The following is a 115,343-nucleotide window of genomic DNA, read 5'->3' as shown; positions in this document are numbered from 1 at the left end:
CGCGGTCATGCCCGGTACACCCCTTCTTCGCCGAAGATATGGGCGACCTTGTTCGCCACCAGCACGAGCACCAGGCCCACCAGGCCCTTCACCAGCCCGACGGCGGCGGAGACTCCCCAGGCGCCGCCGAGGATGCCGTTGTTGTACACGTAGGTGTCGAGGACCTGGGCGACGCCCAGTCCGACCGCCTGTTGCTGCAGGATGAGTTGCTCGAAGCCGACCGACAGTGAGTCACCCAGCTTGAGAATGAACAGCAGGATGATGATCGGCCGCATGGCCGGCAGGGTCACGTGCCAGATCTGCCGCATGCGAGTGGCGCCGTCCATCGCGGAGGCCTCGTAGAGCGATCGGTCGATCTGCGAGAGCACCGCGAGGAAGAGGATCGTCGCCCAGCCGGTGTCCTTCCAGATGACCTGGGAGGTGATGAGCGCGTAGAAGGTGTCCGGGTTGCCGATGATGTCGATGGTCTCCAGGCCGCGCGACCGGAGCCAGTTGTTGAGCAGACCGGCACCACCGAGCATCTGCTGGAAGATCGCCACCACGATGACCCAGGAGAGGAAGTGCGGCAGGTACAGCACGGACTGCACGGCCTGCTTCACCCGGTTCGAGACCAGGCTGTTGAGCAGCAGCGCCAGCACGATCGGTGCCGGGAACACGAAGACCGTCTGCAACGCGGTGATCACGAGCGTGTTCCGCAGTGCCTGCAGGAACTCCGGGTCACCGTTGAAGAGGATCGAGAAGTTCTCGAAGCCCACCCATAGCGAGCGGCCGATGCCGAGGTAGGGCTGGAAGTCCTGGAACGCGATCACGTTGCCCCCGAGGGCGACGTACTGGAACACGACGATGACCGCCATGCCCGGCAGCGCGAGCAGCAGTACGGTGCGGTCCCGCACGACCCGACGCCAGAACGGCGTGCGGCGGCGCTCCTTCGACTTTCCGGCGGTCGACTTCGACGCAGTCTTGCTGGGGCGTTCGACGGTCGTCGTCACGAGCGGACGACCCGCGACTGCGGACCCGCCACTGCGGGGAGTGCGACGCCGTCGAGGCGCGGGGTCCGTACGGGCAACTGGCGACGGGAGAACGTCCATGTTCTTGATTCGGCCACTCTCAGCTCCTTCTGTGGTGACTGACCAGAGGAGGTTCGCAGCCGACGATCCCGTTTGTCAAGCGCGTGCGATTAATTCGCTCCCGACGAGTACGCATTCACTACGGACCTGCCAGGCGGCGCGGCCCGCGGCGGCGGTCGATCGCCAACCGACCCCGCCGCGACCGCGCCGCGAGTGCCTCAGAGGCTTTCGGCGACGTGCTTGAGGGCTGCCAGGCGGCGGTCCCATTCGGTGCCGATGGCGTCGAGGCGGCGGGCCGTGGCACTGAGTTCGGTGCCGATGACCCGGTACTGCACCTCGCGCCCGGCCTTGACGGTGTCGACCAGGCCGACCTCGTGCAGGACGGCTAGGTGCTTGGCGATCGCCTGCCGAGTGACGGGCAGACGGCGGGCGAGCGCGGACGCGGAGGCGTCGCCCTCGCCGAGGGCGGTCAGGATGCTCCACCTGGTCTCGTCGCCGAGTGCGCTGCACATGGCCACCACCTGCCCGGACACCGCGGTGCCGGCTCTCATGAGCCGCGCTCGAGCAGGGCCACGAGCTTGTCCAGCTCGCCGTCCCAGCCGTCCCGGTGGCTGGCCATGTTCACCGCCGGGTCACCGGTGTTGTCGAACCCGGTCTCGACCACGGTGAGCAGGGTGCCGTCGGGTGTCTCCTCGAGGGTGAACGTGAAGACCGTTGAGCGCTCCTCGTCCACGGCGTCGAGCGGCGGGCCCTCCTCATTGCACCAGCGGTAGGACACCATCGACGGCGGCTCGAAGGTATCGACACGGATGGGGACGTCGGGCTGGTCGGGCCAGCCGATCGTGCCGTGCGCGCCCACCCCGGTGCCGGTGAGGACCAACTCTCCGAACCACTGGGAGACCAGGTCGGGTTCGGTGACGGTGCGCCAGACCTTCTCACGGGGTGCGTTGATGCGGATCGTGCGGCGCACACTGAAGGCGTCAGCGTCGATCACCGCTGGCGGGTTCTGGGTGTTCTCCATGACTTTTCCTCTCTCTCGGTAATGCTCAGTGGACAGCGGTCAGTGGTTCGGGTGCCGGTTCCGGTGCGGGCCGGACTGAGGCCGCCGGGCGGATCGAGCGACTTGCGACCGCGACCGCGACGGCGATCGCGGCGAGGACGGCGGCCGTGAGGAGCGCTGCCGGAAGCCCGCCGGCGTCGATCGCTCGTCCCCCTGCGAACGCGCCGATGGCGTCGCCGAGGTTGCCGGCAGACGCGGGCAGCGAGGCGGCGAGGACGACACCCGGGCCCGCCAGATGCTCCACGCGGTGCTGCCAGGGCGTCGTGATGCCCGCCGCGCAGAGCCCGACCGCGAGGACGGCGAGGACCGCGACGGCCGGGGTCGAACCCCACAGGAGCATCGCGACGAGCGATGCTGCCACGCCGATCGCGCCGATGATGAGGGCGCGGGCGGCGCCGGCGTCGGCGAACCAGCCGCCACCGAATGATCCGACCGCGGCCGCGACCCCGAACCCCATCAGGCACAGGCCGACCCAGTGGCCGAAGACGCCCGCCACGCCATTCAGGAACGGAACGAGGTAGGTCAGGGCCGCCTGGACCCCGGCGAACAGCAGCACGCCGACAGCGAGCACCGCCAGCACCCTCGGAGCGAACGCGGACCGCACCTGGCCGAGCATCCCCGCCCCGCCGCCGGTCGGAGTCCGCGGCACCACCAGGAGAGCGACCAGGAGCACGCCGGCGCCGGCCAGGACGACGGCGAGGAACGACCAGCGCCAACCGAGGGCTTCGCCGAGGAGTCGACCCAGTGGCATCCCCACCGCGCCGGAGACGGCGAACCCGGAGATCACCACCGCCATCGCGCGACCCGCTCGCGCAGGGGGCACGATCGAGGTCGCCGTGGTGATGGACGCGGCGATGAACAGCCCCTCCACGGCACCGATCATCACCCGGGCGGCGACGAACGACTCCAGACCCGCGCCGAGGACGGGCAGCAGATTCAGCCCGGTGAACACCGCCATGGCGGCCAGCAGCACTCGCCGCCGGTCGGCCCGGGCGGTGACGAAGGTCAGCAGCGGCCCGCCGATCGCGATCCCGAGCGCATTGGCCGAGACCAGCGCACCCACCGCCGAGACCGGCACGTCCAGGTCCGCGGACATCAGATCGAGCATGCCCATCACGAGCACCTCGGCGCTGCCCATCACCAGCGTGCCCGCGAACAGCACGCCCAGGACCAGGGCCACTCGTGTACGGCGCCCTTGACCGGACATCAGAACCTCTGTCTTTTGCAACTCTGCGGTTGCAACTACTGTGCCAGAGGTTCCGACGACATGCAACCCTATGGCTGCACTAGGTGCGCCGCCTGGGGATGGCTCGGCGGCCACATCGGGTTCACCATCCGAGGATGCGGCTTCGATGCCGCGCCGGGATCAGTGCGTGCGACAAGTTCGAGCGGACCGCCGGTGGCCCGAGGATCTCAACGGAATGCCCCGACTCCCAGAGGAATCGGGGCCTCGGAGCGGAGACGGTGGGATTTGAACCCACGGACGGGTTGCCCCGTCACATCCTTAGCAGGGATGCGCACTAGACCAGACTATGCGACGTCTCCTAGAACAACACGGGACAGCGTACCTGCCCGGCGCGGACTGGGCCAAAACGGCCGGCCCGGGCGGCGGGGCACCCGCAGGACGGGCCGACCCTGGACGTCCGGGCGTCATGTCACCCTAGGATCGAGCGGGTGGCCACCCCGCACCGATCGCCCTACGAGGTAGTCCTCGGGGGCCGGTTGTCCGAGTTGCATCCGCGACTGCAGCGGTACTTCACGACCATCCCGCCCAGCCACGTCGGCGTCGGCGAGGGTGCCTTCACCCGCGCCGGGACCCCGCACCGCTGGCTCTGGCCGGTGATCCGCGTGCTGGAACGGCGGCACGTCGTGTTCGCCGGGTGGGCGCGCCAGGTCCCGTTCCGGATCCAGAACCGGACGATCGACGGCCGGGCCGTGGCCACCCGGGAGTTCCAGTTGCCCGGGCGCACCTGGACCATGACCGACGAGGTGGTGTGCGCACCCGGCGGCGGCGTGGCGGATCGCCTGGGCACCCCGGCGACCGTGGCCGCCACCTTCGACGTCAGCACCGTCGCCGGCGCCCTGGTGCTGACGAGCCGAACGGTCGGGCTCCGGTACGGGTGGCTCAGGGTCCGGATCCCCCGTCGGATCCGCCCGACGATTCGGCTGCACGAGAGTTACGACGACGCCCGCGCCCAGCAGCGGGTGGACCTGACGGTCGACCTGCCCATCCTGGGGCGCGTCTACGGCTACGGCGGGTACTTCACGTACCGCATCGAGAAGGAGCCCGCCTGAGGGGTCGATCGGCCCGGGACTCAGCCCTGCAGCAGCGACTGGGCGCCGTCGATCCAGACCTCGGTGCCGCTGATGTGGCTCGCGGCGTCGGAGCCGAGGAAGGCGACGAGCTCGGCGACCTGCTCCGAGGATCCCGGAGTCGAGCCGGTCAACGGGATCTGGCCCTTCGGGAACTCGACCGGGATGCCGACATCCTCGTTCTGGTGGTCGGTGTTGTCGTCGATCTCGGTGTCGATGGCACCGGGACAGATGACGTTGACCCGGATCCCGCGCGGCCCGAGCTCGACCGCAAGCATCTTCGTCAGTGCGATCTGGCCGGCCTTCGATGCCGAGTAGGCGCTCGCCCCGGAGTTCGAGAAGATCCGGCTGCCGTTGACCGACGACGTCACGACCACCGAGCCGCCACGGCCCAGGTGCGGCACCGCCGCCTTGATCGTGATGAACGTGCCGGTGAGATTGATGTCGAGCGTCGACCGGAAGTCCTCGACGCTCAGGTCCTCGATGCCCGCCCAGGTGCCGTTCACCCCCGCGTTCGCGACCACGACGTCGAGCCGGCCGAAACGGTCGACCGTCGCCTGCACCGCGGCACCGACGGCGGCTTCCTCGCTGATGTCGGCGACGGCGATGAGTGCCTCGCCGCCCTCGGCCCGAATGCCCTCGGCAACCTCCTCGAGCTCGGACTCCGTGCGCCCCATCAGGCACACCCGCGCCCCACGCGCCGCCATCAGCCGCGCCGACGCCTCGCCGATACCCGAACCTGCTCCGGTGATGAGCGCGACCTTGTCCTGCATGGTGCTGCCTCCTCGATGGCCTGCGGCCTCCCACCCTAGGACGCGTCATCGAGGGACGCGACGCGAGAGCCACGGCCATCGAGCAACCGAGGAGATTCGGGATCCGGCGCTCGGTACCAGGAGCAGGCGGATCCTGCGGGTCCCCGGGTTCCCGCTGGCGGAGGGTAAGGGATTCGAACCCTTGGTGCTTTCGCACAACGGTTTTCAAGACCGTCACATTCGGCCGCTCTGTCAACCCTCCCGGTGCGCGGTCCATTGTGGCCCATCGGGCCACCGCGAGGCCAAACGCGCCCGACGGCGCACGGTGAGCCCCGTACGAGGGCTCACCTGCGCCGTCGGGCAGGTTCGGAGGAAGGCCGGCGCAGCCGGCTCAGCCGGCGCCGCCCGGCCCGGCCACCCGCGGGGTCGCCTCGATCGCGGCGGGCCGCTGCTGGACCGCGCGGACCCGGTCCACGTCGAGCTTGACACTGCGGTCGAAGCGGTAGATCCCGTTCTCCTCCTGGAACACGTCGGTGAGCTGGGTGTAGCAGTAGCCGAACATGTCCACGTCGTCGAGCAGGACGTCGGTCAGGCCGGCGAACCGGGCGTGGAACTCCTCCTCGTCGGCGACGCGCTGGCCGTACCCCCAGGACTCCTCACGGTCGTCCCCCGCGGCCGCGAGCGCGTCCGGGTTCCACCAGATCCCGCCGTACTCGCTGACGAAGTAGGGCTGACCGTTGTAGTCCTGGGAGATGGTGCGCCCGTTGTGGGTGTTGATCCAGGGCGTGCCGCCGGCCACGTCGCCCATCTCCTCGGCGAAAGCGGCGGGGTCCTGGGTGTAGTTGTGGGAGTCGTAGACATCGGTCTCGAGCACCCGGTGGGAGTAGCCGGAGGTGTCCAGGACCGGCCGGGACGGGTCGGCCGCCTTCGTGGCCAGCCACATGCCGCGGGTGACGTCGTCGAGGTCGGTCATCCGGTCGTGCAGCACCTGCCAGGTCTCGTTCAGCGGGCACCACCCGACGATCGAGGGGTGCGAGAGGTCCCGGTCCAGGACCTCGAGCCACTGGGTGATGAACGAGGCGGTGACCCGCTGGTGGTCCGTGACCGGTCCGCCGCCACCGATGCCCCAGTCGCCGAACTCGCCCCAGACCAGGTAGCCGAGCCGGTCCGCGTGGTAGAGGAACCGCTCCTCGAAGACCTTCTGGTGCAGCCGGGCCCCGTTGAACCCGGCGTTCAGGGAGAGCTGGATGTCCTCGACGAGGGCGTCGTCGGACGGCGCCGTCATGATCCCGTCCGGGTAGTAGCCCTGATCCAGCACGAGCCGCTGGAACACCGGCTCGCCGTTGATCAGGATCCGCTTGCCGTCGATCGCGACCGAACGCAGGCCGGCGTAGGAGTCCACGGCGTCCACCACTGCGCCGTCGGCGTCGAGCAGTTCGACGCGCACGCCGTACAGATTGCCCTGGCCGACCGACCAGAGCCGGACCCGGTCCTCCGGCACCGCCAGGTGCAGGCTCGGCGCGAGGTCGAGGTCCGCGCGGGAGGTGGCCGACGCGACCTCGCCGTCGTCGTCGGACAGCACCGCACGGACGCTGTATCCGGGCACGTTGCCGGACAGCGCGGCCACCACGGTGAAGCTCGTCGACGCGAGGTCCGGGGTGATCCGCGGGCGGCGCAGGTGGGTGTGCGACACCGGCTCCAGCCAGACGGTCTGCCAGATCCCGGTGGTCCGGGTGTAGTTGCACTCGGAGTTCTTGAACTTGGTGGCCTGCTTGCCGCGGGCCTGGTCGGCGTGCCGCGGGTCGCGCGCGCGGACCACGATCGTGGCCTGCTCGCCGGGGCCGGCCACACCGTGCAGGTCGGCGGTGAACGGGGAGAACCCGCCGCGGTGGCGGACCAGTTCGGTGCCGTTCACCCAGACGGTGGTGTCATGGTCGACCGCGCCGAAGTGCAGCAGCGCGCGGCGTCCGGACCACTCGGCCGGGATCGTGACCGTGCGGCGGTACCAGACGGCCTCCATGAAGTCGGTGTTCCCGACCCCGGAGAGCTCGGACTCCGGGGCGAACGGGACGGTGATGCTCCCGCTGAGCTCGGCGGAGACGAGCCCGCGCTCGAGGCCCGAGTCACCACCGTCGACCTCGAACTGCCAGGTGCCGTTCAGATTCAGCCAGTCCGGGCGGACCATCTGCGGGCGGGGATACTCCGGACGGGGAATGTCAGACATCGAATTTCTCCTAGGTACAACGTTGTAGACGGCCGACCGCAAGCTTAGGCCATTCCCCGCGGCCCGGGTCAACCCCCGAGCGCGCCGCCGGTGCTCTCCCGCACGATCAACCGGTGCCCCACCAGGTGCACCTGCGGTGACGCCGTCGACCCGTCCACCCGGCCCAGGGCCAGGTCGACCGCGAGTTCCGCGAGCGCGCCGAGATCCGGAGCCACCGTGGTGAGGGTCGGGTTCGAGTAGTTCCCGTCCTCGGTGCCGTCCCAGCCGATGACCGCCACGTCCTGCGGCACCCGCAGGCCTGCGCCGCGCAGGATGTGCATCGCTCCGATGGCGAGGAGGTCGTTGGCACAGACGAGGGCGTCGAGGGCGTCGGGCCCCGTGAACCGTTCGATGACCGCCCCGATCGCCGCAGCCCCGCCCGGGCGGGAGTAGGTGGGCGCCGGGAAGGCCACCGCCGGGAGCCCGTGCTCCTGGAGGGCCATGGCGTACCCGGTGTGGCGCAGCACGCCGGTTCCGTTCGTCTCGGTCTCGCGCACTCCGAGGAACCCGATCCGGCTCCGCCCGGCCTCGATGAGGTGCTCGGTGGCCTCCCGCGCCGAGGCCACGTTGTCGATCACCACGTGGTCGGCCGCGGCCTCGCCACCGTCCAGGGGCAGGGTCGCCTCCCCGAGCATGACCATCGGGAGCCGCCCGCCGGCGGCCACCAGGTCCCGGTCGGAGAGTGCCTGCGGGGAGAAGATGAGCCCGTCGAGCAGGTCCACCTGGAACCCCTGGGCGACCACCCGCTCGTGCGCGGGATCGGCGAACGTCTCGTCGATCAGGACCGTGTACCCGCGCGCCTTGGCGGCCAGGATGACGGCGTGGGCCAGGTCCGCGAAGTAGGCCAGGCGGATCTCCGGGATGGCTAGGGCGAGCAGCCGGCTGCGGCCCCGCCGCAGGTTGCGGCCGGCGGCGTTCGGCCGGTAGCCGAGTTGGTCGATGGCGCGCTGCACCCGCTCCCGGGTGCTCGCCCGAACCGGCGCGGTGCCGTTGACGACGTTCGAGACCGTCTTCCAGGAGACGTCTGCCGCGGCCGCCACATCCTTGACCGTCGGCCTTCGCGCCGATCGGACGGTCGCGACCTCCCCGGTCCTGTCCTCCGACACGAGCTACCTCCCCTTGACATCCCAATGTGCCGTACATCACTGTATTCAACGTTAGAAGTCGCACGGAGCACGATGACGATCCTGTGCGACTGTTAACGTGCGCATCGCCTACCTGGAGGTCAACGATGACCCTGAATTCCGCGTTACGTTCTCCCGGGTCGGGGGCCCGCGGACCGAGTCGCAGATCGGTGCTGCAGGGGGCTCTCGGCGCCGGCACCCTGCTCACCGCCGGCGCGTTGAGCAGTTGCGCCGGGAGCGTGGCGAGCGCCACCAGCTCCGGCACCCTGGTCCGGATCTGGGACCTGCTCGGCGGGTCGGACGGCCAGATCATGGGTGAGATCGTGGACGGCGTCCGCGAGGAGCTTCCGGACATCACGATCGACCGGACCACGCTCGCCTGGGGCGCGCCGTACTACACGAAGCTGGCCATGGCCTCGACCGGTGGCCGCGCCCCCGAGGCGGCCGTGATGCACCTGTCGCGGCTGATCGGCTACGCCCCCGGCGGCCTGCTGGAGCCGTTCGACATCGACATGCTCGAGCAGGTGGGGATCAAGGAGTCCGACTTTCCGGCGGCACTGTGGGAGCGCGCCCTGTTCCAGGACCAGCTGTACGCCCTCCCCCTGGACACCCACCCGTTCATCACGTTCTACAACCCGGCGATCGCCGAACCGGCCGGCCTGCTGAACCCGGACGGCACGCTCGCCGAGATCGACTCCCCGGACGCCCTGCTGGACGCCGGCCGGGCGATGGCGGAGGTGACCGGCGCGCAGGGGTTCTCCTACGGGTACCTCTCCGACCCCGCCCAGGGCTGGCGGATGTTCTGGGGCCTGTACGGGCAGACCGGCGCGGACTACGAGTTCACGCCCGGCAAGCCCGTCGGCTTCGACGACGGCGCCGCCGTCGAGGTCCTCGAATTCATGCAGTCGATGCTGGACGGCACCGTCGCGGCGAGCAACAGCGACTACGGCGGCGCGATCGCGAACTTCAGCACGGAGCAGACCGGGCTGATCTTCTCCGGCGTGTGGGAGAAGACGTCGCTGCAGGGGTCGATCCCGGACCTCGGCGGCGCCACGGTGCCGATCATCTTCGGCACCCCGACGGCGTTCGGGGACTCCCACTCCTACGTGCTGCCGCGTCAGCTGGTCGCCAATCCGGAACGGCGTGAGGCCACCTACGAGGTGCTCGCCGCCATCCTCAAGCGCGGACTGCGCTGGGCGGACGCGGGGCACATCCCCTCGCTCGTCCCGGTGGTGGAGTCGCCCGAGTATCAGGATCTGGTGCCGCAGCGGAACTACGCACAGGCCGCCGAGTGGATCTTCCTCGACCCACCGGTCTGGTTCGCCGGCTCCGGCAGCGACTTCCAGAACCGCATGTGCCAGGCCATGCAGACCGCACTGCAGGGCCTGGGCACCGCGCAGGACGCCGTCGACACGATGATCGGCGAGATGAACACGTTCCTCGAGACGCCGGCACCGGCGTAGGGCGGGAGAGCAACTCATGAGTGCCACCACCTCCGAGACCGCGGCACCGACGCCGTCGTCCCTCTCCCCCGGCGCACGCAAGGACCTGCGCCGGTCCCTGCGCGAGGCCGAGCGCCGTGCCCAGGAACTCCACAGTGGCCGCAGCGGCTACTGGTTCCTGCTCCCGTTCGCCGTCGTGTTCCTGGTCTTCCTCGTCTGGCCGATCCTCTACGGCATCTGGATGAGCCTGACCGACCGCACCCTGATCGGCACCGAACCCGGGTTCGTGGGCCTCGCGAACTTCATCGAGGCGTTCGGCGACGCGCAGGTCTGGCAGACCCTGTGGCAGACCGTCCTGTTCACGATCGGCAGCACCATCCCGCTGGTCCTGATCGCCATGGTGATGGCGCTGCTGGTGTTCACCGGCCTACCCGGCCAGTGGCTCTGGCGGTTCGCGTTCTTCGCCTCGTTCCTGTTGCCCGTGGCCGTGGTCACGCAGGTCTGGGCCTGGATGTACCAGCCGGACCTCGGGCTCTTCAACACCTGGCTCGGCGCCCTCGGGTTCGAACCGGTGGGCTGGTTGACCGACGAGAACTGGGCGATGATCGCGATCATCGCGGCCACCGTGTGGTGGACGGTCGGGTTCAACTTCCTGCTCTACCTGGCCGCCCTGCAGGCCATCCCGGAGCACCTCTACGAGGCCGCCGCGATCGACGGCGCGGGTGCCTGGCGGCGCCTCTTCTCGATCACGATCCCGCAACTCGGTCGCACCACCTGGCTCGTCCTGGCGCTGCAGCTGCTCGCCTCGCTGAAGGTGTTCGACCAGATCTACCTGCTCACCGCGGGCGGGCCGAACGGCTCCACCCGTTCGATCCTGCTCTACATCTACGACACGGGCTTCGTGAACTACCGGCTCGGATACGCATCGGCGATCTCGTACATCTTCTTCGCGCTGATCGTGATCCTGTCCCTGACCCGGTTCTTCGGCGGCCGGAAGGAGGCCTGACATGGCAACGCAATCCCTTGTCCTGCCCGAGGTCTCCACCCGGCGGGCGATCCGCCGGGCGGACAGCCAACGCTCCACCCGGCTGCTCCTCGGCTCGAGCACCACGGCCCGCACGCTCGCCATGATCGCGCTGGTGCTGATGACGGCGATCTGGCTGCTCCCGTTCGCGTGGGCGATCATCACCTCGTTCAAGACCGAGACCGACGCGGCCAGCGCGGCCACCGTCTGGCCCGCCAGTGGCTGGTCGCTGCAGGCCTACGTCAATGTCCTGACCAAGGGCGACCTGCCGGTCTGGATGCTGAACTCGGTGATCACCGCAGTGCTCGTCACGGCGATCACTCTCGTGGTCTCGGCGATGGCCGGCTACGCGTTCTCGCGCACCATGTTCCGTGGCCGGCGGCTCGCGTTCGCTATCACCGTGGCCTCGATCATGGTGCCCGGGCAGATCCTGATCGTGCCGCTGTTCCAGCAGATGCTGACCTTCCGGATGGTCGACACCTACGCGGGCATCGTCCTGCCGCAGGTGGTGGCGCCGGTGATGGTGTTCATTCTGAAGAAGTTCTTCGACGCCATCCCCCAGGAGCTCCTCGACGCCGCCCGGGTGGACGGCGCCGGACCGTGGCGCACGTTCTCCACGATCGTGGTGCCGCTGTCCAAGTCGATCCTGGTGGCGGTCGCGATCTTCGTGTTCATCGGGGCGTGGAACAACTTCCTGTGGCCGTTCATCGTGGTCTCGGACTCCTCGCTGATGACGATCCCGGTGGGTATCGCCACGGTCACGGAGACGTACGGCCTGCAGTACGCCCGCACGATGGCGTCCGCGATGCTCGCGGCGCTGCCGCTGCTCGTCGTGTTCATGCTGTTCCAGCGCCAGATCGTGCGCGGCGTGGCGACGACCGGCCTCGGCGGCCAGTAAGGGAGCAGGACCCGCCCGACGGCGGAGGTGGACCCGCGTACGCGGCGTCACCTCCGCCGTCGGGCGTCTCTGCCCCTACGTTGGGACCATGCGCGCAGTCCTGACGACCGGCACCGGCGGGCCCGAGGTGCTCTCCCCCACCGACGTTCCCGACCCCACGCCGGGCCACGGCGAGGTTCTCATCGACGTCGCCGCGGCCGGTGTGAACCGGGCCGACCTGCTCCAGCTCAAGGGGCACCACCCGCCGCCGCCGGGGGCACCGGAGTGGCCGGGGCTGGAGGCGTCCGGCACGATCGCGGCGCTCGGCCCGGGCGTGACCGGCTGGTCGGTCGGGGACCGGGTCTGCGCCCTGCTCGACGGTGGCGGGTACGCCTCGAAGGCCGTCGCATCCGCCGCGCTGTTGCTGCCCGTGCCGGCGGGGCTGGACCTCGTGGACGCCGCCGGGCTCCCGGAGGCAATCTGCACCGCCTGGTCGAACCTGGCCGGGGTGGCCGGGCTGACCCGGGAGTCCGCGGCCGGCGCCACGGTGCTCGTGCACGGCGGCTCCGGCGGCGTGGGCACCACGTCCATCCTGCTGCTGAAGGCGCTCGGTGCGCGAGTCCTGACCACGGCGGGCGGACCGGACCGGGTGGCCCGGTGCGTGGCGTTGGGCGCCGACGTCGGCATCGACCACCGGGCCGAGGACTTCGCCGAGGTGGTGCAGCGGGTCACCGAGGGCGCCGGGGTGGACGTGATCCTGGACGTGGTCGGCGCCGGCTACCTCGAGCGCAACCTGGCCTCGCTGGCCAGGCTCGGACAGCTCGTGATCATCGCCGCCCAGCAGGGCACGAGGGCCACCCTCGACATCGGGAGCCTGATGGGCCGCTGGGCCGGCGTGCACGGCAGCCTGCTGCGCAAGCGCCCGCGCGCCGAGAAGGAGGCGATCGTCGCGGCCGTGCGCGAACAGGCGTGGCCACTGGTGACGTCCGGCGACGTGTACCCGGTGGTCCACGAGCGGCTGCCGCTGGACCGGGCCGCCGACGCGCACCGGCTCCTGGCCGACGGCGCGGTCTTCGGCAAGCTCCTCCTGGTTCCCTGAGGGCGCCCGACCCATCCCAGCCGATCGTCGTCGCCGCCGGGAGTGCTGAAGTGGCGACCACTTCAGCACTGTCAGCGCGGATCGGCCCACCGCACCCCCGGTCGAGAGTGCTGAAGCGGCAGCCGCTTCAACACTCTCGAGGCCGGTTCAGATCTTGTCGAGCAGGCCCTGGGCCAGCGCCGGGGCGATGGGCGGGGTCAGCGGCAGGCGCGGGATCAGCGTCGCCTGGATCGCGTGGTAGATGTCCGGCTTGCCCGACCAGACCGTGGCGCTCGGCTCGTTGACGGAGTCGAGTTCGTGCACCCAGGAACCGCCCTCCTCGTCGATCAGGTGCACCGCGGCGTACTCCCACCAGAGTTGGTACCAGGCCGGCAGGTTCGGGTCCTCGGTCACCCGGTACAGTGCGGCCGCGGCACCGAGCGCCTCGGTGACCACCCAGTGCATCCGCTCGGTGACCAGCGGCTTGCCGTCGAAGTCGACGGTGTAGACGAAGCCGTCCTCGCCGTCGACGTCCCACCCCTCGGTGACGCCGAGGTCGAACAGTGCCTGGGCGCCGTCGAGCATCCAGTCCTCCGGGGAAACGCCCCGCAGCTGCCAGGCGGCCCGCACGTGCAGGGTCAGCCGGCTCCATTCGAACCAGTGCCCGATGGTGGCCCCGGCCGGGCGGAACGGGTCCGCCGGGTGGTCCATGTTGTACTCGGGCAGGGAGTTCCAGCCGGCGTCGAAGTGCTCGGGGATGCGCCAGTCGTTGCCGCGGGCGAAGTCGTCGACCACCCGCTTGGTGATCCGGGTGGCCCGCTCGAGCCAGGCGTCGTCGCCGGTGACGTCGGCGGCGGCGAGGTAGGCCTCCACGGTGTGCATGTTCGCGTTGACGCCGCGGTAGTCCTCGAGCTCGGTGAAGTCGGCGTTGTAGGACTCCACGACCATGCCGTCCTCCTCGCGCCAGAACCGCTCGAGGGAAACCGTGAGTGCCTCGGCGAGGAGTTCCTTGCCGCCGGGTCGACCGGCCGCGGCGGCGCTGGAGGCGGCCAGGATCACGAACGCGTGCGCGTATGCGGCCTTGGTGGTGTCGATCGGGCCGTCCGGGCCCACCTGGGCGTACCAGCCGCCGTGGGCCTTGTCGTGGAAGTGCTCCGCGAGCGCGCGCACACCGTGATCCACCATGGTGGCCGAGCCGGGTCGGCCGAGGAGTGCGCCGAGGGAGAAGGAGTGGATCATCCGGCAGGTGATCCACAGGTGCGAGCCCTCCGTGGGCACGGGCCGGCCCTCGCCGTCGAGGTAGCCGAAGCCCTCGTCGGTCAGGGCGCCGGAGGCGAACGCGAGCAGCGAATCGGCCTCGGCCTCGAGCCAGCGGGTGTGAGCGGCATTGGTCAACCAGTTCATGCCTGCAGGCTATCGTCACGACCTGCGCCCGCGGCGGCGCGGAAGGCATGATGGGCGCATGAGCAGCGACGAGACCGCCAGCGACCGGACCGATGACGTGACCACCGCCTCCGAGGAGCCCGAGCGTGGCCCCGGTGGCGACGACGGCTCGGTCGCGGACGGGGCCGCGGCGGCGGAGGACGTGACCCAGGAGCCCTTGCCGGATGCGCCGTCGGACAAGCCCGGGCGGCCCCGCGTCGTAGTGGCCTCGGCCTCCGGTCTCGGCGTCGCTTCCGAGGAGGGCGACGACCCGACCTCGCTCGTCGAGGAGCCCGCGAAGGTGATGCGGATCGGCACGATGATCAAGCAACTGCTGGACGAGGTCCGCAGCGCGCCCCTGGACGAGGCCGCCCGGGAGCGCCTCGCCGAGATCCACGAGCGATCGCTGCACGAACTCGAGGCCGGGCTGAGCGCGGACCTGGTCTCGGAGTTGCACCGGATCACGCTGCCCTTCACCGATGACCGGGCCCCCTCCGACGCCGAGCTCCGGATCGCGCAGGCACAGCTCGTGGGCTGGCTCGAGGGACTGTTCCACGGCATCCAGACGGCGCTCGTCGCGCAACAGATGGCCGCCCAGAACCAGCTGGTCGGCATGCGCAAGGCACTCCCGCCCGGCGTCTCGCACCCGGCCATGGGCATGCCCGGCCATGGCGTTGAGGACGACCGCGGCAACCACGGCACCGGCCAGTACCTGTAGGTCACCCCTCGGCCCGCCTCGACCCGCACCACTCCCCGGGCACCGAACGCCGAATCAGTCGCCAACGCCTCGAATCAGCCGGCTCTTCCCGACTGATTCGATGCGTTGGCGACTTCCAGGGCGCGCGGTCCGGGTCAGCCCTTGACCGACCCCGCGAGCAGGCCCCGGACGAAGTAGCGCTGCAGGGCCAGGAACACGATCAGCGGCAGGATGATCGACACGAACGCGCCGGCCGTGAGCAGCTGCCAGTCCTGGCCACGGGACCCGGCCATCTCCGCCAGTCGCGCCGTGAGCGGCTGGATGGCGTTGTTCGCGCCGGTGAACGTCAAACCGACGAGCAGGTCGTTCCAGACCCAGAGGAACTGGAAGATCGCGAACGAGGCGATCGCCGGCGCCATCAGCGGCAACATGATCCGCAGGAACACCGACACGTGTCCGGCGCCGTCCACGCGAGCGGCCTCCACGAGTTCCTTCGGCACGTCGGACATGAAGTTGTGCAGCAGGAAGACCGCGAGCGGCAGCGCGAAGATCGAGTGCGCCACCCAGACGGACAGGAACGGGAACGGCTCCAGCAGCTCGCTCGACGAGAACAGGCGCAGCAGCGGGATCAGGGCCATCTGCAGTGGCACGATCTGCAGCGCGAACACCCCGACGAACACCCAGTCCCGGCCCCGCCACTCCAGCACCGAGAACGCGTACGCGGCCATCGTGGCGAGCACGAGCGGGATCACCGTGGCCGGCACCGTGATCACCAGCGAGTTGATGAAGTAGGTGGCCAGAGCCCCGGACGAGGCACGCCCGAACAGCACCTCCTGGTAGTTCTCGAGCGTGAACGACGGATCGGAGAAGAACGTCCACCAGCCGCTGGACTTGATGTCCGCCTCCGGGCGGAACGAGCTGATCAGCAGCCCGAACGTGGGGATCGTCCACAGCACGGCGATGACCACCGCGACCGCACTGCCGATCCGGTTCGTCACCAGGGAACGGAACTTGGTCGCCGCCGCGGGGCGCTGGGTACGTCGGTTGGCGACGTCCGCGACCTCGGGGACCGTGGCTTCGACGCTCATCCTCGCACCGCCCTGTTCTTGGCCATCTGCCTGATGTTGTAGGCCACCAGCGGGATGACCAGGATGAAGATGGCAACCGCCATCGCCGAACCGACGCCGTTGTCACCGAAGACGAACGAGTAGTCGAACATCTGGTTCGCCAGCACCTGGGTGTCGAACCGGGCACCGGTCATGGTGCGGGTGATGTCGAAGATCTTCAGGGTCGCGATCGAGATCGTGGTCAGCACCACGACCAGCGACGGGCGGATGCTCGGCACCGTGATGTTCCGGAACATCTCCCACGCGTTCACGCCGTCGAGCCGGGCCGCCTCGATGATGTCCGTCGGCACGGCCTTGATCGCGGCGGACAGGATCACCATCGCGAACCCGGCCTGGATCCAGATCATCACCGCGATGAGGAACAGGGTGTTCCACGGCGCGTCCTGCAGGAACCGCACCGGCTCGAAGCCGAGCCACGTGATGAACGCGTTCAGCAGGCCGATCTGCTCCTGGGCCGCGCCCCGGTACTCGTAGACGAACTTCCAGATGATGCCGGCGCCCACGAACGAGATCGCCATCGGCAGGAACAGCAGCGACTTCGCGATCTTCTCGAACTTGGACCTGTCGACCAGGATCGCGTAGATCAGCCCGATCAGGGTGGACGCGATCGGGACCAGGAACACCCAGATGAACGTGTTCCGGAACGCGATCACGGCGCCGGTGTTCGTGAAGGTGAAGACGTAGTTCTGCAGGCCGACGGCGTTGTTCGTGCCCGCGTCGTAGAAGGACATGTAGAACGTGCGGATGGCCGGCCAGATGAGCCCGACCGCGAGCAGCAGGAGCGCCGGCCCACCGAAGACCGCGAGCGCGGCCCAACGCCGGCCCTTGCCGATCCACCTGTCGGCCGCCCAGGCGATCGCGAGCAGTACCGCGATCAGGGCTGCGAACACGATGATCACGAGCAGCATCTGGCCGAACTTGTTGTACAGGAAGAAGTCCACCGTCGGTTCTCCTCTCGTCGGTCGAGCCGGACCCGGCAGTCGCGCGTGGGGGCGGAACCCAACGGTTCCGCCCCCACGGCGATCAACTCATCGGGTCAGCTCGCGGGCCAGGACGCCTCGATCTGGTCGAGCACGGTCTGGGTGTCCGCGCCGTCGATCCACTCGGTCATGCCGGTCCAGAACGAACCGGCACCAACGGCCGAGGGCATCAGGTCGGAGCCGTCGAAGCGGGACACCGCGTCGGGGTCCTGCAGCAGCTCGATGGCCAGTCGCAGCACGTCCGAGGACGCGTTCGCCGGGTCCACCGCGTTGTTGGCGCTGGTGACGCCGCCGATGGTGACACGGAGGTTGGCCCACTCACCGGAGGACATGAACGCCTGCACGGCCTGGGTCGCCTCGTTGTCGTCGAACGCTCCGACGAACTCGCCGGCGGTCAGCAGCGGCTTGGAGTCCGCGTCGTCACCCGGCAGGTAGAAGGCGAACGCGTCGCCCTCAGGGCTGACGTCCGTACCCTCGGGCCACTGCGCCTCGTAGAAGGAGGCCATCCGGTACATGAAGCAGTTGCCCTCGAGGATCGGCAGGCCGCCGTCGTTGAACGAGGTCGTCGCGATCGACCGGGAGTCCCCGATGCCACCGTTGACGTAGTCCTCGTTGCGCAGGATGGAGCCGGCCCGCTCGGTCGCCGCGAGGATCTGCGGGTCGTTGAACGGGATCTCGTGAGTGACCCACTGGTCGTAGACCTCCGGGCCGGCCTCACGCAGGACCATGTCCTCGATGAAGTCGGTGGCCGGCCAGCCGGTCGCCCCACCCGACTCGATGCCCGCGCACCACGGCTTCACGACGCCGTCCCCGCCGTGATCGGCAACGATCTGGTCGGACAGCGCGATCAGTTCGTCCCAGGTGGTGGGGACCTCGTACCCGTTCTCCTCGAACGCCGTCGGGGAGTACCAGACGAACGACTTCACCGACGCCATCAACGGCGCGGCGTAGAACGTGCCGTCGACGGTTCCGTAGTTGAGCCACTCCTCGGTCCAGCCCTCCTGGGCGTTGGCCACGGTCTGCTCGTTGGGCTCGAGGATGTACCCGTCGTTCACGAGCCGGGCAAGCAGCCCCGGCTGCGGGATGATCGCGAGGTTCGGTGCGTTGCCACCCTCGGCCTGCACCACCACCTGGGTCTCGAACTCACCGATGCCGTTGTGGACGACGTCGATGCCGGTGCACTCCTCGAAGTCGACGAAGGTGTCCTCCATCTGGTCCGCCTCCTGCTCACGGATCGAGGAGAGGATGGTCACCTCGTCACCCTCGAACGTGCCGTAGTCGGCGTAGTCCTCACAGGCCGCGTCGCCGCCGCCGTCGCCGCCGTCGTCGCCCCCGCCGCCGAGATCACTGCCGGAACATGCGGTCAGGGCCAGCGCGAACGCCAGGCCCCCCGCCACTGCGGCGCCGGTACGCCGAGCCGTCGTCCTCTTCATCGAGCTGTCCTCCTGCTACACGTCGGGAAGCCGACAGCGCGGGACCCGCGCTGTCGCCTACCCATGCAAGCGCTTACGGCGGGCCGCTGCAAGCGAATCAGGCCCTGAGCGCATAACAATCCCATCACGGTCAGATCGGCGGTATTCCAGTGGAAGAGCGCTCTATCAGGGACACCGGGTAGGTCAGCCGGTTGCCCACCGGGGTGCCCGTGAGCATCTCGAGGACGAGCGCGGCCGCAGCGGCCCCCTGCTCGACCGCGTCCTGCGCCACCGTGGTCAGGCCGACGAGCTCGCTGAGGTCATGGCCGTCGATCCCGATCACGGAGACGTCCTCCGGGACCCGGAGTCCGCGGTCCCGGATCGCCTGCATCGCGCCGAACGCCATCTCGTCCGATGCCGCGAAGATCGCGGTGACGTCCGGATGGGCATCCAGGAGGCCCCCGCACGCCGTGCGCCCACCGGTCATGCCGAAGTGCCCGTGTACCAGCCACCCCGGTCGCGTCTCGAGGCCCGCTGCCGCGAGCTCGGCCCGGAAGCCCTCGAGCCGCAGTACCGGTGGCGACCACGGTGCCCGTTCGGCCTGGGCACCGCCGAGGTAGCCGATCCGGGTGTGCCCGAGCGCGAGCAGGTGCCTGGTGGCGGTCCGGGCTGCGGCGTCGTCGTCGACCCCGACGGTGACCTGCTCGGGCGGCCCGGCCCCGACGAACACGAGCGGCACCTCCAGCCCCGCGAGGGTCGCGATCTCCTCGGGGTCGAGCGTCATGCCGACCACCAGGACCCCGTCCACCCGCCGTCGCAGCACGAACGGGTCCACCCGCGAGCGCCGGAACTGATCGTCCAGTTCGAAGGAGTACAGCAGGGCGTCGAAGCCGTCGGCCCGCAGGGCCCGCTCCGCCCCCTCGGTGACGGACGCGTGGAACCAGCGCCGGAACCAGGGCGTCAGCAGCCCGACCGTGCGGGTCCGTCCGGACGCCAGCGACGCCGCGGACGCGGACGGTGCGTACCCGAGCTCGATCGCGGCCAGGCGCACGCGGGCGCGTGTGGACTCGCGCACGTTCGGCAGCCCGCGCAGCGCGCGCGAGACGGTCGCCGTCGAGACTCCCGCCGCCCGCGCCACGTCATCGATGTCTGGGGCCACGGATCGTCAGTGTGCCCTATCAGCGCCCGCCGCGCAGGACCGCCCTCAGGATCGGCACCAGCCCATCGTCCTCCACCGGCCCGGTGTGCACGTCCGCCGCGGCGAGGGTGTCCGCGTCGGCGCCGCCCATCGCCACTCCGACGCCGGCCCAGCCGAGCATCTCGATGTCGTTGCGGCCGTCGCCGGCGGCCAGGGTGGACCCCTCCGGCACCTCGAGGCGCTGGCGCACCACCTCGAGCGCGCTCGCCTTGGAGATGCCCTCCGGTGCGATGTCCAGCCACGCGGTCCACCCGACGGCGTAGCTGACGCCGTGCAGCCCGCTGCGCTCGACGAGGTCGTGGAAGTCGTCCGCGTCCAGGTCGGGCGCGCGCAGCGTGAGCCGGGACGCCGGCGCCGCGCACAACTCCTCGAAGTCGACGACGCGCACCTCCCCGGTGAGCTCGCCCATCGGGAACGGTGCGGTCACCTTGAACCCGTGGCCGAGCTCCTCGACGGCGAACAGCACGTCCGGGGCGTGCTCGCGCAGCAGTCGCAGCGTCGGCTCCGGGTCGAAGGTGGCGACATCGTTGATCTCGTAGCCGCCCTCCAGCTCCGGGTCCAACCGGATCGTGACGGCGCCGTTGGAGCAGACCGCCCACCCGGTCGCCAGGCCCAGGTGCGCCAGGATCGGAGTGACCGCCTGCAGCGACCGGCCCGTGGAGAGCACGACGTGCGTGCCGCTCGAGGCGAGGTCACCGACCGCGGCGATGACGCCGTCGGACATCGTGCCGTCGTGGCCGAGGATGGTGCCGTCGATGTCGAGGGCGACCAGCAGCTGCGGCCCGGGGCGCAGGTCCGCGAGGGCCTCCGGGGTGAACGCCACGCTCATGCAGTCACCGGTGCGGCCGGCTCGAGCACCTCGAGCCCGCCGAGGTAGCCGCGCAGGCCCTCGGGGACCCGCACGGACCCGTCCGGCAACTGGTGGTTCTCCAGGATCGCGACGAGCCAGCGGGTGGTCGCGAGCGTCCCGTTCAGCGTCGCCACCGGTCGTGTACCCGACAGCGTCCGCTCGCGGATGCCGAGGCGGCGGGCCTGGTACGTGGTGCAGTTCGAGGTGGAGGTCAGTTCCAGGTAGCGGCCCTGGGTGGGCAGCCAGGCCTCGCAGTCGAACTTGCGGGCGGCGCTGGTGCCGAGGTCCCCGGCCGCCGTGTCGATCACCCGGTAGGGCAGACCGGCGGCGGCGAGCATCTCCTCCTCCCAGGCGAGCAGGCGGGCGTGCTCGGCCTCGGCCTCCTCGATCGGGGCGTAGGAGAACATCTCCACCTTGTGGAACTGGTGGACCCGGATGATGCCGCGGGTGTCCTTGCCGTAGGAGCCCGCCTCGCGGCGATAGCAGGCGGACCAGCCGGCGTACCGCTTCGGCCCGGCACTCAGGTCGAGGATCTCGCGCGAGTGGTAGCCGGCCAGGGCGACCTCGGAGGTGCCGACCAGGTACAGGTCGTCCGCCTCGAGGCGGTAGATCTCGTCGGCGTGGGCGCCGAGGAACCCGGTGCCGGCCATGATCTCGGGCTTGACCAGGGTCGGCGTGATCATCGGGGTGAACCCCGCCGCGAGGGCCTTGTCGATGGCGGCATTCAGCAGCGCGAGCTCGAGGCGGGCACCGATCCCGGTGAGGTAGTAGAACCGGGCGCCGGAGACCTTCGCGCCGCGCTCGGTGTCGATCGCGCCGAGCAGCTCGCCGATCTCCAGGTGGTCGCGCGGTGTGAACCCCTCCGCCGCGAAGTCACGCGGGCTGCCCTCGGTGCGCAGCACCACGTAGTCGTCCTCGCCGCCTGCCGGGACGCCGTCGAGCACGATGTTCGGGAAGCCGGCGACCAGCCGGTCCAGGTCGTCGCGCGCGCGGTCGGCGTCCGCCTCCGCCGCCTTGACGTGGTCGGAGAGCTCCTTGGCCCGGCCCAGGATCGCCGACCGCTCCTCCGGCGACGCCTTCCCGACGGACCGGGAGACTTCCTTCTGCTCCGCGCGCAGCCGCTCGAACTCGGTGAGCAGCGCGCGTCGCCGGGCGTCCGCGTCGAGGACCCTGTCCACCAGGCCGGGAGACTCCCCGCGGGCCCGTTGGCTCGCTCGTGCGACGTCCGGATCCTCGCGAAGGCTCTTCAGATCGATCACACCCACGAGCGTATCGGTCCCGGGCGCGGCGGTGCGCGGGGCGGCGAGCGGGGACCCGTCCGAGCGGCGGGATACCGTGCTGGTCATGCAGGCCATGACCTGGGAACAGGCGGTGAGCGTCGTCGCGCTCGTCCTGGCGCTCGTCGCGGTGGTGGTGGGCCTGGTGCTGCTGCGCCGGATCTCCGAGCGCAACCAGCGGGTGCCCTCCCTCGGCGCGGGCACCGTCGAGGCCGCGGATCCCACAGTGCCGACCGGGCCGCCCGCCTTCGTGGTGAACCCGATCAAGGCGAGCGACCCGCGCCGGCTGCGGGCCGCCGTCGAACAGGTCTGCGCCGAGGCCGGCCTGCCCGAACCGCTCTGGTACGAGACCACGGTGGCCGACCCGGGCCTCGGCCAGGCGCGCGACGCCGTGGCGGCGGGCGCGTCCGTGGTGGTCGCGGCCGGTGGTGACGGCACCGTCCGGGCGGTGGCGAAGGCCCTGATCGGCACGACCACGCCGATGGGGCTGCTGCCGCTGGGCACGGGGAACCTGCTCGCCCGCAACCTCGACCTGCCGATCGACGGCACCCGCAGCCTGATCCGGACCGCGGTGACCGGCACCGACCACCCGATCGACATCGGCTGGGTCCGGCCCGAACGGCTGCGGCCCACCGACGGCGAGGTGGACCCGGTCGACGGCGCCGCACCCGTCGACGAGGACGAGCATCTGTTCCTGGTGATGGCGGGCGTCGGGTTCGACGCCGCGATGGTGGCCGGCGCGGACGACCAGCTGAAGGCCCGGATGGGCTGGTTCGCGTACTTCCTGGCCGGGGCCCGGCACCTGCACGGCCGCAAGGTCCGGCTCCGGATGACCGTGGACGAGGCCCCCGGTCAGCAACTGCGGCTGCGCAGCCTGCTGTTCGCGAACTGCGGCCGCCTACCCGGTGGGATCGTGCTGCTGCCCGACGCCGAGATCAACGACGGCTGGTTGGACATCGCCGCCCTGGACACCCGGGGCGGCCTGTTCGGGTGGGCCTCACTCTTCGGTCAGGTTGTCGGGCAGGGCCTGGGGATCCGCCGGCAACTGCCGAACAGTCCGAGCACGATCGAGTTCTGGCGCGGCAAGCAGGTCCGGGTGCTCATCGAGGAGCCCGCGCACGTCCAGGTCGACGGCGACCTCATCGGCGAGGCGATCGGGCTGCGGGTGCGGGTGGAGCCGGCCGGGCTGTACGTGCGAACCAACGATGCGGCGGACAGCCGGCCCCTCCCGCCCGCACCGTCGAGTTAGTGGCCCGTCGGTGGCCCGGAACGGGCGAAGCGCACCACCCCCGAGGGGATGGTGCGCTTCGCAGAGTTCTAACGGGGGGCTCGGACGGCCCCGCGAGCGAAACTCAGAGGGGACGGATGTCCGAGGCCTGCGGGCCCTTGGGGCCCTGCGTCACCTCGAACTCGACCCGCTGGTTCTCCTCGAGCGTGCGGTAGCCGCTCGTGGCGATGGCGGAGTAGTGCGCGAACACGTCGGCGCTGCCATCCTCGGGGGCGATGAAGCCGAAGCCCTTCTCGGCGTTGAACCACTTCACGATTCCGGTGGTCATATTGTTCTCCTTCGGGAGTGTTGTCGCGGGACCGCTTGTCGAGCCCGCGGCCACGGTGTCGTTCGTCACTCTCCGGTAAGAAGAACGACGCCGACCTGCGAAGGTCGACGTCAAGACGTGCGATGCACTGCAACCTCAAGCGGAAACAGTACCGGACCGCCGGTGTGGATGCTAGGCCCGATGTCCTCGGGATCGCCGAGAGCGCAATCACAGCCGTTCATCGGCGCCGCCCGGGCGCACGAATCCCCCGCACCCCCGCACGATTCCTTCGCATCGCGCCTCTACGCTGAGGTGCGATGACCCCGAGCACGACGACCCCGGCGCCGAACGCGCGCTCCCTGCCGCCCCTGTGGCGCGCCCTCGTGGTCGCCGCGTGCGCCGTCGGGCTGTTCCTGCTCACCCCGGCGATGGGCGCCACGGCGACGCCCGACGGCGACCGGCCGGGTCCGGCGGGGACGCTCACCACGGGCGGGGCGCCCCGGGAGGCCGGCACCGACCGGCCGGTCGTGATGATCGGGGTGGCCGGCCTCGCCTGGGCCGACATCACCCCGCAGACCCCGGCCCTGTGGTCGCTGGCCCAGGACTCGGTCGGCTCGCTCGTGGTCCGCAGCGTGCACACCTCGTCGTGCCCCGCCGACGGCTGGCTGGCCATCTCCTCGGGCACCCGGGCCGCGGACTCCCAGGACCCGTGCCGCGACCTGCTCGAGGTCGGGCAGGAGGGGGCCGTGCCGGGGTGGCTCGACTACACCACGGCGGCCGCCGAGGAGAACTTCGACGCCCGGCTCGGGTTGCTCGGCGACGCGGTCGCGAGCACGGGCACCCCCGCGACCAGCATCGGGCCGGGTGCCGCGATCGCGCTCGCCGACTCCACCGGCCACACCCAGGACCACCTCCGTCAGCCGACCGACGCCGAGGAGTGGACCACCCAGACGGCCATCGCGCTCGAGCGCTCCCGGCTGGTGGTGATCGACGCCGGCGACATCCAGGACGCCCCCGGCCCGGTCACGACCGAGCAGTACCACGCGAACCAGGTCCAGGTCGCCGACGAGCACGTGGCCGCGATCGTCCAGGGCATCCTCGACTCCGGGACCGACCCGGTGATCATCCTGTCCGGGATCTCCGACTCCGGTGGCGGCCCGGGCCTGCGCGTACTCGCGGTCAGTGGCCCGGGCCAGGACCAGGCCGTGCTCACCTCCTCCTCGACGCGGCAGGACGGCTACGTCCTCGCGACCGACCAGCAGCCCACCCTCACCGGGCTGCTCGGCATCACCGACGCGATCCCGACCGGGGTCACGATCGGCGCTCCGGCGCGGGCACTCGCGGACCCGGGTGCCGCCGTCGACCGGATCGACCGCCTGCTCGACGACGAGCTGCACGCGCAGGCCGTGCGGCCGCTGGTGCCCACCTACTACTCGATCCTCGTGGTCCTCAACCTCGCCCTGTTCGCCGCGGTCGCCCTGGGTCTGAAGCGTCCGGCCGCGACCCGGATCCGGGCCTTCCTGGCCCGGCGCTTCCCGCGCCGCCGGGCCGACGAGAACCTCGTGGTCGCCCGGTCCGGGGTGCTACGGCTGCTGCGGGTCGTCGCGCTGTCCATCGGGGCGCTGCCGGTCTCCTCGTTCCTGGCGAACCTGCTGCCGTGGTGGCGGGCCACGCCACCGGCGCTCGGGCTGGCCGTGATCACGCTGGGCTGGGTGGCCCTGATCGTCACGATCGCGCTCATCGGGCCCTGGCGCCGACGGGTCCTCGGCCCGGCCACCTGGGTGGCGGCGGTGACCGCGGGGGTGCTCACCGTGGACGTGATCACCGGGGCGACGCTGCAGATCTCGGCCGTGATGGGGGTGCCGACGCTCGTCGCCGGCCGGTTCTACGGCATGAACAACACCTCGTTCTCGCTGTTCACCGTGTCCACCCTGCTGGTCACGGTCGCCATCGCGAACCCGCTGGTCGCGGCGGGACGGCGCAAGCTCGCCGGGGTGATCGTGCTCATCATCGGGATCGTCGCCGCGGTCATCGACGGCGCCCCGGGCATCGGCGCGGACTTCGGTGGCCCGCCGGCGCTGCTGCCCGCGTACGGGCTGCTCGCCCTCATGGCGGCCGGCATCGGGCTCACCTGGCGCCGGGTCCTGGTGGTCCTGGCGGCGGCGGCGGCCGCCACCATCAGCCTCGCGTTCGTCGACTGGCTACGCCCACCGGACGAGCGCACCCACCTCGGCCGCTTCTTCCAGACCGTGCTCGACGGCGGGCTGTGGCCGGTGATCGCGCGCAAACTGGACCAGAACATCACCATCCTGTTCGGGAACCGGCCGCTGACGATCCTCGCGATCTGCGGGGTGCTGACCGTCGTGTTCGTGCTCTCCCGGCCGATCCGCGGCGCGATCACCTCCCCGGGCGGTGGCGGGTACGACTGGCTCTCCGCCGGCACCCCGATCTCCCGGATGGGTAAGGACTCCCCGATGCTGCCCCCGGGCATCATCGCGATCGGCGTTGCCCTGGGCCTCGGCCTGCTGGTCAACGACTCCGGGATCGCCATCCCGGCCATCGGGGTGTCGGTCACGGTGCCGCTGCTGCTCGCAGCCTGCGCCACCTGGATGCTCGCGCTCGAGCCCGCCGACCTGATCCGGGCGAACCAGGAGCCGCTCGAACCGGTCAGCGCTCGGGGCCGGCGGCCTGCCCGGCCTCACCGGAAGGCCCGGCTGCCTCGCTCGGATCGCGGCTGACGCGCTGCTTGTAGTGCCGGAACCGGCGCGCGGCCACGGCCATCGCCACGTCCCGGTACTGCGCGGCCCGGTGCAACTGGCCCTTGAGGTCGCTGCCGGAGGCCCGGTGCCGCAGGTCGCAGGGCACCTCCACCACGGCGAAACCCTGGAGAAGCACGTCGATGGTCATCCCGGTCTCCACGCCCCACCCGCGGGCGAGCGGGGTCGCCGCGTCGAACGCGGCCCGGGTCAGGCACCGCTGCCCGGACAGCGGCTGCGCCGGCGCCCACCCGGTCGCGGCGTGGATGGACCTGCGGGCCAGGCCGGTGACGATCCCCCGGCCGGCGGCGCCCGCCTGCTTCGGCAGGGTCGCGATCGACATGTCCGCCTTGCCGTGCAGCACCGGCGGCACCAGCGGGGCGGCGTTCACCGCGGTCGCCCCGAGGTCGGCGTCCACGAACAGCAGCAGCCGCGCCGGGCCGGTCTCCGCGTCGCGCATGGCCACCACAGCGGCGCCGGTCTCCATCGCGGAGGCCTTGCCCCGGTTGTGGGAGTGCCGGACCACCACGGCCCCGGCCCCCCGGGCCAGGTGCTGGGTGTCGTCCTCGGAGCCGTCGTCGACCACCAGCACGAGGTCCACGTGCGGGATCGCCCGCACGGCCCGCACCGTCGCGGCGATCCGTTCGGCCTCGTCCTTGGCCGGGATCACGACCGCCACCCGCTGGTCGTCCGGCAGGAAGGCCATCCCCGGCGCTTCCGCGGCGGCCCGCCGGGCGGAGTCGGGGGCGCGGCGGCGGATCACGCGTAGGGAACCGCTGCCCCCGGCCGACTCGCTGCTCACTTCTTTACCCTAACCCGATCGTAGCCTTCGAACCTGTTGACCCTCCCACTACCGGAGCGTCACCTGCCGCGACACGATTCCGGCCCGGGCCCGGCGCTCGTCCGCAGTCAGCGGCTCGTCGACCGCGAGCGCTGCGAGGAGACGTTCCTGGTAGGGGCCGAGGACGTCGTCGAGCTCCTCCGCCTCGGTGCCGCGGGCCAGTTCCCAGACCGGGACCACGAGCCCGCTGGAGCGGAACGCGCCGATGAACCGGGCGTCCTCATCGAGGCCGGACTCACGCTTCGCATGCAGCCGGGCGAGTGCGTCGAGGAGCAACTCCTCGTCCTCGGTCCGGGACCAGCGCAGGAACTCCCGCGCACCCATCCGGCACCAGTACGCGGCCTCCACGCCGGGCACCTTCACGGTGGGTACGGTCAGCTGCGCGAACTCCTCGAGTGCGGCCGCCAGCTCCGGTTCCGGCTCCACGCCGTCGGGCACCACGAAGTCGAAGCCCGCGTGAACCGTGACCTCGAACGGGAACTCGGTGTCCAGGACGTCCTGCAGGCGGGGCCCCGGGCCGGGCAGCTCGAAGTGGTCCAGGCTCGTGCCGGGCTCGGTGTCGAGGATCTCCAGCAGGGCCGCAGCGACGTCCCGGCTGGGGTCGGCGCTCGTGGACGCGGTCTGCAGCGCGACCATGATGACGCCGTCGGTGCGGTGCATGGCCGGCAGCATGCCCGGGATCAACGAGGCGACCACGACGTCCCGCGATCCGTGGGCGCTGGTGGTGCGCGCCGTCGCCGTGGCGGCCGGAACCACCTCGCGCATCGCGACCCAGTCCGCCTCCCCCGGCAGACCGGCGAAGGTGCGCCGCACGCCCTCACCCGCGGCGCCCGCGGCGTTCGCCGCCTGAGCCGCCTTGCGCGCGGCGCGACGGGCCGCGACCTTCTCATTGACGCCGTCGGACTTCTTGCGTTTGGCCATGACCGCACCCTATCGACGCCACGGGCGCAGGGCCGAACCCGACCGCTCGCCAGTACCGCCCGAGCGGTGGCAGGATCGAGGACATGCATGAGCGCGCTGGGCAGGTCGCCCTCCCCGAGGACCTCATCGACGTCGACGCCGTCGTCTCCGCCTACTACGACCGGACCCCCGATCCGGACGAGGTGAGCCAGCAGGTGGTGTTCGGGACGTCCGGGCACCGGGGCTCCAGCCTGGACACCGCGTTCAACGAGGCGCACATCGTCGCGATCACCCAGGCGATCGTCGAGTATCGGGCGACGCAGGGCACGGACGGCCCGCTGTACCTGGGCCGCGACACCCACGCCCTGTCCGAACCGGCCACCCGGACCGCTCTCGAGGTCCTCGCCGGCGCCGGGGTGGAGGTGCACATCGACGCCCGGGACTCCTACACCCCGACCCCGGCCGTGTCCCACTCGATCCTGCGCTACAACGGTGCCGGCTCCGCCGAGGGCGTGCGCACGCGCGGGCCCGGCCTGGCGGACGGCATCGTGGTGACGCCCTCGCACAACCCCCCGCGCGACGGCGGGTTCAAGTACAACCCGCCGCACGGTGGCCCGGCCGACTCCGAGGCGACCGGCGCGATCGCACGCCGCGCGAACGCGTTGCTCCGCTCCGGCCTCGACGCCGTCCCCCGGGTGCCCTACGAGCGCGCCGTCGGGGCCGCGACCGTGCACAAGCACGACTTCCTGCTCACCTACGTCGACGACCTGGAGTCGGTGCTGGACCTGGACGCGATCCGCTCCGCCGGCATCCGGATCGGGGCGGACCCGCTCGGGGGCGCCTCCGTGGACTACTGGGCCGCGATCGCCGACCGGCACAGCCTGGACCTGACCGTGGTGAACCCGGTCGTGGATCCGCGGTGGGCGTTCATGACGCTCGACTGGGACGGCAAGATCCGGATGGACTGCTCCTCGCCGTCGGCGATGGCGTCGCTGGTGAACACGATGCGCGCCGAGGGCGCCGCCGCCCCGTACGACATCGCGACCGGCAACGACGCGGACGCGGACCGGCACGGCATCGTCACGCCCGACGGTGGCCTGATGAACCCGAACCACTATCTCGCCGTGGCGATCGCCTACCTGTACTCCCACCGCGACGGCTGGGGTCCGCGCACCGGGGTCGGCAAGACACTCGTCTCGTCCGCGCTCATCGACCGGGTGGTCGGCGGGCTTGGCCGCCCGCTGATGGAGGTGCCGGTCGGGTTCAAGTGGTTCGTTCCGGGCCTGCTCGACGGGTCCGTCGGGTTTGGTGGCGAGGAGTCCGCGGGGGCCTCGTTCCTGCGGCAGGACGGGTCGGTCTGGACCACGGACAAGGACGGCATCCTGCTCGCGCTGCTCGCCTCCGAGATCCAGGCCGTGACCGGCCGCTCCCCCAGCCAGTTGCATGAGGAGCAGGTGGCCGAGCACGGGGAGAGCTGGTACGCCCGGGTGGACGCCCCTGCGACGCGGGAGCAGAAGGCCAGGCTCGGCGCCCTCGCCCCCGACGCCGTCTCGGCGACCGAACTCGCCGGGCAGCCGATCACCGACCGGCTCGTGGCCGCGCCCGGCAACGGCGCCGCGATCGGCGGCCTCAAGGTGACGACCGCGGACGCCTGGTTCGCGGCGCGGCCGTCCGGCACCGAGGACGTGTACAAGATCTACGCGGAGTCGTTCGTCTCCGCCGACCACCTGACCCAGGTGCAGGAGGCCGCCAAGGACGTGGTCAGCCAGGCGCTCGCCGACTGACGCCCAGATCGCTGAGATCGCACCTCACAGTGTGACTTCGCACCGGTGCACGGTGCTAACTCACAACGGCAGGTGCGATCTCAGCGGCCACGGCTAGACCTCCAGGGACTCGCCGACCGCGAGCGCGTCGTAGCGCCCACCGGCCGCCTCGGCCGCGCCGCCCACGAGCCGCGCCATCAACTGCTGCCCGACGGCGGAGGCGTGGCTCTCGTGGATCGGCACCACGTGCGCGGCGCCGACGGCGCCGACCAGGTCCATCACCTCGCCCGCCTTGAGCCAGGGCCCGCTCACCGGGGCGGCCAGCACCGGCATCCCGGTGACGGCGGGCTCGAGGGAGTCGCCCGGGTGGTACAGGACGCCGTTCACGCTGACCCCGACGTTGTCCACCGGCGGTATCGAGGAGTGGATCCGGGCGTGCACCCCGCCGTGGAAGGTCAGCTCGAACGGGCCGACGGTCAAGGACTGACCGGCCTGCACCACCTGGATCCCGATGCCCGCGACCGCCGCCGCCACGGCCGGCGGCCCGAGGAACACGGCGTCCGGGTTCGCATCCCGGAGCGCGGCCAGGTGCTCGGGATGGGCGTGGTCGGCGTGCGCGTGGGTGAGCACGACAGCCGCGACCGGGCCGAGGGAGCCCAGGTCCGGAAGGGTGGAGAACGAGCCCGGGTCGATGACGAGCACCGCGTCGCCGGACCCGGGGTCGCCGTGCTCGACGATCAGGCAGGCATGCTCACGCTTCGTGATCCTCATCGGTGCACGCTACCGCGACGGCGGATCCCCCGGGCAGTGTGGTGGTCGGACGGTGCAAGAATCTATCGTGCTCGCCCCCTACCGCCGCGTGCTGAGCAGGCCCGGCGCCCTCGCCTTCTCGACCGCCGGAGTCCTCGCCCGGCTGCCGATGTCGATGGTCACCATCTCGATCGTGCTGATGATCTCGGCCGTGTACGACACCTACGGCCTGGCCGGCCGGGTGGCCGCCGCCTACGCGCTGGCCCAGGCGGTCTGCGCGCCCCAGATCGCCCGGCTCGTGGACCGGTTCGGGCAGGCGAGGGTGATGCGCCGATCACTCGCGGTCGCGATGACCGGCCTGGTCGCGATCACGGTCGTCGGGTCGGTCCGCGCGGACGAGGTCTGGCTCTACCTCGCCGCCGTGCTCAGTGGTGCGACCGTCGGCTCGATGGGCGCGATGGTACGGGCACGGTGGAACCTGGTGATCGACGGGCCGCGGGAGCTGCACACCGCGTACTCGCTGGAGTCCGCGCTCGACGAACTGGTGTTCGTGATCGGGCCGGTGCTGGCCACGTTCCTGGCCACCTCGATCAGCCCGACGGCGGGACTGGTCACCGCGATCGTCGCGGCCGGGGCGGGCGGGTTCTGGTTCCTGTCCCAGCGGGCCACCGAACCGCCGCCCTCGGGCCGCCCGCCGCAGGGTGAGCACCGCTCGGTGATGCGTTCCGGCGCGATGGTCGTGATCGCGGTCGTGTTCGTCGGGATGGGCATCATCTTCGGCGCCTCGGACGTGGCGACGGTCGCGTTCTCCGAAGCCCACGGCGCGAAGGCGTGGGCCGGTGTGATGCTTGCGGTGATGGCGGCCGGCTCCCTGATCTCCGGTCTGCTCTACGGTGCCCGGGAGTGGGTGGCGCCGCTGTGGAAGCGGTTCGTCGGCGGCGTCATCCTGCTGGCGCTCGGGGTCAGCCTGTTCGTGTGGGTGGACTCCCTGTTCGTCCTGGCGCCGGTGATGTTCGTGACCGGGTTCACGATCGCACCGACGATCATCACCGGCAACGCGCTCGTGCAGGCCCTGGTTCCGTCGTCCCGGCTGACCGAGGGCCTGACCTGGGTGGGCACCGCGATCGGCCTCGGGTTCGCCGTCGGCACGTCCCTGTCCGGACAGGCCGTCGACTCCTTCGGACCACGCGGCGGGTACGTCGTGGTGATGGGCGCCGGCCTCACCGCCGCCCTGCTCGCCATCGCCGCGAGCCGCACGATGCGGGCGGCCGAGACCACCCGGCCGGTGCCCTCCCCGGAGCAGGACCCGCTGCCCTAGATCCGGTCGAGGGCCTCGGCCGGCACCCGCGCGGACACGCCGGTGGCAGGATGCGGGGATGACCTCCGACCTCCCCGCCGCCACCACCCACGAGTGGGCCCAGCCCGTGGACCTGGACCATCTCGCCGCGATCCGTGCCGGCGCCGCCCGCCTGGTCGGCGGAGGCGTGACGCACCTGGTCCAGGAGGTGCTCGCGTACGCCGACGAGGAGGCCGCCGCGGGTGCCCGGACCGGCACCGTGGTGCTCACCCGGTATCCGGACGGTTCCGTCTCGGTGACCGACGACGGGCGCGGCACCGCCGTCCACCGCCGCGCGGACGGGACGGTCATCCGCAAGCCGGTCATGGCGACGAAGGACCTTCGCTTCTTCGACACCACGGAGGCGACGCCGCTCCCGGACGGTCGGGCCCGCCGGGGCATGTCCGTGGTCGCGGCCCTGAGCACCTGGCTGGTGCACACCAACCACCGGGACGAGGGTGCCTGGCGCCAGCGCTACGAACACGGCATCCCGGTCGGCGAGCTCGAGGAGGTCGCGGGCATGACCGGCGCGACCGGCACCACGGTGCACTTCCGGCCGGACCCGGACCTGGTACCGGGCGTCCTCGACGTCCTCGGTCTCGACGGGTTCGACCACCTCCGGATCCAGGTCCGTGAGCCGGACCCACGCGGGTAGGAGTCCTCAGGTCTCCACCCCGAGGTAGGCCTGGACCACCCGGTCATCGCCGAGCAGCTCGGCCGCCGGACCGCTGTGGACGATCTCACCGCTGGCCAGGATGTAGCCGTGATCGGCGGCCCGCAGGGCCCGGCGGGCGTTCTGCTCGACCAGGACCACGGTGGTACCGGAGGAACGGATCTCCCCGATCACGCCGAACACCTCGTCGACGATCCGGGGGGCCAGACCCATCGACGGCTCGTCGAGCAGGATCAGCCGGGGCCGGGCCACGAGGGCACGGCCGATCGCCAGCATCTGCTGCTCGCCACCGGACAGGGTGCCGGCCGGACTCCGTCGGCGCTCGGCGAGGACCGGGAAGCGCCCGTAGACCTCCCCGATGCCGGCCCGGCGGGGTGCCCCGAGCCTGAGGTTCTCCTCGACGGTGAGCGTCGCCAGGATCTGTCTGCCCTCCGGCACCTGCACTAGGCCGGACCGGACCAGCCGGTGGGCGGGCGTTCGGGTGATGTCGCGGCCCTCGAAGAGGATCCGGCCGCCCCGCGGGCGCACCAGGCCGGAGACGGCGTTGATGATCGAACTCTTGCCGGCCCCGTTGGCACCGACCAGGGTCACGAGCTCGCCCGCGGCGGCGTCGAAGCTCACCCCGCGCACCGCCTCCACCCGGCCGTAGCGCACCCGCAGGTCCTCGACCGTCAGGATCGGCCCGGTCAGCCCGGTCATCGTGGTTCCCCCTCGGGCTCGGCACTGCCCAGGTAGGCCTCGACCACCTCGCTGTTCGCGGCCACCTCCTCCGGGGAGCCGGTTGCGATGACCTCACCGAAGTTGAGCACCACGATCCGGGAGCAGGTGCGCATCACCATCGCGACGTTGTGCTCGATCAGCAGGATCGTCAGGCCGTCCCGCCCCAGCGCGCCGATCAGGTCGGAGAGCCCGGCCGCCTCGACGTGGTTCATCCCGGCGGCGGGTTCGTCCAGGATCAGCAGGGACGGGTCCGCGGCGAGCGCGCGGGCGATCTCCAGGCGTCGCTGGTCCCCGTACGAGAGCGCCTTGGCGGGCACTGCGGCCTTGTCCGCAAGGCCGACCCGGCGCAGGCACCGGGCCGCGTGCTGCAGGGCACGTTGCTCGTCGCGGCGGGCGGACGGCAACCAGAGCATCCGGCGCACGAAGGTCGGTCGGGTGAGGACGTGGCTGCCGACGAGGGTGTTCTCCAGGGCGGACAGTCGCGGGAACAACCGGGACTGCTGGAAGGTGCGGCTCACGCCGGCGGCGGCGACCCGGTGCACGGCCGTGCGTCCGGGTCGGATCCCCAGGACCTCGACCGTGCCCGAGGTGCCGCGGACCAGGCCGCTGATCATGTTGACCAGTGTGGTCTTGCCCGCGCCGTTCGGCCCGATCAGGCCGAGGATCTCACCACCGGTGACCTCGAGGTCCACGCCACGCACCGCGTGCACCCCGCCGTAGTCCTTGCTGAGCCCGCGGAGCCGGACCACCGGTTCGCCGTCGGCCGGGTGCTGCCTCGTCTCCAGCCCGGCGGCCTCGCTGCCGAGGTCGGTCCCCGTGACGGCAGGCATCCGGACCCGGCGCGGAACGAGGCTGGCCAGCCCGCCGGGCAGGAACAGGATCACCAGGAGCAACAGCAGGCTGGCCAGGAAGGGCCGGATCCAGCCGGCGTCAATCCCGATCGCCCGCTGCAGGTCCGGCACCAGGGTCAGGAAGATGCTGCCCAGGATCGGGCCGACGAACAGCGTCGAGCCCCCGACCACCGCCGTGACCAGACCATCGATCGCGGTCGTGAACGAGAAGTCCTCCGGCGCGATCAGCCTCACGAAGTACGCCCAGAGGACGCCGTAGAGCCCCGCGAGGGCGCCGGAGGTCACGAACACCTGCAGGCGATGGCGGCCCACGTCGATGCCCATCGCTCGGGCGGCCAGCTCGTCCTCCCGGATCGCGGCCAGCGCCCGGCCGTACCGGGACGGACCCTGCCGCCAGAACCAGTAGGCCACCAGCAGCAGGAACACCCACGCGATCGCGGGGGTCACCACCTTCGGGACCGGCATGCCCTGGGCGCCGCCGAGCGACTCCATGTTGATGATCAGGATGCGCACGGCCTCGGCGAACCCGAGGGTCGCGATCGCCAGGAACACCCCACGCAGATGCATCGTCGGAAGACCCAGCACGATCGAGGCGAGCACGCCCATCGACATCCCGATCGCGACCGCGATCAGCAGCGCCGGGACGTCACCCACCTGCGACGGCGCGGGAGCGAGCGTGGCCGAGCCGAACGCGGCGATGGCCGCGAAACCGGCCTGGCCGAGGCTGAGCTGCCCCGCCACCAGGACGGCGTAGAACGAGAACGCGAAGATCCCGCTGATGGCGATGAACACGAGGGTCGCGTCGCCGGGCATCAGACCTCCCGGACCTTGCGGGTGCCGAACAGTCCCTGGGGACGCACCACGAGGATCAGGAAGAGCAGGCCGAAGGCGACGAGGTCGCGCCAGCTCGAGCCGATGTACTGAACGGTGAAGACCTCCGCGAGGCCGAGCAGCAGGCCGCCCACCAGGGCACCGGGCAGGGACGCCATCCCGCCCACCACGATCACGGCGAGCCCCTTGAGCTCGATCGCACCACCCATGCCCAACTGCGCGCTGTTGACGTTCATGGCGAACAGGGCACCGGCGACCGCGCCGAGCGCGGAGGAGATGGCGAGCGTGGTGGCACTGACGCGGTCCACGTTGACGCCCACCACCCGTGCCGCCGTCGGGTTCTCCGCGGTCGCACGCATGCTGCGGCCCAGTCGGGTCCGACCGACCAGCAGATGCAGCCCGACGGCGAGCACGATCGTGATCAGCAGGATCGCGACCTGCACCCCGGTCACCTGCGCGCCGAGGACCTTGTACGTGGTCTCCGGGAAGGACTCCGCGGGGAAGCGCTTGGTGTCCGGTCCGTAGCGCCACTGCAGCAGCGCGATGAACATGCCCGCGAGCGCGATCGAGGAGATCAGGCCCGCGAAGTGGGCGTCCGCCCGTCCCTTGAGCGGCCGGAAGGCGACCTGCTCGATCACCAGGCCGAGCAGGCCGCCGACCACGAACACCACCGGGAGCGCCGCCCAGATCGAGAGCCCACCGACCGCCACCAGCTCGATCCCCACGAACGCGGCCACGGTGAAGACGGCCGGGTGCGCCAGGTTCAGGCGGTCCAGGACACCGAAGACGAGCGTGAAACCGATCGCGAACAGCGCGTAGATCGAGCCGACGAACAGCCCGTTGAGGAGCTGTTGGACGTCCATCGGGGCTGGGCGCCTCAGCCGAGGACGGCGAACGCGCCGTCCTCGACCACCTGCACGACCGCCTCGTGCTCGGCGTCACGGTCGTCGTTGATCGTCAGCGAACCGAGCACCGTGGGCAGGTCGGCGATGTTGTTCAGGCCGTCCTGGACGTCATCGCGCTCCCCCGAGCAGTTGTGCCGCACGGCGGTGTCGATGATCGTCATCGCGGCGTAGGCCTGGGCGGCGAACTGGTCCGGCGGCCCGCCGAACTCCTGCTCGTACGCGTCCAGGAACTCGACGTTCTCGGCGTTGTCGGAGGTGGAGTTCCAGGCCGCACCGACCACCACGCCCTCCGCCGCCGCTCCGGCGTCGGCCATCAGCTGCGGGTTGTTGAACCCGTTCCCCCCGATGATCGGCACCTCGATGCCGAGATCACGGGCCTGGGTGACCAGTGGGATGGCCGCCTCGATCAGGCCGGACACGACCAGCGCATCGGGCTCGGCGGCCAGGGCCTCGGTGAGCAACGGCCGGAAGTCGGTGTCCGACACCGAGAAGGTCAGGGTGTCGGTCACCTCGACACCCTCGGACTCCAGGGAGGAGGCGAACACCTCGTAGCCGGACTCGGTGAAGGCGTCGTCGTTGCTGTACATCACCACGACCTGCTCCAGGTCGTAGGTCTCGGTGGCCAGGGCGATGGTCTGTGGGATGACCTGCGCCTCGGTCAGGGAGTCCCGGAAGATGTAGTCACCCTGCTCGGTGATCCCGGAGGCCGTGTTGGAGATGGCCAGCACCGGCACACCCGCCTCCTGGGCGATCGGCTGGGCCTGGAACGCGCCATTGGACAGCGTCGGGCCGATGATGATGCTGGTGTCACCGCCGGTGAAGTCCTCGAACACGGTGATGCCCTGCCGCGGGTCGGTCTGGTCGTCCTCGACGGTCAGCTCGTACGTGACGCCGCCCTCCTCGTTCAGGTCCGCGACGGCCAGCTCCAGCCCGTTGCGCTGCGACTCGCCGTAACTGGCCGCCGCCCCGGTCAGCGACAGGGCCGCCCCGACACCGATCGCGGCGGCGATCTCGCAGTCCGCGCCGCTGCCCTCGCCGACGAGTGTCCCGTCACCCGAGCCGCCGCCGTCGTCCGACCCGCAGGCGGCGATGGTGAGCGTGAGCGTGACGGCTGCGGTGGTCCCGATGATCCTTCGTGTGCGCATGATTCCTCCCCGTTGCTGCGCCACCGGGTCGAAACCCGGTCCTGGTCCGCGGGGGTGTGATGCCGGCATGGCCCAAGCCGCCCCTGGCGCACCGAATCCGTGGACACCGATGCCGACGGTCGGTGACCTCCCCCGCTCGAGGCCATGGGTGGGAACACTAGACCCGGGCCACGGGATGCGGAAGGGGATACGTCGACCTGCACCCCGACGCAGTTCCGCGACGTCACGACCGGAAGGGACCTCGTCCTCATCAACCCGTAACTCTGAAGGTGCTGACCGGCCCGGAGTGAGCCCGCTGGACGCGCCGCCTACGGTGGAGACATGGCGAACCTGCTCGCGGACTCGACCTCCCCGTACCTGCGCCAGCACGCGGACAACCCGGTGCACTGGCAGGAGTGGGGCCCCGAAGCGCTCGCGCAGGCTCGCGAGCGCGACGTGCCGATCCTGCTCAGCGTCGGCTACGCGGCCTGCCACTGGTGCCACGTGATGGCCCACGAGTCGTTCGAGGACGAGACCGTGGCCGCGGCGGTCAACACCGACTTCGTGGCGATCAAGGTGGACCGCGAGGAACGCCCGGACATCGACGCCGTCTACATGCGCGCCACCCAGGCGATGACCGGCGCGGGCGGGTGGCCGATGACCTGCTTCCTCACGCCCGCGGGCGAGCCGTTCCACTGCGGCACCTACTACCCGAAGGCCCCGTTCCTCCAGCTCCTGCGGGCCGTGCACGAGGTGTGGCGGGACAACCGGTCCGCCGTCGTGGACGGCGGCGTGAAGATCGCCGACGACCTGCGCACGCTCGCCGACGTCGGCGCGCCGATGCCGATCGGCGAGGACCAGCTCGCCGACGCCGTCAGCCACCTCCGCCTCGACTTCGACCCCCGCCGTGGCGGCTTCGGATCCGCGCCGAAGTTCCCCCCGTCTATGGTGCTGGAGTTCCTGCTCCGCCACGCCGCCCGCACCGGCTCGGGGCCGGCGCTCGCGATGGCGGAGGCGACCTGCGAGGCGATGGCCCGGGGCGGCATCTACGACCAGCTCGCCGGCGGGTTCGCCCGGTACTCCGTGGACGCGGCCTGGGTGGTGCCGCACTTCGAGAAGATGCTCTACGACAACGCCCAGCTGCTGCGCGTGTACCTGCACCTGTTCCGTGCTGGAGGTGCCGCGGGCTCGGCGCTCGCCCGGCGCGTGGCCACCGAGACCGCCGAGTTCCTGCTGCGCGACCTCGGCACCGCGCAGGGCGGCTTCGCCTCCGCGCTGGACGCGGACACCGACGGCGAGGAGGGGCTCACGTACGTGTGGTCGCCCGCCGAGGTGTCCGACGTCCTGGGGCCCGACGGCGTCGCTGCGGCCGAGCTGCTGGGCGTCAGTCCCGAGGGCACGTTCGAGGCGGGCCGCTCGACCCTGCGGATGGTCGGGGAGCCGCCGGCGCAGTGGCCGCAGTGGCGGGCCGCGCTGCTCGCGGCCCGGTCACGGCGGCCGCAGCCGGCGCGGGACGACAAGGTGGTCACGAGCTGGAACGGCCTGGCGATCGCGGCGCTGGCCGAGGCGGGCGCGCTCCTGGACCGACCCGAGTGGGTGGCCGCCGCGACCCGGTGCGCGGACTTCCTGCTCGCGGTGCACGTCGTGGCGGGCGAATCGGGCCCACGCCTGCTGCGCACCTCCCGTGACGGTGTCGCCGGCGACGCCGCCGGGGTCGCCGACGACTACGGCAACCTCGCCGAGGGCCTGCTCGCGCTACACCAGGCCACGGGCGAGCGCCGCCTGCTGGACGCGGCGGAGGGTCTGCTCGGCACCGCGCTGGCCCACTTCGCCGACGGCGACGGCGGCTTCTTCGACACCGCGGACGACGCCGAGGCCCTGGTCATCCGCCCGCGCGGGCTGGGTGACAACGCGGAGCCCTCGGGCACCTCGGCCCTGGCCGGGGCGCTGCTGACGTTCTCCGCGTTGACCGGCCGGTGGCGTGCGGAGGCCGACGCCGCCATCGCAGCCGGCGGCGAGGTGGCCCGCCGCGACGCCCGGTTCGCCGGCTGGACGCTCGCCGTGGCCGAGGCGGCCCTGGCCGGGCCGGTGCAGGTGGCCGTGGTCGGGACCGACGAGGTCGCCGAGGAGATGGTCCGGCTCGCACGGGCGAGCACGTCGCCGGGCCTGGTGCTCGCGTTCGGCGCGCCCGAGGACCCGCACCCCCTGCGCGTCGACCGGCCCCTGCTGCGCGGCGGCTCCGCCGCGTACGTCTGCCGCGGGTTCGTCTGCGACCTGCCCGTCGGCACCACAGCGCAGTTGCGCGAGCAGCTCGAGGCGGCCACCGACCGCCGATCCTGACAGCCCCGACCCCCACCCCGACCGCGGGCCGCCCGCGAACGGCGACCACCGCCGTCGGGCATCGCCCATAGACTCGAGGCGACGCCCACACCGAAGGAGCCCCCGCGGTCATGACGGTCCCCAGCCACGACATGGTCCGCCTCGACGGCGGCACCTTCCTGATGGGGTCCGAGGAGTTCTACCCCGACGAACGGCCGGTGCACGAGCGCGAGGTCGCGCCGTTCTGGATCGACCGGTACGAGGTGACGAACGCCGCGTTCGCCCGGTTCGTCGCGGCGACCGGGTACGTCACCGTCGCCGAACGGGAGCTGGACCCGAAGGACTTCCCGGGCGCCGACCCCGCCGACCTGGTCCCGGGCGCCATGGTGTTCACGCCGACCACCGGCCCGGTCGACCTGCGGAACTGGCGGAACTGGTGGCGCTGGCAGCCCGGGGCGTACTGGCGCCGGCCGTTCGGGCCGGACTCCGGTGTCGAGGACCGGCAGAACCACCCGGTCATCCACGTCTGCTTCGAGGACGCCACGGCGTATGCGACCTGGGCCGGCCTGCGGCTGCCGACCGAGGCCGAGCACGAGTACGCGGCTCGCGGCGGCAACGACGGCCAACGGTTCGCGTGGGGCGACGAGCCCTATCCGGACGGCGTCGCGCAGGCGAACACGTGGCTCGGGCGTTTCCCGTACGACAACCAGGGCGTGGGGGACGCGGCACCGGTCGGGTCGTATCCCGCGAACGGTTACGGACTGTTCGACCTGATCGGCAACGTCTGGGAGTGGACATCCGACTTCTACACGCCCCGGCACCTGCGCCTCTCGGACAAGCCGGTGGACCCCGGCAAGCGCACGAACCTGCTCGCGGCGGCGAGCAAGCAGGAGGGCATCGACATTCCCCGCCGGGTGCTCAAGGGCGGCTCCCAGCTCTGCTCGCCGGAGTACTGCCTGCGGTTCCGGCCCGCCGCCCGCTCACCGCAGGCGGAGGACACCGGGATGTCGCACATCGGTTTCCGCTGCGCGAAGGACGCCTGAGCATCCCGGCCCGACGGCGGGGGTCGCCGGGGGCGGTCCGGTCGCCTCAGTCCTGGGCGTCGTCGGGCGGGAAGACCCGGGACCAGTCGTCGCGCACGCTGATCACCGTGAACCCGTGGACGCCGGCTGCCTCGATCGCCTTCTCGGCGCCCTTGGCGTAGGGCTGGTCGCCGCGCTCGGTGTCGTCGTCGTGGTTGACGAGCAGCGCCAGGCTCCGAGGGTTGCCCTGGGCGAACCGGAGCATCGGGACGTCGCCGTTGGAGTTGCCCACGGCCAGGATCGGGCGCCGCCCGGTGCGGGTCCAGATCCGTACCGGCTTCTCGGGCCCGTCGTCGAAGAAGGACAGCGCGCTCCTGTAGCGCACCACGTTGTGCTCGGCGTCGTACTCCAGGCCGAGTGCGGTGCCGATCACCCGCTGCGTCGGGATCCCGTAGTAGTCCTGGGCGATCAGTCGCATGAAGTCGCGCTCGCCACCGGAGACGATGTAGGTCCGGAAGTCGTGGGCGTCCAGCAACCGGACGAGCTCGACCATCGGCTGGTACACGGTGTGGGCGTAGGACCGGTCCAGGGTCAGGTGGCGGGCGTCCCTGAAGAACGCGGCCACCGAGGCCTCGTACTCCTCCACGCTCGATCCGGCGCTCGCAGCGGAGACGGCGGCGATGATCAGGCCGAGATCCGCGTCGTCCCCGGCGTAGTGCTTGTCCACCGCGGCGCCGAGCCAGGCCAGATCGCCGCTGACCGCGGCCTGGTAGGGCTGGGTCGTCGCGAGGGCCGGGTCCGCCTCGGCGGCGACCTTCCACTGCTCGAGCAGGTAGTGGAGCTGGACCAGCATCGGTTTCTCGGTCCAGAGCGTGCCGTCGTTGTCGAAGACGGCGACGCGGCGCTCGGGCGGGACGAAGTCGGGGCCGCCCTCGGTGGTGACGGCGGCGAGGAAGTCCTCGATCGCCGCGCGGGTGGGCGTCGCGCGCCACGAAGGCAGATCGGGCAGATCGGGCACGTCTCGGTCCCTTCGGTCGGACGGCCACTCGCTGCCGTCGGTTCCGACGCTAGGAGTGGCCGCCGTCCCCGGGCTCACCCCGGACGGATGATCTGTGCCGCAGGCCGCCGTGCTTCGATCACCGTGGGACCTTCCCGCCGCTGATCCGAGGGAGCACGCGATGGCAGACAAGCCGAACATCCTGATCATCTGGGGCGACGACATCGGCCTCACGAACCTCAGCACGTACTCCGACGGTCTGATGGGCTACCGGACCCCCAACATCGACCGGGTGGCGGACGAGGGGGTGAAGTTCACCGACTACTACGGTGAGCAGAGCTGCACGGCGGGCCGCGCCGCGTTCATCACCGGGCAGAACCCGTACCGCACCGGGCTGACCAAGGTGGGCATGCCGGGCGCCGACGTCGGCCTGCGCGCCGAGGACCCGACGATCGCCACCGCGCTCAAGGCGCAGGGGTACGCGACCGGCCAGTTCGGCAAGAACCACCTCGGAGACCGGGACGAGTTCCTGCCGACGATGCACGGGTTCGACGAGTTCTTCGGCAACCTCTACCACCTGAACGCCGAGGAGGAGCCGGAGCACCCGGACTACCCCTCACCCGAGGACTTCCCGAACTTCCACGACCGGTTCGGCCCGCGCGGCGTGATCCACTCCTGGGCGAACGGGGACGGCACCCAGCGGATCGAGGACACCGGCCCGCTCACCAAGAAGCGCATGGAGACCTGCGACGAGGAGTTCCGCGACGCTGCGGCGGACTTCATCCGGGCCAAGGCGGAGGACGACGCCCCGTTCTTCGTATGGTTCAACGCCACCCACATGCACTTCCGGACCCACGTGCGCGAGCAGGACAAGGGGCGCGCCGGGCGCTGGCAGTCGGAGTATCACGACGCGATGCTCTACCACGACGACGTCGTCGGCAGTCTGCTCGACCTGATCGACGAGCTCGGCCTCGCCGAGGACACGATCGTCATGTACTCCACGGACAACGGCCCGCACATGAACAGTTGGCCGGACGGCGCGATGACCCCGTTCCGGAACGAGAAGAACTCGAACTGGGAGGGCGCCTACCGAGTGCCGGCGATGGTGCGCTGGCCCGGGCACATCCCGGCCGGCACGACGTTGAACGGCATCGTCAGCCACAACGACTGGTTCGTGACCCTGCTCGCCGCGGCCGGTGATCCGGACATCGCCGACCGCCTCGCCGCGGGCACCGAGCTGAACGGCACCGAGTACCACGTGCAACTCGACGGCCACAACCAACTCGACTACATCACCGGCGCCGCCGAGAAGAGCCCTCGCAACCACTTCTTCTACGTGTCGGACGAGGGCGACCTGACCGCGCTGCGCTTCGACAACTGGAAGATCGTGTTCCTGGAGCAGCGCACCGAGGGGACGCTCGCCGTGTGGCTGGATCCGTGGGTGGAACTGCGGGCACCGAAACTTTTCAACCTGCGGACGGACCCGTTCGAACGCGCGGACCGCACGTCCAACACCTACTACGACTGGATGATGTCGCGGATCTTCCTGTTCGTGCCGGCGCAGGCGTACGTGGCGCAGATGCTGCAGACATTCCTGGAGTTCCCACCGCGCCAGGAGCCTGCCTCGTTCACCATCAACAAGGTGATGGAGAAGCTCACGAGCGCGGCGGGCAACTCCTGACCGACCCGACGGCCCCGGCCGGTCTCGCCTGCATGCGCATGGAGACCGGCCGGGGTGTCGGTGCGGCGTCTAGGCCTGCTGGCGCAGCGTGAAGCCGGTGCCCTGCTCGGTGGTGGCGGCGTCGAGTTCCTGCTCGGCGAGCAGTGCCGAGGTCTCGGTCGGCACGAACACGCGCGCGCCCTCGTCCTCGATGACGTCGTCCCCGGCAGCGGGCTCCGGCGCGAGAGCCATCTGGAGCTCGGTGCCGCTCTCGGCCATGGCGATCCGCACTCCCCCGCGCTCGGGCAGGCCGGCCTCGGTGGCGATGGTCCTGATGGCGGTCTGGGCGTTCTCGGTCAGGGTGAGCATGAGTGCTCCCTCTCGTGACTTCGATGGTGACGCTTGACGGCAGCGGTGAACCACACGCGTGCGCCCTGGTCGTTCCACCGTCACCCAGGCGCGCCCGACATGCAAGCCGGGTCATCCCGGTGGACCGGGCCAGATCGGGCCCTGTTCAGGCCGGGGCCTCCTCGCGGGCGGCCATGACCTGCGCGAGCACCCGGTCCCGAGCCCCCTGCAGGTGATGGGCCATCTGCTCGCGGGCCCCGGCCCGGTCGCCGTCCTCGATCGCCTTCAGGATCAGGGCATGCTCGGCCGCGACGGTCGACGGCGTCGTGCGCCGGTGCGCCTTGAACTGCCCCATCGTCAGGTGCACCTCCCCGCTGACCATCTCGTACACCCGGGACAGACGCGGACTGTCGACGGCGTTGATGAGCGCCCAGTGGAACTCGATGTCCGCGACCACCTGGTCGTCGAACGCCTTCGCGCGCACTGCGGACTCGATCGCGGCCTGGGCCTTGCGGGCCGCGTCCGGAACCGTCCTGGCCTCGGCGAGGCGGTCCGCGGCGGTGCATTCGAACATCTCGCGGGTGAAGAACAGGTCGGTGATGTCCTGCTCGTCGAGCTCGGGTACGACGGCCGTCTTGTGGGCGGAGCGGCGCAGCAGCCCGAGCGCGGTGAGCCGCTCGAGGCAGGCCTTCGCGGTCGGACGCGCGACCCGGTAGTCGTCGGCGATCCGCTGCTCGGTCAGCTTCTCGCCCGGGGCGATGTCACCGCTGATGATGCGGCTGCGGACCGATTCGTAGAGGGCATCGGTGAGCGAGGACGGACCCAGCTGGAACTGCCCTGAGCTCATGCGATCACCTCGGGAGATTGTCTGACGATGAGACGAGTCTAGGGATCGGCCACCCCGCCGTCCGGAGCCACTGTAGGGGATGCCACCACCGCTCACGGGCGAACCCACGCCAGGGAGTCCTCCGTGCGCACGGTGGGCCGGTACTCGGCGGCGGCCGGCCCCGCGTAGCCCGCCGCGCGCAGCGCCGCGAACACCTCGTCCCAGGCCAGATCGCCCGATCCGGGCTCGCCCCGGCCGGGGGCATCGGCGATCTGCACGTGCGCGATCCGCGCCCCGGACCGCTCCACCGCCGCGACCACGTCCACACCGTTCATGGCCAGGTGGAAGGTGTCGAACAGCAGCCCGACGCCCGCGACGCCCGCGAACGGGCCGTCCAGCAGGGCGATCACGTCCTCGTGGGTGTGCAGCGGGTAGGCCCCGTTCAGCCCGGCGGCCAGAGGCTCGATGAGCACCACGCCGCCGCCCTCGCCCAACGCGGCGGCCGCGATGGCGACCGCCTCCTGCGCGGCGGCGTGCTGCGCCGTCGGATCCTCGTCGTCCGTCAACTGGCCGTAGAGCAGGTTGAACCGGTCGCACCCGGTGGCCTCGGCGATCCGGGTGACAGCCGCCAGGTTCGCCATGAACTCCGGGCGCCGCGCGGCGTTCGTGACGATCCCCCGCTCGCCGGAGGGCATGTCCCCGGCGAAGAGGTTCAGCCCGCGCAGGCGCACCCCGGCGGCCTCGATCGACCGGAGCAGGTCCGCCTCCTGCGCCACGGTGGGCTCGGCAGCCGGGAACGGCCACCACGTCTCCACGAACGCGAAGCCGGCGTCCGCCGCCGCGGCGAACCGGTCGAGATAGTCGTACTCGGTCCACAACAGGGACACGTTGGCACTGAGGTCGTAGCCGAGGTGCTGCACGTCTCACACTCCAAGACTCTAGGCAGTACATGTTGTACTTGCTATCTTGTCAGACAATACTACGAGCACGCCGAACGAGAGGTCGCAACGATGCTGACGACGGATCACGAGCCCGGGCTCGACCCCATCCCGCAGGGCCCCACCACCGCGCGATCGCTGGACTGGTTCCGGACCGCCACCCGGTGGACCCAGCTGACCTTCGTCGAGGACGATCCGCTGCACTTCGACCCGGAGTTCTGGATCTCGGTGATGCGCCAGTCCCGCTCGAACGCGCTCTGCCTCAGCGCCGGCGGGTACATGGCGTTCTACCCGACCCGGATCCCGTTCCACTACCGCAGCAGGCACCTCGGGAACACCGACCCGTTCGGGGATCTGGTCGCCGGAGCCCGGGAACTGGACATGCACGTGATGGCCCGGGTGGACCCGCACGCGATCCACGCCGATGCCGCGCAGGCCCACCCCGAGTGGCTCGCCCGCGACGCCGACGGCAACCCGATCCCGCACTGGGCGTTCCCGGACATCTGGCTGACCGACCCGTTCAGCACCTACCACCGGGAGTTCATCACCGACGTCGCCCGTGAGATCGTGCGCGACTACGACGTGGACGCCGTGTTCGCGAACCGGTGGGAGGGACCGTCGGCTATCTCGTACTCCGAGGCGGCCGAGCGCCGGTTCTTCGACGACACCGGCCTGCACCTGCCGCGTACGCAGGACCGCACCGACCCGGCCTGGCGCGCCTACACCGCCTGGCGCAGCCGGCAGCTGTCCGAGCTCGTGGTCCTCTGGGACGACGCGGTGCGCGAGGTCCGACCGCACGCCCGGTTCATCCCCAACCGCGGCGCGATGCTGACCCGGGACCTGGTCCGTGACCTCGTCGACGACCGGTACCCGATGTTCTTCATCGACAAGCAGGGCCGCTCCGAGAACGAGGCACTGTGGTGGTCGGGGCGGATCGGCAAGCGCAGCCGGGGCATGTTCCCGGACCGTCCGGTCGCGCTGATCACGTCGGTCGGCCCCGAGCACGGCGAGTACCGGTGGAAGGACTCGGTGGCAGACCCGCACGAGATCGTGACCTGGATGGCCGACGGGTTCGTGCACGGCGCCCTGCCCTGGTACACGAAGTTCAACGCGAACGTGTTCGACACCCGCTGGGTGGCACCGATCGTGGACGCGTTCGGTCTGCATGAGCGCGTCGCGGGCGTCTTCGAGGGGATGGCGATCACGAGCGAGGTCGCGATCCTCGACAACGTCCGACTCGACCCGACGAACCCGTGGGCCGGCTACACCGCCGGCAGCGTCGACGAGGACGGCTTCTACCAGGCCCTCGTCGAGGCCCGGGTGCCGTTCGACTACCTCGCGGACACCGAGCTCACGCTCGAACGACTCGCCCCGTACCGGGTCCTGATCCTGCCGAACTGCCGGGCCCTGTCCGACGCGCACTGCGCCGTGATCCGCGAGTGGGTGGCCGGCGGGGGCAGCCTGGTGGCCGCCCACGAGTCCTCCCTCGTGACCGACGGCGACGGCACCGAGCTCGCCCTCGGCGACGTGCTCGGCGTCCGCCTCACGCAGGCACCGCGTGGGCCGGTCAAGAACAACTACATCGCGCTCGACCCGCAGCACCCCCTCGCCGCCGGCTTCGACGGGGCCACCCGGGTGGTCGGCGGCACCCGCCTGGTCGGGGTCGAACCGATCGAGATCCCGACGGCGGCCGGCACCGCCGGTGCGGACGTCACCACGGTCCCGTTCCGGTTCGTGCCGGACTACCCGGACCTGCCGATGGAGGAGGTCTATCCCCGTGGCGGGGAGGGCTCCGCGGCGGTGGTCTGCCGCGAGCAGCCCGGCGGTGGGCGCAGCGTGTACCTGGCGTTCAACGTGGGCGAGATCCTCTGGGCCGCGATGCAGCACGACCACGCCCGGCTCATCCGCAATGCCGTCGCCTGGGCGCTCGGCGGCGAACCCCGGGTGCGCATCGAGGGCCAGGGATTCGTGGACGTGGCCGTCCGCACGGACGCGACGTCGATGGCCGTGGCCCTCGTGAACCTGAACAACCCGATGGCCATGCGCGGACAGAACCGCGAGACCATCCCGCTGCCGCCGCAGGAGATCTCGGTGGCGCTACCGGACGGCGCCACCGGCGCCACGGCCCGGCTGGTGCTCGCCGACACCTGGGCACCTGCCCACGTCGCCGACGGCAGGGTGCACGTGAGCGTGCCCGCCGTCGACGTCCTCGAGGTCGCGCACCTGACCTGGACCTACGCCCGGCCCGGGCCGCAGCAGCCCTGACCGACCGAACCCTCACCCGAAGGAGACCCACAGTGCAGATCGGATTCATCGGACTCGGCGTCATGGGCGCCCCGATGGCGGCCAACCTCATCGCGGCCGGCCACACCGTCCACCTCCACCGCGTGAAGGAGTCCACCGAGCACCTCGTCGGCGCCGGCGGGCGCCGCGCGAGCTCGGCCGCGGACGCGGCCGGCCAGGCCGACGCCGTCATCCTCATGCTCCCGGACACCCCGGACGTCGAGGAGGTCCTGTTCGGGACGGACGGCGTCGCCGCGGCGCTGCGCCCCGGCGCCCTCGTCATCGACATGAGCTCGATCTCGCCGGTCGCGACCCGATCCTTCGCGGAGCGGATCACCGGGGCCGGCGGGCAGTACCTCGACGCCCCGGTCTCCGGCGGCGAGGTCGGTGCCCGCGCCGGGACGCTGACCATCCTGGCCGGCGGGCCCGCGTCCGCGTTCGAGCGGGCCACCCCGCTGCTGGAGGTGCTCGGCGCCACCATCACCCACGTCGGTGACGTCGGCGCCGGCCAGACCGCGAAGGTCGCCAACCAGATCATCGTCGCCCTGACCATCCAGGCCGTCGCCGAGGGCCTGACGTTCGCGGAGGCAGCGGGCGTCGACCCGGCCGTGGTACGGGAGGCCCTGATGGGCGGCTTCGCCTCCTCGCGCATCCTCGAGGTGCACGGCCAGCGGATGATCGACCACCACCACGAGCCCGGTTTCCGGATCCGGCTGCACCGCAAGGACCTCGGCCTCGCCCTCGGCGCCGCGCGAGCGATGGATCTGCCGTTGCCGCACACCGCTTCCGCGCACGAGTTCATGAACGCCGCGATCGCCCAGGGGCTCGGCGAGTCCGACCACTCCGCGCTGCACCGGGTGCTCGGCAGTGCGGCCGGACGGAGCACGACGTGACCGCCCCGAACGGCCGAGCGGCCCTGGCCACCCAGCCCACACAGACGGACACGACGCCGGGGACCGAGTGGTGGCGCGCGCCGTTCCGCACGTTCCAGACGAACCTGCGCGAGATCGACGCCGATCTGGACGTGGCCGAGGTGCTGGACTTCCTGGAGGAGTTCGGCACGAACGTCTGGCTGCTGTCCGTGGGCGGGATCATCTCGAACTACCCGACGGCGCTGCCGAGCCAGACCGCGAACCCGGCTCTGGCCGGGCGGGTGTCCGGGGATCTGGTCGGCGACGCCGTGGCCGCGGCCGGCGTGCGCGGCATCCGGGTGCTCGGCCGGATGGACTTCTCCAAGGTGGACCGGCGCCGCGCCGAGGAGCACCCGGAGTGGTTGTTCGTCAACGCTCAGGGCGAGAACCAGGTCTACAACGGCCTGGTCAGCGTCTGCCCGAGCGGCGCGTACTACCAGGAGCGGGTGTTCGAGGTGATCACGGAGGTGCTCACCCGCTACGACATCGCCGGGTTCTTCCTGAACTGGATGTCCTTCAACGAACTGGACTACTCCCGCACCTACTGGGGCGTGTGCCACTGCCTGGCCTGTCACAAGGGGTTCGAGGGGTTCGCGCCTGGGACACCGCTGCCACAGGACTCCGCCTCCCCCGGCTATCGGACCTGGCAGGACTACGCCCGCCTCACCCTGGACGATCTCACCGCCCGGCTCCGGGCCCACATCCGTTCCCTGGCCCCGACCGCGGCGCTGATCCTCGGCGACCGCGCCGACATCGTCTTCCACGAGGCGAACAACGGCGTCGGCCGCCCGCTCTGGCACCACCTCACCGCTGAGCACGTGTCAGCCGCGAAGGCCTACCGGCCACAGGTTCCGGTGCTCGTGAACTCGGTCGGCTTCGTGGACATGCCCTACCGGCTCGCCGGCGAGGAGCCGAACCACTTCGCCCAGTTCCTCCTCCAGGCGATCGCCCACGGCGCCGTGCCGTCCACCTACGTGATGGGCCGCCCGAGCGACAGCCCGTACGCGAACATCGCGGTCGCCGGCGAGATCACCCGGTTCCACCGCGACCATGCGGACGTCTACGCCCGGCTGCGACCGGACGCCGACGTGCTCCTGGTCCGGGGTGACCGGGTCGGGCCGGCCCTCGCCGAGGGAGTCCGCTCGGAGTTCGAGGGCCTCTATCTCACGCTGACCGAGTCCCACCTGCCGTTCGACGTGGTCAGCAGCACCAGGCTCGCCGACCTCGGTTCCGGGGCCGACGGCGTGGGCTCGCTGGGCGGGTATCGCGTGGTGGTCCTGGCGGACCTGGGCGAACTCGCCGCGGAGTCCGTGGCCGCACTGGACGCGTTCGTCGCCGCCGGCGGATCCGTGCTCGCGACCGGCTCGTCGGCGCTGGCCGCGGGCGCCGGGCAACTGGCCGCCTCCCCGGTGCGGCGCCACCTCGCGAGCCTGACCTCCGTGGAGGCGACCCGCGCCGCCTACGTGCGCCTCGACGGCGCCACGCCGTCGGGGCACCCCTGGGGTCGGCCCGCGCCCGTGATCGGGGCGTTGCACGTCATCGAGGCGCACCCGGACGCGTCGGTCGCGCTGCCGACGCTCGGCCGGGCCCCGTACGGCCCACCGGAGAAGTGCTACGGCCACTCCGAGGCCGACCACCCCGGTTACGCCGAACGCACGGTCGGCGGCGGCACGGTGGCCCACCTGCCCTGGACCGTCGGGCGGGTCTACCGGGAGCAGGGCCTTCGCGCCGTCCGCGACGAGGTCGCCGACAGGATCCGCGCCCTGGGCGCCCGCCCGGTCGGCGCCGGTCTCCCGGAGCAGCTCCAGGTGATCCGCGGCCGCTCGGCCGCCGGCACCGTTGTGCACCTGCTCAACCGCAGCGGCGACGCGGTCCAGCGCTTCCTCGACCCGATTCCGGTCGCACCGGTCGAGCTGACGCTGCCCTGGTCGGGACCGCTGCCGCGGGCCCGCGCACTGGTGGCCGACCTGGAGCTGCCGGTGCAGCCTGCCGAGGGTGGGATCCGGATCACCACGCCGGAGGTCGGGAGGTTCGAGGTGCTCCTGATCGACCGGTCGTAGTTGTCGTTCGAGTAATTGTCATACGAGTTGTCTTGGTGCATTGACTGGCAAGTGCTCCGAAACTAGCATCAGATCAACCGGACGACCCCGACGACGGGGCCGCCTTCAACGACGAGGGAGACGCAGCGATGCGTGAGATGAGCCGTAGGAACCTGTTGAAGTTCGCCGCCGCCGCAGGGCTGGCGGGCACCACAGCCGCCTGCTCGGGCGTGGGCGGCGGCAGCGGTGGTGGCGGCGGAGGTGGAGGCACGGACGGCGGCGGTTCGGCCACGCTGCGTTACGCCTGGTGGGGCAACAACGTCCGCCAGGAGAACTACACGAACGCACTGAACGCCTTCATGGACGACCACCCCGAGATCACGATCGAGACGGAGTTCGCCGAGTACACCGCCTTCCAGGAGCGGATGACCACGCAGATGGCCGCGCAGAACGTCCCGGACCTGTTCTGGGTGCCGTCCGCGCAGGTGATGACGTACTACGCCAACGGGTTGTTCCACGACCTGGAGGGCGTCAGCACCCTCGACCTCGACGACTACAGCGAGGCGGACATCGACGGCCTGCGCCTGGACGGCGTGCACAACACGATGGCCCTCGGGATCTTCGTGCCGGTGCTGCGCTACAACGAGACGATGGCGCAGGCGGACGGCGTCGGTCTGCCCGAGGGTGAGGCTTGGACCTGGGACGGCTTCACGGAGTTCGCGATCGACTACGCCGCGAACAACCCGAACGGCAACTGGGCCGTCAACTACGGCCCCGACCACGACCTCACCCTGGAGGCCTGGCTGCGTCAGCGCGGCGAACTGCTGTGGACCGAGGACGGCCGGATCGGGTTCACCGCGGACGGCATCGCGAGCTGGCTCGACTTCTGGGAGAACCTCCGCGTCAACGGCGCGGCCCCGTCCATCTCGGAGCAGGACGGCGTGGGCGCGGACTGGGCCCTGATCGGCGAGCGGGTGCTGAGCTACTTCGGGAACTCCAACCACATCATCGACGACGCCCAGTTCTTTCCCGAGGCCACGTTCAAACTCCGGAACATGCCGGTGGCCGCGGACGCGACGCCCGGGCACCCCTACCTCTACACCCCACGCCTGGCGGTCTACGGAGAGATCGACGAGGGCAGCCTCGAGGCCGCCGGAACCCTCCTGAACTACAGCGTGAACAACACCGAGACCCTCCGGATCACCGGTCTGACCATGGGCGCCCCGGTCAACCCCCGGGTGGCGCAGGAGGTCACCGAGTTCGCCTCGCCGGACGAGCAGCAGATGCTCGACGCGGTCGCCCACGACCGGGCCCTGGAGCGCAATCCGCGCTACGAGGCGCCGGCCGGGTCGAGCACGTGGCGCACCATCCTCACCCGGGTCTCCGAGCAGGTGGCCCTCGAGCAGTCGACCACGATCGACGCCGCGACGGCCATGATCGACGAGCTCCAGGCCGCCATCGACCGCGCGGCCTGAACGGCCGGGGACCGGAACTCGACCATGGCCACCGCAACCGCGCCGAACCGGCGCAAGAGCCGCCTGAACCGACAGGGACGAGCGGCCCACGTCTTCATGCTGCCCTGGCTGGTGGGGCTGATCGGCATCACCGCCCTGCCGACCCTCGCCTCCCTCTATCTCGCGTTCACCGACTACAACATCCTGTCCACCCCGGAGTTCATCGGGATCGCGAACTTCGAGCGGATGCTCGCCGACGACCGGTTCTGGCAGTCGGTGCGGGTCACCCTCACCTACGTGCTGGTCTCGGTGCCGCTCCAGCTGGCGTTCGCGCTGCTGCTCGCGCTGATCCTGGACCGCGGCATGCGGGGGCTGACGTTCTACCGGAGCGCGTTCTACCTGCCCTCGCTGCTGGGTTCGAGCGTCGCCGTGGCGGTGCTCTGGCGGGAACTGTTCGGCCACGCGGGCCTGATCAACCAGGCCCTCGCCCTGGTCGGCATCGAGGGCTCGAGCTGGCTGCAGAACCCCCAGACGGCCCTGGGGACGCTCGTGATCCTGAACGTGTGGACGTTCGGCTCGCCGATGGTGATCTTCCTGGCCGGCCTGCGTCAGATCCCGGAGGAGCTGTACGAGTCCGCCCGGGTCGACGGCGCCTCGGTGCTACGCCAGTTCGGCTCCATCACGGTGCCGCTGCTGACCCCGATCATCTTCTTCAACCTCATCCTGCAGACGATCGGGGCGTTCCAGGCGTTCACGCAGGCGCACGTGGTCAGCGGCGGCTCCGGTGGTCCAGTGGACTCGACGCTCTTCTACACGCTGTACATCTACCAGCAGGGCTTCACCGCATTCGACATGGGCTACGCGTCGGCGCTGGCCTGGGTCCTGCTCGTCTTCATCGGTGCGATGACCGCGCTGCACTTCCTGCTGTCCAAGTACTGGGTGTTCTACGGAGACTGATGATGACCACACACCTCGTCGCGCCCACCGCCCCCACCACCGGACCCGCGGCCGGCGCCCCGCCCCGGCGCCGGCCGCGCCGGCGGGCCCGCTCCGTCGCCAGGCACGCCGGCCTCCTGGTCTTCGTCGCGTTCATGCTCTACCCGTTGGTGTGGATGGTCACGAGCGCGTTCACCCCGGAGAGCGAGATCCTCACCGGTCCGCTCATCCCGGAGGAGCTCACGCTGGAGAACTTCGTGGCCGGCTGGAACTCGCTGACCCGCCCGTTCTGGGTGTTCTACGGCAACTCGTTCGTGGTCACGATCAGCTCGATCGTGGGCAACCTGTTCTCCTGCTCACTGACCGCGTACGCCCTCGCCCGGCTCACCTTCAAGGCCCGGAACGCCTACTTCGGGATCGTGCTGGTCTCGGTGATGCTGCCGATGCACGTCCTGGTGATCCCGCAGTACATCATCTTCTCCCAGTTCGACCTGGTGAACACGTTCGTGCCGCTGGTGCTGCCGAAGTTCCTGGCCACCGACGCGTTCTTCATCTTCCTGATGGTCCAGTTCATCCGGGGCATCCCCCGCGAGCTCGACCAGGCCGCCGCGATCGACGGCGCCGGGCCGTTCCGCACGTTCTGGTACGTCATCTTCCCGCTGATGCGCCCGGCCCTGGTCACCACCACGATCTTCACGTTCATCTGGACCTGGAACGACTTCTTCACGCCGCTGATCTACCTGACCGACCAGTCGGTGTTCACGGTGCCGGTGGCCCTGAGTTCCATGGTCGACGCCGAGTCCAACAGCGGGATCGGCATGCTGCTCGCGATGTCGGTACTCTCCTTGATCCCGATCATGGCGTTCTTCGCGTTCGCGCAGAAGTACCTGATCCGGGGCATCACGACCACCGGACTGAAGGGGTAGGCATGCAGGACACGGCCATTCTCGTGCTGGGCGAGCACGGTCCGGAGCGCCGCGAGCGGCTGGTCACAGCCGCTGCCGGCCGGCCGCTCTGGTTCGCGCCACACTCCGACCCGACGGCGGGCGGCGCCGACTTCGACCCGGCGCACGTCCGGGCCGTGCTCGGCGCCGGCGGGCCGGCCCACCTGGACCCGTTCCCGAACGTGGACTGGGTGCACGGCGCCGCGGCCGGGGTGAACGCGCTGCTCACGCCGGAGGTGCTCGAGCGACGACTGACGATCACCTCGGCGGCCGGGAACGGCGCGGTCCCACTCGCCGAGCACGCCCTGATGCTGATGCTGATGCTGAACCGGGACGCGCTCCGGTGGCTCGCGGCCCAGCGCGAGCGCCGCTGGGAGCGGTTCACCCACGGCGAGCTCGCCGGGTCGACGGTCGGCATCATCGGCCTCGGCCACAGCGGCATGGATCTGGCCGCGAAGGCGAAGGCCTGCCACATGCGCGTGGTCGGCCTGGCCCGCACGCCCCGCCCGGGCGGCGCCGACAACGTGGACCGGATCTACGCCGTCGAGCAGTTGCACGACCTGCTCGCCGAGAGCGACTTCGTGGTGATGACCGCCCCGTACACACCCTCCACCCGCGGCCTCCTGGGGGCGGCCGAGTTCGCCGCGATGAAGCCGTCCGCGTTCTACATCTGCTTCTCCCGCGGCGGCATCGCCGACGACGACGCCCTGCTGGCGGCGCTGCGCGAGGGCATCATCGCCGGCGCCGGGCTGGACGCCCACGCCGAGGAGCCGCTCCCGCCCGAGAGCCCGTTCTGGGATCTCGAGAACGTCATCATCACCCCGCACAACGGGGCCACCAGTCCCGGCACCGGCGCGCGCGGCTTCGACATCATGGTCGAGAACCTGACCCGGTACACGGCCGGGGAGCCGCTACGGAACGTGGTGGACCAGGACGCCGGCTACTGACCGCCGGCCCGGCGCGGGACACGATTCGGGGAATGTTCCAGGGCCGGGTAGGGTTGACCACTTCGACCGGAGAGAACGCACCGCAGACGGCTGCGCTCCCGGCACCGCGATCGCGGCGAGTACGCCCGGCAGCAAGCGCGACATTCCACGCGCGGCGCCGATGTCGTACGCCGTGGCATATGCGGCAGGCGGCGCACAACGCCGCGCCGCATCGTGGGTGCCGCCGGACCACGACTCGAAGGAGACCTGCATGACCACCATGTTCGACACCACCACCCATACCGACGACCCCACGATCGCGGCGGTCCGGGACGCCGTCGGGGCCTTGGCCCACGCGGCCACCCTGCCGCGCCGGCCCGTGCCCGTGGCGTTCCTCGACGACGGCCGCCGCCTGGTCCTGGTCGTGGACGCGGTCCGCGGCGAGCACACCCGGATCCGTTCCTGGGGGCTTGAGATCCGCACGGATGACGACCTCATCGGCGACTCCCAGTCCGTGCATCTCGCGGTGCGGTCCGCGCAGGCCCCGACGGCGGATGCCGCCGAGGTCTCGGCCCGGTACCTGATCGCGGCGACCGATCCGGCGGGCCACCCGGCCTGACCGCCAGGCCTGACCGCGGGCCGGACCGCCGGGCTTCGGCTCGTCGGCGGGCGACGGCGTCGCTCGGGTCGGCCGCTGGGGAGGAGGATCAGCCGGCGGAACGCAGCACCCTGCTGATCAGCTCCTCGACGCGGCCGCGCATGCCGGCCCCGTCGACGGGAGTGCGACCGCCGACCTGGCGGGGTATGAACTCCGGCCAGGCCGGGGAGAACTCGAGCAGTTCGGAGATCAGCCAGCCGCGGTCGACCCGGGTCCCGGTGATCGCCTCGTACCGCTCCAGGAAGCGCCAGGCCCGGGACGGCCCGTACAGCACGGCGAGGTTGAGTGCGCAGTGGCCGACATCCCGGCCGGCGTCGGCCACCCCACTCATCGTCCAGTCGACCACCCCGGTGAGGCGCCCGCGGGACCACAGCAGGTTGAAGTGCTGGTAGTCGCCGTGGCCGAACACCTCGCGCACGGGCGCACCGACGCTACCGGCGAGCGAGAGTGCCTCCTCGCCGTAGGGGAGGCCGGCCAGCCAGGCACGTCGGTCCCCATCGTCCAGGTCGACCCACTTCGGGCTCGTCTGCTGCCGCGGATCGCGCGGCTGGTCGTGGACCAGCGCCAGCCGGTCGGCCAGGTCGCCGGTCCACCGCGCGACGTCGGCGGGATCCAGCTCTCCCGCACCGGGCAGGTGGGTCATCAGGTTGGCGGGACGACCGGTCGACTCCCCCGCGGGGTCGCTGGCGATCAGTTCGGGGGCGCCGACGCCGCTGCCGGCGAGCAGTCCCAGCGCGGTCGCTTCCCGGCGTACCGAGTCGCGCTCCCAGTCCCCGTCGTGCGGCCAGCGCCGGAGTACCACGGCAGCAACGTCGGCGCCGGTGAGCTCGAGACGGAACATCGCCTCCGACAGGCCTCCGGTCAACGGGATGGTCGCGGCGACCCGAACCTCACGACCGAGCGCGTCGCAGACCCAGGCCAGGATGCGTTCGTCGGGGCTCGTCCCGACGAACTCGGACGGCCGGGACGGGGGACGACGCGCCATCGGGTCACCGTAACAAGGCCCGCAAGAAGGCGTCCGGCCTGCCCCGCACCGACGAGCCCTGGCGACGTCACCGACGACGCGCGACCTGTCGGCGCGATCCTGCGGAACGTTCCACCGCCGGGCACGCCTCGCGCTCGGGGCGTACCGCCTATCCTCGGAACCAGGTGCGCCGGGATCGGCGGCGCCGGAACGGGGAGGGGGTTCGCGTGTCCGATGACGACTGGGCACCAGCGGCCCCACGCCCGCTCGCGGAGGCTGTGGGCGCGCTGTCCGGCCGCCGGCCCGGCCCGGCGGGCCCGAACGACGCGACGAGTCCCCGCGGTGAGCCGCCCGGCCACGGCGCGGATGGAGCGGTCTCCGTGTCCGTCGCGGGCTACTCCCACCTGGTCAAGGTCGCGACCGGCGGGGACAGCGTCGTGTACCGGGCTCGCCAGGACAGCCTCGACCGGGACGTCGCGATCAAGGTGATCACCGCGGAGCCGTCGGCGGCGGCCCGGTTCGAGCGGGAACTCGCGATCACCGTGTCGCTGGGCCGCCAGCATCCACACATCGTGAACGTGCTGGACACCACCACGACGTCCGCGGGCGACCCCTGCCTGATCATGGACTTCCACGACCTCGGCTCGCTGCACGACCGGGTCCGTGCGCACGGCGCGCTGCCGGTCTCGGAGGTGGTGGCCGCCGGCACCGCGGTGGCCGACGCCCTCGCGTTCGCGCACGCCCGCGGGGTGCTGCACCGGGACGTCAAGCCGCAGAACGTCCTGCTGCTGCCCACGTCCTACGTGCTCAGCGACTTCGGGATCGCGCGGATGGCGGATGCCGGTCACACCGCGTCCGTGGAGCGGTTCAGCTACCGGCACGCCTCGCCCCAGGTGCTCGACGGCGTGTCCCCGACCGAGGCGGACGACGTCTGGTCGCTCGGCTCCACCCTGTTCACGCTCCTCGACGGCCGCGCCCCGTTCGCCGCGCTCGACCCCCACGACGACACGGCGTTGTCCTACCTGCGCCGGGTCCGCACCGGGGCGCGCCGCCCACTGGACTCGGGCGACCTGCCCGCGGGGTTGCACGACCTGATCGAGGCCGGCCTGCACCCCGACCCCGAGCGGCGCCCCACTGCCGCACAAGCGCTGGAGCGACTGCGCTCGATCCGGACCGAGGACCGGTCCTGGGATCCGGAGTCGGCCGGGGCGGCGGCCGGGGCAACGTCGTCCACCACCCCTGCGCCGGTCACGGCCGCGGGAGCCGCAGCAGCACCGGCGACCGCAGCCGGTGAGTCCTCGTCACCGGCCGTCTCGGCCGTGTCCGCTGCAGAGGCCCCGATGGCCGCCTCGCCCGGTGCGATGCCCGAGCCCGCGCCGCAGCCGTCCCCACTCGCCCCGTCCGTGCTCGCCCACGTCCAGCGCCAGCCGGTGCCCACCCCCGTCGACGACGACGCCACCGGCCTGGCTCCGGATCCGGAGCCCGCGGCACCCGACGCCGCCCCCGCCGAACCCGGCGGTGGGTCCGGGACCACTTGGCGCCGGATCGTGGCGTTCGTCGGCGGCGCGCTGCTGGTCGGCGCGGCATTCGGAATCGGGTCCGCGCTGCTCGGCGGCGAGGAGGAACCGGACCCGACGCCGACGGAGACCGACGCGGTGGTGCCGGTGGACCCGACCGACGTCCAGACGGGTGACGCGCCGCCGCAACCCACCGTCGGCAACCCCGACCTGGCACCGGTCAACGCCGTGCTCACCCCGCAGGGCACGTCGGTGCTCCTCACCTGGGCTCCGCCCGCGACCGAGGTCGACTACCTCCTCGTCGTGAGCGTCCCGGCCGACGGCTCGCCTCCCACCGTGCTCCGCCAACTCACGCCCGACGCGGACGAGTTCGTCGTCGAGGGCCTCGACCCGGACGCGACCGGCGAGTGCTACGCCGTCGTGGGCTACGCCCTCATCGAGACCGGCCTGGAAGCCGGCTCCACCGACACGCTCTGTCGCTGATCGCCCGACCGGCCCGCACGCCTCCGCCAGGCCGACTCACCATCTCCCCCGCTGACATCGCACCCGCCGCCCTGAGATCGGACCCGCCGAGGTGCGAGCTCACGGCGACAGGTGCTAACTCAGCGGCGGATGAGGCGCTGCGGCGGCGGCGCGCGGAGCCCGCGCCGGCCCGCGCGGGCTGGGGGGCTCAGTACCAGATGCTCAGGGTCGGCGGCTGGGCGGGGCGCAGCGCCGCATCGAGGGCAGCGACGGCGGCCGGCTCGCCCGCGATCCGGCCGGACGCGAGCAGCCCGGTCAGCGGCGTACCACCGAGGTAGGCCGCGGACAGCTCGGCGATGCCGAGGCGGATGTCCGCGGCGATCGCGCCCGGCGCACCCGAAGCGCCTGCATCCCCCGCACCCGAAGTGCCCGCATCCCCCGCACCCGCCGCACCCGAAGCGCCCGCCGCACCCACCGCAACCGCCGCCGGCAGTCTCGTCACCTCGGCCCCGCCGTCGGGCGCGATCCGTACCCGCCAGGTCCCACTGGTGAGCCCGAGCGGGTCGGTGACCTCCAGCGTGACGTCCGCGGCAGTGGCGTACGAGCGCGACTCCAGCGCCCGCGGCAGGTCCAGGATCCGCAGCCAGCCGTGGTCGCGGATGGTCTGGACGGCGCCGCGCTCGTCCCGCACCAGCCACCGCACCGGGTCGTCGATCGGCCGCAAGGACGCCGTGACCTCCGCGACGAGCGCGTGCTGCACCGCGTAGCCCCACAGGGCGGCGGCCGCGTCCGGGTTCTCGGTGACGAGGACGCCGATGTTCAGCCGGGACTGGGTGAACTCGCGCTCGTTCTCGATCACCCGGTAGGCGAGGGCGCCGCGGACCTCACCGTCGGCGTCGACGTAGCGCACGCCACGGACGTGGTCGCCGTCCTTCACCGACGTCGACAGGCCCGCGGCCTGCCGCCAGCGCCGGGGCCAGGCCGCGATCTCGCCGCCACGGCGCGTCCGCACCCGTTCGTGAACGTCGCCGAGGTCGGTCGCGAGCTGTTCCCGGGAGACGAACTCGACCCGGCCGTCGACCTCCGGCCCCGCCCATCCGGCGCGGCGGGTGTCGATCGTCCAGGTGCTCATCGGCACGGCGGCGCCGAAACCGTACCGCCCGTACAGCGTCGTCTCGGTCACCGTGAGGCCGGCGATGGCGAGCCCGGCGCCGGCGGCCGCGCGGAGCTCGCCCTCGAGCATGGCCCGCGCGATCCCGCGGCCACGGTGGGTGCCGGCGACGGTGACGCCGCTGATGGCCCACATGTCCAGGTCGCCGCCGGGAACGCTCAGCGGGGTGACCCAGGAGTCGATCGTCGCGACCGGCACCTGCGGCTGCGCGAGCCCGGCGTCGAAGATGCCGAGGTAGCGCCGCCCGTCGGTCGGCTCGGACTCCTCGGCGACGGCCGCGCCGGTGATCTCCGGTCCGAGGAAACCGCGCGTGACGGCCTGCATCGCGTTCAGGAAGGCGTCGCGGTCGGCGGTGTCGACGGTGCGGTAGTCGAGACCACGGGCGGCGAGGCGTTCCTTCGAGGTCGGGTCGGCCGGGACGCTGGGTGCGTTGAGTCGGGTCACCCGGACAGCCTAGAACCCGCCGGATCGGCCGGCACGCGCGCGACCCGCTACTGCCGCCCGGCCGGGTACAGCTAGTCGAGCTGAAGGAACTCCCGGAGCTCGCCCAGGTCTTCGGGACGATTGAACGGCGTGTTCCAGGCGGCGATCCGTTCCTCGGAGACGTCGGCATCGAGCGGCAGGAACACCCGCTTGGCACTCGGCCACCGATCGAAGAATCCGTGCGTCGCGGACTGCGCCAGCGCGTGCGCGATGGCGTCCCAGAGAGCCGCTCGGAACTCGCCGAGGTGTTGGGAGGGCGCCCGACCGTCGCCCGGAGACGTGATGAGCCGCTTCACCCGGTCTGCCTCGGCGCGCACCGGCGCCAAGGGATCATCCGCGTCGACCTGCGTCACGTCCATGTCCCACTCGCCCAGGTGCCACGTGGAATCGACCGCGAACTGGGGCTCCTCCGCGATCATCCTGTCGAGGTTCTGGCGCGAGTTGGCGAGCGCGACGATCGACGTGGCGTCCGCATCTGTCGCGACGCCGACGCCGACGATGTCCCCCGCGGGCAGCCGACTGGTCACCGCGACGATCGCTTGTTCGAGCGCGATCCCGATGGTGTGGCCGAACGCTCCGACCCACGCCTCGAGTTCGGCACTGGCGTCCTGGGCCCGATCCCTCATTCGTCACCCTGACTTTCACGGCGACCCACCGGGTCCGCCTTTTCGCCACGCATCCGGTCGTCCTGACCGGAGGCCCTACGGCCCCTGAGCACGGCCGGCGAGACCCACCACACCGCGCGTCGCCACGTGCTCGCACCCGCGCGCAGGTCACGCTCGACGGCGGTGGCCAACTCCCAGTCGGACGTCGCCTCGGTTGGTGCTCCGATTGGGGCCGAATGCCCGACGGCGGTGCTCCCCGCCGCGCGTGGCTGTGGTCCGAAGGCGGCGCGCTCGGCGCGCTCGGCCAGCATCAGCGCGGCCGTTCCCCGATCCTCCGGGGCCGCCGAGACCGAACGTACCGGGCTCCGGTCCGGCGCGGAATGTCCGGTCTCGGCAGCGCCGGCCAACGCGCGCGCCGCCTCCGGTGCGGCACTGGAGCGCGGCACCGGCCGGCCGGCGAGCACGGCCGCGTCGAGCACCAGGGCCCAGGCACCCACCGCCCCGGCGGCGCGCCACCGGCGCCGGCGCACCGCGCGGGCGATGGCCAGCGCGACCACGGCCAGCACCCCGAGAAACGCCAGCCCGGCGAGCAGGGTCAGGCCCGTGGCCACGCTCATTCCGGTCCGGCCGTCGGCGTCGTCACCGGGCTCGGCCACGTTCTCCTCGGCGTCCTGATCGTCCTCGGCGCCGACGTCCTCGGGACGGTCCGGCTGGTCCTCGCCCGTCGGCGGTTCCGGGAGGTCGCCGGTGTCGATGCTGGTGGCCGGGCTCGGGTCGACCGCGACCCAGCCGGCGCGCGCGAAGTAGACCTCGGCCCACATGCGGGCGTCGTCGCCGGTGACCGTCACCGAACCGTCCGCCGCGGCCACGGCCTCGGTGAGGTCGAAGCCGATCACGAGGCGGGTGGGCAGGCCGGCCGCCCGGGCGAGCACGGCGAAGGACGCGGCGAACTGCTCGGAGGTGCCGACCTGGCCGCCATCGGCCTCCGGCAGGAAGAGGAACTCCTGGATGCGCCCGTAGGACGATCCCGACGGTGCCCCCACGTCAAGGGTTCGCTCGCCCCGCACACCCTCGGCGATCGCGAGCGCCTGCTCCCAACGGGAGTGGGTGCCCTCCGTCAGCGCGACGGACTCCTCACGCAGGGACGCCGGGATCCGGGGCAGTTCCAGGTACCGGGCGGCGACCTCGGCCATCGGCGTCCCGGCCCGGTCGATCTCGGCGTCGGTTGGCGCGTCCACCAGGGCACGCACCGAGACCGGGTCGCTGCCGAGCCCGTCGGGGGCCACCAGGACGCCGGTGTCGGTGTCCATGAGCACGTCCGCTCCGGAGACCGCCGCGGCCATCCCGGCGGACGGCACCCACACGCCGGCGAGCGCGGCGTCGGCGAGCACGTAGGCGACCTCCCGCTGCCGGGTGCCGGGCTGCAGGTCGGGCTCGTCGACGACCCCGACTGCGCGCAGCCGGGCGTCGATGGTCCAGGCGGCGCCGTCGAAATCCGGCAGCGCGGCGACCGTGAGCCGCTCCGGCAGCCTCGCACCGTCCGGGCTGACGCTCAGCAGCGGGAAATTCGGCCGGGCGTTCCAGAGGGCCAGGTTGGGGATCGGGTTCGTGGCGGCCAGGGGCAGCTCCGGCGGCGGCACCAGCGTGCGCGGCTCGAAGGACCGGGAGGTGGGCACGGCCACCGCCGTGAGCGCGAAGGACCCGAGGATCACGGCCGCGACCGCGGGCACCAGCACGCGGCGCCGCGCGGCGCCGGTCGACCCGTCGGGGCCGCCTCCCGAGAGGCCGGGACGGGTCCCGCCGCCGGCCCCGCCCGGGTCCGCATCCCCACCCACCCGCGACGACGCCCGCGCCTGCGAGGGCAGCAGCACCCAGCCGAGCAGCAGCACCACCGCGGTGGCCAGGGCGATCCAGCCGGTGGCATCCCCACGCCCGGCGGTCAGGAGGCCGCCGGCGACGAGCAGGGCCACCGCGCCGACGAGCGGCGCCGCGGTCGCCCGGGCGCGCCCGACCGCCACTACGGCCACACCGAGCGCGACGATCCAGACGAGTAACGCCGTCGGTACCAGGTAGCCGACGTCGGCCGGGGCCGGGCGTGGCGCGGTGAGGAGCCGCGGCACGGAGTCGATGAGCGGCCCGAGCAGGCTCAGTGCGGGGCTGGCCCGCCACCCGGGCTGTGCCTGGGCCTCGGCCTCCACGCCGTCGAGCAGGATCAGGGCCGCGCTGACGGCGAGTACCGTGCCCGCCACGGCCACCCAGCCGCGCCCGACCCTGGCCACCCGCCCCAGGGCGGCGATGCCGAACGGCACGATCGCGCAGCCGATCAGGACCCCGGCGGCGACCGGCGAGGAGTACCCGGCGGCGAGCGGGAGCGTGGCCAGCGCCAGCACGAGCGCGGACCAGGCGGCCGTGGCGAACCGGATCATCGGGCCACCGCCGTCCGCCAGCCGTGGACGAGTTCCTCGGCGCGCGGGCCACGCAGGACCAGCACGCCCTGCTGGGCGGAGACGAGGGCCTCGGGCCGCGGATCCACCACCAGCACGACGCCCGACGGCGCCCCGGACGCCGTGAGCAGCAGGTCGCCGAGGTCGCTGTTCGGACCGGTGATCACGGCGAGCACGTCTGGGGAGCCCGCGAACAGGCCGGAGCCGTGCCCGCCGTCGGACCGTTCGAGCCGGGCGAGGGCGCCGAGCACGTGCGGGTCCAGCCCGGCCGGACCGGCCGCGGGCGCCGGCGCGGGGATCTGCTCGTCGAGACCACCGCCGATGGTGACCACGCGGGCCGGGCTCTCGACGCCGGCGGCCGCGGTGAGCAGGCTGGCGGCGACGTCGACGGCCTCCTCGAAACCCTCACCGTCGAGGGCGGCGTCGTGGGCACCGGCGTACGAGTCGGCACGGTCGTCGAGGAGCACGGTCAGGTGCGGCGCGGAGGGGTCGGCGTCCTCACGGACCATCAGGGTCGCCCGGCGCGCGCTAGTGGCCCAGTGCAGTCGGCGCAGGTCGTCCCCGGCGACGTACTCGCGCAGCCCGACCAGGTCGGTGCCGCCGTGGGCGATCCGCTCGTCCGCGCCGACGTGCCCGCGGCGCGCCCCGGCCGGCAGGCCGAGTGCGTCCAGGATCCGGGGCTCGACGAGTACGGAGGCCCGGTCCCCGTGCTCCTGGCGGACCTCGAGCAGGTCGAGGAAGGAGAACCGGTGCAGGGTCAGCGGACCGAAGCCGATGACGCCGCGGTGGGTGGTGGGGATCGGAACCTCGGTGCTCACGGTCGCCCCGGGCGCCATCCGCGGCACCAGGAACGGGGTCCGCCGACCGCCCACCAGGTCGTGCCCGGTGACCGACTGCGCCAGCCAGGTCGAGGCGTTCGTGACCTCGACGTGCGCCGAGGCCTCCTCGAGCCTGGCCACCCGCGGCGGGCGGACCCGTCGCCGGATCCGCAGCGGCGCGGGCACCAGCACGGTCACGAGCGCGCACCCCAGGGCGACCGCGAGGACGGCGCCGAGCCCGACGAGACCCGGGTACCTCGCCCACAGCCCGAACCCGAGCAGCGCCGCCGTCGAGATGAGCACGGCCCACCCCCGCCCGGTCAGCCGCACCGGACCGACCCCAGCAAGCGATGGCTCCGTCCGGCCATCCCACCGCACGTGAGGGTGCGACTCCGCGGCGGATAGCCGGCGTGCGCCGCAGAACCACACCCGCGACCGGAGCACTCAGTCGCGAGCGTGCAATTGCGCGGCAGATCGGGCGAATGAGCCGCAGAATCGCACGGTCGAGGAGGGCCGGTCTGGGCGAGAACCGGATCGGGAGCCGGCGGCTGGTCCAGCCTCATGCGGGCACCGGGCGCGGCGCCTCCACGCTGCCGACGGCGTCGGCCACCACGGCCTCGGTGCTCTCCCCCGCGAGCAGGGCGTCCCGGGTCGGCACGAGGCGGTGGACGAGCACGGGGCCGGCGAGGCGCTGCACGTCGCTGGGGACCACGAAGTGGCGGCCCTGGGCGGCGGCGTGGACCTGGGTGGCGGCGACCAGGCCGCGCAGGGCCCGGGTGCTCGCGCCGAGCCGGAGCCGGTCGTCCGCGCGCGTGGCTGCCCCGACGGCGCGGATGTAGGCGAGGATCGGTTCGGCGACATGCAGGTGCCGCAGCTGCCGGGACGCGGCGGCCACGGCCTCGGGGGTGGTGACCTCGGGGACCTCCTCGACCACTCCGGCGCGCGACCCCGGCCGCAGCACGGCGAGCTCGTGCTCGACGTCGGGGTAGCCGAGCGTGATCCGGACCAGGAACCGGTCGAGCTGGGCCTCCGGGAGCCGGTAGGTGCCGTCCAGGTCGATCGGGTTCTGGGTGGCGATCACCACGAACGGGTCCGGCACGGTGTGGCCGATCCCGTCGACGGTGACGGTGCGCTCGGCCATCACCTCCAGGAGCGCGGACTGGGTCTTCGCGGCGGCCCGGTTGATCTCGTCGGCGAGCAGCACGTTCGTGAACACCGGACCGGGCCGGAAACTGATCTCGCCGGTGCCGGGCTCGAACACGGAGGTGCCGGTGACGTCGGCCGGCAGCAGGTCCGGGGTGAACTGGATCCGCCGGGAGGAGCCGCCGAGGGCCGCGGCGATGGCCCGGGCCAGCGTGGTCTTGCCAGTTCCGGGGACGTCCTCGAGGAGCACGTGCCCGCCCGCGAACAGGGACACGGTGGCGAGCTCGATCACCGGCCGCTTGCCCTGCAGGGCGCCGGACACGGCGTCGACCACCTGGTCGTGGAGCAGGCGGAACCGGGCGACGTCCGCCTCGGTGGGGGCCAGGGGGTTCTCGGTCATCGGGGCTGGTCTCCGGTCGAGTCGGGGCGTTCATGGACGACGGCGGTCGCGGCCGGGGTGGGCGCGGCGCCGTCCGTGGTCGTGAGGGTGGGGACGTCGGCGAGGCGGCGCTGGGTGCGCAGCAGGCCGGCGGCGCCGAGCAGGCCGAAACCGGCCGCGAGCACGGGCGGGCTGGGCACCTCGGGCGGGGTCCACGGGATCGGGGTCACCTCGACGTCGGGATCGTCGGGGTCGAAGGTGTTGGGCTGGGTGCAGATGCGCGGGCTGAGGGTGCAATGCGCCCAGTCGCCCCGGGACGGCAACTGCTCGCTGACCGTCGCCGAGGTCGCGTTGACACCCGCGCCGGTGGCCACGACGTAGGCGGTGATCGTGGCCATTCCGCGGGCGGCGTTCCCGTACACGGACCCTCCCGAGTTGCACGCGATCACCCGGGAGTCGTTGATCCCCGGGCCGGAGACGTACAGGGTGCAGGTCCCGGTGTGCGCGGCCCACCCGGCGGGTGCGGAGACCCAGACACTGAACGGGATGTTCTCGTCGTAGAGGCCGGGCTCCGACCACTGGATGCGACTGACCACCGAGTCCCCGTTCGCCGGCGGCGGGGGCGGCGGCGCGGGCACGGACGCGGACGACGACGACGCGGGACCGGTGCCGATCGCGTTCGACGGGGTGACGGTGACGGTCAGGGTGCCGCCGGCGGCGCACGGGCTCGCACCGGAGCAGTTGATCGTGATCGGCGTCGACGTGTTCGTCGTGGTGAGCGAGCCGCCGGTGTAGGTGACCGTGTAGGTGACGGCGGCACCGTTCGCGGGGGCGGCGGCCCAGGACGCGTTGGCCTGCACCCGGGAGCCGTCGTTCGTGACGCCACCGATGGCCGGCGTCCCCGGGGCCCCGGGCGCCCCCGCCACCGTCACCGCGTTGCTCGCGGCGGAGGTCGCGCTGGTGGCGTCGAGCTGGGTGGTGACGGTGAACGTGTAGGTGCCCGAGGCCAGGGTCAGTGTCGCGGAGGTCCCCGTCACGGACGTGGCCGCGCCGCCGTTCGGTGAGACCCGGTACTCGTCCGCGCCGGAGGAGGCCGCGGTCCAGGACACGGTGACGGTGTTGTTGCCGTTCAGGGTCGCGGTCACGTTCGTGGGGGCGGTCGCCTCCACCGTGGGGGGCGGCGTCGTCGGGCAGTCGGCGGTGCGGGCACTCGCGTTCGCCTGACCGGTCTGACCGCCTTCATGGTTCGCGGTGATCGTGAAGGTCAGCGTCCGGCCACAGGTGAGACCGGGCAGGTCCACCGACGTGGCACCCGCGGCGACCATCTGGCTGGCGGCGCCGTCGGAGCTGGTGACCCGGTAGTCGTTCGGCGCGACCACGGGCGCGGTCCAGCTCACCCGCACGCTCTCGTCGGCGCGCAGGGCCGCGCTCGCCCCGGTCGGGGCGAGGTCGGCAGGGTCCACCGGGCAGTCGACGGTCGCCGCGGTAGCCGAGTCGGTGCCGCTGATCCCGCCGTCGTGGTGGGCGGTCACGGTGAACGTGAGGGTCCGTCCACAGGTGAGTCCGGCCAGGTCCACGGTGGTGGCGCCGGCGGCGAGCACCTCGTTGGCGGTGCCGTCCGAGCTCGTCACCCGGATCTCGTTCGGGGTCTCGACGGGGGCCGTCCAGGTGACCCGGACGCTCTCGTCCGCGCGCAGGGACGCCTGCACGTCGGTGGGCGCCAGGTCGGCCGGGTTCACCCCGGTTGCGCAGTCCGCCGTGCGGATCTCGGTCGAGCCGACGCCGGTGCTGCCGTCGGCGTGGGTGGCGGTCACGGTGAGGGTGATCATCGAGCCGCAGGACAGGCCGGGGACGTCCAGTGAGGTCGCATCCGGGGCGACCTCCCGGTCGGTGACGCCGTCCGAGCCGGTCACCCGGACGGTCTCGGGGGTGGTCACCGGCGGCGTCCAGGTCAGCGCCACGGTCCCGTCCGCACGCAGCTGGGCGGCCACCCCGGAGGGCGCCTTGTCGGCGTCGTTGCTGTTGCCCCCGGTGCCGTCGTCGTCGCTGTCGTCGCCTCCGCCGGGGTTGTTCGTGGGGTCGGTACCCGGGGTGTCCGGCGGCGTCGGGTCGTCCGGCGTCTCCGGAGGGTTCGGGACGCCGGGCGGCGTGTTCACCGGGGGCGTGGGCGTGTTCGGCGGGACGTTCACCGGCGGGGCCACCACGGGAACCGTGGGCCGCACCGGGGTGGGCCGGTCCACGTCCTGGACCGGGACCTCGGCGGCGGCGACGTCGACCATCTGGGTGGAGCCGTCCGGCTGGACGACCACGATCCGGCCGTCGGCCGGCGTGCTCACGTAGAGCCGGCCGTCGTCGACCACGAGCGTGGGGTCGCCGCCACCGGGGACCACGATGTCCGCCCCGGCCCGGGCACCGCCCGAGTCCAGGACGATGACCCGCCCGGTGCCCAGGCAGGGCACGTACACCTTGCCGGCGAACACCGCCGGGCTGCCGGGCCGCTCGCAGCCGAGGGCGCCGACGTCCACGTTCAGGATCCGCCCGTCCGCGAGCAGGAACACCCTGCCGAGGTCCTCGGCGGAGGCGGGCACCAGGTCGGCAGGGGCGAAGTCCGCCTCGGCGACCGTGCCCTCGAGGGCGGCGACGCTGACGGCGAGGTCCCGCCCGGCGCCCGCCTGCACCACGGACCCCTGGTCCGGGGCGAACACGGTCACGCCGGCTGCGTGCGGCACCAACCGGGACTGCGGCCCCGCCCCGGCGACCGGCCGGGACACGGACGTGACGAACTCGGCGGCATCCGCGGAGTAGTCGAGCTCGGTGAGGGTGCCGTCGATGCCGATGATCCAGACCGACCCCTCGTCGTCGATCACGGCGTCGGCCAGGTCGTCGGTGCGGAACGGGCGGCCGAGGTCGGTCAGCGTGAGCGGGTCCACGGCCCGGACGGTGCCCGGTTCGAGGTCGACCAGGACCACCTGGCCGCCGCCGACGAGCACCTCGGTGTCGGGATCCACCCCGCGGGCCCCGCTGGCAACCAGGCTGGCGAGGTCGACGGCCGTGATCATCCCGGTGGTCAGCTCGGTGACGATGAGCTGCCCGTCCCGCTGGGAGACCTCGAGTTCGCTGCCGGGTTCGCCGATGATCAGGCGTCGCTCGGGCTGGCCGGTGGCCGGGTTGATCTGCACCACCCTGCCGTCGTCGTCGGCCAGCCAGGTCTGCCCGTCGGACATGTCGATCAGCGCGGCGGCCACGCCGTTGCCGACCACGGCGCCGACCACGAGCAGCCCGCCGGCGGCGGCCACGCCGGCCTCCACGAAGCCGCGGTCACGGCCGCGCCCCGCGGTGCGTGAACGCCACCAGCCCAACGGAGCGCGCCTGCTCCGCGCCTTCTCAGACCGTGCCATCACCGGGCCCCCTCCACCGACGCCGATACTAATTGGAGAACGTGCGCGGATCCGCCGTTCACGAGAAGGCCCCGACCGGCGCCGGTCAGCGGCTCGTGGCTGTTCATCGGGATCTGCGCCGCCACCAACGACCCGTCGCCCATCTCCGGGGACAGCAGCACAGCGCGGCGCGAGCGCCGCAGCAGGGCGATCAGGCCCGGGATGTGCTGACGCGAGCGGGCGTCGTCCGGGTCCGCGACCCCGACGACGGCGGTGCGTGCGCCGGTCCCGGACGTCAGGTGGGCGGCGAGCGCCTCGAGCGCGCGCCGCTCGGGGCCGTTGGCCTCCCAGGCGCGCTCCCACTCGTGCAGGTCGTCCAGCAGCAGCAGAGTCCAGTCGTCGTCCGTGGCGTCCATGGTGGTGGTCGCGCGGTCGGCCGCCGCGGGGTGCGCACCGGCACTGCTCGCGGCTGGGTCGTTCATGCCGTTCATGCCGTTCATGCCGTTCATGCCGTTCATGCCGCCACCCTCTACCCAGGCGAGCAGGTCCTCGGCAGTGGCCAGGACGCCGTCGGCCACCTCGGCCGGGGACAGCGTGCCGCCCGGCACGGCCACGGCGGCCTGCGCGCGCGGCCCGGCGAACACGATCCGCGTGGGCGGTGCGCTCGAGCGGCGGGCGAGCTGGGCGATGCCGAGCAGGGCACTGGTGCGACCGGACCGGGACCGGCCGGTGATCAGCAGCGGCGCCGACCGCAGCGGCACGCTGACCGGGGCCACGAAGCTCTCCTCCGCGCCCAGGCACAACTCGTCCGCGGTCGGGGCGGGCAGGATGTGCTGCGGCAGCCGGGTCGGCAGCACCGGCACCGAGGCAGGCGGTTCGCCGGAGTACCGGTCCGCGACCACGGCCATCAGCTCGTCGAGGCGCTGACCCTGCAGCGGGGTCCCGGCGCCACCGAGTGTCGCGATCTGGACCTCGTCCTTGCCGGACAGCGCCCGCCCGGCCGGGGACTCGCCGTCGAGCACATTGGCGGGGACGCCGAGCATCGCGTAGTCGTCGGTCACGGTCATCCGCATCACGAGGCGCTGCCCGAACGCGGCCTGCAGCTGGCTCGGCAGGCCGGTCCGCTGCGGGGCGGTCGCGGTGATGTGCACGCCGGCACGGCGCCCCTCCTGGAGGATCGTGAGGAGTTGCTCGCCGTGCTGACGGCGCACCGCACCGCCGCCCTCGAGGGCGTCCATCACGGCGGGCAGGTTGTCGATGAGCAGGTGGATGCGCTGCAGGTCCACCCCGGTCGCGGCGAGCGCCGCCAGGTCCGCGACCCCGCGTGAGGCCAGCGCGGCGTTGCGCTCGGTGACGGTGCGGTGCAGCATCCGGATCAGTCGCAGCATCCGCTCCAGCTGCTGCTCCACGACGATCGACCCGACCGAGCCGAGCCGTTCCAGGACGGTCAGCCCGCCACCGCCGGCGTCGATGCCGTAGACGCAGTCGGGCGCGGTGCCCGATCTGCCCGATCTGCCCGATCTGCCCGGTTCGCCGGAACCGCCCGGGGTACCGGCGGTGACGGAGGCGGCCAGGGTGCGCAGGAGCTCGGTCTTGCCGGCGCCGGAGGAGCCGAACACGAGCAGATGCCCGGCGCGGGCGTAGTCCACCACGAACGGGACCTGGGACTGCTGCGCGGGGCGGTCCACCATGCCGAGGATGACCTGACCGGGTGCCTGCTGCGCGCGGACCACGTCGGTGGCACCACCGGCCACGAGGGCCTCGTCGCGGGCGCCGGCGCCGAGGGCGAGCTCGCCGGGGCGGGTGCACACCATCGGGAGCTCGGCGGCGATCGGCGGGATCCAGGGCCTCTTCGGGGCGGGCCGGCCGGTGCGCAGGAACGCGGTGCCGGCGGTCGCGACGATCCGCTCGAGGTCGCTGCTCGGGTGCACCCGGGTGGCGCCTGCCCGATCTGAGCTGTCGGCGCCGGGCAGGTCCCGGGCGGTGAACGGCGCCACCCGCACGACGTCACCGAGCTCGTGCAGCTCCTCGTGGGCGCCCACGAACGCGACCTGGACGAGCTCGCGGGTGCCGTGCCCGGTGCGCCGCAGCCAGGCCCGGCCTGGGGTGCGGCGGGACAGGTGCGCGGCGTCCGGGGCGTCGATCACGTCGGTGGAGTCGTCCGGGGAGGCGACCCGCAGCGCGATCCGCAGGTCCGTGTTCGCCTTGATCTGCGGGGTGACCACGCCGGCGGGACGCTGGGTGGCGAGCAGCATGTGCATGCCGAGCGACCGGCCCCGTTGGGCGATCGAGACCATCCCGTCCACGAACTCGGGGACCTCGGCGAGCAGGGCCGCGAACTCGTCCACGCAGATGAGCATGCTCGGCGGCGCCGCCTCGGGGTGGCTGCGCTCGAGGGCGATCAGGTCCTTCGCGCCGTAGGTGGCGAGCAGGTGCTCGCGGGCCGTGAGCTCGGCGTGCAGGGAGGTCAGGGCCCGCTGCACCAGGGCCGGGGTGAGGTCGGTGATGTAGCCGACCGAGTGCGGCAGCTGCGCGCACTCGCGGAACGCGGCGCCACCCTTGTAGTCCACCAGCAGGAACGTGATCCGGGACGGCGGGTTGTTGATCGCGAGCGAGGCGATCAGGGACTGCAGCAGCTCGCTCTTGCCGGCGCCGGTGGTCCCCGCGACCAGCCCGTGCGGGCCGTCCTCACGCAGGTCGATCGAGATCACGCCGTCACCGCCGGTGCCGAGCTGGGCGCGCAGCCCGGTGCTGGCCGCCCACCGCTCGATGAGCCGCTCCACGTCGTCGGGGTCCGCGAGGTCACCGGTCAGCTCGGGTAGGCGCACCTGCTGCGGCAGCATCGACTCCGCGGCCACGACTGCGGCCTCGTCCTTGTACCCGGACAGTGCCCGGGCCGCACGCCAGGCTGTGGTCAGGTCGAGGGCGTCGCAACGGGTGAGGTCCTCGACGCCGCCGCGGCCGGCGCGCTGCAGGGTGGCGGTGGTCAGGTCCACGGCGAGGTCGGTCGCGGCGGGCACCTCGGTGAGGGACTCCCCCATCCAGACCAGGTGCAGCCGGCGCTCGGGATCCTGCGCCACCCCGGCCACGGCCTCGACGAGACGGCGGGAGACCTGGGCACCGCCGTCGACCAGCAGCACGGTGTGCAGACCGGCAGGCTCGGCGACCGCGAGCTCCTCGAGCAGGCCCTGCCCGTCCCCGGCGCCGACGCTCACGCACGCGGTACCGCCGGCCAGCGGCGCGGCGTGCGGCAGCCACCGCAGCCACGACTCGACCTGGGCGCGGTCGGCGCCGAGCACCGCGGCCACGCGCACCTCGTTCGGGGAGTGGGTCACCGCAAGACGGACGACGGCGGCACGCACCCAGGCGTCGACGTCCGCCTTCGCGCCGACGACGGCGGTCAGGGCCGCCTGCGCCAGCGGGACCGGGACCGGGAGGTCCGCCAGGGTCGCGCGGGCGGTGATCGCCGCGGTGGCCTCGGCGCGCAGCACCCGGTCCCCCTGGGTACCGGGTGTCTTCGCGGTGACCAGCGCGGGGCGCGGGCCGCGGCCGGCGCGCACGGTGAGGAAGTCGGAATCGTCGCGCTGACGGGTCCAGAGCCGGTGGTCGCGGGAGGTGGCCCGGGCCAGGACCACGTCGAGCTCGGGCTCGTCCTCCTCGGCGTGGGCGGCCTGGGCGTGGGCGGCGGCGTCGAGGAGGGCGAGGACGCCGGCGACCTCCTCGCGCCAGATCGCGGCCTGCTCGGCGTGCTCCTTGCGGGCGGCGCGGACCTGCATGAGGTAGTTGACGCCCATCATGGCCGGGAAGCCGAGCATGAAGATCAGGGAGAACGGGTTGCGCAGCAGCGCGAACATCGCGCCGCCCATGAGCATCGGCATGAGCATCATCGGCCATGGCACCTGGATCTTGCGGACCGGCGCCGGTGCCGCCGGGATCTCGTGCTCGTGGGCCTCCACGGCGACCCCGAACCGGGGTGAGCGCAGCACGCCACGGTCACGACCGCCGTCGGCCCCGGCGCCCGTCCCGGCCCGTGCGGGCCGGACCACCAGGACCGAGGAGCCGACAGTGATCTGCTCGCCCCAGGCCACGGCCCGGGGCCGGTTCACGGCCCGGCCGGCCACCCGGGTGCCGTGCGCGGACCCCTGGTCCACGACCACGGGGGTGGCGGTGAGCAGGATCTGCGCGTGGGTGCGGCTGACCAGGGGGTCGTTGAGGTGAACCGTGGCGTCGGCGCAGCGGCCGATCGTGGCCACCTCGCCGGTGACCGGGATCTGGGTGCCCGCGTCCGGACCGGCGACCACGTGCACCACCGCGCGGGCGGCGCCGGTGCGGCCGGGCCGGGTGAGCCACTCCGCCGGAACCGAGGTGACCTCGAGGACGTCACCGTCGCGCAGCGGCGCCTGGGCCAGCGGGGTGTCCGCGGACCAGGGGCGCCCACCCGTGGTCGGGGCGAGCAGCAGGTGTCCGGCACCGCCGCCGAGGTGGCTGCCGAGGCTCGCGGCGAGGTCACCGACCCGGCCGCCGGCGTCCGCGGTGACCACCACGTCGACCGGGGAGAGCTTGCTCTCCGCGCTCGGTCGCACACTCACTCGCCACACGGCGGGCTCCTCATCACTGGCCGGATCCTGTCCTGCCGATGACGCTATGAGGCGGGGTGGGCAGGGTCCAGGAGAGGTGGGGTGGAAACTTCCGCCGCCTGCGCGAGCGGGTCGCCGCACAACCCCACCGGGCGATCGTCGGGCCGAGGCGTGGCCGCACCGATCCGCACCCGAAGGGTCTCGACAAGCGCTCCATCGCTCCGACATTCTTGGCGCGACAGCCAGCATCCGCGCCTCCCTGGAAGGAGGTCGCACGGGTACCGTGGAACAGCAACGATCCGCCGCGCCGCTGCTCGGGAGAGCCGACGACGTCCAGTTGCTCGAGCACCTGATCACGGGTGCTCGCAACGGCGTGAGCGCGGCGCTCGTCCTTCGGGGCGAGCCGGGGATCGGCAAGACGGCGCTCCTGCGCAGCGTCACCGAGTCGGTTCCGAACGCCTTGCTGTTGCGGGTGGACGGCTTCCAGGCCGAGTCGGCACTGCCCTATGCGGCCCTGCAGCGTCTGGGCATGCCGCTACAGCCGTTCCTCGGAGCACTGCCGGCACACCAACAGGAAGCGCTGCGGGTGGCGGCCGGAGTGGCCGAGGGCCCCGCACCGGACCGCTACCTGGTGGGCCTCGGCCTGCTCTCCCTTCTCGCGGCGGCGGGCGAGAACGGACCCGTCGTGTGCACCATCGACGACGCCCATCAGCTCGACCAGGAGTCCCTGGACGTCCTGGCGTTCGTCTCCCGACGCCTTCAGGCCGAGTCCGTGGTGCTTCTCTTCGCGGCGCGCGACGACGCCACCATCGACCTGAGCACTGCCGGGGTGCCCACCCATCGCCTCCGCGGGCTCGATCCGCGGTCGGCCGTGCAACTCCTGAGGGAGTCGACTCCCGGGACCTTCGATCCCTATCTCGCGGCCCAGATCGCCGAGCAGACGGGAGGCAACCCGTTGGCGATGCTCGATCTGACGCAGGACTTCACGGTTCAGGAGTTGACGGACGCGGCCCTCGCCGAGCAGCCCTTCCCGATCGGACATCACCTCGAACTCCATTACATCCGGGAACTGCGGTCCCATCCGCCGAAGGTGCAGACCTGGCTGCTGCTGGCCGCCGCTGAACCGACCGGTGCCACCGACCTGATCGAGGGCGCCGCGGAGCGGATCGGCTTGGATCGCGAGAGCGCCGAACTGGCGGAACACTCGGCCCTCGTCGTGGTGCGGCGCGGCCACGTTCGGTTCCGGCATCCGCTCGTGCGGTCCGCCGTCTACAGCGCCTTCCGAGGACCGGACCGCCGCCGGGCCCACGATGCCTTGGCGCAGGCCGCGACCCAACGCGGCCTGACCGACGTCGAGGCACTGCATGCCGCGGCCGCCACCACCGGCACCGACGACGCGGTGGCCGACCGGCTCGAAGCCGCCGCGGATCGTGCCGGGATGCGAGGCGGCCTGGCATCGCGTGCCCACTCGCTCGCACGCGCCGCCGGACTGACCTCCGACGATCGCGTCCGGAACGGCCGCCTCATCGCGGCAGCCGAGTCCGCAGCGGGAGCCGGCGCCGCACAGTTCGCGATCTCGCTCCTGGACGGCCTCGACGAACGGGCGCTCGACGCGGTCGGGCGGGGCCGGGCGATCAGCCTGCGTGCGATGCTCGCAATCTTCCTCGGCGATCCGGACGGGATCACCCGCGCCGCGGCCGACCTCCTGGCCGCGGCGGACGCCTTCCACGGTGTCGTGCCGGAACTGGAACAGCGCACGCTCATCCGGGCGTTCGAGTTCGCGCTCACCACCGAATGGATGATGCAGGACATCTCGCTCGAGCGGCTCGGGCAGCGGCTGCGTGAGGGCGCGGAGGTCCAGGAGGGTCCCCTCGCCATCGCGCTGCGGGGGCTGAGCGCGCACATCCTGCTCCCGTATGAGGAGGCTGTGCCGGCCATGCGCGCCGCGGTCGAGATGCTGCAGGCAGGTGACGACGCCGCGCTGCTCGAACTCGGATACGGCGTCGCCCTCACGATGGGCCTGTGGGACGAGCGCGGGTGCGTGGAACTGCTCGAGCGCACGGCTCGGGTCGCGCGGGACGTCGGCTCCTTGCGAGTCCTCGACTCGGCGCTGTGGGTACTCAGCCTCCTCGAGCTCGTGCGGGGCGACCCCATCGCCTCCGGGCGATACGTCCAACAGGTGCGCGAGCTGCGTCACGCGATCGGCTACCCGGGCGAGCAGGTGATCAACGCCTCCTACCTCGCGTGGGTCGGTGCCCCGAGGCCGCAGATCGAGGCGATCGCAGAGGCGACGCTCGGCACCGGATTCGGCGGGGCGTGGACGGTTGCGATGACCGGACTGAGCATCCGGGACATCGCCGAGGGCCACTACGTCGACGCGTTCGAACGACTCAGCCCGATGATCGAGCGCCCGTTCCTCCAGGTCACGTACCAGCAGTGGCCGGAATACGTGGAGGCCGCGACGCGAAGCGGCCACACCGAGGCGGCCGCCACGGTCGCCCGGAAGCTGCGCGTCCACGCGGCGGTCAGCGGCACCCCGTGGATCCGTGGCATCGCGGACCGCTGCGACGCCCTGCTGGCACCGGATGCCGATGCCGAAGGGCTGTTCCGATCAGCCATCGGGTGGCTGGAGCAGTCCACCGCGATCGGTGACCTGGGCCGAGCGCACCTGCTGTACGGCGAATGGCTCAGGCGGATGAAGCGGCGACGGGATGCCCGGGAGCAGCTGCGGGCGGCGCTGACTCTCTTCGAACGGGCCGGCGCGCCGGCGTTCGCGAGCCGTGCGCGCTACGAGCTCGCCGCCACCGGCGAACACGCGCCGCGCACGGAGGTCTCCGGGGTCGACTCACTCACCCCACGGGAGGCGACGATCGCGAGCATGGCCGCAGCCAGGAACACGAACCAGGAGATCAGCGCCACGTTGTTCATCAGCACCAACACGGTCGACTACCACCTCAGGAAGGTGTTCCGGAAGCTCGGGGTCAGTTCCCGTCGCCAGCTTGCCGACATGCTCGGTTCCGCCGACGGGTAGCGCGACCGAAGCAGACTACGAGGAACACGTGGTTCGCTCGTGGCCAGGGCCGGGCACGGTGGGTGAGCGCACTCACCTGTTCCAGCGCGGAGGCCGTCATGCCGTTCGTCACCACCGAGGACGGTGCCCAGATCTTCTACAAGGACTGGGGCATCGACGGCTCGCCGGTGATCCTCAGCCACGGTTGGCCGTTGAACGCCGACGCCTGGGAGGCCACCGCCCGCTTCCTCGCCGAGAACGGGCACCGCGCGATCGCTCACGACCGCCGCGGACACGGACGCTCCAGCCAGACCTGGCACGGCAACGAGATGAACACCTACGCCGACGACCTCGCCGGACTCATCGATCACCTCGACCTGAACGACATCACCCTGGTCGGCCACTCCACCGGCGGTGGGGAGATCGTCCGGTACATCGGCCGACACGGCACCGAGCGCGTCGCGAAACTCGTTCTCGTCTCGGCGGTGCCGCCACTCATGCTGGCGGGCGACGACAACCCCGAAGGGCTGCCCGTCGCCGTCTTCGACGGGATCCGCGCCGGCGAGGCAGCCGATCGTTCCCAGCTCTACCGGGATCTCGCCGACGGGCCCTTCTTCGGCAACAACCGCAACAACGACGTCTCCCAAGGGATCCGCGACGCGTTCTGGCTGCAGTCCATGGCATGCGGACATCGGGCCGCGTACGAGTGCATCGCCGCCTTCTCCGCGACCGACTTCCGTCCGGACCTCGCCACGGTCGACATACCGACCCTCGTCATCCACGGCGATGACGACCAGATCGTCCCGTTCGAGGTCGGCGGAAAGCGCTCCGCCGCGCTGATCCCGGGCGCGACGTTGACCGTCTACGAGGGCGGGGCACACGGCCTGCCCGACACCGACCGCGATCGGCTGCACGCGGATCTACTGGCCTTCATCGAGGCCTGACTGCCCCGTCCCTACGCAAGGAGAGACCATGTCGACCACCCCGGACACCATCGTGCTCGTGCACGGCTTGTGGATGACCCCCCGCAGTTGGGAGGGCTGGAGGGAGCACTTCGAAGCCAAGGGATTCACCGTGCTCACGCCCGCCTACCCCGGCTTCGAGATCGAGGTGGAGGAGCTCCGCAAGAACCCCGACGTCATCGCGAACCTGACCGTTCCGGAGACCGTCGACCACCTCGCGGCCCAGATCGAGGCACTGCCCCGGCCGCCCATCATCATGGGCCACTCCTTCGGCGGCGCGCTGACCCAGTTGCTCCTCGCGCGCGGCCTCGGCGCGGCGGGCGTCGTGGTCGACTCCGCCCCGACGGAGGGAGTTCGGGTGAGCCCGCTGTCGCAGGTGCGCTCCCTCTTCCCGGCCCTGAAGAACCCGGCCAACTTTCACAAGGCCGTCGCGTTCACCCAGGAGGAGTTCCACTACGCGTTCGCGAACACCTTGTCGAGGGAGGACTCCGACGCGGTGTGGGAGAAGTACGCCATCGCGGCGCCCGGCAACTGGGTGTGGGCCTACGGGCTCATCGCCAACCTCAAGCCGGGTCGGCAGGAGACCTGGGTCGACTACTCGATCGAACGCTCCCCGCTGCTGTTCATCGGCGGTAGCGAGGACCACATCATGCCGCCCTCGGTGAACAGGTCCAATGCGAAGCACTGGGCCAAGTCCCCTTCCCTCACCGAGTACCACGAGTTCGCGGGACGCTCGCACTGGATCTGCGCGGAACCGGGCTGGCAGGAGGTCGCCGACTACGCATTGGAGTGGGCCCTAGACCACGCGGAGCCTGCGCCGGTCACCGCGGCGTAGGCGACTTCCGGCTCCACTGGACGCCAGTCCCCGTCGAGCAGGAATCGAGAAGCCCCGGCCGCTCCGAGGTCCCTACCGTGGAGTCAGGGGTCGCAGACCGCGACCATCACCACCGAGCAGAGGATCAGTGATGGCCACCAAGTCGACGAACGGCACGCAGGGCAAGGGCAGCAAGGGCAGCGAGGGCAGCAAGGGCACAGAAGCGGGCCTGTCCGCCCAGGAACGGGCCGCGGTCAAGGAACGCGCCGCGGAACTGAAGACCCAGGCCAAGCGTGGCAGCCGCACCGACAAGGCCGCGGCCGACGAGGCGGACCTGCTGGCCAAGATCGCCCAGATGCCCGAGTCCGACCGGCTGCTGGCGGAGCGCGTGCACGCGATCGTGAGGGAGGCCGCGCCGGACCTGGCGCCGAAGCTGTACTACGGCCAGCCCGGCTACGCGAAGAAGGGGAAGGTGCTGTGCTTCTTCCGCAGCGGCCAGCAGGACAAGGAGCGGTACTCGACCTTCGGCTTCAGCGTGCAGGCGGACCTCGACGACGCCAGCGGTCTCTGGCCGACCTCGTTCGCACTCACCGAACCGACCGAGGCCGCGTGGCGGGAACTGGCTCGTGTCGTCGCGAGGGCGGCCGGCTGAGGGGCGCACCTGCCACCGCCGCCGGCGGATCACCAGCGGTCGACGGCGTGCCGGACAGCACGACGGCCGGCTCCCGGGGGAGGGGAGCCGGCCGTCGGCCGTGGCCCGCCGTGCTGGACGGCGGGGGTCGGGTCAGGAGGAGGCGCGCTCCTGGTCGTCGGCCTGCTGGCTGAGGATCGTCGCGTTCTCCTGGAGGGCCTGGACCACGTTCTGCAGGGCGGGCACGTACTGGCCTTGCCAGTCACTTGTGAACCGCTGCGCGTCCGGGCCGAACCAGGGGGTCGCCTCGAGCTGCTGGGTCAGTTGGGCCGTCAGCTGGTTGATCACGTCGGCGTCGGAGTTCATCACCCTGACCAGGTCGCGCGCGGCGGTGATGTCCATCCCGTAGACGGTGGTGCTCATGATGTGTCCTTTCGTCGGTGCTGAGTCAGGTCAGCGGTGTGGTTGTTCGGATCTGGTTGTAGCGGTGACGCTGGTCGTGCTCGCGGCCGGCGATCGGCGCCGTCCCGCTGGTCGTACGGGTCAGTCCTCGTCGTCATCGAGCCCCTCGGGCAGATCACCGTCCCTCCGGCGCAGGGCACCGAGTGCCGCGGTGCCCAGTCCGGCGAGCCCGAGCGGGGCCGCGAGGAGGGCGGGGTTCGTCGAGGAGCCGCCCGAGACGGTGTCCGCGCCCAGGATCGGGGCGGACCCGCCGGTTGCGGTGCCGATGCTCGACCCGCCGACGCCGCCGAACGTGACGGGAGCCGACGACGTGGCCGGGTCACCCGCGGCGATGCTCGGGCCACCGCGGCCCAGCGACCCGGAGCCCAGGCCCGCGGCGGAGCCGGTCGAGCCGGCGCCGGTCGAACCGCCGGATCCACTCGCGCCGCCGGAGCCGGTCGAGCCGCCGGGACCGGCCGAGCCGGAGCCGAGGCCACCCGAGCCGAGCCCGCCGCCACCCGAGCCGAAGCCGCCGCCCGAGCCGAGGCCGCCGCCCGAGCCGGACCCGCCAGCTGAGCCGGACCCGCCGCCCGAGCCGGACCCGAATGCGGTCGACCCGAGCGACCCGGCGCCGAGCGAGCCCGAACTGCCCGAGCCACCGGCCGCCGTCGGGCCGGAGCCGGAAGCAGCGCCACCCGAGGTGAGTGCCGCGGCGGCCACCGGGGCGATCGCCGCGGCTCCACCGCCGAGTGCGGCCGAGGCCGCGCCCGGGGTGGTGAGCGCGGCGGGCAGGCCGGTCGAGCCGGCCGCCGACCCGCCGGTGGACAGCCCGAGCGTGCCTGCGCCGTCCCACCGGATGGTCAGCCCGTCCGGAGTGACGATCGTGGCGCCGCCGCCGCTCGCGCCGGTGTTGCCGAGCGAGCTGGAGCGGCTGCCGACGCCCGTCGGGGTGATGACCACGGCGCCGTCGCCGGCGGCCCCGGTCGGCATCTGCGAGTTCGAGATGGCCGGCAGCGGCGCGGACAGCATCGGCGGGTTGACCGCCGTGCCGGCCGGCATGGTCGGGCTGGTGTAGGCGCTGGCCGGGATGGACACCGACGGCGAGTCGCCGCTGACGGCCTTCTGCAGGGCCGAGGCGGCCTTGAGGATGTTGGCGAACCGCTCGAGCGCCTCGCCGGTGGTCTCGATCCACGGGATGACGGTGAACTCGAGGTAGTTGGCGAACGCGGCCGCCCAGCCGGTCCAGCTCATCGCGCGGAGCGCCTTGACCACGAGCTTCAGCGCCTTCGCGATCATCTTCGCGTAGTCGGCGCCCTCCTGGGCCTTCTGGGCCATCTCGTCGAGGCCACTGACGTCGGCGCCCTGGAACCCGCTCATCGGAAACTCCCTTCTGCTGTCGGTCTGGTCTGGTGTGGGGTGCGGCCCAGCGGACTCTGCCGGTCCTGCCGGTGCCGCCGGTGCTGCTGGTCGATGACGCTAGGCAGCCGGTGGTGGCCGGGGCCAGCGCCGTGGGGGTGGAAACTTCCGGCCCGACGGCGGCCCGTGGGGTCAGCTGGAGACCTCGTCCTGGAGGTCGGCGCGGCGGCGCAGCTCGGCGGCGTTCTCGCTGAGGGAGTCGGTGGCGGCCTCGAGCTCGGGCCGCAGGGAGCCGTCCCAGTCCTGCTTGAACTTGGCCGCGGCGGGCCCGATCCAGAGCACGGAGTCGAGCATCGCCGAGACGTTGCCGACCATGGACTTGAGATCCTGGGCGCCGGTATCCATGTTCCGGGACGCGTCCCGGGAGTACTCGGGGTCGATGCCGTAGAACTGCGAGCGGTCGTACGTCATGGTGTCCTCCTGAAGGCTTCGTCGACGAGGTGCCGACCTGCCTTCGACGCTAGGAGCGCCGCCGCCGCGCAAGCCAGCGAACAGGGGGTGGAAGGTTCCGCCGCTACGGCGCGGTCGGAGCCCCAGGATTGAGGCCGGCGCCCTGTGACCGGGCCTCGTGGACGGCCTCGAGGTCCGCCGTCGTCACCAGTCGTACCTCCGCGGCAAGGCGCCCGACGGCGAACCGCACGTTCTGCACGCGGCCTTCCGTCACGGTGAACGGGTCGTCGTCCGGACCGGGCGCACCTTGGGGCGACCCCGACGGCGACGTGGTCGCCGCCGCGGCCGGGCGCGGCGTCCGAGTGCTCGGACGGATGGAGCTGGTCTCAGCGGAGCTGCTCCGGCGGTGATCGACTTCACGACGGCAGAACCCAGGGGTCGACCTCAGCGCCATCTTCATGAACCTTCACCTCTAATAGGGTGGGACCATGATCGAGATTACGGACTTCGTGCCGCACGGACCGGTTGAACCGGGGGTCATCGAGGCCTACCGGGGCCGTGTTCCCGACGACGTGATCGACCTGTGGGAGACCTACGGGTACGGCACCTTCGCATCGGGCTTCCTACGCGTGATCAACCCCGCCGTGTACGAGACGGAGCTGGCCGAATGCATCGGCAAGACCCAGGGGGACGGCATAGCGATTCCCATCATGGTGACGGGGCTTGCCGACCTCATCACGTGGGAGCCGAGCGTCGGTTTCGTGGGCATCAAGTACCGTGAGGGTCGTGTCGCTGGTCTCAACAGCGAACTGAACGGGTTCCTAGAGATGCTGAAGATTGCGGGGACGTTTTACCTGTCCCGGACGCTGAACTGGGGCATCTTCCCACGGGCCGTGGAGGCGCACGGTGAGCTGCCCTACGATCAGTCGTTCACCTTCGTGCCGCTGCGTTCGCTGGGCGGGCCGGAGAAGGTGGAGAACCTGAAGAAGCGGGAGACGATCGCCGCGATCCAGGTGATGGTGGAGATCCAGGGCGTCGTCGGTCACTGAGCCCCACCGCTGGCGACCTCGGGAGCGACGACAACCCCCGCCGACTGGGCAGCCCCGCGAGAACTGGCCGTCAACGGGATCACACGCTGCGAGCAGTTGACCGAGTTGCCCGAAGCAGAACTCCTGGACATTCATGGGTCGGGCCGAAGGCGATCCGAGTCCTCCGTGAGGAACTGGCGGCACGCGGCTCGAGTCATGCGCTATGGCTGATCTCGCCGTTCGCGGACCGTGTCGCGTGCATCGCGGACCCTGGACGAATGCGTCGACCATCGGGAAGGGATCGCCGAAAACGCTCCGTCGCGCCCGAGGTGCACCCATGGTCGTAGATCGGGACGAGACCGACGGCGAGTCGCCGCTGACGGCCTTCGACGCCGAGGCGGCCTTGAGGATGTTGGCGAACGCGGCTGCCCAGCCGGTCCAACTCGTCGCGCGGAGCGCCTTGACCGCGAGCCTCATCCTCGCGCAGTCGGCGCCCTCCTGGGCCTTCTGGGCCATTCGAACGTTCCGCCGCTATGGCGCGGTCGGAGCCTCGGGATTGAGACCGGCGCCCCTTGACCGGGCCTCGTGGACGGCCTCGAGGTCCGCCGTCGTCACCAGTCGTACCTCCGCGGCACGGCGCCCGACGGCGAACCGCACGTTCTGCACGCGGCCTTCCGTCACGGTGAACGGGTCGTCGTCGGGGCCGAACGCGAGGCGGGCCACGGAGCGGATCGCGTCGTCCACGCGCTGCGCGCGTTCGAGGTTCCAGGCGTGGCCGCGCCAGTGCAGGATCCGCTCGTAGATCTCCCGGTTCGACGGCGGCCGGGGGTAGTCGTCCGCGCCGGTCAGCCAGGGCTCGGCGAGGGCCAGCGCGACGTACCACTCGCGCGACCAGCGCTCCAGGTGCGGGGCGTCGGCGGTCGCGGCGCCGTCGGGATCACCCTCGGCGACCAGCGGCACCGGCGCGGGCTCGTCGCGGACCTCCTCGACGTCCACGACGAGCACCAGGTCGGTGAAGGAGCCCGTGGGCGTCTGGCGCCCGCGCAGGATGAGCAGGTGGTTCTCGCCCTCGTCCAACAGGGCGGCCATGCCCTCGGAGAGGGCGACCCGGCGGGCCCCACCGGGGGCGTCGAAAAGGGAGGAGAGCTGGGCCCCGGTGCTGCCGCGCCAGCGCAGCCGCACGACCTCGTCGCCGACCTGCACCTCGCCGACGACGCGGGAGACGTGCGGCGCGACGCGGGGCAGCGCGAGGGCGGTCAGATGCAGTTGGGTGTCCGCGTCGACCTCGGGCAGCGCACTGTCCGGGGACCGGCCCACGAGCAGGGTGTCGCCGCTGCCGAGCACCACCGTCGGCACCCCAGACCCCCGCAGCGTCACGCGTAGCATCCGGCGCCCCTCCCCTGTGTTGCCGTCAGCCTATGGGATCTCCCGGGCCGGCTGGGCGAGGGCCGGCAGCGGCCGCGTGGCGGTGCCGGACGGGCCGCGACCGACGCCCGATCGCACTTCGATAGGTTCACGTCCCGTGGACCGCACCGGGGAATCGGCGACGCCCGCGACCGGGGGCACCGGGCCGTGGGGCGTGGTCAGGGTCCTGTGCCTGACCCAGATCGTCGGCTGGGGTGTCCTCTATTACTCCTTCCTGGTGTCGCTCGCGGCGATCGCGGCCGACACCGGCTGGGGAGCGACGCCCGCGTTGGCGGCGTTCTCCGCCGCGCTCGTGGTGGCTGCCCTCGCGGGCGTGGCCGTCGGCCGGGTGATCGACCGGCACGGGCCACGGCTGCTGATGTCGGCGGGCTCGGCACTCGGCGCCGTCGCCGTGGTCGTGATCGCCTGGGCACCCGAGTTCGCCTGGTTCGTGGGCGGCTGGGTGCTCGCCGGCCTGGCGCAGTCGATGGTCCTGTACGCGCCGGCGTTCACGGCGATCACGCGCTGGTTCGGCCCGGCGACCCGCACCCGTGCCCTGCTCACGGTGACCCTCGTGGCCGGCCTGTCCAGCACGATCTTCGCACCGCTCACGACGGCGCTCGTCGAGGAGATCGGCTGGCGGCGCACCTATCTGGTGCTCGCCGCCCTCCTGGCCGTGACCACGATCCCGGCCCACGCCGTCGGGCTGCGTGCGCCCTGGCCGCCCGAGCACCGGAACCAGCCCGACCTGGCCCGCCCGGACCACGGTCGGGACCGGACGCCCGGTCCGACGGCCGAGGTCCCGCCGGCACCGGAGGACGATCGGAACCGTGCGCTCGACCCCGATGAGTCCGCGTCGGCACCCGAGAACGGTGAGAACCGGGCGCTCGACGCGGCCGACCAGCCCGCGACGGCACCCGAGAACGGTGAGAACCGGGCGCTCGACCCGACCGACCAGCCCGCGTCCGCACCCGAGAACGGTGAGAACCGGGCGCTCGACCCGACCGACCAGCCCGCGTCCGCACCCGAGGGCGCTTTGACCGACCGCGCCGGCGCCCTCCCGCCGACCCCGCGGCGGGGCCCGAGCGCCGGGACCGCCCGGATGGCACGGCGCCGGTCCGAGGGCTGGCACGCGATCGCCCGCTCACGCTCCTTCGTGCTACTGACCGCGGCCACCGCCCTGGGCGCCTTCGCGATGTTCGCCGCGACCATCCACCTGGTCCCGATGCTGACCTGGCGCGGTCTGACGGCGACCGCGGCGGCGTGGGGGCTGGGACTGTCCGGCGCCGGCCAGCTCCTGGGACGGCTGGGGTACGCGCCCCTCGCCCGGCACACGACCGCGGTGAGCCGGGCCGCCGGCACGCTCGCGGTCGCCGGCCTCGGGATCGCTGCCGTGGGCCTGCTGCCCGGACCGGCTTCGGCCCTGATCGGCGCGGCCATCGCGTTGGGCGTGGTCCGCGGGGCGTTCACGCTGCTCCAGTCGACCGCCATCAGTGACCGGTGGGGGGCCGAGGGATTCGGGACCCTGTACGGGATCTTCAACGCACCGAACATGTTGGCGATGGCGGTAGCGCCGTGGGCCGCGGGTTTCCTCACCGACGTGACCGGCTCCTACCCGACCACGTTCGCGATCCTCGCCGGCGCGGCCTGCGTGGCCGCGCTGATCGCGACCCGGACGGCGGCGGGCGCCTCCCGGGGTACTGGGTGAGGCCGTCCGTCAACGGCGAGGGTGGCCTGTCCACAGGGTGTGCGCTGATGCCCGGTTGTCCACATTTTCGTTGAAATCTTGCGGATCGTCAGATCACGGCGTAGTGTAGAACGCATGTACGAGGCTGGGGGTGGGGACAGGGTCGGGGGTGGGCCCGGGGAGCGGGGCGAGCCCGACACCCTTCCCTGGGGCGAGTCCGACCTGGCCACCGACCCACCCTGGTTGGAAGCCGCGGGAGCCGCCGACCCGGCCTGGTTGGAGGCCACCTACGCCTTGTTCGACCGGGCCATCGAGGCGCCGGTCGTCGACCCTCAGGACCCGGAGGGACTCGAGGGCGGGTTCGGTGACCCCACCGAGATGGCACCGGTGAACCTGGAAGCCCTGGCCGCTCGGGCGGTGCCGGATTCGTTCACCCTGTCGGAGCTGGAACGCCTGCACGGGCCGGTGCGGGACCTGTCCGGAGTCGACGAGTACGACCTCGTGGAGCTGGCCGCGCTATGGCGGCAGCTGGAATCGGTGTGTGCGGCCGGGGTGAGGGCCGCGGCCGCGGAACTCGCCGGGCGGGTCCCGATGAGCATGGACAAACCCGCCGTGCTGGACCGCAGGACCAACTTCCGTACCAGCATCGCCGCCGAGGAGATCGCCCCGCGGTTGGGCTGCTCGAAACGAGAAGCGAACCGGCTCATCAACGTCGGACACCTCCAGGACACCATCGCCGCCCCCACCGGGGACGCGCTGGCGGCCGGGGCCATCGACGCGGTCAAGGCCGACCTGATCGCGACCGCGGTCGCGGTCCTGGACGCCGAGCCCGCCCTGGCCGTGCAAACCCAGATCCTGCCCAAAGCATCCGGGTGGACCCGGCACCGCCTGCAGAAGGAGATCGCGACCGCCGTCGCCGAGGCCGACCCAGCCCACTTGACCCAACGCGCCCGGAACGCCTCCCAGAAACGGTACGTGTCCCGGGCCCGGATGGTCGCCGACGGGATGGCCACCCACACCCTGTACTGGCCCGCCGCCGACGCCCTCACCCTGGATCTGACCCTCGACGCCGCCGCCGCGACCGCGAAAGCCGCCGGCGACCCCCGCACCCTGGAACAACTACGCCCCGACATCCTCGCCGACCTCGCCGCCCACCACCTCACCACCGGACGCATCGGCCCCCACCCCGCGCCGCCGGACCACACCGCCGGAGCCGGTGACCCGGCGACCGCCTCCACCGCCGACACCGTCTCCGAGCAGCCCGTCGGCGCCGCGGCGAGCACGATCACCGCACCCGCGCCGGCCGCCGACCCGACGAGCGCCGACCACCCGGTACCCATCAGCGGCGACACCGGACGCGGCCCGACATCGACCCCCACCGACCCTGCCCCGGCACCCGACTCCAAGCCCGAGGCCGACCCGAACCCCAAGCCCGAGGCCAACCCCGACCCCAAGCCGGAGGCCGAACCCGACACCGACACTGACACCGATTCGGTGGTCGGCGCGGGTGCCGCACGTTCGGCACCCGGCGCCGGTGCCGGGGCCGATGCCGATTCCGGATCCGATGCCGGAGCCGGAGCCGATGCCGGAGCCGCCGACGGCCCGGGACCGGGGGACCCGAACCTGGCCGTCCCGGCCGACCGTGGCGCACCCAGGACCTGGCCGATCGGGATCCTCGGCGGACACAAAGCCCAGATCGTGGTCCACGTGCCGCTGTCGACCCTGCTCGGCGGCGATGAACCCGGCAACATCGAACACCTCGGCCCCGTCCCCGCTGACGTCGCCGCCGCGATCGCCGCCGGAGGCACCTGGACCCGGCTGGTCACCGACCCCCTCACCGACACAGTCGTCGACTACGGCATCACCCGCTACCACCCACCCCAGAACATGATCGATCGGATCAAGGCGAACGAACCCCACTGCATCAGCCCCGGCTGCTCCGCCTCCGCCCGCCAGACCGAACTCAACCACCGCATCCCCTACCCCGTCGGGCCCACCAGGGACGACAATCTCGACCCGATGTGCCGCCGCGACCACATCCTGGTGACCCACGGCAAGTTCTCCTATGAACGCGCCTCCGACGGCACCATCACCTGGCACACCGCCACCGGACACACCTACCAACGCGACCCCGACGGCAGGATCACCAAGCTCCACCGTGACCTCCACCTCCCTGCCAACCACGGCAAGACCCGCTACCACAGCCCGACACCACCCCCGGACCCCGACGAGGAACCACCCTTCTGACCACCCGGCGCGCCGCGCACAGGTCCGGCTCACTGGGGCGGCGCAGCGGTCGGGACGCTGCCGCGGTCTGCGATCGGCGGGCTCGCGCCCTGCCGACGGCCGCCGCCGACCCAACTCGGGAACTCGCTCATCGGTCCGACCTCACTCGCCGGTGTCGTCCTCGGTCAGCGCCTCCCAGGCGGCGAACGCCAGGAGACCTGGCACCTGTGCGATGCCGAGAGCCCCGTTGTCACGGAACGCCCCGTCGGTCATCTCGGTGAGGATCTCGTTGTACCTGGTGCCCTGGATACCGTCGTAGATCATGTCGCCGGCGAGGCTCCCGACACCCCAGGCCACGCCCACCCCGCCCGAGACTGCCGAGCCGATCCACGGGGCTGCCGCGGTGATGCCGAGGGAGGTGCCGTTCTGGACGATCGCTGTCACGTCCCGCTCCTCGATGCCGGTCACGAACCCGTCCGCGTCGAGGACAGTGCCAACGACGGACAGTCCGTCGAGGCCCACACGCTCGGCGCCGGTGAGCCCTGCCTCGACGAACTCCCGCGCGACGTCCGCGGTGGCGAGATTGTTCGCCACGGCGCCGAAGGTTCGCAGCGCGCGAGCCTGCAGCGCCAGTTCCGGCAGGCTCATGGCGAACGAACGTAGCCGCTCGAGGTTCGTCCGCAGGTCACCGAACCGGCCCGGTACGGCCGTACCGGCATCACCGTCGCCCGGCCCGGCCGCACCGGACACACCAGCGGCAGTGGTCGCGCCGGCAACACCGGCCCCGCTTCCCGATCCCGCCGTGTCCGCCCCGCTCGCGCGGAGTTGGTCCTCGGCCTGGCCGACCAGTTCCAGGCCGGCGTCGACCAGGGCGCCGGACGCCCGCATGAGAGCCGGCGACCATTCGTGCTCCCACGCGGTGCGTGCGGCCAGGGCGTCCGGCCCGTTCCAGATCATCGTGTGGCACAGTCCGACCGTGATACGCACGCAGATCGTGCGGATCTGCTCCGCCCCGGCGGCGTAGGCCCTCGCGGTCGCGATCAGGGCATCGACGTCGCCGCCGTGGGTGACAGTGCTCATCAGGTCCTCGCAGAGTGGTTCAGTCAACGGAGTGTTGTTCGGATGTCGCAGCGTGATTCGGGTGCCGCGGCGTCGTTCAGGGTTGTCGGCAGGTCGTGGACGCCACGAGCAATCGGCGCTTGACCATCGTCAGCGCCCGGCCCGCACCTGACCAGCGCGTCGTGGGTGGAACCTTCCGCCATCGCTCGCGCCAGGACGATCAGGGACGGTGCGCCTAAGGTTGGCCGCATGGCGACCCCGGCTGACCTGCTGCGCTCCGTACGCCATGGACTGATCCGAATCCTCGGGGGTGTTCCAGCACCAGCGGCTCCCGGCGGGCCAACGCCCGCCGGTGCCCACGGGATCGGCCTGACGAGGTCCGGTGACGGCGCGGGTGTAGGTGTCGGCGGGGACGCGGGGACCGGCGATGGTGCGGGGACCGGGGAGCCGCAGGATGCGGCGGCCGAACCTGTGGTCGGCCTCGTCCTCGGCGGGGGCGGAGCCAGGTCGTCGTTCGAGATCGGGGCACTCAGTTATCTCTATGAGCGGGAACGGATCACACCGTCGGTGATCACCGGCACGTCCGCCGGCTCGATCCTGGCGGGAGTCCTCGCCCAGCACGGCGACCTCGCCGGGCAGCAGCGCACGGTCGCCGAACTCCGCCGGATCTGGCTCGGCATGACGGCGAGCTCGGACATGTTCACCGAACTGCCATGGTTCACCGCGCTGCGCGAGGACATGCCCGCATGGCGCAAGCTCGCCGCGATCCACGAGCGGAGCGCCAACCGGGCGTCCCTGACCGAGAACCTCGCCGCGGTGCTCGCCGGGCCACGCCGGGCCGTGGACCGGCTGGCCGAGCGGGCGCGGGCCGTTGCCGTCGACGAGCGCGCGGCCGCGAACCGGCCAACCGACGAGGCCGCGGCCGGCCCCGACCGGGCGGTTGGACCGGGGGCCACCGGTCCGAGCGCCACCGGTCCGAGCGCCACCGGACCGAGCGCCACCGGACCGAGCCCATCCGGGCCGAACCACACCGAGCCGAGCCACGCCGAGCCGAGCGCCACCGGACCGAGCGCCACCGGACCGAGCGCCACCGGACCGAGCGCCACCGGACCGAGCGCCACCGGACCGAGCACGACTGCCGCGGTCACCGGGGCGGCCGTGAGGGCCACTGCGAGCACCACCGGCAGGCGTGGCACGGGCGAACGTGTTCCTCCCGAGCGCGACCTGGCGACCTTGGGGTCCGGTCCGCTCGAACTCATCGCAGCACTCTGGGAGGTGGGCCGCACCGGGCCCGATGTCAACGCCGTCGTCCGGGGCGCCGCCCGCGAGCAGTCGGCCTTCGTGGTCGGGCCGATCATCGAGGAGTTGCTCGACCCGGCCGTGTTCGACCCGTCGCTGCCAGCGACGTCCGGCATCGAGCTGCGCCTGGCCACCGTGCACCTGGAGTCCGGTGAGTTGCGCTACGTCGACGCCGCGGGACGGCTCCGGGATGCCAACGACCGCCTGCTCGACGCCGAGCCGGTCACCCTCGACCGGGCCATCCTCGCCTCCTGCGCGATCCCTGCCGGGCTCCCACCGGTCCGCCTCAACGACGGCACCTACGTCGACGGCGGTACTCGCGAGAACGTGCCCGTCGCCATCGCCTACGAACATCTCGGGGTCGACCGTTGCTACGTCGTCACAGCGAACCCGGTCGGGCTGCCCCCCGCGGAGGACTTCGCCGGCAAGGCCCTGCTGGAGATCGTCATGCGCGCGGCCTCCGAGATCATGCCGGACGAGATCCAGGCCGACGAGGTCGAACGCGCCCGGGCCCTCGGTGCGACCGTGATCGATCCGGAGTTGGACATCCACGACATCGTCACCATCGAGCCCGGCCTGATCGCGATCGCGATGGACTACGGCTACCTCCGCGCCGCGGACGTGTGCGCGAACGCCTCCGAAGCCGAGCACGAGCACACCCGGGACCTCATCAATCTCCGCCGCCTGATCTGGACCGTCGAGGACGATCTGTTCGCCTCTGCGCCCGGCGCGGCCACGATGCCCCGGGCCGCGTCCACCCCGGGTCCGGCGACCGGCGGCGGGGGCGCCACCGTCGGGCCGGATGCCGTCCTGGATCCCGGCGGACACGATCTCGCCGGAATGAAGCTCCGCCTGCGCGACCTGGTCGCCGGGGTTCCCCCGGAGCGGCTGCCTCCCGGAGCGCGGGACTGGTGGCGGGGCTGGGAGCGGCACGCCAACCCGGTCACCGCCGCACCCCACTGGCTCGACAACGATCCGGCGTCCTCTTCTACGCTGGAGTCATGACCGGTGCACCAGGGGTGGCCACGAAGTTGCGCCATGGGCTGATCCGCCTGCTCGGCGGTGAGCCGGTTCCGGACCTACCCGAGCCCGACCCCGGACCGGCTTCGGCTCCGGAGCCAGAACCGGAACCGGACCCGGAACCGCACCAGGAGGAGGTCATCGGGCTCGTCGCCTCCGGTGGTGGCGCCCGGTCCAGCTTCCAGATCGGCGCCCTGACCTACCTCTACGAGCAGGACGGCTTCGCACCCCAGGTGATGACCGGCACGTCGGCGGGCTCGATCCTGACCGGCATGCTCGCCCAGTACCCGGACCAGGCCGGCCAGCGCGAGGCAGTGGAGGACCTGCGCCGGCTCTGGCTCGGGATGCGCAGCAGTTCGGACCTGTTCGAGGAGCTGCCCTGGTTCACCAAACTGCGCGAGCACATGCCGACCTGGCGCAAGGTCATGGCGCTGCGGCACCGACCCGGCAACCGCACCTCCCTGACCGCCAGCCTCACCTCCGTGCTGCAGGGGCCGATCAAGGCCGTGGAACGCTTCACCGCCCGCCAGAACGATCACGGCGAGGCCGCAACCGATCCGGCGACGGCGAGCCAGACGGCGGTGCAGACCGTCGAACACGACCAGACCCCGCCCGAGCACTCGCCGCTGTGGACCTCGGGCAACGTCCTGGACACCCTCGCCACGATCTGGGAGGCCGGACGGACCAGCACCGACGTGCAGTCGATCCTGAACGGTGCCCAGACCGAGCGCGCCGCCTTCCGCCCGGGCCCGCTCGTGGACCGGATCTCGGACCCACGGCTGTTCGACGCCGCGCGGCTCGCCGACTCCGGGGTCCGGTTCCGGGCGGCCGTGGTGGCGCTCGAGTCCGGCGAACTGCGCTACGTCGACGAGCTCGGCCGCATGCACGATCGCACCGACGAGCTCCTGCCGGAGGAGGACCCGGTCGAGCTCCTCGACGCGATCCGGGCCTCGTGCGCCATCCCGGCCGTGTTCGCGCCGGTCCGCCTGAACGACCAGCACTACGTCGACGGCGGCGCGCGAGAGTCCCTGCCCGTCGAGATCGCGGTGTCCCAACTCGGGGTGACCCGTTGTTACGCGGTGGTCGCCTCGCCCGTGGGGCTTCCGTGGGACGGCGGTTACGGGGACAAGGACATGCTCGAGATCGTGATGCGCAGTGGCTTCGGCATTATGACCGACGAGATCCAGCTCGACGAGATCCGGCGGGCCAAGTCCGCCGGCGCCATGATCATCCAGCCCGAGCTGGACATCCACGACCTGCTCACGGTGGAGCCGGGCCTGGTCTCCATCTCGATGGACTACGGCTACCTGCGCGCCCGGGACCTCTACACCGAGGCCCCTCCCGAGGTCCATGAGCACACCCGCCACGTGATCAACCTTCGCCGACTCATCTGGACCACCGAGGACGAGATGTTCAACCCGGTCCATGACCCGGCCACGCCTCGGCCGCCCATGTCCGAGCTGGTCGAGCTCAAGCTCCGGCTGCGCGAGCTCCTCGAGGAGGATGACCCGGCAACCCTGCCGTCGGGTGCGTCGTCGTGGTGGCGCACCTGGGAGCGGCACGGCTTCGGTATCGGTGAGCAGCCGAGCTGGACGGACGACCTGCCGACGGCCGAGCCCCGGCTCGTCACCTAGAAGTCGCCGAAGCCCCCGAAGTCGGCGAAACCGCCCCCGAAGTCGCCCAGTCCGCCGCCGTCGCCGGCACCGGCGTCGAACCCGCCCGCATCGCCGGCACCAGCGTCACCACCACCGCCATCCGCGCCGCCGTCGGCACCCGCGTCCTGCGGTGCGGCCTGGGTGGGGTCACCGAACGCCGGCCCGAAGAGCGCGTTCGCGACCGCCGACCCGATCACCACACCGGCGACGGTTCCGAGCAGGCTCGATCCCATCATGGCGCCCATCCCGGGGCCGGCGCCGCGCTGGCCGCCGAGCGTGCGTTCGACCGTGCCCGGCTCGCGCATCTCGGCCCGGGTGGCCATCCGGGCGAGGTCCTGTGGGGAGTCCGACGGCGCCCGTTCCGTCGGGGGCACGGCCGCACCCAGGTCGTCGAGCACCTGGCGCCGCTGCGCGGGTGTGAGGCTCGAGAACGCCTCGGCGTGCGCTTGTTCCACCGCCTCCGGCGGTGCGGTCCGGACCAGGTACCGGTAGCGGTCGATCGCCACCTCGTCCGGGGTGCGCTGGGCCGGCCGCCCGTCGTGGCCGGGACCCGTGGGCTGCTGCCCGTAGGCGGGACCGGCGGGCTGCTGTGCGTAGGCGGGACCGGCAGGTTGCTGCCCGTAGGCGGGACCGGCCGGCTGCTGCCCGTAGGCCTGCTGCCGACCGTACGGCGCGCCGCCGGGTTGCTGGTTCCCGCGGTACGGGTCGTATTCGTTCGGCTCGCGGCCGAGAAGTCGGTCGAGCAGGCCCATGGTGCGTCCTTCCGAGCTGGGGGAGTCTCCCTCTGCTCAACGAGTCGGCCACCGTGAGGGTTCCGGGACTCGTTTCATGCCGCCGTCGGCGGCTCCAGTCCGTACCAGCGGGTGGCGGCTCCGGTGAAGAACTCGCCGCGCAGCCCGTCGTCGGCATCGACCACGGCCAGCGCCGCCTCCGCAGCCGCGACCACCTGCGCGTACGACCCGCCGACCAGGCTGACCGGCCAGTCGCTACCGAACATCACCCGCCTCGGCCCGAACTTCTCCAGGGCGGCGTTGAGGTACCCGGCCAGGGTCAGGTCGGCGGCGGCCAGATCCGCGGTCAGGGTGGCGTAGCCGGAGAACTTCAGGGCCACGTTCGGGGCCTCGGCGAGTGGCGCCATGGACGCGGCCCACTCCCCCGGCGTGGTCCGGTCCAGATCCGGCTTCGCGAGGTGGTCCACCACGAACCAGGTGTCCGGGTGGGCCCGGACCGCCTCGGCCGCGGCCGCCAGGTGTTCCTCGCGTATGAGCAGATCAATGGTCAGGTCACGCTCCCCGGCCGCGGCGAACGTCCGGGCCGCCTCCGGGCCGGCGAGCCAGGCCGCGTCCTCGCGCTGCTCGCTCAGGTCCCGCAGACCGACGAGCAGGTCCGACGCCGGGTGGTCGGACAAGGCGTCGAGGCGCGCGGTCAGGTCCGTCGCACCGAACTGCACCCAGCCGACCACGCCGAGCACGTGCGGGTGCTGCGCAGCGAGGTCGAGCAGGTAGGGCGTCTCGGAGTCCTGCGGCACCGTCTGCACGATGACGGCGTGGGTCACCCCGGCGGGTTCGGCGACCGCCCGCCAATCGCCGGTGTCGAAATCACGGCCGATCACCGGTGCGAACTCGGGGCTGATCCAGTCCTGCGGATGCACGGCCAGGTCCCACACATGGTGGTGGGCGTCGATCTTCATGGTCACATCTTGGACCTCGTGGCCACGCCTCGGGCTGCGCCCCGCCGTCCCACCGTGGGCGCCTGACCGGCCGCGCCGACCACGGCCACACCACGGTGCGGGCCACAATGGGGCGATGGCACGGATCCTGATCACGGGCATGTCCGGCACCGGCAAGACCACGGTCCTGGCGGAACTGCGCCGTCGCGGCCACCTCACCGTCGAGACCGACGAGGACGGCTGGGTGCTGCCGGACGCCACCTGGGACGAGCCCCGCATCGGCGCGCTGCTGGAGGAGCACCCGGATCTGTTCCTCTCCGGCACCGTCGAGAACCAGGGCCGCTTCTACGACCGGCTCGACCATGTGGTGCTGTTGAGCGCGCCGCTCGAGGTGATGCTCGACCGGGTCCGGCGCCGCACCGAGAACCCGTACGGCGCCACGCCGGAGCAGCGCGCCGAGATCGCCCACTACACCGAGACCGTCGAACCGCTCCTGCGCGCCGGCGCGACCGTGGAACTGGATGGTCGGGACCCGGTGGGAGAGCTCGCCGACGCTCTCGAGGAACTGGCCGGCGGCGGCGATCGCCGGGCCCGAGCACGCGGCTAGCGCCCTTCGGCCACCGGCGCCGGTGGCGCGGGTGGCGGATCCCGGGAGAATGGACGAGGTCCACCCCACTCCGCTCGGAGGGAACATCACCATGGCCGTGACCGTCGCCGAACAGCTCGTGAACCAACTCGTCTCGGCTGGGGTGAGGCGGATCTACGGGATCGTCGGGGACAGCCTGAACCCTGTGGTCGACGCGGTCAGGCGCACCGCCGGGATCGACTGGGTGTCCGTGCGCCACGAGGAGGTCGCGGCGTTCGCGGCCGCCGCGGAGGCCACCGTGACCGGGCAGCTCGCCGTCTGCGCCGGTTCCTGCGGACCCGGGAACCTGCACCTGATCAACGGGCTGTACGACGCGAACCGGTCCCGAGTGCCCGTGCTCGCGATCGCCTCGCACATCCCCACCAACCAGATCGGCACCCAGTTCTTCCAGGAGACCCACCCGGACCGGCTGTTCACCGAGTGCTCGGTCTACTCCGAGATGCTCTCCAGCGCCGCCCAGATGCCACGGATCGCGAACACCGCGATCGAGCACGCGCTCGGCGGCCCCGGCGTGGCCGTGCTGACCCTGCCCGGGGACGTGGCCGACCAGGAGGTCTCCGCCGACGCCCCGGTCATCTGCGTCACGAGCCGCTCGCCGCGGGTGGTCCCCTGCACGGAGGACGTCGCCGACCTGGCCGACGCGATCAACGCCGCGAAGAAGGTGACGTTCTTCGTCGGCGCGGGGGCGCGTGGGGCCCACGACGAGGTGATCGCGCTGGCCGACGCCGCCGCGGCGCCGATCGGCCACTCGCTGCGCGGCAAGGAGGTCATCCAGTACGACAACCCGTTCGACGTCGGCATGTCCGGACTGCTCGGGTACGGCGCCTGCTTCGACGCGATGAACGACGCGGACCTCCTGGTCCTGATCGGCACCGACTTCCCGTACGACCAGTTCCTGCCCGACGACGTCCGCACCGCCCAGATCGACATCGAGCCGAGCCACCTGGGCCGGCGGACCCGTCTCGACCTCGGCGTGGTCGGCGATGTCCGCGAGACCATGCTCGCCCTGGCACCGCTGGTGCGGCGCAAGTCCAACCGCCGGTTCCTGAGCTCCATGCTCAAGAAGCAGGAGAACCTCATGACCAAGGTGGTCGGCGCCTACACCAAGAAGGTGGAGCGAACCACGCCGATCCACCCGGAGTACGCGGCGGTGCAACTCGACGAGACCGCCGGTGCGGACACCGTGTTCACCGTGGACACCGGCATGTGCAATGTGTGGGCGGCCCGCTACCTGACGCCGAACGGCCGTCGCCGGGTGATCGGCTCATTCCTGCACGGGTCGATGGCCAACGCGATGCCGCACGCGATCGGCGCCGCGTTCGCCGACCCCGGCCGTGAGGTGGTGGCCATGTGCGGTGACGGCGGCCTGTCCATGCTGCTCGGCGACCTGATCACCATCCGGCACTTCGACCTGCCGGTGAAGGTCGTGGTCTTCAACAACGCGAGCCTCGGCATGGTGAAGCTGGAGATGCTCGTCGAGGGCCTCCCGTCCGCGTTCACCGACTCCCCCTCCGTCGACTACGCCGCGATCGCGACGGCGATGGGGATCCCGGCCGTCCGGGTCGAGCACCCCAAGGATCTGCGCAAGGCACTCGCCGGTGGCTTCGAGCGCTCCGGTCCGGCGCTGATCGACATCGTCACCGACCCGAATGCGCTGTCGATCCCGCCGAGCATCACCGGCAAGCAGATCAAGGGGTTCGCGACCGCGATGACCAAGGCCGTGCTCGGCGGTGGTGGCGCCGAGGTGATGTCGATGGCCCGGTCCAACCTGCGCAACATCCCGCGCCCCTGACCCGCCGCGGCACCGGGTCAGCCGGCGCAGGCTCGCTCGACCGCGTCGACCACGAGCGCCCGGTCGTGTGGCACGGTGTCGAGTGCGCGGTGGATGGTCAGGCCCTCGATCAGGGCGTCCAGGATCCGCGCGGTCGCCGGGTCGAAGTGGCGCTCGAGCGCGGCCCGGCTGGCCCGCATCCAGGCGTTCGTGAGCTCGCGGTAGCTCTCCTCGCGCGCCGCGAGCGTGTACAGCTCGTGCGTGAGCACCAGCTCCCGGTCCACCCCGAGCAGGTCGTCGCAGATGAGGGCGACGACGGCGGCCCTGGCGGACTCCTCATCGGTGGCCGGTGCCATCCGTCGCTCGAAGGTGGCCGCGACCGTCCCGGTGAAGGCCCCGAACGCCTCCTGGAGGAGTTCGGCCATCCCGGCGAAGTGGTAGGTCATCGAGCCGAGCGGGACGTCGGCCGCGGCCGCGACCCTGCGGTGGCTCGTCCCGGCGACGCCCCGCTCCGCGATCACGTCGAGGCAGGCGGCGATGATCCGTTGACGTCGGTCCGGGTCGTAGCGCCGGGCCGGCCCGCGATCCACCCGGGCCGGGCCCGCGGCCTCAGACATGGCGGATCACCCGCGCCGGGTTCCCGACCGCGACCACCCCGGGCGGGATGTCCTTGGTGACGACCGCGCCGGCGCCGATCACGGAGTCGTCCCCGATGCTCACTCCCGGGCACACGATGACACCGCCGCCGAGCCAGACGTTGTCCCCGATGGTGATCGGCCGCGCGGCCTCGAGCCGGTCCCGCCGGGGTCCGGGCTCGACCGGGTGGGTCGGGGTCAGCAGCTGGACGTTCGGTCCGATCTGGCAGTCCGCGCCGATCGTGATGGTCGCGACGTCCAGCGCGACCAGGTTGTAGTTGACGAACGTGCGGGCACCGACATGGAGGTTCTCGCCGTAGTCGACGAACAGGGGCGGCTTGACGTAGGCGTCGGCTCCGAGGGAGCCGAGCAAATCCGCGAGGATCTCCCGCGCAGACGCCGCGCCGGCGACGGTGGCCCGGTGGTAGGCGTCCTGGAGCCGGACCGCACGCTCGGCCAGCCGGGCGTTGTCCGGATCGTCGGCGATGTAGAGGTCACCGGCGAGCATCCGCTCGCGGTTGGTGCGCGGATCGCCCGCGAAGTGGTCGGTGGGTGTCATGGGGCAATCGTACCCCGCGATGTGTACGATCGTACCTATGGCGACCCCTTGCCACGGCTCCGCACGCGGGTGCGCTCAGCGCCCCCCGGCGGTCAGGAACTGGTCCAGGCCGGCCAGGTCGTCGGTGTTGAGGTGGTCGACGCCGGCGTCGAGCAGCTCCGTCCAGATCGCGTCGCGGGCCGGTCCCGCCACGTCCAGGGTGTTCCAGAACCGCACCCGGTAGCCGGCCGCGTGGGCGGCGGCGACGTAGGCATGCAGCTGCTCCCGCTCGTCGGCGGGCATCTCACCGGTACCGGACCAGGTGAACAGGTTCGCCCAGTTGTCGCTGACCAGTGGCATCAGTGCGGCCGGGATCCCCGAGTCCAGGTCGCCGGAGCGCCCGTCGTAGAACCCGTACCGCCGGTCAGCGTCGGCCATCGTCGCCAGCGGCCGGTTCCCGCTGATCACCGCCTGCACGGGACCGTCGAGGACCCGGCCGCGGACGTACTGCGCGAACACCGGGCGGTACTGGGCCAGCTCCGACTCGATCGCGGCGTAGGTGCTCTCGCCCTCCGACTTGATGTCGATGAGAAGCTGGAACGTCCCGTCCCAGTGCGGGAACACGCTGCGCCCGCGGCCCCGGACGAGGTCCCGGAGCGGCTCCAGATACAGGCTCGCGAAGGTGCGCTCCGGATCGAGATCCTCGGCGTCGTGGGCCACGAGCAGCTCACCGTCGACGAGCCACACATCCGCCTCGACGCTCGTGAAGCCGTGCGCCAGCGCGTCGTACAGCGGGCGGTCGTGCTCGTAGTCGTTGTGCGCGTGGGCCTGGTCGTGCGCGGTGGGGAGGTCGGCGCCGGGCCGGTCGGCCGTGGCCGCCGTGACGGGCACCAGGACCGCCGTGGCCGCGAGCGCGGTCGCGGACAGGACGCTGACGAGTCGATGGATGCGCATGGTGAGATCCCGTTCTGGTCGAAGTCGCCGGACCTCGATCCCACCCCCTCAGGGCACCACCTCGGGCGAACGCGATGCGAACACTGGGACAACGCCCGATGACGCCCGCCCGGCGCCGGTGACGCGACCACGACCCGCGGCGAGGTCTCCCAGTACCGCGAGCGCCCGCCGTCGGGACGGCATGAAGCGGAGGAAGAACACCAGTCGCAGCACCCAGGCGAGGGCGCCGGTGAACGGGATGCCGTAGAGCTCGCTGATCGAACGGCCGAGACCGAACGACGCGGCCCGGCCGAGCCCGCGGTAGGTGAACGGCCGCGCCGCACGGGCGGCGCGCCCCGGGAGCCCGAGCCCGGCATGCAGCGACGCGGCCACATTCGCCCCGGCGTGCGCGCCCGCCTTGATCGCCCAGAGCGCGTTCGCCGGCACCGCCTCGCGGGTGCCGGGCCGCACCACCCGGGCGGCATCCCCGGCCGCCCAGATGCCGGTGGTCACGGACAGGTCGGGCCCCGTGGTGAGCCGTCCCCGCTCGTCGCGGAACTCCTCGAGCCCGGCGAGGCCCACCGGGGCCTGCCCGACCGTGGCGATCACGGTGCCGGCGCGCAGGTAGGTCCCGTCGGCCAGCCGCGTACCACCGGAGTCGACCTCGGCGGCCCGGACCCGGGTCCGCACGGCGACCCCGAGCCGAGCCAGTTCGGCCTCCGCGCGCTCGCGCAGTCGGGGCTGGTCGTCCAGCTCCGGCAGCAACCGTGGCCCGGAGTGCACCAGGGTGACCTGCAGGTCGCCGGCGCCACGGTCGGCGGCGGCCGCGGCGAGTTCCACCCCGGCCAGGCCACCACCGACCACGACGACCCGCCGACCCGCGGTCCCGGCCGGCGCGTGCACGGCCGCGGCGATCCGGTCGGTGAGCGCCCGGATGTCCCCCGGGCCCCGCAACGTCCACCCGTGGCGGGCCATCCCCGGAACCATCCCCACGGGCTCGCGCCCGCCGGTACCCACCACGAGGGCCGTGTACGACAGATCGGACCGGACGCCGTCGTCGGCCCGTTCGATCTCGACCAGCCGCTGCCGCCGGTCGATCCGGACTGCCCGCGCGCGCAGGATCCGGGCCTGCGGCATGACCTCCGCCAGCGGCGTGCGCGTGCGTTCGAACGGGAGGATGCCGGCGATCACCTCACCCGTGAAGCCGTGGAAGCTGTGGGCGTCGTCGGGGCTGACCACGACGACCTCGAGGCGGCCCGAGCGCACCTGGTGCCCGAGCCGCCTCATCAGGGCACGGTAGGCGAACAGGGTCACGTACCCGCCGCCGAGGAGCACCACGCGGGCGTTCATGCCGGCACCGTCGCCGCGGTGGCCAGCGGCCTGCCGAAGGAGGTCGGCTCGGCGGGGGTGAAACCGAGGTGGGCCAGGTCCGCGGCCAGGGCGCGGACGTGGGCGACCTGCTCGAGGGTCGGCACCCCGAGGCAGAAGTGCCCGGTGTGACCGGTCAGCGCGAGCAGCGCGGTCTCGGCGAAGCACGCATACGCGCGACCGTGCGACAGGCCGAGGTCGCCGCCGGTCAGCCGCAGGCTCGGGATGGACACGATGCCGCCGTCGACGACCCGCACGTCCGGGCGAGCCTCGAGCAGGTCGGGTGCCGTGTTGCGTGGTTGCGTCGCATCCAGGACGACGGCGTCCGGTGCGAGGTGGTCGGGCCGCACCAGGGCGTCGGCGGAGGCCGTGAGCAGAATGACCAGGTCGGCCTCGGCGAGGCCGTTGAGGTCCGTTCCGATCGTGGTCGGTACCCGTCCGGCGATCCGCTCGGCGAGCGCCTCCAGGCGTGGGCGGGACCTGGCGATGAGGCTGAGGTGGTCGAGACCACCATCCGCGGCCAGGAGTTCACTGACCGCTGCACCGACGCTACCGCTGGCCCCCACCACGGCCACCCGCCGGCCGGCCGTGGCGAGCACACCGGCGGTGCCGTTCAGGCCGTTCAGGCCGTCCAGGCCGTCCAGGAGTCGGCGGGCCTGGCTGTCCACGGTGGCCGCGGTGAACGCGTTGCCGTTGGTGACCCCGATGTCGGTGCGGCCGGTCAGGCTCAGCCCGCCGCGGGTCACGGTGGCGGTGAGCGCTCCGAGGCCCACCACGTCGGCACCGGCACGGGCCGCGACGTCGACGGCCCGGTGCACCCGGGCGCGGCCCTCGACCGGATCCTCGAGCAGGTGCCGGGCACCATAGGGCACCATCACGATGCGCCCGACCCGGCGGCCGTCGATGTGCACCGCGGCCATCGTGAACGGCCGCAGCGGCAGCTTGCGCAGGGCCAGGTCGTAGTAGCGCTCCGGCACCCGGGCGAGCGGCGCCCAGACCAGGCCCAAGTCCGGGGCCAGGTGGGCGCGGGGGTGGACCAGGAAGGCGAAGGAGGCGTCGCTCATCGACGGGGTCCTCTCGGGTCTCGGGGGATCCGGTGCAGGCCGGGTAGCAGGGAGGAGGCACCGGCGGGTGTCCGTGATACGCGGCGCCCGCTCCCAGCCCCCACCAAGGGTCCGGTCAGGATCGCGTCAGCCGGCCGCCCGACACTCGGCGGAGCGGACCCCCAACCGCGCCCCCTGACGAGAAGGCGAGCACTCATGTTCAACCGGCGACGAAGCACGATCCTCGGACCCCTGCGACGGACCACGCGGACGAGCCGCCCGAGCCCGATCCGGGTGACCGGTCAGCCGGCGGCGGACCGGCGCCCGAGCGGGGCTACCCGGCCGCCGCAGGAGCAGTGGCTCGACGCGGACGGCAACGTCACCGACGAGGAGGACCGCGGCCTCGTCTACGACCTGGAGACCCTGTTCGACCGGCGCACCGCCCTCGGGCTGTTCGGGGCGGCCGGGGTCGGCCTGCTCGCGGCCTGCACGGCCGGCCCCAGCAGCGAGGCGACCGGCACGCCCTCCTCCGCGACGCCGTCGGGCACGAACGAGCCGGCCACGGGCGCGACGACCGGCGACTCCGTCAGCGTCACCGAGGTCCCCGACGAGACCCAGGGCCCCTACCCAGCCGACGGTTCGAACGGTGCGAACGTGCTGGACGACTCCGGCATCGTGCGCTCGGACATCCGGTCGAGCTTCGGCGCCTCGACGACGACCGCCGAGGGGGTCCCGCTGACGTTCTCGCTGACCGTTCGAGACGTTGCGACCGGCCTCGTGATGCCGGGACTGGCCGTCTACGCATGGCACTGCGACGCCGACGGGAAGTACTCCCTCTACTCCGACGGCGTCGAGAACGAGAACTACCTGCGCGGGGTGCAGGAGACCTCCGCCCAGGGCACTGTCACGTTCACCTCGATCTTCCCGGCCTGCTACTCCGGCCGGTGGCCGCACATCCACTTCGAGGTGTACGAGTCCCTGGCGAACGCGACCAGCGCCGGCCGGATCCTCAAGACGTCGCAGATCGCGCTGCCCCAGGAGGTCTGCGAGGCGGTGTACGGCCGGGCCGACTACCCGGGCAGCACCGCGAACCTGTCCGGGACCAGCCTCACCCGCGACAACGTGTTCGGTGAGGACGGCGGGATCACCCAGCTCGCGACGGTCACCGGGGACGTCTCCGACGGCTACGTCTCGACGCTCACGATCGGGATCTGAGCGGGCGTTCCGGAGAATTGCCCTTCCCCAATCCCCCGTACAGGAGCATGATCCGAAGCGGATACGCGCCGGGGGCGCACCGACCGGGGGTGAATCGCACGGAATCGCACCGCATGCGGTTTGGGGTACTGGGCCCGTTGCAGGTTCTCGACGGCGAAACCGAGGTGACGCCGTCGGGCCGGCTTCAGCGCACCCTGCTCGCGCACCTGCTCGCCCACGTGAACCGGCCCGTGACCGCTGGTGTGCTCGCCGACGCCGCCTGGCCCGGCTTGCGCGAGGGCGGGCCGGGCCGGCTCCAGGTGCACCTGCACCGGCTCCGCAAGCTGCTCGACACGGCGGACCGGCTGACCCACGGGCCGGACGGGTACGTGCTGCACGCCGAGACCGATGAGTTCGACGCGACCCTGTTCGAGTCGCTGCGGAACCAGGCCCTCGCACCCGGCCTCGACCACACCCGGATGATCCCGCTCGCGCACGCGGCGCAGGCGCTCTGGCGCGGCGAGGCTTACGAGGGTCTCGACGGCGACGCGGTCCGGGCGGAGGCGTGGCGGCTGACCGAGCTCGACCTGGAGCTCCTCGAGGTCCGGTACACGGTGGAGCTCGGCCACCACAACCATGCCGCAGTGCTCAGCGACCTCGCCGCGCTGGCGGCCGGGCACCCACTGCGGGAACGTCTGCAGGGCTTGCTCATCACCGGTCTGTACCGCGCGGGACGGCAGGCCGATGCGCTCGAGCACTACCGCCGTACCCATCGTGCGCTCGCCGAGGAGTTGGGGGTGGAGCCCGGGCCGGAGTTACGCGGGGTGCACGCCCTCGTGCTTTCCGGTGAGGCTGCCGTCGCACCCAGCAGCGCGCCGCCGCGCCCGAACCAGCTCCGGCCCGCCGTCACCGGGTTCGTCGGGCGGCGGGCCGAACTCTCGGCCCTGCACCACGCCCTCGGCTCGGGGGCCCGGACCGCATTGATCGCCGGACCTGCGGGCGCCGGCAAGACCTCCCTCGCCCTCCAGTGGGCGCACGAGCACCGCGAGGTGTACCCGGACGGCCAGCTGTACGCCGACCTGGGCGGGTTCAGCGCCAGGCCGCCACTCACGGCCGGCGCAGTGATCACCTCGTGGCTGCTCGCCCTCGGGGTCAGCAACGAACTGATCCCGCGTGATCTCGACGGCCGCTCCGCGCTGCTGCGCTCGCTGACCGTCGAACGGCGGCTGCTGCTGGTCGCGGACAACGCCGGTGAGCCCGACCAGGTGCGCCCGCTGCTGCCGGGCGACGGTACGTCGGTGCTGCTGGTGACCAGCCGGCACGCCCTGCCCGGGCTCGTCGGACGCGACGGCGTACCCCGGGTCGACCTGGGCGGACTCACCGAGGCGGACGCCGTCAGCCTGCTTGCCACCCACACGCAGGACCGCGAGCTGCTGCCGGCGCTGGCCGGACGGTGCGGCTACCTTCCCCTGGCACTCCGCCTGCTCGTCGAGCAGATCGGCACCGGAACGCAACCGATGGCGCAGCTGCTCGCCGAGCTGGACGATCATCGCACCCGCCTGGACCTCCTCGACGCCGCCGGGGACCCGGACGCCGGCATCCGTTCGGTGTTGAGCTGGTCCTACGAGAGCTTGACCCAGCCGGACCGGAGACTGCTTCAGCACCTCGGTGTCCACGCGGGGGCGGACCTGGACGCGGCGGACCTGGCCGCGCTCGCGGACGTCGACGGCGCCACCGCGCGACGTGGCCTGGAGACGCTCCGACGAGTGCACCTGGTCGAACCGGCCGACGGCCGATACACCCAGCACGACCTGCTCGCGGCCTACACCCGCGAACTCGCAGAACACGAACTGAGCCATGACGCGCGGCGGGAGTCGCTGAGCCGCCTGATCCGGCACCTGACCCGCACCGGGTTCCTGGCGTGCGACACCTGGGCACCGACGCGGGCCCCCCACCGCGCCGCTGTCACCGATGGCTACGAGAGCCCCTTCACGACCCCGGCTCTGGCCGCCTCATGGGCCGTGCGGCAGCGCTCGAACGTCGTGGCACTGGCGAGGGCCGCCCGCACGCTCGGCGTCCCCGGACTGGTCGACCTCGCACAGGCCGTGGCGCCGCTGCTGCATCCGCAGGGCTACCTCCACGAGGCGGTCGAGCTGCTCACCCAGACCGTCGAGTCGAGTGCTGAGGACCCCGACCGGATCCCCATCATGGAGGTCTCGCTCGGAGCGCTGCTCGACGACGTCGGTCGCGTCGACGACGCCGTGCGTCGCACCGAGAACGCCTTGATCGCGCTGCGCTCCGAGGGATCCCCCGACCGGCAGGCGGTCGCCGTGTGCAACCTCGGAAGCTACGAGTCCGAGCTCGGCCACTGCAGCCGGGCCGAGGACTTGTACCGTGAGGCGCTCGCCCTCTTCGACGAGTCCGGTCACACCCGACACCGGCCCCACGTGCTCGGCCAGCTCGGCGCCACCGTCATGGGTCTCGGCAGGATCGCGGACGGCCACGCCCTGATGATGGAGGCGACCGCGATGGCCCGCACCGAGCGCCAGGACGACGAACTCGCGACGATGCTCGACCAGCTGGCCGAATACGCCGTCGAATGGCTGGACCTGGCGTCCGCGCGACGGTACGCCGATGAGCTGCACACCCTCGTGTGCGATCGCCAACTGCGACGCACCGAGCCGGCGGCGCTCTGCTGGCAGAGCATCCTCGCCGCCGAGGACGGCGATCTCGATGCCGCCGAGAGGTACGTCGAGCGGGGCCTGAGCCTTGCGCGTGAGATCCAGCTGACGGGGTCCGTGCCCCGGATGATCAACGTCCGGGGCATGGTCGATGCCCGTCGCGGCGACCACGGCACCGCCCTGGCCCGCCACCAGGAGGCGCTCGCGTTGGCCGCCCGGGCCCGCACCCTGCCGGAGCACGCCCACGGGCACCGACACCTGGGGCGCACCTATGAGGCGCTCGGGGACCCGCGGGCGGCAGCCCGCCACTACGCCCGCGCGGTGCAGCAGTACGCGGCCTACGAGCGCGTGGGCCGCTACCCGGACCTGGCCGCCGCGCGACTGGCGGCGTTGACCGCAGCGGCGGTCGGCGGCCCCACGCCGGAGCGGGTCCCGGCCCGCTCGGCCGGGAGGACGTCCACGAGTTGACGGGGCCCCGGTCCGCAGAGCGGAACGCACCGCGCCAGGGCTCGCGGCGACACGCCGCACGGCGGCTAGCCCGTCCAGCTCGGGAAGCCCGGCGCCGACCACGAAGGCCCGGTCCGCCGCCCGCAGCAGCGCCAGGTCGTTGCGATCGTTGCCGAGCGCCAGCACGGCCGTGCGGGTGCCGTCGAGCAGCCGCACGAGGGCGGCCGCCTTGTCCACACCGCGGGCGACGACGTCCAGGTCCCCGGTCTCGTGGGGGAACACGTCCACACCCTCGACCGGGTCCAACATCCGTGCCCACTCCTGCGCCCGGGCCACGGTCACCTTGACCACGCCGACCGGGTCCGGCACCCGTCCGGGGCCGAGAACCCGGCGGTGCCGGGTCCCCCACCAGGGCAGCGAGTCGTGGTCTGTGGCGACGAACTCGTGCCCGTACTCCAGGCAGTAGGCGGCACCGGCGGCGCCGAGCGCCGCCACGATCTGCTCGACGGCGGAGGGCGGGATCGCGGTCCGGGTCACCGTTGCGGTGGCGCCGGAACGCGGCACGACGAGCGCGCCGTTGCAGCAGACCAGGTCGAACCGGTGGGCCCGGGGACCGAACCAGTCGCCGATGCACCGCGGCGTGCGTGAGGTGGCCAGCACCACCCTCGTGTCCGGAGCGACCGCGAGGCGCAGCAGCGCGGACCGGATCGACCGGGCCGGGCGGCGCCCGCCGAACGCGATGGTGCCGTCGAGGTCGGTGACGATCGCCCTCATCTCCGGCCACCGGCCCGCGTCGTCGGCGCCGGCGCGCCGGTCGGCTCTGCGACCCAGTCGCCCGTCGGACCCAGACGTGCCACCCTCGTACCGACCACGTCGGCACTCGCGGGCGGCGGTGCCGCTCCGCGACGGCCCGACGCGAGCGCCCGTCGTGCGAGCGGCCGTCGCCCGTGCATCCGTCGCCCATGCGCCCGTCGCCCGTGCATCCCTCCCGCCCGCGCCACCCAGGCCGGCCGGACCAGGGCAGCGCCGGCGAGGACGAACGCCACCGCCAGCATCGCGATCCCGGCGACCAGGGCGGTGCCCACCACGGGTTCCCCCTCGGCCAGCACCGCGGCCTCGGCGGCACTGCCGCCCTCGCTCTCGGTACTCGGCAACAGCGCCAACGCCGTCAGGGCCGACACCCCCAGCGCGCCCCCCACGTTCTGCGCGGTGGTGAGCAGGCTCGAGGCCGTGCCCCGGTCCCCCTCCGCGGCGGCGTCGACCACGGCGATCGACGCGGCCGGGAACGCCAGCCCGAGCGCTATCCCGACGCCCGCCATGGCGGGCAGCATGGTCGCCGTCCACGGCTGCTGGGCCCCGACCACCACCAGGTACCCCAGGCTCGCGGCGAGCACCAGCGCGCCGGCAGCCATGACCCGCGCCGGTCCGAGCCGGGAGACCAGCCGGGAGCCGAGACCCGCGGTCAGGGTGAACGCGACCGGTTGCGGCAGGATCAGCAGGCCGAGCGCGAACGCGTCGAGGTCACCCTGGCCCTGCAGCCCGAGGCTCAGCGCGAGCATCGAGGACAGCACCGCCGCGTAGACCCCGGCCAGCCCGAGGCAGGCGGCACGGATCGGCGCGGAGGCGAGCACCGCCGTCGGGTAGTCACCGACGCCGCCACGCCGGATCAGCCACGCGACCAGCGCCCCGGCAAGGCCGAGCTCGATCGCGAGGGTCCCGGCGCCGGTGCTCCCGATTCCACCGAGCGCGTGCATGACGAGCATGAGGACCCCGGTCAGGCCGAGTGCGCCGCGCACGTCCAACCGGCCGCCCGAGGGCAGGTTCGTGTGCAGCCGCGCGGTCACGGCCAGTACGGCGGCCACGATCGGGACGAGCAGCACGAAACTCCACCGCCACCCGACCTGCGCGACCACGAAACCCGGCAGTACCAGGCCGAGCGAGAACCCGGCCGCGCCCATCGCGCCGTAGATCGCTACGGCGCGGTTGCGGGCCGGACCCTCCCCCAGGCCGGCCGTGATCAGGGCAAGGGCAGCCGGGGCGCTCAGGGCCGCTCCCGCTCCCTGGACGAACCGGCCGGCGACGATCAGGCCCGGGCCCTGCGCGAGCGCGCAGACAAGGCAGCCCGCGCCGAAGAGCGCCACTCCGAGCCGAAACACCTCCCGGCGGCTCCAGACGTCGGCGACACGTCCGGCCACCGGGAGGCATCCCGCGTAGGCCAGGAGGAACGCCCCGACCGCGATCGGCACCTCGGCTCCCCCGAGGCCGAGATCCGTCGCCATGGCGTGGATCTGCACGTTGATGCTCGACGAGCTCATCCCCTCCAGCAGCAGCGCCAGGCAGATCACGCCGGTGCGGACTGCGCTCAGCGCGGGCGTGGCCGCGCTCGTTCCCTGTGACATGGTGACCACGGTCGCCGCAGCCGCTTACACGCCGCTTACATCACGGTGCGAACGTCGACCGGGCCCCTAGTCCGCGGGGCGGCGGCGCAGCGCCTTCGTCTGCCCGTGCTGCTTCTTCGCGGCCAGCCGGCGTTCCTTGGAACCACGCGTGGGCCTGGTGGCCCGTCGGGACCGGGGCGGCGGGGCCAGGGCATCCATCAGCAGCGCCGCCATCCGGGCCCGGGCGGCGTCGCGGTTGCGCAGCTGCGCGCGGTACTCGGACGCGGCGATGGTCAGGACCCCACCGGTGATCCGCGACGCCAGGCGGCTCATGATCCGATCACGCTGGTGGTCGGTGACCGCCGTCGAGGCGGCCACGTCCCAACTCAGCTCCGCCCGGGAGTCGGCCGTGTTGACACCCTGGCCGCCGGGCCCGGAGGACCGCGAGAACCGCCACGAGAGCTCACTCTCGGGGACGGTCAGGGTCGGACCGACCCGAAGTCCCGCCACGCTCGCCATGGTCACCAGTGTGCCGGTGCCCACGTAATCTGAGCACACCGGGCGGCAGAGGGAGGTGGGCGGCGTGAGCGAGTCGCGTGCCGTCGTCGTGCACAACCCGCTGAAGATGAGCCCGGCCCGGCTGGCTCGGGCCCTGGCCCGGGAGGAGTCGCGCGCGGGGTGGGCCGCCAGCCGGCTCGTGGCCACCGCACCGGAGGAGAGCACCGACTCGCTGCGGGAGCGGATCCTGGCCGAGCCCGCCGACGTCGTCATCGCCGTCGGCGGCGACGGGACGGTCCGCGCCACCGTGGAGGCGGTGATCGGACAGTCGCTTCCGCTCGGGCTGTGGCCGGTCGGCACCACGAACCTGGCCGCGCGGAACCTCGGGCTGAGCATGCTCGACCCGGGCGCCGCCCTCCGCGCCGCGTTCGGTACCGTGGAGCGAGCCGTCGACGTCGGAAGGTTGACGGCGGACCTCACCGATGGCCGCCGGCTCCGGAAGGTGTTCGTGGTACTCGCCGGGTTCGGCGTCGACGCCCAGATGGTGGTGCACACGTCGATGGCGATGAAGCGGCAGTTCGGGTGGCTCGCCTACGTGGACGGGGTGCGCCGCGGCGTCACCCGGTCGGACCGGTTCGAGCTCACCTACAGCCTGGATCGCGCCGAGCCCCGGGCCGTGCGCGCCCACACGTTCGCGATCGGCAACGGCGGGTCGCTGCCGGCCGGGCTCACCCTGCTTCCGGACGCGGTGATCGACGACGGCGAGCTGGACGTGCTGCTGCTGCGGCCCGAGGGCGCCAGCGGGTGGCGCGACCTGGCGAGGTGGTTCTTCACGGAGAACGGTCTCGTCCAACGGATCCGGCGCACGAACGGACACCGCAGCGACGTCCCCCGTGGTGAATCGGTGTTGATGGCACGGACCCAGGAGGTGCGTCTGACCGTGCGGCACGGCGAGGACTTCCAGATCGACGGCGAGTACCTCGGCAAGGTGGTGGCACTGCGCGTCGTGGTGATGCCGGGCGCCCTGCGGGTCCGGGTGCCGTCGATCCGCTCCGATTCCGGACCGGTGGATCGCCGCTGAATCGGTTCCGCGGAGTCCACCCACGGATCGATCCACGGCCCGGCGCGATCACGCTTACGATGTCCACCAGGCACTCGTCGATCGGCCGCGATCTCATTCCCCCAATGCAGCCAGGGCAGGGTCGCCACTGTCGGAAGGATCGCTGTGACGTCGACGCTGCAGGCGCGTGACCTCCTCATGGATCGCGCCAGGGGCGCGCTCACCGGCCTGGCCGTCGGTGACGCCATGGGCCTGCCCGGTGACCGTTGGCCGCACTCGCGGCTGCGGACCCACTACGGCTGGATCGACCAGCTCCTTCCGGCCCGCACCGGTGACCGGACCCGACGGGCCGGGCACGTGAGCGCTGGCACCCTGGAGGCGATCGCGGTCGCCGAGGCACTGCGCGACGGCGCGGGCCGAGCCACGCCGGAAGCGGTCGCCGAACGGATGGACGCGGCGGGCGACCGGCCCCGCCGCCCGGTACACATCTCCCGGTTCGTCCCGTTGGGGATCGTGCACACCGGACTCGATCTCGACGCCCTGGTCGAGGACATCCTGGTCACCGCCGGAGGGCATCACCTCTCGAACGCAACGGTCGCCGCGGCCGCGCTGGTCACCGGCGTGATCACGTCCGCGCTGGACGCACCCGCCGGTGCCACCGGAGCGGTGTTCATCCCGGCTCACCTGGAGATCGGATTCCGGGCCGCGGAGGTCGGGTTCACGCATGGAGCTCCGGTGGCCGCGCCGTCGGTGATCCAGCGGTCCCTGCTGGCCCGGGAGATCGCCATGAACGCCGAGAGCGACGCGAGCTTCCTGCAACACCTCTACGACGTCATCGGCACCACCCCGGCGGCCACCGAGGTGGTCCCGGCCGCGGTCGGCCTCCTCGTGCGCGGCGAGGGCATCCCGTTCCGGGTCGCCACGCTGGCCGCGAACCTGGGCGGCTCCAGCACCGCGATCGGCGCGCTCGCCACGGCGATGGCCGGCGCGATCAACGGACGCTCCGTGCTGCCGCCCGACTGCGTGGCCACGGTCCGCTCGGTCAATGAGATCGGTCCGTGCGAACTCGCGCAGGTACTGGCGGACCTGCGCCACTGAGCTCGCGCACGGCTCAGCCGAGCGAGCGGAACCGCCGCAGCCGCAGACTGTTGCCGACGACGAACACCGACGAGAACGCCATCGCGGCACCGGCCAGCATCGGGTTCAGCAGCCCGGCCGCGGCGAGGGGAATCGCGGCCACGTTGTACCCGAACGCCCAGAACAGGTTGCCCTTGATCGTGAGCAGGGTCCGGCGGGACAGGGCGACGGCGTCCGCTGCAGCCCGTAGGTCGCCGCGCACGAGCGTGATCTCGCTCGCCTCGATCGCCACGTCCGTGCCTGTGCCCATCGCCATCCCGAGGTCGGCGGCGGCGAGCGCCGCGGCGTCGTTGACGCCGTCCCCGACCATCGCCACCACCTTGCCCTCGGCCCGCAGCGAGGTGACCACGTCGACCTTGTCCGCGGGCAGCACTTCGGCGATCACCCGGTCGATGCCCACCTGCGCCGCGATCTGCTCGGCGGCCTGCTGGTTGTCCCCGGTGAGCAGCACCGGCGTGAGACCAAGCCGCCTCAGCAGCCCGATCGCCTCCGCGGAGGTGTCCTTGACCGTGTCGCCGACCACGACGACGCCGCGGGGCCGTCCCGCCCAGGCGGCGACAACGGCCGTCCGGCCCGCATCGTGTGCGGCGTCGATGGCTACGGTCAGTTCGGCGGGCAGCGCTCCGAACTCGTCGCCGACCCAGCCGGGGCGACCCACGCACACCTGAGTGGCGTCGACGGTGGCCCGCACGCCCCGGCCTTCGAGGTTCTCGAACGCGTGCGCGTCGGGCAGCGCGCCGGCCTGCGCGGCGGCGCGCGCCACGGCACGGGCGATCGGGTGCTCGGAGGCGTGCTCAACGGCACCGGCCCGACGCAGCACGTCTTCGGCGTTCTCACCGGCGGCCGGGACCACCTCCAACAGGGTCATCCGGCCGGTCGTGACGGTGCCGGTCTTATCGAGGACGACCGTGTCGATCCGTCGCGTCGACTCGAGGACCTCGGGTCCCTTGATCAGGATTCCGAGTTGGGCCCCCCGGCCGGTCCCGACGAGCAGGGCGGTCGGAGTGGCGAGGCCGAGCGCGCACGGGCAGGCGATGATCAACACGGCCACCGCGGCGGTGAACGCGACCTGTGCCGGATTGCCGGTGCCGAGCCAGAAGCCGAGGGTGACGACGGCGATCGCCAGCACGACGGGCACGAAGACCCCGGAGATCCGGTCGGCGAGCCGTTGCACCTGCGCCTTGCCGTTCTGGGCGTCCTCGACGAGTGCGGCCATCTGCGCGAGCTGCGTGTCCGAGCCGACCCGCGTCGCGCGGACCACCAGCCGCCCGCCGGCGTTGATCGTGGCCCCGGCGACGTCGTCGCCCTCGGCCACCTCAACGGGCACGGACTCACCGGTGAGCATGGAGTTGTCGACGGCGGAGCGCCCGCCGATCACGACGCCGTCGGTCGCGATCTTCTCACCCGGACGGACCACGAACTCGTCGCCGACCCGGAGGTCGTCGGCCGGCACCCGCAGCTCCACACCACCCTGGAGGAGGGTGACCTCCTTTGCGCCGAGATCGAGGAGCGCGCGGAGTGCGTCGCCGGCGCGACGGCGGGCCCGCAGCTCGAAGTAGCGCCCGGCGAGCACGAACGTGGTGACGCCGGCAGCGACCTCGAGGTAGATGTTCGCTGCGCCGTCGCCGCGGGCGATCGTGAGCTCGAACTCGTGGGTCATGCCGGGCATGCCGGCCGTCCCGAGGAACAGGGCGTACAGGGACCAGCCGAACGCGGCGAGCGTGCCCATCGAGATCAGCGTGTCCATCGTGGCGGCGCCGTGGCGAAGATTGACCCAGGCGGCCCGGTGGAACGGCCAGGCGCCCCAGACCACGACCGGCGCGGCCAGCACCAGCGAGGCCCACTGCCAGTAGGTGAACTGCCAGGCCGGAACCATGGCGAGCACGATCACGGGCAGACTCAGTGCCGCGGAGACGATCACTCGGTTCCGCAGGATCCGCAGCTCCCGCTCCCGCTCGGCGTCCGCGGGGTCGACGGCGTCACCCGCGGCGGGTGCCGAGACGTTCAGTTCGTGCGCGGTGTACCCGGCCTTCTCCACGGCCTCGATGAGCTCGGCCGTGCTGATCGTGGGCGGCACGAAGACGCGCGCCTTCTCGGTCGCGTAGTTCACCGTGGCGGTGGCACCCTCGAGTTTGTTCAGGCGCTTCTCGACGCGGGCAGCGCAGGACGCGCAGGTCATCCCCCCGATGCCGAGTTCGATCCGCTGCAGGTCCGATCCGGCCGTGGTGCCGGGTGCGCCGACGTGGGTCACTCTGTCACCTCCACGGTGAAGTCGGCGGTATGGACGACACCGTCGTGGGAGAAGTCGAGGAACAGCCGGTAGGTGCCGGGGCTGGGGGCGGTGCTCACGAACTCGACCGCCGGACCGGGCTCGTTCTCGTCCATCTCACCCTCGGGATGGGTGTGCAGGTAGGCCAGGTCCCCGACCCGGAGGGCGACGAGGTGACCGTACGCGCCGAGATAGGGGTCCAGGTCCGTGACCGGCCGCCCGTCCTGCGCGATCTCGAAGGTGAGCGGGCCACCGTCGGTGGTCAGGTGCCCCGTGAGGGTGACCGTGTAGGGGGCACCGGTGGAGGAGCGGGCCGTGGGGGCGTCGACGGTGTCGGTGTGGCTCGGTTCTGGGAGCGGCTCGACGGTCACGGCACCCGGCACGGTGACGTCCTGGGCGAGGGTCAGCCCTGCCTCGGCCGCCGCCGGGAGGAAGTCGGCGTAGACGCGGTAACTTCCCGCTGCGTTCCAGGTCCAGTCGATGCTCCAGGTGCCGTCCGCACCGAGGGTCGGGTGGACGTGACGGAACTCGTTGGTGTCCTGGGAGACGACGATCAGGTGCAGATCGCGCTCGTGCTGGGCTGTGTACTCGGTGACGGGGTCCCCGTGGGCGTCGAGCACGCGGAAGGTCAGCGAGCCGACCTCGCCGGTGGTGTCCGGAACGGACAACGAGTCGAGCCGGTACCCGCCCTCGGCCATGAGAACACCGCCCGGCGTCTCCGCGGGTGCGTCGTGCCCGGCTCCCGGTTCGGACCCGCCGTGTCCGGCCTCCTGCCCGGAACCGTCGTGTCCTGCCTCTTGCTGACCGTCCTCTCCGTGCCCGGCCTCCTGCTGACCATCCTCTTCGTGCTCGACATCTTCGTCGCCCCTGTCGCCCCCGCCGGGCTCGTGGGCCGACGGCTGATCCTCCGCGACCGGGAAGCCGGAGACGGACCCGATGGCGAACGCACCTCCGAACAGCACGACCAGTCCGGCTGCGAAGATCGACAACTTCACGGGCACTCGCATGACATTCCTCCCCGAGGCATGCTCAGATCATACCCCTAGGGGGTATCTAGCGCCAACCGTGGAGGATGCTCGGTAGCGCGCCCGCGAAGAACAGGGGAGGCTGGTGCCGGACGACGGGAAGGAGCAAGGATGCGGATCGGCGTGGTCACGGAGGTCAAGAACTCCGAGTTCCGGGTCGCACTCACCCCGGCGGGTGCCCATGAGCTGATCCTCGCGGGCCACGAGGTGGCGGTCCAGCAGGGCGCGGGCATCGGCTCGGCCTTCCCGGACGACGCCTACGCCGACGTCGGTGCCTGGATCGCACCCGCGGCGGCCGACGTCTGGGGGTGGTCCGAACTCCTTCTGAAGGTGAAGGAGCCCGTCGCTTCCGAGTACCCGCTGCTGCGCCGGGACCTCGTGCTGTTCACGTATCTGCACCTGGCCGCGGACGAGGCACTCACCCGCGCCCTGCTCGGCGCCGGCACTACTGCGATCGCCTACGAGACCGTGCAGTTGCCGGATCGCTCGCTGCCTCTGCTGGCCCCGATGAGCGAGGTGGCCGGCAGGTTGTCCGTGCAGGTCGGCGCGTACCAACTGATGAAGGACGAGGGCGGCCGCGGGGTGCTCCTGGGCGGGGTCCCAGGCACACCGCGGGCGAAGGTGGTCATCATCGGCGGCGGGGTCGCGGGCGAGCACGCGGCGGAGGTCGCGATCGGGATGCTGGCGGACGTGACCGTACTCGACGTGTCCGTCCCGCGGCTTCGTGCCCTCGAGGCCCGGTTCGGTCCTCGGGTCCACACCCTGCGTTCCAACCCCTACACCGTGGCCGAGGAGACCCGCACCGCCGACCTGGTCGTCGGCGCCGTCCTGGTTCCCGGTGCCCGAGCCCCGAAACTCGTCACCGAAGCGATGGTGACGCAGATGAATCCCGGCTCGGTACTGGTGGACATCGCCGTCGACCAGGGCGGGTGCTTCGAAGGCACCCGCCCCACGACGTATGCCGAGCCGACCTTCCGAGTGCACGACTCGACGTTCTACTGCGTCGCGAACATGCCCGGTGCGGTCCCGATCACGTCGACGGTCGCGCTCACCAACGTGACGCTGCCGTACGTGGCCGCGATCGCCGCGAACGGCTGGGAATCCGCCCTGGGCCGTCACCCGGAACTGCTGCCCGGGGTCAGCACCACCCGCGGACGGCTCACGAGTGAACCGGTGGCCAACGCGCACGGGTTGCCGCACGAGCCATTGGCGGTCCCGAGCGACTGAGCCCGTCCGTTCGCCCGCGTCCGACACGCGGACCGCCGATGCAGTTCCGCCAACCGGACCACCGATGTGGGACGTGCCGGCCGTGCGGGCGGTTACGGGGCCGTTGCGGACCGCGTGAGGTCACGCGATGTCCGGGCCGCCTCGGATCGAGCCGGCGGATCCGAGCGCCGAACGGCCGAGCGACCGCCGGAACGCACGCTCCCGGTCCTCCCGATGCCTCAGGATCGCGGCCCAGGTCCCGGTCGACCACACCAGGTAGGCCGCGGCCCGCAGCCTCCGTTCCGCCATCCGGATCGAGCGCGCCCGCCTCGGGCGGCACATGAGCACCCAGCGACGCTGTCCGAGTTCGACCACGGTCGGGTGATCGATGTCGACGGCGCGGACCGCGCGAAAGCTGTCCCGCATCTGTCGGTGGTGGTACCAGGCCCTGGCCGGCATCCGGTCGTACCTCGGATGGGATGACCGGTGCGATGGCACCTGATCCGGCGGGAACACGTCCAGGTGGGCCGGGAACCGGCGGCCGCCGTTGTCCCTGACCTCCTGGGTCGGGACCGGCTCGACCTCCCGTCCCGTCTCGTCGACGACCGCCAGCCGGAGCCCTGCCTCCGCGAGCACCTGAGCGAACCGTCCCAC

Annotated in this window: 91 protein-coding genes, 2 tRNA genes and 1 pseudogene (1 of these 94 running past the window's edge); 39 read left to right on the top strand and 55 right to left on the bottom strand. The window is 72.1% G+C overall.

Features of this window, described 5'->3' with window-relative positions; all coding sequences use genetic code 11:
- The 6 genes from EXU48_RS15425 to EXU48_RS15400 form a co-directional block, all read right to left on the bottom strand.
- Positions 1–9, bottom strand: the beginning of a protein-coding gene (locus tag EXU48_RS15425; RefSeq protein WP_133108569.1) for a carbohydrate ABC transporter permease. Its footprint begins 942 nt before the window's first position; only the first 9 of its 951 coding nucleotides appear in the window; the start codon lies at positions 7–9; its stop codon lies beyond the left edge, outside the window.
- A complete protein-coding gene (locus EXU48_RS15420; RefSeq protein WP_235857058.1) occupies positions 6–989 on the bottom strand; it encodes an ABC transporter permease in 984 nt (327 codons plus the stop codon). Before EXU48_RS15420 ends, EXU48_RS15425 begins: the two co-directional genes overlap by 4 nt.
- 296 nt (positions 990–1,285) lie before the next feature.
- Positions 1,286–1,618 (bottom strand): ArsR/SmtB family transcription factor, encoded by a 333-nt coding sequence (locus EXU48_RS15415; RefSeq protein WP_165962838.1) that lies wholly within the window; start codon positions 1,616–1,618, stop codon positions 1,286–1,288.
- A complete protein-coding gene (locus EXU48_RS15410; protein ID WP_133108568.1) occupies positions 1,615–2,088 on the bottom strand; it encodes an SRPBCC domain-containing protein in 474 nt (157 codons plus the stop codon). The genes EXU48_RS15415 and EXU48_RS15410 overlap by 4 nt, the downstream gene beginning before the upstream one ends.
- A 25-nt stretch (positions 2,089–2,113) precedes the next feature.
- A complete protein-coding gene (locus tag EXU48_RS15405) occupies positions 2,114–3,334 on the bottom strand; it encodes an MFS transporter (RefSeq protein ID WP_235857057.1) in 1,221 nt (406 codons plus the stop codon).
- Positions 3,335–3,583: 249 nt separating this feature from the next.
- Positions 3,584–3,672, bottom strand: a tRNA-Ser gene (locus EXU48_RS15400).
- 129 nt (positions 3,673–3,801) lie between these two features.
- Between EXU48_RS15400 and EXU48_RS15395 the strand changes: the two genes are divergently transcribed.
- Complete coding sequence (locus EXU48_RS15395) at positions 3,802–4,422, top strand: DUF4166 domain-containing protein (RefSeq protein WP_133108567.1); 621 nt, start codon at positions 3,802–3,804, stop codon at positions 4,420–4,422.
- Between the two features lie 20 nt (positions 4,423–4,442).
- Here EXU48_RS15395 and EXU48_RS15390 read toward each other — a convergent pair whose 3' ends face one another.
- From EXU48_RS15390 to EXU48_RS15375, 4 genes are all read right to left on the bottom strand, one after another.
- The gene (locus EXU48_RS15390) at positions 4,443–5,213 is read right to left on the bottom strand and encodes an SDR family oxidoreductase (RefSeq protein WP_133108566.1); all 771 of its coding nucleotides are present in this window, start codon (positions 5,211–5,213) and stop codon (positions 4,443–4,445) included.
- A gap of 155 nt (positions 5,214–5,368) precedes the next feature.
- Positions 5,369–5,454: transfer RNA gene (locus EXU48_RS15385), tRNA-Ser, on the bottom strand.
- Positions 5,455–5,583: 129 nt separating this feature from the next.
- Complete coding sequence (locus EXU48_RS15380) at positions 5,584–7,416, bottom strand: glycoside hydrolase family 2 protein (protein ID WP_133108565.1); 1,833 nt, start codon at positions 7,414–7,416, stop codon at positions 5,584–5,586.
- Positions 7,417–7,484: 68 nt separating this feature from the next.
- Positions 7,485–8,561: a LacI family DNA-binding transcriptional regulator gene (locus tag EXU48_RS15375; protein WP_133108564.1), complete on the bottom strand. Its 1,077-nt coding sequence runs from the start codon at positions 8,559–8,561 to the stop codon at positions 7,485–7,487.
- A 125-nt stretch (positions 8,562–8,686) separates the two neighbouring features.
- On the opposite strand from EXU48_RS15375, the gene EXU48_RS15370 reads away from it, so the two are divergent.
- From EXU48_RS15370 to EXU48_RS15355, 4 genes are all read left to right on the top strand, one after another.
- Positions 8,687–10,042 (top strand): extracellular solute-binding protein, encoded by a 1,356-nt coding sequence (locus EXU48_RS15370; protein ID WP_133108563.1) that lies wholly within the window; start codon positions 8,687–8,689, stop codon positions 10,040–10,042.
- Between the two features lie 16 nt (positions 10,043–10,058).
- Positions 10,059–11,027, top strand: coding sequence for a carbohydrate ABC transporter permease (locus tag EXU48_RS15365; protein WP_133108562.1), 969 nt, complete (start codon positions 10,059–10,061; stop codon positions 11,025–11,027).
- A gap of 1 nt (position 11,028) precedes the next feature.
- Positions 11,029–11,943: a carbohydrate ABC transporter permease gene (locus EXU48_RS15360; protein ID WP_133108561.1), complete on the top strand. Its 915-nt coding sequence runs from the start codon at positions 11,029–11,031 to the stop codon at positions 11,941–11,943.
- Positions 11,944–12,031: 88 nt separating this feature from the next.
- Positions 12,032–13,021, top strand: coding sequence for an NAD(P)H-quinone oxidoreductase (locus tag EXU48_RS15355; RefSeq protein WP_133108560.1), 990 nt, complete (start codon positions 12,032–12,034; stop codon positions 13,019–13,021).
- Positions 13,022–13,168: 147 nt separating this feature from the next.
- Here the strand turns inward: EXU48_RS15355 and EXU48_RS15350 are convergent, their stop codons facing one another.
- Positions 13,169–14,404 carry an AGE family epimerase/isomerase gene (locus EXU48_RS15350; RefSeq protein ID WP_133108559.1) on the bottom strand — a complete coding sequence of 412 codons (1,236 nt, stop codon included), beginning with the start codon at positions 14,402–14,404 and terminating at the stop codon, positions 13,169–13,171.
- Positions 14,405–14,462: 58 nt separating this feature from the next.
- Between EXU48_RS15350 and EXU48_RS15345 the strand changes: the two genes are divergently transcribed.
- Positions 14,463–15,140 (top strand): bacterial proteasome activator family protein, encoded by a 678-nt coding sequence (locus EXU48_RS15345; protein WP_235857056.1) that lies wholly within the window; start codon positions 14,463–14,465, stop codon positions 15,138–15,140.
- Positions 15,141–15,274: 134 nt separating this feature from the next.
- Here EXU48_RS15345 and EXU48_RS15340 read toward each other — a convergent pair whose 3' ends face one another.
- The 6 genes from EXU48_RS15340 to serS form a co-directional block, all read right to left on the bottom strand.
- A complete protein-coding gene (locus EXU48_RS15340) occupies positions 15,275–16,207 on the bottom strand; it encodes a carbohydrate ABC transporter permease (protein ID WP_133108558.1) in 933 nt (310 codons plus the stop codon).
- Entirely contained in the window at positions 16,204–17,187 is a 984-nt protein-coding gene (locus EXU48_RS15335) for a carbohydrate ABC transporter permease (protein WP_328591650.1), read from the bottom strand. The genes EXU48_RS15340 and EXU48_RS15335 overlap by 4 nt, the downstream gene beginning before the upstream one ends.
- Positions 17,188–17,282: 95 nt before the next feature.
- On the bottom strand, positions 17,283–18,659 hold the full coding sequence (locus EXU48_RS15330; protein ID WP_133108557.1) for an ABC transporter substrate-binding protein: 1,377 nt from the start codon (positions 18,657–18,659) through the stop codon (positions 17,283–17,285).
- Positions 18,660–18,789: 130 nt separating this feature from the next.
- Entirely contained in the window at positions 18,790–19,797 is a 1,008-nt protein-coding gene (locus EXU48_RS15325) for a LacI family DNA-binding transcriptional regulator (protein ID WP_133108556.1), read from the bottom strand.
- A 19-nt stretch (positions 19,798–19,816) separates the two neighbouring features.
- Positions 19,817–20,665, bottom strand: coding sequence for an HAD family hydrolase (locus EXU48_RS15320; protein WP_133108555.1), 849 nt, complete (start codon positions 20,663–20,665; stop codon positions 19,817–19,819).
- The gene (serS, locus tag EXU48_RS15315; RefSeq protein WP_133108769.1) at positions 20,662–21,945 is read right to left on the bottom strand and encodes a serine--tRNA ligase; all 1,284 of its coding nucleotides are present in this window, start codon (positions 21,943–21,945) and stop codon (positions 20,662–20,664) included. Before serS ends, EXU48_RS15320 begins: the two co-directional genes overlap by 4 nt.
- 85 nt (positions 21,946–22,030) lie before the next feature.
- On the opposite strand from serS, the gene EXU48_RS15310 reads away from it, so the two are divergent.
- Positions 22,031–23,212, top strand: a complete 1,182-nt coding sequence (locus tag EXU48_RS15310) for a diacylglycerol/lipid kinase family protein (protein ID WP_328591649.1) — start codon at positions 22,031–22,033, stop codon at positions 23,210–23,212.
- A 103-nt stretch (positions 23,213–23,315) separates the two neighbouring features.
- On the opposite strand, the gene EXU48_RS15305 is transcribed toward EXU48_RS15310, so the two are convergent.
- On the bottom strand, positions 23,316–23,519 hold the full coding sequence (locus EXU48_RS15305; protein WP_133108554.1) for a cold-shock protein: 204 nt from the start codon (positions 23,517–23,519) through the stop codon (positions 23,316–23,318).
- A gap of 296 nt (positions 23,520–23,815) precedes the next feature.
- On the opposite strand from EXU48_RS15305, the gene EXU48_RS15300 reads away from it, so the two are divergent.
- The gene (locus EXU48_RS15300; protein WP_133108553.1) at positions 23,816–26,236 is read left to right on the top strand and encodes a hypothetical protein; all 2,421 of its coding nucleotides are present in this window, start codon (positions 23,816–23,818) and stop codon (positions 26,234–26,236) included.
- Here EXU48_RS15300 and EXU48_RS15295 read toward each other — a convergent pair.
- Both EXU48_RS15295 and EXU48_RS15290 read right to left on the bottom strand, forming a co-directional pair.
- Positions 26,166–26,960, bottom strand: coding sequence for a glycosyltransferase family 2 protein (locus EXU48_RS15295; protein ID WP_133108767.1), 795 nt, complete (start codon positions 26,958–26,960; stop codon positions 26,166–26,168). The genes EXU48_RS15300 and EXU48_RS15295 overlap by 71 nt on opposite strands.
- Before the next feature lie 144 nt (positions 26,961–27,104).
- The gene (locus EXU48_RS15290) at positions 27,105–28,016 is read right to left on the bottom strand and encodes a DUF5926 family protein (RefSeq protein WP_133108552.1); all 912 of its coding nucleotides are present in this window, start codon (positions 28,014–28,016) and stop codon (positions 27,105–27,107) included.
- An 83-nt stretch (positions 28,017–28,099) separates the two neighbouring features.
- Here EXU48_RS15290 and pgm point away from each other — a divergent pair, with 83 nt between their 5' ends.
- The gene (gene pgm, locus EXU48_RS15285; protein WP_133108551.1) at positions 28,100–29,779 is read left to right on the top strand and encodes a phosphoglucomutase (alpha-D-glucose-1,6-bisphosphate-dependent); all 1,680 of its coding nucleotides are present in this window, start codon (positions 28,100–28,102) and stop codon (positions 29,777–29,779) included.
- Between the two features lie 93 nt (positions 29,780–29,872).
- Here pgm and EXU48_RS15280 read toward each other — a convergent pair whose 3' ends face one another.
- Positions 29,873–30,529 carry an MBL fold metallo-hydrolase gene (locus EXU48_RS15280; protein ID WP_133108550.1) on the bottom strand — a complete coding sequence of 219 codons (657 nt, stop codon included), beginning with the start codon at positions 30,527–30,529 and terminating at the stop codon, positions 29,873–29,875.
- 67 nt (positions 30,530–30,596) lie between these two features.
- Here EXU48_RS15280 and EXU48_RS15275 point away from each other — a divergent pair, with 67 nt between their 5' ends.
- Positions 30,597–31,826: an MFS transporter gene (locus tag EXU48_RS15275; RefSeq protein ID WP_133108549.1), complete on the top strand. Its 1,230-nt coding sequence runs from the start codon at positions 30,597–30,599 to the stop codon at positions 31,824–31,826.
- Positions 31,827–31,884: 58 nt separating this feature from the next.
- Positions 31,885–32,499 (top strand): ATP-binding protein, encoded by a 615-nt coding sequence (locus EXU48_RS15270; RefSeq protein ID WP_133108548.1) that lies wholly within the window; start codon positions 31,885–31,887, stop codon positions 32,497–32,499.
- A 6-nt stretch (positions 32,500–32,505) separates the two neighbouring features.
- Here the strand turns inward: EXU48_RS15270 and EXU48_RS15265 are convergent, their stop codons facing one another.
- Genes EXU48_RS15265 through EXU48_RS15250 form a run of 4 tightly spaced genes read right to left on the bottom strand, consistent with a single transcriptional unit; the run spans position 32,506 to position 36,969 of the window.
- Entirely contained in the window at positions 32,506–33,216 is a 711-nt protein-coding gene (locus tag EXU48_RS15265) for an ABC transporter ATP-binding protein (RefSeq protein ID WP_207947770.1), read from the bottom strand.
- Positions 33,213–34,901 (bottom strand): branched-chain amino acid ABC transporter ATP-binding protein/permease, encoded by a 1,689-nt coding sequence (locus EXU48_RS15260; RefSeq protein ID WP_133108547.1) that lies wholly within the window; start codon positions 34,899–34,901, stop codon positions 33,213–33,215. Before EXU48_RS15260 ends, EXU48_RS15265 begins: the two co-directional genes overlap by 4 nt.
- Complete coding sequence (locus EXU48_RS15255; protein ID WP_133108546.1) at positions 34,901–35,782, bottom strand: branched-chain amino acid ABC transporter permease; 882 nt, start codon at positions 35,780–35,782, stop codon at positions 34,901–34,903. Before EXU48_RS15255 ends, EXU48_RS15260 begins: the two co-directional genes overlap by 1 nt.
- A 14-nt stretch (positions 35,783–35,796) precedes the next feature.
- Positions 35,797–36,969: an ABC transporter substrate-binding protein gene (locus tag EXU48_RS15250; RefSeq protein ID WP_133108545.1), complete on the bottom strand. Its 1,173-nt coding sequence runs from the start codon at positions 36,967–36,969 to the stop codon at positions 35,797–35,799.
- A 321-nt stretch (positions 36,970–37,290) separates the two neighbouring features.
- Between EXU48_RS15250 and EXU48_RS15245 the strand changes: the two genes are divergently transcribed.
- Positions 37,291–39,288 carry a thioredoxin domain-containing protein gene (locus tag EXU48_RS15245; protein ID WP_133108544.1) on the top strand — a complete coding sequence of 666 codons (1,998 nt, stop codon included), beginning with the start codon at positions 37,291–37,293 and terminating at the stop codon, positions 39,286–39,288.
- A 131-nt stretch (positions 39,289–39,419) separates the two neighbouring features.
- Positions 39,420–40,310, top strand: coding sequence for a formylglycine-generating enzyme family protein (locus tag EXU48_RS15240; protein WP_133108765.1), 891 nt, complete (start codon positions 39,420–39,422; stop codon positions 40,308–40,310).
- Positions 40,311–40,356: 46 nt separating this feature from the next.
- Here EXU48_RS15240 and EXU48_RS15235 read toward each other — a convergent pair whose 3' ends face one another.
- Positions 40,357–41,307: an HAD family hydrolase gene (locus EXU48_RS15235; protein WP_235857055.1), complete on the bottom strand. Its 951-nt coding sequence runs from the start codon at positions 41,305–41,307 to the stop codon at positions 40,357–40,359.
- A 160-nt stretch (positions 41,308–41,467) separates the two neighbouring features.
- Here EXU48_RS15235 and EXU48_RS15230 point away from each other — a divergent pair, with 160 nt between their 5' ends.
- Complete coding sequence (locus tag EXU48_RS15230; RefSeq protein ID WP_133108542.1) at positions 41,468–42,967, top strand: arylsulfatase; 1,500 nt, start codon at positions 41,468–41,470, stop codon at positions 42,965–42,967.
- A 69-nt stretch (positions 42,968–43,036) separates the two neighbouring features.
- Here the strand turns inward: EXU48_RS15230 and EXU48_RS15225 are convergent, their stop codons facing one another.
- The 3 genes from EXU48_RS15225 to EXU48_RS15215 all read right to left on the bottom strand — a co-directional run bounded on the left by EXU48_RS15225 (position 43,037) and on the right by EXU48_RS15215 (position 45,040).
- Positions 43,037–43,315, bottom strand: a complete 279-nt coding sequence (locus EXU48_RS15225) for a HesB/IscA family protein (protein WP_133108541.1) — start codon at positions 43,313–43,315, stop codon at positions 43,037–43,039.
- A 145-nt stretch (positions 43,316–43,460) separates the two neighbouring features.
- Complete coding sequence (locus tag EXU48_RS15220) at positions 43,461–44,141, bottom strand: GntR family transcriptional regulator (RefSeq protein WP_133108540.1); 681 nt, start codon at positions 44,139–44,141, stop codon at positions 43,461–43,463.
- Positions 44,142–44,233: 92 nt separating this feature from the next.
- Positions 44,234–45,040: a TIM barrel protein gene (locus EXU48_RS15215; protein ID WP_133108539.1), complete on the bottom strand. Its 807-nt coding sequence runs from the start codon at positions 45,038–45,040 to the stop codon at positions 44,234–44,236.
- A 90-nt stretch (positions 45,041–45,130) separates the two neighbouring features.
- On the opposite strand from EXU48_RS15215, the gene EXU48_RS15210 reads away from it, so the two are divergent.
- From EXU48_RS15210 to EXU48_RS15175, 8 genes are all read left to right on the top strand, one after another.
- Positions 45,131–47,323 (top strand): alpha-amylase family protein, encoded by a 2,193-nt coding sequence (locus EXU48_RS15210; RefSeq protein ID WP_133108538.1) that lies wholly within the window; start codon positions 45,131–45,133, stop codon positions 47,321–47,323.
- A gap of 32 nt (positions 47,324–47,355) precedes the next feature.
- The gene (locus EXU48_RS15205; RefSeq protein WP_133108537.1) at positions 47,356–48,234 is read left to right on the top strand and encodes a 2-hydroxy-3-oxopropionate reductase; all 879 of its coding nucleotides are present in this window, start codon (positions 47,356–47,358) and stop codon (positions 48,232–48,234) included.
- Positions 48,231–50,312 carry an alpha-amylase family protein gene (locus EXU48_RS15200; protein WP_207947769.1) on the top strand — a complete coding sequence of 694 codons (2,082 nt, stop codon included), beginning with the start codon at positions 48,231–48,233 and terminating at the stop codon, positions 50,310–50,312. The genes EXU48_RS15205 and EXU48_RS15200 overlap by 4 nt, the downstream gene beginning before the upstream one ends.
- 128 nt (positions 50,313–50,440) lie before the next feature.
- The gene (locus EXU48_RS15195) at positions 50,441–51,766 is read left to right on the top strand and encodes an ABC transporter substrate-binding protein (RefSeq protein ID WP_133108536.1); all 1,326 of its coding nucleotides are present in this window, start codon (positions 50,441–50,443) and stop codon (positions 51,764–51,766) included.
- A gap of 24 nt (positions 51,767–51,790) precedes the next feature.
- Positions 51,791–52,702 carry a carbohydrate ABC transporter permease gene (locus EXU48_RS15190; RefSeq protein WP_133108535.1) on the top strand — a complete coding sequence of 304 codons (912 nt, stop codon included), beginning with the start codon at positions 51,791–51,793 and terminating at the stop codon, positions 52,700–52,702.
- Between the two features lie 2 nt (positions 52,703–52,704).
- Positions 52,705–53,607, top strand: coding sequence for a carbohydrate ABC transporter permease (locus tag EXU48_RS15185; protein ID WP_133108534.1), 903 nt, complete (start codon positions 52,705–52,707; stop codon positions 53,605–53,607).
- Positions 53,608–53,609: 2 nt separating this feature from the next.
- Positions 53,610–54,572, top strand: coding sequence for a D-2-hydroxyacid dehydrogenase (locus EXU48_RS15180; protein WP_133108533.1), 963 nt, complete (start codon positions 53,610–53,612; stop codon positions 54,570–54,572).
- A 250-nt stretch (positions 54,573–54,822) separates the two neighbouring features.
- Positions 54,823–55,170, top strand: a complete 348-nt coding sequence (locus EXU48_RS15175; protein ID WP_133108532.1) for a hypothetical protein — start codon at positions 54,823–54,825, stop codon at positions 55,168–55,170.
- A gap of 88 nt (positions 55,171–55,258) precedes the next feature.
- On the opposite strand, the gene EXU48_RS15170 is transcribed toward EXU48_RS15175, so the two are convergent.
- A complete protein-coding gene (locus EXU48_RS15170; RefSeq protein WP_133108531.1) occupies positions 55,259–56,194 on the bottom strand; it encodes a phosphotransferase family protein in 936 nt (311 codons plus the stop codon).
- A gap of 206 nt (positions 56,195–56,400) precedes the next feature.
- On the opposite strand from EXU48_RS15170, the gene EXU48_RS15165 reads away from it, so the two are divergent.
- Positions 56,401–58,173 carry a serine/threonine-protein kinase gene (locus EXU48_RS15165; RefSeq protein ID WP_133108530.1) on the top strand — a complete coding sequence of 591 codons (1,773 nt, stop codon included), beginning with the start codon at positions 56,401–56,403 and terminating at the stop codon, positions 58,171–58,173.
- Between the two features lie 187 nt (positions 58,174–58,360).
- On the opposite strand, the gene EXU48_RS15160 is transcribed toward EXU48_RS15165, so the two are convergent.
- The 7 genes from EXU48_RS15160 to EXU48_RS15130 form a co-directional block, all read right to left on the bottom strand.
- Positions 58,361–59,767 (bottom strand): GNAT family N-acetyltransferase, encoded by a 1,407-nt coding sequence (locus tag EXU48_RS15160; protein ID WP_133108529.1) that lies wholly within the window; start codon positions 59,765–59,767, stop codon positions 58,361–58,363.
- 71 nt (positions 59,768–59,838) lie between these two features.
- Positions 59,839–60,432, bottom strand: coding sequence for a DUF4303 domain-containing protein (locus EXU48_RS15155; protein WP_133108528.1), 594 nt, complete (start codon positions 60,430–60,432; stop codon positions 59,839–59,841).
- Positions 60,429–62,837, bottom strand: a complete 2,409-nt coding sequence (locus EXU48_RS15150; protein WP_133108527.1) for a transglutaminase-like domain-containing protein — start codon at positions 62,835–62,837, stop codon at positions 60,429–60,431. The genes EXU48_RS15155 and EXU48_RS15150 overlap by 4 nt, the downstream gene beginning before the upstream one ends.
- A complete protein-coding gene (locus EXU48_RS15145) occupies positions 62,834–63,976 on the bottom strand; it encodes a DUF58 domain-containing protein (protein WP_133108526.1) in 1,143 nt (380 codons plus the stop codon). Before EXU48_RS15145 ends, EXU48_RS15150 begins: the two co-directional genes overlap by 4 nt.
- 256 nt (positions 63,977–64,232) lie before the next feature.
- Positions 64,233–65,216 (bottom strand): AAA family ATPase, encoded by a 984-nt coding sequence (locus EXU48_RS15140; protein WP_133108525.1) that lies wholly within the window; start codon positions 65,214–65,216, stop codon positions 64,233–64,235.
- A complete protein-coding gene (locus EXU48_RS15135) occupies positions 65,213–68,593 on the bottom strand; it encodes a hypothetical protein (protein WP_133108524.1) in 3,381 nt (1,126 codons plus the stop codon). The genes EXU48_RS15140 and EXU48_RS15135 overlap by 4 nt, the downstream gene beginning before the upstream one ends.
- Positions 68,593–73,170: an FtsK/SpoIIIE domain-containing protein gene (locus EXU48_RS15130; protein WP_165962837.1), complete on the bottom strand. Its 4,578-nt coding sequence runs from the start codon at positions 73,168–73,170 to the stop codon at positions 68,593–68,595. The genes EXU48_RS15135 and EXU48_RS15130 overlap by 1 nt, the downstream gene beginning before the upstream one ends.
- 262 nt (positions 73,171–73,432) lie before the next feature.
- On the opposite strand from EXU48_RS15130, the gene EXU48_RS15125 reads away from it, so the two are divergent.
- The 4 genes from EXU48_RS15125 (at position 73,433) to EXU48_RS15110 (ending at position 78,587) form a co-directional block, all read left to right on the top strand.
- Entirely contained in the window at positions 73,433–76,180 is a 2,748-nt protein-coding gene (locus EXU48_RS15125; protein WP_235857053.1) for a helix-turn-helix transcriptional regulator, read from the top strand.
- Positions 76,181–76,278: 98 nt separating this feature from the next.
- Positions 76,279–77,103 (top strand): alpha/beta fold hydrolase, encoded by an 825-nt coding sequence (locus EXU48_RS15120; RefSeq protein WP_133108521.1) that lies wholly within the window; start codon positions 76,279–76,281, stop codon positions 77,101–77,103.
- Between the two features lie 28 nt (positions 77,104–77,131).
- Positions 77,132–77,956, top strand: coding sequence for an alpha/beta hydrolase (locus tag EXU48_RS15115; protein ID WP_133108520.1), 825 nt, complete (start codon positions 77,132–77,134; stop codon positions 77,954–77,956).
- A 130-nt stretch (positions 77,957–78,086) separates the two neighbouring features.
- A complete protein-coding gene (locus tag EXU48_RS15110; RefSeq protein ID WP_133108519.1) occupies positions 78,087–78,587 on the top strand; it encodes a DUF1801 domain-containing protein in 501 nt (166 codons plus the stop codon).
- Between the two features lie 132 nt (positions 78,588–78,719).
- Here EXU48_RS15110 and EXU48_RS15105 read toward each other — a convergent pair whose 3' ends face one another.
- From EXU48_RS15105 to EXU48_RS15095, 3 genes are all read right to left on the bottom strand, one after another.
- The gene (locus EXU48_RS15105; protein WP_133108518.1) at positions 78,720–78,989 is read right to left on the bottom strand and encodes a hypothetical protein; all 270 of its coding nucleotides are present in this window, start codon (positions 78,987–78,989) and stop codon (positions 78,720–78,722) included.
- A gap of 120 nt (positions 78,990–79,109) precedes the next feature.
- On the bottom strand, positions 79,110–80,384 hold the full coding sequence (locus EXU48_RS15100; RefSeq protein ID WP_133108517.1) for a hypothetical protein: 1,275 nt from the start codon (positions 80,382–80,384) through the stop codon (positions 79,110–79,112).
- Positions 80,385–80,555: 171 nt separating this feature from the next.
- Complete coding sequence (locus tag EXU48_RS15095) at positions 80,556–80,834, bottom strand: WXG100 family type VII secretion target (RefSeq protein ID WP_133108516.1); 279 nt, start codon at positions 80,832–80,834, stop codon at positions 80,556–80,558.
- A gap of 467 nt (positions 80,835–81,301) precedes the next feature.
- Between EXU48_RS15095 and EXU48_RS15090 the strand changes: the two genes are divergently transcribed.
- A complete protein-coding gene (locus tag EXU48_RS15090; RefSeq protein ID WP_133108515.1) occupies positions 81,302–81,862 on the top strand; it encodes a T6SS immunity protein Tdi1 domain-containing protein in 561 nt (186 codons plus the stop codon).
- Positions 81,863–82,372: 510 nt separating this feature from the next.
- On the opposite strand, the gene EXU48_RS15085 is transcribed toward EXU48_RS15090, so the two are convergent.
- The gene (locus EXU48_RS15085) at positions 82,373–83,227 is read right to left on the bottom strand and encodes a hypothetical protein (RefSeq protein WP_133108514.1); all 855 of its coding nucleotides are present in this window, start codon (positions 83,225–83,227) and stop codon (positions 82,373–82,375) included.
- A gap of 136 nt (positions 83,228–83,363) precedes the next feature.
- On the opposite strand from EXU48_RS15085, the gene EXU48_RS15080 reads away from it, so the two are divergent.
- On the top strand, positions 83,364–84,953 hold the full coding sequence (locus tag EXU48_RS15080) for an MFS transporter (protein WP_165962836.1): 1,590 nt from the start codon (positions 83,364–83,366) through the stop codon (positions 84,951–84,953).
- Between the two features lie 114 nt (positions 84,954–85,067).
- Positions 85,068–87,179: an HNH endonuclease signature motif containing protein gene (locus EXU48_RS15075; protein WP_133108512.1), complete on the top strand. Its 2,112-nt coding sequence runs from the start codon at positions 85,068–85,070 to the stop codon at positions 87,177–87,179.
- Positions 87,180–87,320: 141 nt separating this feature from the next.
- Here EXU48_RS15075 and EXU48_RS15070 read toward each other — a convergent pair whose 3' ends face one another.
- Positions 87,321–88,238: a hypothetical protein gene (locus EXU48_RS15070; RefSeq protein WP_133108511.1), complete on the bottom strand. Its 918-nt coding sequence runs from the start codon at positions 88,236–88,238 to the stop codon at positions 87,321–87,323.
- A gap of 228 nt (positions 88,239–88,466) precedes the next feature.
- On the opposite strand from EXU48_RS15070, the gene EXU48_RS15065 reads away from it, so the two are divergent.
- Together EXU48_RS15065 and EXU48_RS15060 are read left to right on the top strand one after the other, a co-directional pair.
- Positions 88,467–90,521, top strand: a complete 2,055-nt coding sequence (locus tag EXU48_RS15065) for a patatin-like phospholipase family protein (RefSeq protein ID WP_133108510.1) — start codon at positions 88,467–88,469, stop codon at positions 90,519–90,521.
- Positions 90,518–92,170: a patatin-like phospholipase family protein gene (locus EXU48_RS15060; protein WP_133108509.1), complete on the top strand. Its 1,653-nt coding sequence runs from the start codon at positions 90,518–90,520 to the stop codon at positions 92,168–92,170. The genes EXU48_RS15065 and EXU48_RS15060 overlap by 4 nt, the downstream gene beginning before the upstream one ends.
- Here EXU48_RS15060 and EXU48_RS15055 read toward each other — a convergent pair.
- Both EXU48_RS15055 and EXU48_RS15050 read right to left on the bottom strand, forming a co-directional pair.
- The gene (locus EXU48_RS15055; protein WP_133108508.1) at positions 92,167–92,943 is read right to left on the bottom strand and encodes a hypothetical protein; all 777 of its coding nucleotides are present in this window, start codon (positions 92,941–92,943) and stop codon (positions 92,167–92,169) included. The two genes, EXU48_RS15060 and EXU48_RS15055, sit on opposite strands and share 4 nt — an antisense overlap.
- 74 nt (positions 92,944–93,017) lie before the next feature.
- Entirely contained in the window at positions 93,018–93,881 is an 864-nt protein-coding gene (locus EXU48_RS15050) for an amidohydrolase family protein (protein ID WP_165962835.1), read from the bottom strand.
- Positions 93,882–93,996: 115 nt separating this feature from the next.
- Between EXU48_RS15050 and EXU48_RS15045 the strand changes: the two genes are divergently transcribed.
- A complete protein-coding gene (locus EXU48_RS15045; RefSeq protein ID WP_133108506.1) occupies positions 93,997–94,467 on the top strand; it encodes an AAA family ATPase in 471 nt (156 codons plus the stop codon).
- Between the two features lie 91 nt (positions 94,468–94,558).
- Positions 94,559–96,298 carry a pyruvate dehydrogenase gene (locus EXU48_RS15040; RefSeq protein ID WP_133108763.1) on the top strand — a complete coding sequence of 580 codons (1,740 nt, stop codon included), beginning with the start codon at positions 94,559–94,561 and terminating at the stop codon, positions 96,296–96,298.
- 17 nt (positions 96,299–96,315) lie between these two features.
- Here EXU48_RS15040 and EXU48_RS15035 read toward each other — a convergent pair whose 3' ends face one another.
- From EXU48_RS15035 to EXU48_RS15015, 5 genes are all read right to left on the bottom strand, one after another.
- Positions 96,316–96,894, bottom strand: a complete 579-nt coding sequence (locus EXU48_RS15035) for a TetR/AcrR family transcriptional regulator (protein ID WP_133108505.1) — start codon at positions 96,892–96,894, stop codon at positions 96,316–96,318.
- The gene (locus tag EXU48_RS15030; protein ID WP_133108504.1) at positions 96,887–97,471 is read right to left on the bottom strand and encodes a sugar O-acetyltransferase; all 585 of its coding nucleotides are present in this window, start codon (positions 97,469–97,471) and stop codon (positions 96,887–96,889) included. The genes EXU48_RS15035 and EXU48_RS15030 overlap by 8 nt, the downstream gene beginning before the upstream one ends.
- A 75-nt stretch (positions 97,472–97,546) precedes the next feature.
- Complete coding sequence (locus EXU48_RS15025) at positions 97,547–98,404, bottom strand: phosphatidylinositol-specific phospholipase C/glycerophosphodiester phosphodiesterase family protein (RefSeq protein ID WP_133108503.1); 858 nt, start codon at positions 98,402–98,404, stop codon at positions 97,547–97,549.
- Positions 98,405–98,452: 48 nt separating this feature from the next.
- Positions 98,453–99,733 (bottom strand): NAD(P)/FAD-dependent oxidoreductase, encoded by a 1,281-nt coding sequence (locus EXU48_RS15020; RefSeq protein ID WP_133108502.1) that lies wholly within the window; start codon positions 99,731–99,733, stop codon positions 98,453–98,455.
- On the bottom strand, positions 99,730–100,815 hold the full coding sequence (locus tag EXU48_RS15015) for a semialdehyde dehydrogenase (RefSeq protein WP_133108501.1): 1,086 nt from the start codon (positions 100,813–100,815) through the stop codon (positions 99,730–99,732). Before EXU48_RS15015 ends, EXU48_RS15020 begins: the two co-directional genes overlap by 4 nt.
- 273 nt (positions 100,816–101,088) lie before the next feature.
- Between EXU48_RS15015 and EXU48_RS15010 the strand changes: the two genes are divergently transcribed.
- Positions 101,089–102,009, top strand: a complete 921-nt coding sequence (locus EXU48_RS15010) for an intradiol ring-cleavage dioxygenase (protein ID WP_235857052.1) — start codon at positions 101,089–101,091, stop codon at positions 102,007–102,009.
- 113 nt (positions 102,010–102,122) lie between these two features.
- Positions 102,123–105,137: an AfsR/SARP family transcriptional regulator gene (locus tag EXU48_RS15005; protein ID WP_165962834.1), complete on the top strand. Its 3,015-nt coding sequence runs from the start codon at positions 102,123–102,125 to the stop codon at positions 105,135–105,137.
- An 84-nt stretch (positions 105,138–105,221) separates the two neighbouring features.
- Here the strand turns inward: EXU48_RS15005 and EXU48_RS25510 are convergent.
- The 3 genes and pseudogenes from EXU48_RS25510 to arfB form a co-directional block, all read right to left on the bottom strand.
- Positions 105,222–105,890, bottom strand: a pseudogene (locus tag EXU48_RS25510) (HAD family hydrolase); the annotation flags it as partial.
- Positions 105,887–107,515 carry an MFS transporter gene (locus tag EXU48_RS14990; RefSeq protein ID WP_133108499.1) on the bottom strand — a complete coding sequence of 543 codons (1,629 nt, stop codon included), beginning with the start codon at positions 107,513–107,515 and terminating at the stop codon, positions 105,887–105,889. The gene EXU48_RS14990 and the pseudogene EXU48_RS25510, both read right to left, overlap by 4 nt.
- Before the next feature lie 66 nt (positions 107,516–107,581).
- A complete protein-coding gene (gene arfB, locus EXU48_RS14985; RefSeq protein WP_133108498.1) occupies positions 107,582–108,013 on the bottom strand; it encodes an alternative ribosome rescue aminoacyl-tRNA hydrolase ArfB in 432 nt (143 codons plus the stop codon).
- Between the two features lie 64 nt (positions 108,014–108,077).
- On the opposite strand from arfB, the gene EXU48_RS14980 reads away from it, so the two are divergent.
- The gene (locus EXU48_RS14980) at positions 108,078–109,073 is read left to right on the top strand and encodes a diacylglycerol/lipid kinase family protein (protein ID WP_133108497.1); all 996 of its coding nucleotides are present in this window, start codon (positions 108,078–108,080) and stop codon (positions 109,071–109,073) included.
- Positions 109,074–109,217: 144 nt separating this feature from the next.
- Positions 109,218–110,150 (top strand): ADP-ribosylglycohydrolase family protein, encoded by a 933-nt coding sequence (locus EXU48_RS14975; RefSeq protein ID WP_133108496.1) that lies wholly within the window; start codon positions 109,218–109,220, stop codon positions 110,148–110,150.
- Between the two features lie 13 nt (positions 110,151–110,163).
- On the opposite strand, the gene EXU48_RS14970 is transcribed toward EXU48_RS14975, so the two are convergent.
- The gene (locus EXU48_RS14970; protein WP_133108761.1) at positions 110,164–112,368 is read right to left on the bottom strand and encodes a heavy metal translocating P-type ATPase; all 2,205 of its coding nucleotides are present in this window, start codon (positions 112,366–112,368) and stop codon (positions 110,164–110,166) included.
- Between the two features lie 68 nt (positions 112,369–112,436).
- On the bottom strand, positions 112,437–113,465 hold the full coding sequence (locus tag EXU48_RS14965; protein WP_133108495.1) for an ICP22 family protein: 1,029 nt from the start codon (positions 113,463–113,465) through the stop codon (positions 112,437–112,439).
- Positions 113,466–113,594: 129 nt separating this feature from the next.
- On the opposite strand from EXU48_RS14965, the gene ald reads away from it, so the two are divergent.
- Complete coding sequence (ald, locus tag EXU48_RS14960) at positions 113,595–114,710, top strand: alanine dehydrogenase (protein WP_133108494.1); 1,116 nt, start codon at positions 113,595–113,597, stop codon at positions 114,708–114,710.
- Positions 114,711–114,830: 120 nt separating this feature from the next.
- Here the strand turns inward: ald and EXU48_RS14955 are convergent.
- Positions 114,831–115,343 (bottom strand): hypothetical protein (locus EXU48_RS14955; RefSeq protein WP_207947767.1); only part of this gene is annotated, 513 nt, incomplete at its 5' end.

It is taken from the genome of Occultella glacieicola (assembly GCF_004353825.1).
Lineage (GTDB): Bacteria > Actinomycetota > Actinomycetes > Actinomycetales > Beutenbergiaceae > Occultella > Occultella glacieicola.
Note: the sequence above shows the minus strand (reverse complement) of the source record. Positions and strands in the feature narration are given on the sequence as shown.

Excerpts from the sequence above, each read along its gene's own strand:
- EXU48_RS15415 (WP_165962838.1), bottom strand. The coding sequence starts at position 1,618 with ATGAGAGCCGGCACCGCGGTGTCCGGGCAGGTGGTGGCCATGTGCAGC.
- EXU48_RS15410 (WP_133108568.1), bottom strand. The coding sequence starts at position 2,088 with ATGGAGAACACCCAGAACCCGCCAGCGGTGATCGACGCTGACGCCTTC.
- EXU48_RS15405 (WP_235857057.1), bottom strand. The coding sequence starts at position 3,334 with ATGTCCGGTCAAGGGCGCCGTACACGAGTGGCCCTGGTCCTGGGCGTG.
- EXU48_RS15390 (WP_133108566.1), bottom strand. The coding sequence starts at position 5,213 with ATGCAGGACAAGGTCGCGCTCATCACCGGAGCAGGTTCGGGTATCGGC.
- EXU48_RS15380 (WP_133108565.1), bottom strand. The coding sequence starts at position 7,416 with ATGTCTGACATTCCCCGTCCGGAGTATCCCCGCCCGCAGATGGTCCGC.
- EXU48_RS15370 (WP_133108563.1), top strand. The coding sequence starts at position 8,687 with ATGACCCTGAATTCCGCGTTACGTTCTCCCGGGTCGGGGGCCCGCGGA.
- EXU48_RS15365 (WP_133108562.1), top strand. The coding sequence starts at position 10,059 with ATGAGTGCCACCACCTCCGAGACCGCGGCACCGACGCCGTCGTCCCTC.
- EXU48_RS15360 (WP_133108561.1), top strand. The coding sequence starts at position 11,029 with ATGGCAACGCAATCCCTTGTCCTGCCCGAGGTCTCCACCCGGCGGGCG.
- EXU48_RS15355 (WP_133108560.1), top strand. The coding sequence starts at position 12,032 with ATGCGCGCAGTCCTGACGACCGGCACCGGCGGGCCCGAGGTGCTCTCC.
- EXU48_RS15350 (WP_133108559.1), bottom strand. The coding sequence starts at position 14,404 with ATGAACTGGTTGACCAATGCCGCTCACACCCGCTGGCTCGAGGCCGAG.
- EXU48_RS15345 (WP_235857056.1), top strand. The coding sequence starts at position 14,463 with ATGAGCAGCGACGAGACCGCCAGCGACCGGACCGATGACGTGACCACC.
- EXU48_RS15340 (WP_133108558.1), bottom strand. The coding sequence starts at position 16,207 with ATGAGCGTCGAAGCCACGGTCCCCGAGGTCGCGGACGTCGCCAACCGA.
- EXU48_RS15330 (WP_133108557.1), bottom strand. The coding sequence starts at position 18,659 with ATGAAGAGGACGACGGCTCGGCGTACCGGCGCCGCAGTGGCGGGGGGC.
- EXU48_RS15320 (WP_133108555.1), bottom strand. The coding sequence starts at position 20,665 with ATGAGCGTGGCGTTCACCCCGGAGGCCCTCGCGGACCTGCGCCCCGGG.
- EXU48_RS15310 (WP_328591649.1), top strand. The coding sequence starts at position 22,031 with ATGCAGGCCATGACCTGGGAACAGGCGGTGAGCGTCGTCGCGCTCGTC.
- EXU48_RS15305 (WP_133108554.1), bottom strand. The coding sequence starts at position 23,519 with ATGACCACCGGAATCGTGAAGTGGTTCAACGCCGAGAAGGGCTTCGGC.
- EXU48_RS15300 (WP_133108553.1), top strand. The coding sequence starts at position 23,816 with ATGACCCCGAGCACGACGACCCCGGCGCCGAACGCGCGCTCCCTGCCG.
- EXU48_RS15295 (WP_133108767.1), bottom strand. The coding sequence starts at position 26,960 with ATGGCCTTCCTGCCGGACGACCAGCGGGTGGCGGTCGTGATCCCGGCC.
- EXU48_RS15290 (WP_133108552.1), bottom strand. The coding sequence starts at position 28,016 with ATGGCCAAACGCAAGAAGTCCGACGGCGTCAATGAGAAGGTCGCGGCC.
- pgm (WP_133108551.1), top strand. The coding sequence starts at position 28,100 with ATGCATGAGCGCGCTGGGCAGGTCGCCCTCCCCGAGGACCTCATCGAC.
- EXU48_RS15280 (WP_133108550.1), bottom strand. The coding sequence starts at position 30,529 with ATGAGGATCACGAAGCGTGAGCATGCCTGCCTGATCGTCGAGCACGGC.
- EXU48_RS15270 (WP_133108548.1), top strand. The coding sequence starts at position 31,885 with ATGACCTCCGACCTCCCCGCCGCCACCACCCACGAGTGGGCCCAGCCC.
- EXU48_RS15265 (WP_207947770.1), bottom strand. The coding sequence starts at position 33,216 with ATGACCGGGCTGACCGGGCCGATCCTGACGGTCGAGGACCTGCGGGTG.
- EXU48_RS15260 (WP_133108547.1), bottom strand. The coding sequence starts at position 34,901 with ATGCCCGGCGACGCGACCCTCGTGTTCATCGCCATCAGCGGGATCTTC.
- EXU48_RS15255 (WP_133108546.1), bottom strand. The coding sequence starts at position 35,782 with ATGGACGTCCAACAGCTCCTCAACGGGCTGTTCGTCGGCTCGATCTAC.
- EXU48_RS15250 (WP_133108545.1), bottom strand. The coding sequence starts at position 36,969 with ATGCGCACACGAAGGATCATCGGGACCACCGCAGCCGTCACGCTCACG.
- EXU48_RS15245 (WP_133108544.1), top strand. The coding sequence starts at position 37,291 with ATGGCGAACCTGCTCGCGGACTCGACCTCCCCGTACCTGCGCCAGCAC.
- EXU48_RS15240 (WP_133108765.1), top strand. The coding sequence starts at position 39,420 with ATGGTCCGCCTCGACGGCGGCACCTTCCTGATGGGGTCCGAGGAGTTC.
- EXU48_RS15230 (WP_133108542.1), top strand. The coding sequence starts at position 41,468 with ATGGCAGACAAGCCGAACATCCTGATCATCTGGGGCGACGACATCGGC.
- EXU48_RS15225 (WP_133108541.1), bottom strand. The coding sequence starts at position 43,315 with ATGCTCACCCTGACCGAGAACGCCCAGACCGCCATCAGGACCATCGCC.
- EXU48_RS15220 (WP_133108540.1), bottom strand. The coding sequence starts at position 44,141 with ATGAGCTCAGGGCAGTTCCAGCTGGGTCCGTCCTCGCTCACCGATGCC.
- EXU48_RS15210 (WP_133108538.1), top strand. The coding sequence starts at position 45,131 with ATGCTGACGACGGATCACGAGCCCGGGCTCGACCCCATCCCGCAGGGC.
- EXU48_RS15195 (WP_133108536.1), top strand. The coding sequence starts at position 50,441 with ATGCGTGAGATGAGCCGTAGGAACCTGTTGAAGTTCGCCGCCGCCGCA.
- EXU48_RS15190 (WP_133108535.1), top strand. The coding sequence starts at position 51,791 with ATGGCCACCGCAACCGCGCCGAACCGGCGCAAGAGCCGCCTGAACCGA.
- EXU48_RS15185 (WP_133108534.1), top strand. The coding sequence starts at position 52,705 with ATGACCACACACCTCGTCGCGCCCACCGCCCCCACCACCGGACCCGCG.
- EXU48_RS15180 (WP_133108533.1), top strand. The coding sequence starts at position 53,610 with ATGCAGGACACGGCCATTCTCGTGCTGGGCGAGCACGGTCCGGAGCGC.
- EXU48_RS15175 (WP_133108532.1), top strand. The coding sequence starts at position 54,823 with ATGACCACCATGTTCGACACCACCACCCATACCGACGACCCCACGATC.
- EXU48_RS15170 (WP_133108531.1), bottom strand. The coding sequence starts at position 56,194 with ATGGCGCGTCGTCCCCCGTCCCGGCCGTCCGAGTTCGTCGGGACGAGC.
- EXU48_RS15155 (WP_133108528.1), bottom strand. The coding sequence starts at position 60,432 with ATGAGGGATCGGGCCCAGGACGCCAGTGCCGAACTCGAGGCGTGGGTC.
- EXU48_RS15150 (WP_133108527.1), bottom strand. The coding sequence starts at position 62,837 with ATGATCCGGTTCGCCACGGCCGCCTGGTCCGCGCTCGTGCTGGCGCTG.
- EXU48_RS15140 (WP_133108525.1), bottom strand. The coding sequence starts at position 65,216 with ATGACCGAGAACCCCCTGGCCCCCACCGAGGCGGACGTCGCCCGGTTC.
- EXU48_RS15135 (WP_133108524.1), bottom strand. The coding sequence starts at position 68,593 with ATGGCACGGTCTGAGAAGGCGCGGAGCAGGCGCGCTCCGTTGGGCTGG.
- EXU48_RS15120 (WP_133108521.1), top strand. The coding sequence starts at position 76,279 with ATGCCGTTCGTCACCACCGAGGACGGTGCCCAGATCTTCTACAAGGAC.
- EXU48_RS15115 (WP_133108520.1), top strand. The coding sequence starts at position 77,132 with ATGTCGACCACCCCGGACACCATCGTGCTCGTGCACGGCTTGTGGATG.
- EXU48_RS15110 (WP_133108519.1), top strand. The coding sequence starts at position 78,087 with ATGGCCACCAAGTCGACGAACGGCACGCAGGGCAAGGGCAGCAAGGGC.
- EXU48_RS15105 (WP_133108518.1), bottom strand. The coding sequence starts at position 78,989 with ATGAGCACCACCGTCTACGGGATGGACATCACCGCCGCGCGCGACCTG.
- EXU48_RS15100 (WP_133108517.1), bottom strand. The coding sequence starts at position 80,384 with ATGAGCGGGTTCCAGGGCGCCGACGTCAGTGGCCTCGACGAGATGGCC.
- EXU48_RS15095 (WP_133108516.1), bottom strand. The coding sequence starts at position 80,834 with ATGACGTACGACCGCTCGCAGTTCTACGGCATCGACCCCGAGTACTCC.
- EXU48_RS15090 (WP_133108515.1), top strand. The coding sequence starts at position 81,302 with ATGATCGAGATTACGGACTTCGTGCCGCACGGACCGGTTGAACCGGGG.
- EXU48_RS15085 (WP_133108514.1), bottom strand. The coding sequence starts at position 83,227 with ATGCTACGCGTGACGCTGCGGGGGTCTGGGGTGCCGACGGTGGTGCTC.
- EXU48_RS15075 (WP_133108512.1), top strand. The coding sequence starts at position 85,068 with ATGTACGAGGCTGGGGGTGGGGACAGGGTCGGGGGTGGGCCCGGGGAG.
- EXU48_RS15070 (WP_133108511.1), bottom strand. The coding sequence starts at position 88,238 with ATGAGCACTGTCACCCACGGCGGCGACGTCGATGCCCTGATCGCGACC.
- EXU48_RS15065 (WP_133108510.1), top strand. The coding sequence starts at position 88,467 with ATGGCGACCCCGGCTGACCTGCTGCGCTCCGTACGCCATGGACTGATC.
- EXU48_RS15060 (WP_133108509.1), top strand. The coding sequence starts at position 90,518 with ATGACCGGTGCACCAGGGGTGGCCACGAAGTTGCGCCATGGGCTGATC.
- EXU48_RS15055 (WP_133108508.1), bottom strand. The coding sequence starts at position 92,943 with ATGGGCCTGCTCGACCGACTTCTCGGCCGCGAGCCGAACGAATACGAC.
- EXU48_RS15050 (WP_165962835.1), bottom strand. The coding sequence starts at position 93,881 with ATGAAGATCGACGCCCACCACCATGTGTGGGACCTGGCCGTGCATCCG.
- EXU48_RS15045 (WP_133108506.1), top strand. The coding sequence starts at position 93,997 with ATGGCACGGATCCTGATCACGGGCATGTCCGGCACCGGCAAGACCACG.
- EXU48_RS15040 (WP_133108763.1), top strand. The coding sequence starts at position 94,559 with ATGGCCGTGACCGTCGCCGAACAGCTCGTGAACCAACTCGTCTCGGCT.
- EXU48_RS15035 (WP_133108505.1), bottom strand. The coding sequence starts at position 96,894 with ATGTCTGAGGCCGCGGGCCCGGCCCGGGTGGATCGCGGGCCGGCCCGG.
- EXU48_RS15030 (WP_133108504.1), bottom strand. The coding sequence starts at position 97,471 with ATGACACCCACCGACCACTTCGCGGGCGATCCGCGCACCAACCGCGAG.
- EXU48_RS15025 (WP_133108503.1), bottom strand. The coding sequence starts at position 98,404 with ATGCGCATCCATCGACTCGTCAGCGTCCTGTCCGCGACCGCGCTCGCG.
- EXU48_RS15020 (WP_133108502.1), bottom strand. The coding sequence starts at position 99,733 with ATGAACGCCCGCGTGGTGCTCCTCGGCGGCGGGTACGTGACCCTGTTC.
- EXU48_RS15015 (WP_133108501.1), bottom strand. The coding sequence starts at position 100,815 with ATGAGCGACGCCTCCTTCGCCTTCCTGGTCCACCCCCGCGCCCACCTG.
- EXU48_RS15005 (WP_165962834.1), top strand. The coding sequence starts at position 102,123 with ATGCGGTTTGGGGTACTGGGCCCGTTGCAGGTTCTCGACGGCGAAACC.
- EXU48_RS14990 (WP_133108499.1), bottom strand. The coding sequence starts at position 107,515 with ATGTCACAGGGAACGAGCGCGGCCACGCCCGCGCTGAGCGCAGTCCGC.
- arfB (WP_133108498.1), bottom strand. The coding sequence starts at position 108,013 with ATGGCGAGCGTGGCGGGACTTCGGGTCGGTCCGACCCTGACCGTCCCC.
- EXU48_RS14970 (WP_133108761.1), bottom strand. The coding sequence starts at position 112,368 with ATGACCTGCGCGTCCTGCGCTGCCCGCGTCGAGAAGCGCCTGAACAAA.
- EXU48_RS14965 (WP_133108495.1), bottom strand. The coding sequence starts at position 113,465 with ATGCGAGTGCCCGTGAAGTTGTCGATCTTCGCAGCCGGACTGGTCGTG.
- ald (WP_133108494.1), top strand. The coding sequence starts at position 113,595 with ATGCGGATCGGCGTGGTCACGGAGGTCAAGAACTCCGAGTTCCGGGTC.